This window comes from Streptomyces sp. NPDC001663, assembly GCF_042893105.1.
GTDB lineage: Bacteria > Actinomycetota > Actinomycetes > Streptomycetales > Streptomycetaceae > Streptomyces.
The window spans coordinates 169,756-260,112 of sequence record NZ_JBIAUR010000018.1; the positions used below are offsets into that span (position 1 = coordinate 169,756).

The following is a 90,357-nucleotide window of genomic DNA, read 5'->3' on the forward strand; positions in this document are numbered from 1 at the left end:
CGCCCTCGGCCTGGTCGGCGCCGCGTACCTGGCGGAGACGTTCCGCGCGGGCATCCAGGCGGTGCCCAAGGGCCAGATGGAGGCGGCGCGTTCGCTGGGCTTCTCGCCCGCCCGGGCCATGGTCTCGATCATCATCCCGCAGGCGTTCCGGATCATCCTCCCGCCGCTGACCAACGAGTTCGTGATCCTCTTCAAGGACTCCTCCCTGGTCCTGCTCCTCGGCGTCACCCTGGAGGAGCGCGAACTGTCCAAGTACGGCCGCGACCTGGCCAGCACGACCGCCAACTCCACACCGATCCTGGTCGCCGGCCTGTGCTACCTGCTGGTGACCATCCCGCTCGGCTTCGTCGTGCGCCGTATGGAGGCGAAGGCCCAGGAGGCCGTGAAATGAGCCGTCCGGAAATCGAAGTACGCGATCTGCACAAGTCCTTCGGTGACAACGAGGTACTGCGCGGCATCGACCTGGAGATCAACCAGGGCGAGGTCGTGTGCGTCATCGGCCCGTCCGGCTCCGGCAAGTCCACGCTGCTGCGGTGCGTGAACCTCCTTGAGGAGCCCACCAAGGGCCAGGTCTTCGTCGGCGGCACCGAACTCACCGATCCCGACGTCGACATCGACGCCGTACGCCGCCGTATCGGCATGGTCTTCCAGCAGTTCAACCTCTTCCCGCACCTCACGGTGACCGAGAACCTCACGCTGCCGCAGCGGCGGGTCCTCAAGCGGGGCAAGGCGAATGCGGCGCGGGTGGCCGCCGAGAACCTGGAGCGGGTGGGCCTGTCGGAGAAGGCGGACGCCTACCCCGCCTCCCTCTCCGGCGGCCAGCAGCAGCGCGTGGCGATCGCACGCTCGCTGTCGATGGGCCCCGAGGTGATGCTCTTCGACGAGCCGACGTCGGCGCTGGACCCCGAACTGGTCGGGGACGTCCTCGCGGTCATGCGGATGCTCGCCCGCGAGGGCATGACGATGATGGTCGTCACCCACGAGATGACCTTCGCGAGGGAGGTCGCCGACCGGGTGGTCTTCATGGACGGCGGCGTGATCGTCGAGGACGGCGCACCGGCCCAGGTCATCGGCAACCCCTCCCACGACCGCACCCGCCACTTCCTCTCCCGCCTCCTCGACCCCGCGATGGCCGAGGTGGAGGAGGGGGCGTCGGAGCAGGTGGGCGAGAAGGACTGAAGAGGACATACGCATCTCTGTCGCCCAGGGTGCAAGTACCGCCATCATTCGGGGCATGACGACTCTCGACGACCCGGCAGGCTTCGGCGCCGGGACCACACTGCCCCAGCTGCCGGAGGACTGGGAGCGCTGCCTGGCCGTGGCGGCGCACCCGGACGACATCGAGTACGGGACGGCGTCGGCCGTGGCCCGCTGGACGGCCGGTGGCAAGCGCGTCTCGTACCTGCTGGTCACCCGCGGCGAGGCGGGCATCGACGGGCTGCACCCGGATCAGGCGGGCCCGCTGCGCGAGGCCGAGGAGCGGGCCGGGGCGCGTGAAGTGGGCGTGGACACGGTCGAGTTCCTCGACCACCGCGACGGGACCGTCGAGTACGGTCCGGCACTGCGCCGCGACATCGTGCGGGCGATCCGCAGGCACCGTCCGGAGGTCGTCGTGACGGGCGCGTACACGGTGCGCATGGTCGCCGGAGTGGTCAACCAGGCCGACCACCGCGTGGTCGGACTCGCCACCCTCGACGCGGCCCGCGACGCCGGCAACCGGTGGATCTTCCCGGAACTCGCCGACGAGGGCCTCGAACCCTGGGGCGGCGTGCGCTTCGTGTGCGTCGCCGGCGCCGATCGCCCCACCCACGGCGTGGACGTGTCCGGCGAGCCGCTGGAGCGGGGCATCGCGTCCCTCGACGCCCACGCCGAATACACCAAGGGCCTCGGGGCGCAGGGCTTCGAGCCCCGCGCCTTCCTCACCTGGGCGGCCCGCCGGGGCGGCCCCGCGCTCGGCGTCGAGGCGGCGGTCCTACTCGACGTGCACCAGCTCGCCTTCGAGGGACCACCGCCCTGGGAACAGTGACCTTCCGCGCCGCTGACCAGGGCCTGTCCGGCGGATCAGGTCGGCTACAGAGAGGGCTCCTCTTGGCCGCCCCGAGCGGGGTCTGGTGCGTGCAGCTGCAAGGTGGAGGAGGGAGTCGGCGACCGACGACAACGCGGCTGGGGGTCCCCCACGCCGTCCGCCGGACAGGACCTAAGGTGCGGTCCATGAGCGAACGCGCGATGCTGCACGTGAAGGGGCGGGTCCTGGTCGGGCCCGACGACGTCCGGGACGAGCTGTGGGTCGTCGACGGCCGGATCTCCTACGACCGTCCCGTCGGCACCGGCGACGTCCTGACCGTCGACGGCTGGACCCTCCCCGGCCTCGTCGACGCCCACTGCCACGTCGGCCTGGGCCCGCAGGGCCCCGTCGAGCAGGACATCGCCGAAAAGCAGGCGCTCACCGACCGCGAGGCCGGGACCCTCCTCATCCGCGATGCCGGCTCACCCTCGGACACCCGCTGGGTCGACGACCGCGAGGACCTGCCGAAGATCATCAGGGCCGGTCGGCACATCGCCCGCACCCGCCGCTACATGCGGGGCTACGCGCACGAGATCGAACCGGAGGACCTCGTCGCGTACGTCGCCCAGGAGGCCCGCCGCGGCGACGGCTGGGTCAAGCTCGTCGGCGACTGGATCGACCGCGACCTGGGCGACCTGGCCCCCAGCTGGCCGCGCGACGCCGTCGAGGCGGCCATCGCCGAGGCCCACCGCCTGGGCGCCCGCGTCACCGCGCACTGCTTCGCCGAGAACTCCCTGAAGGACCTGGTCGAGGCGGGCATCGACTGCATCGAGCACGCCACGGGCCTGACGGACGACCTGATCCCGCTCTTCGCCTCGCGCGGCGTCGCCATCGTCCCGACCCTCGTCAACATCGCGACCTTCCCGCAGCTGGCGGACGGCGGCGAGGCCAAGTTCCCGCAGTGGTCGGCCCATATGCGCCGCCTCCACGAACGCCGCTACGAGACGGTCCGCAACGCCTACGACGCCGGCATCCCGGTGTACGTCGGCACGGACGCGGGCGGCCACCTCCCGCACGGGCTGGTGGCCGGCGAGGTCGAGGAACTCGTCACCGCCGGCATCCCGCCCGTCGAGGCCCTGGCGGCGACGACCTGGAGCGCACGGAAGTGGCTCGGGCGGCCCGGGCTGGAGGAGGGCGCACCGGCCGACCTCATCGTGTACGAGACCGATCCGCGGGCCGACGTACGCGTGCTGGCGGCCCCGCGACGCATCGTGCTGAACGGGCGGATCGTCGGGTAGCACCTGTGCGGGTTGACGCGGCGCGCGCCGTCTCGCGCGCCGGTGCGGCGACCGCCGTACGCGAAGAAAAGGCGGTGCGGCGGTGAAAACGTGGAACGCCTGTGCCGTGGGATTCGAAAACGTTCACGGGGAACGCACGATGGGGTGAAGTGGCGCCGGAACGCCGCCAGTTCACCCGTGGTGCGTAATTCTTGGCGGGTCCCGAGCAAGTCTCCACTTAGGGGTCCCCACCTTGAACGGCAACAACTTCCGCATGCCCGCACGCCGTCTCGCCACCGTCGCGACGGCCACGGCCCTGGCCGCCGGTCCCGCGGCCCTGGCCGGCGCGGGCTCCGCGCACGCGACCACCGACCACGGTCGCGCGAGCGCCGTCGTCCTGCGCACCGGGCTCGACGTGTCCCTGCTCAACAAGACCGTGGACGTCCCGCTCACGGTCTCGCTCAACCAGGTCGAGGCGCCGCAGAGTGCCCAGAAGACCGCCCTGACCGCCGAGTTGAACGGCGTCGACGGCGGAAAGCCGTTCAACGTGCTGGACGCGAAGGTGGCGAAGTCCGACGCGAGCGTCACCTCCACCCGGGCCGAGGGCCACACCAACCTCGCCGACGCCAAGCTGCACGTCCCCGGCCTGCCGCTGCTGTCCCTCATCGAGATCGAGCAGGTCACCTCGAAGGCGACCTGCGAGGCCGGGAAGAAGCCGGTCGCCTCCGCGAACCTGCTCGGCTCGGTCACGGTCCTGGGCAAGAAGGTCACCCTGACGGCGGGCGGCACGACGGACGTCGACGTCCCCGGCGTCGGCGACGTCCGCCTCGACCTGTCCAGGACGGAGACCACTTCGCGTACGGCGGCCGCCACCGCCCTCGAACTCAAGGTCTCCGTCAACCCGTTGAAGCTCAACGTGGCCGAGGTCGAGGGCACGCTGACCCTGGCGAAGGCGACCTGCGAGGCCCCCGCGGCCGCCGCGGCGAACCCGAGCGCCGACCCCGGCGACGTCAAGGCGCAAGGCGCGGCCGGCAAGGAGGAGAACCTCGCCGAGACAGGTGGCAACTCCCTGACGCCGTACATCGCCGGAGGTGCGATCGCCCTGGTCGTGGCGGGCGGGGGAGCGGTCGCGCTGGCACGGCGCGGCCGGAGCTGAACCGACAGCCCAGCCGTTGGGGCCGCGGTAGTCCAGCACTCGGCGGCGAGCGCGACGGTCGTCGGCGGTGTCGTCCGGGTCCGGTTACCGGACGGCACCGTCAGTGACGTGCCGACGCCAGGGTCACTGCCTGGTCCAGCGCCTGCAGGAAGGAGTTGACGGTCGCCCGGTCCCGCACCGCCAGCCGCAGCCACTCCTCGTCGAGGCCCGGGAACGTGTCGCCCCGCCGTACGGCGAAGCCCAGGTCCCGTAGATGCCGTCGTACGGCCGCCGCCTGCGGCAGTCGTACGAGGACGAAGGGGCCCTCGGCGGGCTCCGTCACGTGCAGGCCGTCCGGGGCGAACTCCTTGAGCCCGGCGACGAGATGGGCCCGGTCGGCGGCGATGCGGTGTGCCGCGTGGGCCGCCTCCGCCAGCGCCTGCGGGCCCATGCAGGCTTGGGCGGCGGCCAGCGCGGGCGTGGACACCGGCCACAGCGGCTGGGCGCGCTCCAGCTCGGAGATCGTCTCGGGGGCGGCGAGGACGTAGCCGATCCGCAGCCCGGCCAGACCCCAGGTCTTGGTCAGGCTGCGCAGGACGACCAGGCCGGGCACGTCCGTGCGCCCGGCGAGGGCCTCCCGCTCGCCTGGCACCGCGTCCATGAACGCCTCGTCCACGACCAACGTCCGCCCAGGGCGGGCGAGTTGGGCGATGGACGCGGCCGGGTGGAGGACGGACGTCGGGTTCGTCGGGTTGCCGATCACGACCAGGTCGGCGTCCTCGGGGACGGCAGCCGGGTCCAGCCGGAAGCCGTCCTCCTCCCGCAGCAGCACCCGGTCGACCGTGTGCCCGGCGTCCCGCAGAGCCGCCTCGGGCTCCGTGAACTGCGGGTGGACCACGACCGGTTGATGCACCTTCAGGGCGCGGGCGAGCAGCACGAACGCCTCGGCGGCACCTGCCGTGAGCAGCACCCGCTCCACCGGGAGCCCGTGCCGCACCGCCACCGCCGCCCGCGCGGCCCGCCCGTCCGGGTAGGCCGCGAGCGAGCCGAGCGAACCGGCGATGCGCTCGCGCAGCCAGGCCGGAGGCGTGTCCGCGCGGACGTTCACCGCCAGGTCGACGAGGGCCGAACCGCCGTCCCGCACCTCCACGTCACCGTGGTGGCGCAGGTCGTGCGCGCCCGCGGTCCTTCTCTCGCCGTTCCCCTCAGTGGGCATGGGAGTGTGCGCCATGGTGGTGGTGTCCGTGGTGGTGGTGACCGTCGTCGTCGGGGTGGAAGTGCGGCTGCTGCGGCACCCCCACCTTGTCCTCGAAGCCCGGCAGCGCGATCCGGTACACGCACGAGTCGCAGTTCATCCGCAGATCGCCCTTGACGGCCTCCTCGTACCGCTCGATCACCAGGTCGAGCAGCTCCGGCTCCGGGCCGATGACCTCCGCGGACCGCACCTCGACCTCCGGGTGCGCGGCCGCCCAGCCCTCGGTCTGCTGCTTCACCCGCTCCGGCAGGATCCCGGTGAACAGGAAGTACGGCAGGACCACGATCCGCTTCGCGCCCAGCTTCGCGCACCGGTCGAGGCCGCTCGGCACGTCCGGCGCCGCCAGCGACACGAACGCCGTCTCTACACCGGCGTAACCGCGCCCCTCCCACAGCAGCCGCGCCGCCTTGTGCACCTCGGCGTTGGCGTCCGGGTCGGTCGAGCCGCGTCCGACGAGCAGCACGGTGACGTCGGCGCGGTCCAGCGGGGTGCGCCCTTCGGTGGCGCCCAGCGCCTCGTCCAGCCGCCGCTCCAGGACGGACAGGAGGGCGGGGTGCGGGCCCAGGGGGCGGCCGTAGGCGTACGAGATCCCCGGGTGGCGTTCCTTCTCGCGGGCCAGCGCCGCCGGGATGTCGCCCTTGGCGTGCCCGGCGGAGACCAGCATCAGCGGGACGGCGGCGAACCGCTGTACACCCCGGGCCACCATTCCGGCGACGGCATCGCCCAGCGGCGGCGGGGAGAGCTCGATGAAGCCGCCCGCGACCGGCACGTGGTCCAGACGGAGCTGCAACTGCCGTACGAAGTCGCGGAACGCCTCGGCCCCGGCCTCGTCCCGGGTGCCATGACCGGCGATGAGCAGGGCGGGCGGCGGGGTGGTCACGATTTCTCCTCGGGATGTGAAACGGGGTGGTTCGGCAGGGCCTGCTGCTCCGCGGCGGAGCCGCTCGCCGGTTCAGCCTGCCAGCGGTAGCCGCGCGGCGTCACCATACGGCCCGCGATCTCACGGGTCGCCGTGTTGCCCACGGTCACGACCGTCATCATGTCGACCGTCGCGGGGTCCAGCGTGCCCAGAGTCGTCAGTCGACTGGACTCGTCCGGCCGCGACGCGTTCCGTACGACTCCGACCGGCGTCGTCGGCTCCCGGTGTCCGGCGAGGATCGCCAGCGCCTTCGGCAGCTGCCAGTCCCGGCCCCGGGAACGGGGGTTGTAGAAGGTGACCACGATGTCCGCCTCGGCCGCCGCGCGCACCCGCCGCTCGATGACCTCCCACGGCGTGTGCAGGTCGGAGAGGCTGATGGACACATGGTCGTGACCGAGCGGCGCGCCCAGGATCGCCCCGGCCGCGAGCGCGGCGGTGACGCCCGGTACGCCGATCACGTCGATGTCGTCGGAGGCCTCGGCGAGCGCGGGGGAGGCCATGGCGTACACGCCCGCGTCGCCGCTGCCGATCAGCGCGACGGCCTGCCCCTTGCGGGCCTCGGCGACCGCGGTCCGCGCCCGCTCCTCCTCGGCGCCCAGCCCCGACTCCAGGATCCGGGTGCCGGGCCGCAGCAGGTCGCGGATCTGGTCGACGTACTGGTCGAGCCCGACGAGCACGGAGGCGCGCCGCAGTTCGGCCTCGGCACGCGGGGTGAGCAGATCGCGGGCACCGGGACCGAGCCCGACCACCGCGAGCCGTCCGCGCCCCGGCCGCCGTGCGACCGCACAGGTCGCCATCGCCGCATGCCCGTCGGCCCGCTCCGACTTCCGCTTGGGGACGAGGAGTTCACCACCGCGGGCGAGTGCGGACGCCTCGGCGACCGAGGGGGTGCCCACGGCGGTGAGCGGCGCGTCGGAGGGGTTGGGGACCTCGACCTTCGCCAGCTCCTCGGCGGAGTACGTCACCACGGGCACCCCGAGCCGCGCGGCCGCCTCGACGATGCCGGGCTCGTCACGCTTGGCGTCGACGGTGGCGAGCTCGGCGATGCTACGAGGAGACAGCCCCGTGTCCCGCAACGCGCCCTCGACCAGCCCGAGCACCTCGTCGACCGGGGCGCCCTTGGACGCGCCGACGCCCACGACGAGGGTCGGCGGACGCAACAGCACCTCGCCGTCGGCGGGTTGGACCGCGCGGTCCGTCAGCCGGACGGTGCGTGTGCCTTCCGCGGTGAACGGCAGCGGCGGCAGCGGCCACGCCACCTCGGTGTCCAGTGCGACCGGCTCCCCGTCCAGCAGAGCCCGCGTCACGCCGGCCACGTCGCCCTCCACCGGGAGGCCGAGGGTGTCCAGACCGGGGATGCCGACGGCGTCCGTCGCGGTGGTCACCACGGGCTCGGCACCCAGCAACTCGCCCACTTCCCGGGCGAGTTCATTGGCGCCACCGCCGTGCCCGCCCAGCAGCGACACGGCGAACCGTCCGCCCTCGTCGACGCACACCACACCGGGGTCGGTCTTCTTGTCCGCCAGCAGGGGTGCCACGAGCCGTACCACCGCTCCCGTCGCCAGGAAGCACACGAGCTGCTCGCACTCCGCGAACGCGGCACGCACGGCGTCCCCCACGGGACCCTCGTACACGCGCGTGCGGTCCGGCCACGCCGCGGCCAGCCGGTCGCGTGCCGCCGCCCCCGCCGCGGTGGCGGAAATGAGGCCGATCACTGAGCAACTCCTTCGTGAGACACGGGGGTTCTGGTCCCCCACAGCAGGAATACGGGATTGGTCGCCGCCAGCCGGGTCACGTCCCCCGGCAGCGGCGCGAGCCGCGACGACTGCAGCAGTACTCCGTCGCAGTCGAACCCGGCGCCGGTGAGCGCCGTGCGCACCGCCGGTACCCGGTCCAGCGCGGCCATGGCCACCACGACCGTCCGCCGGGCCCGCCGTGCGCACTCGCCGACGATGCCCGGCAGCTCGCGCCCGCCGCCCCCGACGAACACGGCGTCGGGAGCGTCGAGTTCGGACAGCACGTCCGGCGCCGTACCGTGCACCACGTGCACGTCGACGCCGTGCGCACCGGCGTTGGCGCGGATCCGCTCCACCCCGTCCGCGGCCTTCTCGACCGCGGTGACCGCGGCGCCCAGCCGCGCGCACTCCACGGCCACCGAGCCCGAGCCGGAGCCGACGTCCCACACCAGGTCGCCGGGGCGCGGCCCGAGCCGGGCCAGCGCCAGGGCCCGTACCTCGAACTTGGTGATCATCGAGTCGCGGTGCGCGAACTCGCCCTCGTCCAGCGCCCACTCGACGGGCCGTACGGCCCCCGCGAGCGTCCGTACGGGACCGAGCGCCCGCGTCTCGTCCAGGCACAGGACGACACTCACCGCCGTACCCCAGTCGCGGCCCGCAGCCTCGGCGGGGGAGACCCGCTCCAGGTGCTCCTCCGCGGAGCCCAGCGCGGAGGCGACGACGAGGACCCGCCCGGGTGCGGTGCGGGCGAGCGCGGCGCCGAGTTCCGCCGGACCCGCGCCGGGCCCGGTCAGCACAGCCACCTTCGGATGCGCTCGGCACACATTGACCGCCGTCCGCGAATCCCGCCCGTGCGCGCTGACCACCACCGCGTCGTCCCAGGTCAGCCCCAGCCGGGCGAATGCGGTGGCGACGGACGAGACGCCAGGCCGTACGTCGAGACGATCCGCGCCGAACCGCCCGGCCAGTGCCCGCACGATCCCGAAGAACCCGGGGTCGCCGGAGGCCAGCACGACCACGCGCCGCTCCTTGCCGACGTACGCCTCGATGGCGTCCAGGGCGGGCGCGAGCGGCCCGAGCACGACCCGCTCGATGGACTCGGGCAGCCGTACGGCCTCCAGGTGCCGGCGCCCGCCCACGACGAGCTCGGCCCCTGCCACCGCATCGAGGGGGACCGGCGCGCCCGTCCCCGTACCGACGACCGTGATCACGTACTGGCACCCCGTTCGCGCAGCGCCCGACGGGCCTGAGGGTCGGCCTTGCGGTAGCCGTGGAAATGGCCGGGGTGGTACAGGTGCGAGCGCGTGCCCTCGGCGTCGAGCGCCGGGCCGACCAAGAAGAGGGTGTGCTTCCAGAGCTTGTGCTCCTTGACAGTCTCCTCCAGCGTCCCGATCGTGCACCGCACGACCAGTTCCTCCGGCCAGGTCGCCTGGTAGGCGACGACGACCGGCGTGGAGGTCGGATAGCCGCCCTCCAGCAGCTCCCGCACCAGCTGTCCGCTGCGGGCGGCGGACAGGAAGATCGCCATGGTGGTGCCGTGCTTGGCGAACTCCCGCACCTCCTCCCCGGGCGGCATCGGCGTCTTGCCACCGCCGAGCCGGGTGAGGACGACGGACTGCGCGACCTCGGGGATCGTCAACTCGCGCTGCGCGAGCGCCGCGACGGCCGAGAACGCCGACACCCCGGGCACGACTTCCGTCCCGATGCCGATCCGCGCACACCGGTCGAGCTGCTCCTGCGTACCGCCCCACAGGGCCGGGTCGCCGGAGTGGATACGAGCGACTCGCAGGCCTTCGGCCCGGGCCCGCTCGTAGACGGCGACGACGTCCTCCAGCGACATCGTCGCCGAGTCGAGGATCTCCGCGTCCTCGCGCGCGTGCTCGAGGACCTCCGCCTGGACCAGGCTCGCGGCCCAGATCACGACGTCGGCCTCGGCGATGGCGCGCGCGGCACGGAACGTCAGCAGATCGGCGGCGCCGGGGCCGGCACCGACGAAGGTCACCTTGCCGGTGGAAGCGCCGGTGGGGGCATCGGCCATGGAAAATCGGTCCTCTCTGTACAAAAGGTCTTACGGGTGCGCCGGGAACGGCCACCGGATGTGCGCGAAGGCGGGTTGATCGGATAGCAAGGGCACATGGCGGTCCTCGTCGCGCTCGGCGCGTTCCTGATGACGTTGGCCGGCGGCTGGACGGCACAGCGTGTGACCGACCGCCGCCACCTGGTCCTGGGCCTGGCCGGCGGCCTGATGCTCGGTGTGGTCGGCCTGGATCTGCTGCCGGAGGCGGTCGAGGCGGCGAGCACCGAGGTCTTCGGCGTGCCGGCGGCCCTGCTGCTGTTCGTGGCCGGATTCCTGCTGGCCCATCTGGTGGAACGCCTGCTGGCGGTCCGCCAGGCCTCGCACGGCGGCGAGGAGACCAACGGCGGCCGCGCGCCCGAGGTGGGCCTCACGGCGGCCGCGGCCATGGTCGGCCACAGCGCCATGGACGGCGTCGCGATCGGCGCGGCCTTCCAGGTCGGTGGCGGCATGGGCACGGCGGTCGCACTGGCCGTCGTCGCCCACGACTTCGCGGACGGCTTCAACACGTACACGATCACGAGCCTGTACGGGAACGCCCGCCGCAAGGCCCAGCTCATGCTGTTCGCGGACGCGGTGGCCCCCATCGTGGGCGCGGCCTCGACGGCCTTCGTCACCATCCCGGAGGGCGTGCTCGGCGGCTATCTCGGCCTGTTCGGCGGCGTACTGCTCTACCTCGCCGCGGCCGAGATCCTCCCGGAGGCGCACCACGAGCACCCCGCCCACTCGACGCTGCTGTGCACAGTGGCGGGGGCGGCGTTCATCTGGCTCGTGGTGGGCATCTCGGGCTGAGCCGGTGCCGGTCACAGTTTCCCGCCCCGCCCGCCGTCGCGCGGCGGGGGCGCGATGAGCGTGGAGAGGTACGGCAGGGGAGTGCCGTCGAGTTCGGCGGCGGGCCGGATGGACTCGGCCACCAGCCCGAGCGCCGACCCCCACACCGCGTCGCCGATCCGCCCGGTCTCGCGCAGCGCCTCGGCGACCTCGCCGGCCTGCCGCCCGAACTTGTAGGCGACGACGGTGCCGGGTCCGTTCAGCGCGTCCTTGAGCACGGCGGTCCCGGCGGTGACGGGCACGAGGACGAGCGGCTCGGTGCCTTCGGTGAGCACGGCACCGGAGCGCGCGGCGAGGTCCTGCATGGCGGTGATGCCCGGCACGGTCTCCACCACGGTCCCCGGCACCAGCTCGGCGATGGTCTGCGCGAGGTAGGTGAAGGTCGAGTACACGTTGGGGTCGCCGATGGTGGCGAAGGCGACGCTGCCGTGGTCGTCGAGGAGCCGGGCGACCCGCTCCCCGGCGGCGTCCCAGGCGGCCTCGCGCCGCGCGTGGTCGGTCCGCTCGTTGAGGGCGAACACGACCCGGACGACCTTTTCCTGCGGCACGTAGTGCAGCACGGTGGCCTCGGCCCGCCCCTGCTCCCCGGTGTCCATGACGGGCACGACGACGACATCGGCGGCGCGCAGGGCGTTGACGCCTTTGACGGTCACCAGCTCGGGATCGCCCGGGCCCACCCCGACTCCGATCAGCCTGCTGTTGCTCATGACGTCCGGCACCTCTCCACGAACCGACGGGCGACACCGGGCTCGGACGCCCAGTGCGTGTGCAGATAACTCGCGTGCACACCTTGTTGTACGAAACCTTCGACCCGCGGCGCCGGGGCACGCACGCCCCAGGCGGGAGCCGCCCCGGCCCCCGGCTCGACGACGGTCCGATGAAACTCGTGCCCCCGCATCCGGGTGCCGGCGGGCGCCAGCACACTGTCGCTGACGGCCACGGCGTCCCGGTACCCGAGGGTGAGCCGCTCGCTCATCCGGGCACGCGCATCGAGCACCCCGCACATGGGCTGTCCGTCCAGCTCCTGCGACAGGTACAGCAGCCCGGCGCACTCGGCGGCGACGGGAGCGCCGGACTCCGCGAGGGCGGCGACGGCTTTGCGCAGGGGTTCGTTGGCGGACAGCTCGGCGGCGTACACCTCGGGGAACCCGCCCCCTATGACCAACCCGCGTGTGCCGTCAGGCAGTTGCTCGTCCCGGAGGGGATCGAAGGTGACGACTTCGGCACCGGCGGCGGCGAGCAGCTCGGCGTGCTCGGCGTAGGAGAAGGTGAACGCGGGACCGCCGGCAACGGCAACGACCGGCCTGCCTGGCGTTCGAGGACGAGTCTCATGCCGTCCCGAACCCTCACCCACCCGCTGGGTGCGTGCCTGTACATGCCGGTCCGCATCTTCCAGCCCGTCCGGCGTTTGAGGACGAGGCCCTTCGGGCCGATCGGGGGTCGAAGGGGCGGAGCCCCTGGAGGACGGGAAGGGCAGGGGCGGCGGGGGCGAAGAACCCAAGACCTCAGCCGCATTCCAAGCTGCACACGACAACGCTCCCGCACTCCGCGCCAGCCCCATCAGCGCCTCAAGATCGCACCCCGCCGAAACCTGCGCCGCCATCGCCCCCACGGCCTCCACCGCGGCAGCGTGCCGCTCGGCCACCGGCACCAACCCCAAGTGCCGCGAGGGCGTGTCCACCTGAGCCACCCGCCGCAGCACCCCCAACACCGGCACCCCGGCCGACTCCAACGCCTCCCGCAACAACTCCTCGTGCCGGTCAGACGCGACCTTGTTCAGGATCACGCCCCCGACGCGCACCTCCGGATCCCACGACACGAACCCGTGCACCAGCGCCGCCACCGACCGCGACTGCGACGACGCGTCCACGACCAGCACCACCGGCGCACCGAGCAGCTTCGCCACCTGCGCGGTGGACGCCAGTTCACCCTCCCCCGCGGCCCCGTCGTACATCCCCATCACACCCTCGACGACGGCGAGGTCGCACCCACGGGCCCCGTGCAGGAACAACGGCCCGACCAGCCCCGGCCCGCACAGGTACGCGTCGAGGTTCCGTCCCATGCGCCCGGTGGCGAGCGCGTGATACCCGGGATCGATGTAGTCCGGCCCCACCTTGTGCGGGGACACGGCAAGCCCCCGCGCGGCGAACGCGGCCATCAACCCCGTGGCAACGGTGGTCTTGCCGCTGCCGGAGGACGGCGCGGCAATGACCAGCCGAGGGACGGACACGGACGAGGACATCACCACTCGATACCCCGCTGGCCCTTCTGGCCCGCGTCCATCGGGTGCTTGATCTTGGACATGTCGGTCACGAGGTCGGCGAAGTCGACGAGCTTCTCGGGCGCGTTCCGCCCGGTGATCACGACATGCTGGGTCCCCGGCCGATTCCGCAGCACGTCGACGACCTCATCGGTGTCGACCCACCCCCAGTGCATCGGGTATGCGAACTCGTCGAGCACGTACAGCTTGTGCGTCTCCGCGGCCAGATCCCGCTTGACCTGCTCCCAGCCCTCCCGGGCCTTCTCCTCGTTGTCCATCTGGGCGTCGCGCTGGACCCAGGACCAGCCCTCGCCCATCTTGTGCCAGTCGACGGTCCCGCCCTCGCCGGAGGCGCCCAGTACGCGCAGCGCGTTCTCCTCGCCGACCTTCCACTTGGCCGACTTCACGAACTGGAACACCCCGATCGGCCACCCCTGGTTCCAGGCCCGCAGCGCAAGCCCGAACGCGGCGGTCGACTTGCCCTTCCCGATCCCGGTGTGGACGACGACCAGCGGACGGTTACGACGCTGACGGGTGGTCAGTCCGTCGTCCGGTACGACACTCGGCTGCCCCTGCGGCATTACGCGGCCCTCCTTTGTACGTCCTTCACCAGCCCGGCGATGCTGTCCGCCCGCAGCTCGTCCAACGTCACCGCCGTACCGCCGAGTTCACCCGCGAGCTGCCCGGCGAGCCCCAGCCGCACCGGCCCGGACTCGCAGTCGACGACCACGGAGGCGGTCCCGTCCGCGGCGAACAGCCGGGCCGCCCGCCCGGCGAGCGCGACCGGCTCGGGCCCACCGGTGGCACGCCCGTCGGTCACCACCACGACGAGCGCCCGCCGCGCGGGGTCCCGCAGCCGTTCGATCCGTAGCACGTCATGGGCCTTCAGCAGCCCGGCGGCGAGCGGCGTACGGCCACCCGTGGGCAGTGACTCCAGTCGCGCCGCAGCCGCGTCCACGGACGACGTGGGAGGCAACGCCACATCGGCCGCCGACCCCCGGAACGTCACCAGCCCCACCTTGTCCCGCCGCTGGTACGCATCCAGCAGCAGCGACAGCACGGCCCCCTTCACGGCACTCATCCGCTGCCGGGCCGCCATCGACCCGGAGGCGTCGACCACGAACAGCACGAGGTTCCCCTCGCGTCCCTCCCGGGTCGCCTGCCGCAGATCGTCCCGCCGCACCACCAGCCCCGGCCCCGACCGCCCCCGGGCCCGCTGATGCGGCGCGGCCGCCTGCACGGTCGCCGCCAGGTGCAGCTTCGTCAAAGCGCCCCGGGGCCGCCGAGCCCCCGTGGTCCGCCCGTGCTCGGTCCGCGCCCGCGAACGCCGCCCGGCCGCACCCTCACCGATCCCGGGCACGCTCAGCACCTTGGCGCGGAACGGCTCGGAGGCCCGCACGGCGGACTGCTCGGCAGCTCCCGAGGGCTGCGGCTCGCCGGCTTCGCCGGCCTCGGGCCGTGCACCCGTGTCGCCGTCCTGCGGACCGGCATCGGGCGACGACTGTCCGCCGCCCCCGCCACCCGGTCCGCCGTCGTCGGGGCCGGGGTCGTCGTCGCCCTCGCCGAACTCCTCCAGCGTCTCGTCGAGCTTGTCCTCGTCGAGTCCCGGCGCATCGAAGGGGTTACGGCGCCTGCGGTGCGGCAGCGCGAGCAGCGCCGCCTGCCGTACGTCCTCGGCGAGCACATCGGTCCGCCCGGCCCAGGCCGCCAGCGCGGTGGCGGTCCGCGCCATCACGATGTCCGCCCGCATGCCGTCCACCTCGAAGGCGGCACAGGTCGCCGCGATCTGCCGAAGCGCTCCGTCGCCCAGCCGCACCGACGGCAGCAACTTCCTTGCAGCCACGACCCGTTGACGTACCGCGGCCTCTTCGTCCGCCCAACGGGCCGCGAAACCGGCCGGATCGTCGTCGTACGCGAGTCGCCGCCGTACGACCTCCACCCGCTGGTCCGGCTCCCGCGAGGCCGCGACCTCGACGGTCAGGCCGAAGCGGTCGAGCAACTGCGGCCGCAGCTCGCCCTCTTCGGGGTTCATGGTCCCGACGAGCAGGAAGCGCGCGGCATGCCGTACGGAGACACCCTCGCGCTCGACGTACGACGCACCCATCGCGGCCGCGTCCAGCAGCAGGTCGACCAGGTGGTCGTGGAGGAGGTTGACCTCGTCGACGTAGAGGATCCCGCGGTGCGCGTCCGCGAGGAGCCCCGGCTCGAAGGCCTTGACGCCCTCCGCCAGCGCCCGCTCGATGTCGAGGGCGCCGACCAGCCGGTCCTCGGACGCGCCGACCGGCAACTCGACCATGCGGGAGGGGCGCCCGGCACCCGGTCCCGGCTCGTGCGGCCCGTCCGGGCAGGACGGGTCCAGCGCCGCGGGGTCGCAGGAGAATCGGCACCCGGGGACGACGGCCACCTCCGGCAGCAGCGCCGAAAGGGCGCGCACCGCCGTCGACTTGGCGGTGCCCTTCTCGCCGCGCACCAGCACACCGCCGACCGCCGGGGAGACGGCGTTCAGCAGCAGCGCGAGCCGCAGGTCGTCCTGGCCGACGACGGCAGTAAAGGGGAAGGGGGTGGTCACTGGTCGTCGCCCTCCAAGTCGCCTTCCAGCTCCAGGTACGTGGCGCGCAGCCGCTCCAGCGTCTCCGCGTCCGGCTCGGCCCACAGCCCGCGCTCGGCGGCCTCGAGCAGCCGTTCCGTGATCCCGCGCAGCGCCCACGGGTTGGACTTCTTCATGAACTCCCGGTTCTCCGGGGCGAAGACGTACTCGGCGCTGAGCTTCTCGTACATCCAGTCGTCCACGACCCCGGCCGTGGCGTCGTACCCGAAGAGGTAGTCGACGGTCGCCGCCATCTCGAAGGCACCCTTGTAGCCGTGCCGCCGCATGGCCGCCATCCAGCGGGGGTTGACGACCCGCGCGCGGAACACGCGGTGCGTCTCCTCGCCCAGCGTCCGGGTCTTGACCTGATCCGGTACGGCGGAGTCACCGACGTACGCCTCCGGGCTCTCACCCGTCAGGTGCCGCACCATGGCGACCATGCCGCCGTGGTACTGGAAGTAGTCGTCGGCGTCGACGAGATCGTGCTCGCGGGTGTCGACGTTCTTGGCGGCCACGGCAATGCGCCTGAACGCCGTCTCCATGTCCCCGCGCGCCGCCCGCCCGTCGAGCCCGCGCCCGTACGCGTAACCGCCCCACACCGCGTACACCTCGGCGAGGTCCGCGTCGGAACGCCAGTTGCGAGCGTCGATGAGCGGCAGCAGACCGGCGCCGTAAGCGCCCGGTTTGGAGCCGAAGACACGGGCGGTCGCGCGCCGCCGGTCGCCGTGCTCGGCGGTGTCCTCGTCGGCGTGGGCGCGGACGAAGTTCCGGTCGGCGGGCTCGTCCAGCTCGGCGACCTTGCGGACGGCGTCGTCGATCAGCCCGACCACGTGCGGGAACGCGTCCCGGAAGAAGCCGGAGATGCGGACGGTGACGTCGATGCGCGGCCGTCCCAGCTCGTCGAGGGGGATCACCTCGAAGCCGGTCACCCGGCGCGAGGCGTCGTCCCACACCGGCCGGCAGCCCAGCAGCGCCAGGATCTCGGCGATGTCGTCGCCCTGGGTGCGCATCGCGGACGTGCCCCAGACCGTCAGGCCGACGGACTTCGGGTACTCGCCGGTGTCCTGCAGATACCGCTGGACGAGAGAGTCGGCGAGGGACTGGCCGACCTCCCAACTCAGCCTGGACGGGATGGCCTTGGGGTCGACGGAGTAGAAGTTCCGGCCGGTCGGGAGCACATTGACCAGCCCGCGCGTCGGCGAACCGGAGGGACCCGCCGGGATGTAACCGCCGTCGAGTGCCTTGAGGATGTGGCCGATCTCGTCGGTGGTCTTCGCCAGCCGGGGCACGACCTCGTTGCAGGCGAACTCCAGCACCGCGACGGCTTCCCGGAGTTCGGTGCGGAGGACCTCACCGACGAGGGCCGGAGCGGCCGTGACGTCCCACTCCCGTGCCTCCATGCCCTCCGCGATCCGCCGGCACAGCTGCTCCAGCAGGTCGATCGCGTCGGCGGCGGTACGGGACGGACCCTCGACGAGATCGGTCAGCTCGACCGGGACCTTGACGGGAGCACCCGGCTCGGCGAGCAACTCCTTCTCGACCAGGCCGAAGTGGTAGGCCAGCGAAGCCCTGAGCCCCGGCAGCGCGTTGGCCTGTCCACCCCACACCTGCGAGGCGCGCAACACGGCGAGCACGAGATTGACACGCGGCTCACCGACCGGCCCACCACCCAGAATGTGCAGGCCGTCCCGGATCTGCACGTCCTTGATCTCGCACAGATAGCCGTCGATGTGCATGACGAACTCGTCGAACTCGCCGTCGTCCGGCTGCTCGTCGACATGCAGGTCGTGGTGCAGCTCGGCCGCCTTGACCAGCGTCCAGATCTGGGCCCGCACGGCGGGCGCCTTGGTCGGGTCCAGGTCGGAGACGAGCGCATACTCGTCGAGCAGCTGCTCCAGCTTGGCCAGATCGCCGTACGTGTCGGCACGGGCCATCGGCGGTACGAGGTGGTCGACGACCGTGGCGTGCCCGCGCCGCTTGGCCTGGGTGCCCTCGCCGGGGTCGTTGACGATGAAGGGGTAGATCAGCGGCAGTTCACCGAGCACGGCGTCCGGCGCGCAGCCGCCGCTGAGCCCGAGTCCCTTGCCGGGCAGCCACTCCATCGTGCCGTGCTTGCCCATGTGGACGATCGCGTCGGCGCCGAAGCTGTTCTCCAGCCACCGGTACGCCGCCATGTAGTGGTGCGAGGGCGGCATGTCGGGGTCGTGGTAGATCGCGATCGGGTTCTCGCCGAAGCCGCGCGGCGGCTGGATCATCACGACGACGTTCCCGAACTGCAGGGACGCCAGCACGATGTCGTCGCCGTCGACGTACAGCGAACCCGGCGGCTCGCCCCATGCCTCCAGCATCCCGTCCCTGAGCTCCGGGTCGAGCTTGTCGAACCACGCCCGGTAGTCGGCGAGCGGCACCCGCGCGGGCGCGGCGGCCAGCTGGTCCTCGGTCAACCACTCGACGTCGTGACCGCCGGCCTCGATCAGCCGGTGGATCAACTCGTCGCCGTTGTCGGGGTATTCGGTGAGCGAGTACCCGGCGTTCTTCAGGGCGTCCAGTACCTGAACAGCCGACGCGGGCGTGTCCAGACCGACCGCATTGCCCACTCGCGAGTGCTTGGTCGGATAGGCGGTGAAGACGAGCGCCAGCTTCTTGTCCGCGTTCGCCTTGTGCTTCAACTGCGCATGCCGTACGGCGATTCCGGCGACCCGTGCGGCCCGCTCGGGGTCGGCGACGTAGACCGGGACGTCGTCCGGGCCCTGTTCCTTGAAGGAGAACGGCACGGTGACGAGCCGCCCGTCGAACTCCGGGATCGCGACCTGCATCGCCGCGTCCATGGGGGAGAGCGCGGCGTCCGACTCGTCCCAGGCCGCGTGTGAGGACGTAAGGCAAAGTCCTTGCAGGACAGGCACGTTGAGGTCGGCGAGCGCGCCGATGTCCCAGGCCTCCTCGTCACCGCCGGCCGACGCCTGCGAGGCGTGGGTGCCGCCGGCAGCCAGGACGGTGGCGACGAGGGCGTCCGTCCGGCCGAGGGTCTCGTACAGCCCGGCGTCCGCGCCGCGCAGCGAACCGCAGTACACGGGAAGGGCGTTGGCGCCTCGCGCCTCGATCGCGTCACACAGGGTGTCCACGAAAGCGGTGTTGCCGCTCAGCTCGTGCGCCCGGTAGAAGAGCACACCGACGGTCGGCCGGCCCTCGACGAACGGACGCTCGCCGTGGACGCCGTACTCGGGCATCTTCTGCGGCTCGACGAACCCCTCGCCGGTCAGCAGCACGGTGTCGGAGAGGAACCGCGCGAGCTCGGTGAGGTTGGCGGGCCCGCCCTCGACGAGGTACCTCAGCGCCTCCGCCACGACACCGGCGGGCACCGACGACTCGGCCATCAACTCCGCGTCGGGCACTGCCTCCCCGCCGAGCAGCACGGTCGGGATGCCGGAGGCCTTCAGCGCGGCCAGCCCGTCCTCCCAGGCCCGCTTTCCGCCCAGCAGCCGTACGACGGCGATGCCGGCGCCGGCGAGGAGACCGGGGAGTTCCCGCTCGACATCCACCCGGGTGGGGTTGCCGATCCGGTAGTCGGCATCGGAAGCGGCCCGGGCCGCCAACAGATCCGTGTCGGCGGTCGACAACAACAACACTGTGCTCATGCGGGTGCTCCCGGTGGGATGAAAGGCAGTCCTTGCGGCGCGCCGGACTCGATGAGCCGCCACAGCGCGTCCGTGTCCGCGTGCTGTTCGATCAGGTCGCCGAGCCGGTCGAGCTGCTCCTCGCGCAGCGCGGCGAACGAGGTGTCGTGGGCCGGCACGAAGCGGCGGCCCGCGGCGGCGGCCACCTCGCGCAAAAAGGCCCGCCGGAAGCCGTCCGACTCCAGCGAACCGTGCCAGTGGGTGCCCCAGGTCTGTCCGACGCGGCACCCGTCGAGGAAGGGTTCGCCCCCGTGGATGTCGGCGACCCCGTGATGGATCTCGTACCCCTCGACCAGCTCGCCGAGGGCCTCGCCCACCGGCCGGGTGAGGGTCTTCTCGCGGGCGAACCGCACGTGGACGGGGAGGACGCCGAGCCCGTCGACGGACCCCTTGCGGCTCTCCACCTCGTCCTCGATGCGCTCGCCGAGCACCTGGAAGCCGCCGCAGATGCCGAGCACGGGCCGCTGCTCGGCGGCCCTGCGCACGAGGGCCTCCGCAAGACCGCGCTCCCGCAGCCACTCCAGCGCGCGGACGGTCCCCCGGGTCCCCGGAACGACGACGAGGTCGGCGTCGGCCAGCTCCTCGGGCCGGTCCACGAACCGCACCACCACACCCGGTTCGGCGGCCAGGGCGTCCACGTCGGTGAAGTTGGACATCAGCGGAATCGCGCAGACCGCGACCCGCAGCACGTCCTCCCCGACCGGCGGGGCGACGTTCGACTCCCGCACCGTCCCGCGAAGGGAGACCCGCAGCCCGTCCTCCTCGTCGATGCCGAGGCCGTGCCGGAAGGGCAGAACGCCGTAGGTGTACCGCCCGGTGAGCCCGTGCAGCATGTCGAGCCCGGGGTCCAGGAGGCTGACGTCCCCGCGGAACTTGTTGACGAGGAACCCGGCGACAAGCTCCTGGTCCTCGGGCGAGAGCAGTGCGACGGTCCCGAAGAAGGACGCGAAAACACCACCACGGTCGATGTCCCCGACCACGAGCACGGGCAGCCGCGCATTCCGCGCGATCCCCATGTTGACGATGTCCGTCCGCCGCAGATTGATCTCGGCGGGAGAACCGGCCCCCTCACAGATCACCGCGTCATACGTGCCCCGCAATTCGGCGAGACAGTCGAGAACGGTCCCGAGCAGTTTCTGCTGCCGCCCCCCGTGATACCCCCGGGCACTCAGCTCACCGACGGGCTTCCCCATCAGCACGACCTGACTGCTCTGCTCACCACCGGGCTTGAGCAGCACCGGATTCATGAGCGCGGAGGGCTCGATCCGACAGGCCTGCGCCTGCATGGCCTGTGCCCGCCCGATCTCCGCACCCTCGCGCGTCACGAATGAGTTGAGGGACATGTTCTGCGCCTTGAAGGGCGCGACCTTGACCCCCTGCCGCACCAGCCAACGACAGATCCCGGCGGTGACGACACTCTTGCCGGCATCGGAGGTGGTACCGGCAACGAGAAGACCACCGCCGGTCATGACCTGCGTCCCTTCACGAGACGGGCGGCGACACCGACGCCGAGCGCGAGCAGACCGACGCGCCTCGAGAGGCGTACGGCCCGTTCGATGTCCGGTACGGCGACGGTGTGCCCCTGCGCGTTGAGAACGGGCCGGTGCTCGACCCGCCCCCCGTACGACAGGGTCCCGCCGAGCCGTACCCCCAGAGCTCCCGCGAACGAGGCCTCCACGGGCCCGGCGTTGGGGCTCGGATGCTTCCCCGCGTCCGTACGCCAGGCGCGTGCCGCCCCGCGGGGATCGTCACCGGAGACCGTCGCCAGTACGGCGGTCAACCGGGCGCCGGGCCAGCCGGCAACGTCGTCGAGCCGCGCGGACGCCCACCCGAACCGCCGGTACCGGGCCGACTTGTGACCGACCATCGCGTCGAGGGTGTTGACGGCCCGGAAACCGAGCAGCCCCGGCACTCCACCGACGGCCCCCCACACCAGCGCCCCCACCACCGCGTCCGACGTGTTCTCGGCAACGGACTCCACAACCGCCCTGGCGATCCCGTCGGCGTCCAGCGCCTGCGGATCCCGCCCGCACAGATGCGGCAGCCGGGCGCGGGCGGCCTCGACGTCCCCCGCCTCCAGGGCACGCCCGATGCTCCGGGCCTCCCGTGCGAGCGAAGTCCCCCCGACCACGGCCCAGGTGGCGGCGGCGGTCAGCGCTACGGAGGCGGTACGGGAAGGCCGTACGAGAGAAGCGGCCAGGGCGCCGGCAGAGACGGCACCCCCCACGCACACGGCCGTGTGCAGCGCCCCCCACCCCCGGTGGTCCCGCCACAACACCCGCTCCAGGGCACCCGCGGCCCGCCCGAACGCGGCGACCGGATGCCCGCGGCGCGGATCGCCGAGGAGGTGGTCACCGAGAAGGCCGGCGGCGGCGCCGTACGCGAAGACGCGATCGGCACGCATCGGCTCAGCCGGCCGTGGGGTCGGTCAGAGCTCGGGCGTTGAACCTCAACAGGCAGCCGCGCATGGCGATATGTCCTCACTCAGGGTGTCCGCGCCCTGGTTCGACGAGACCGGCGGTGAGAGTTCCTGGCTCCCGGGACTTCCTACCCCGGTGACAGTGGCGGGACCGCGCCGGACTTGCACCGGCTTCCTCTCTTGCCGCCGTAGCTGGCCTCGGCAGTCCACCATGCCCCCGAACGGCAGTCAACTTGCCGTTGACCTGCGACGGGAGAGTGTGCTGAGGCCCACATGCGAGGGTCGCAGTGGTCACGGAAACGCGTGGTGCCGGGACGGATCACCGTCCCGGCACCACACGTGGAGCAACTACGGCCGCAGGCTCAGCCCTTGGCCATGATCAGGTTGATTCCGTACGCCACCGCCGCCGCGCACCCCGCGAAGCACACGTACGCGCCGGTGACCGCGAGGGTCGCCGAGTCGCCCTGTGCCACGGCCCGTTCGCGGCGGGACAGGCCCATGACGCCCAGGGTGAACAGGGCGACGAGGCCCACGGTGACCGCGAGGCTGACGCCGAAGACGGAGCCCAGGGCTGCCCAGTCGATCTTCATGCTGCTTCTCTTCCTTCGTACCGGGTGGGCGGGCTCAGACCGTCGCCGCGGGCGGGGCGGCCGGGTCGGGGGCGGTGGCCGGAGCGGCCGGGGCGGGGATCGTGGCCGTCAGGTCCTCGGTCACGCCCGTGGGCGGCTGGGTCACGGCGGCGATCGCCGTGGTCACCACGCCGGCCGGCTCCTCGGTCTCGTTGACGTTCGAGGCGTCGACGACCTCACGGCGGGAGATCTTCCAGATGGCCGCGCTGGAGCCGATCAGGAAGACGGCGACCACGCCGGTGCCCCAGTCGCCGAGGTCGGTCACGGACTCGGCGAGCGCACCGACCAGGGCGGCGGCCGGCAGCGTCAGGACCCAGGCGACCAGCATCCGGGTCGCCGTGGACCAGCGGACCACGCCGCCCTTGCGGCCGAGGCCCGCGCCCATCACCGAACCGGAGACCGAGTGGGTGGTGGAGAGGGAGAAGCCGAGGTGGGAGGAGGCCAGGATGACCGTGGCCGCGCTGGTCTGGGCGGCGAAGCCCTGCTGCGGCTGGAGGTCGGTCAGGCCCTTGCCCATGGTGCGGATGATGCGCCAGCCGCCGAGCCAGGTGCCGAGCGCGATGGCGAGACCGGCGGAGAGGATGACCCAGGTGGGCGGGTCGGAGTCGGGGGCGACGACGCCGCCGGCGACCAGGGCGAGGGTGATGATGCCCATCGTCTTCTGCGCGTCGTTCGTGCCGTGCGCGAGGGAGACCAGGCCGGCCGAGGCGATCTGGCCGGCGCGGTAGCCCTTCTCGGCGGCCTTGCCGTCGGCCTTCTTGCCCAGGGTGTACGACAGCCGGGTCGCCAGCATCGCGGCGAGGCCCGCCACGATCGGGGCGGCGAGCGCCGGGATGAGCACCTTGGTGACGAGCACGTCGCCGTGGACCGCGCCCATGCCGGCCGAGGCGATGGTGGCACCGATCAGACCGCCCATCAGGGCGTGCGAGGAGCTGGACGGGAGTCCGACGAGCCAGGTCAGCAGGTTCCAGAGGATCGCGCCGACCAGGGCCGCGAATATGACCTCGGGACGTATGCCGTTCTCGTCGACGAGACCCTTGGAGATCGTGTTGGCGACCTCCACGGAGAGGAAGGCGCCCACAAGGTTCAGCGCGGCGGACATGGCCACCGCGACCTTGGGCTTGAGTGCACCGGTCGAGATGGTGGTGGCCATCGCGTTGGCGGTGTCGTGGAAACCGTTCGTGAAATCAAACGCGAGTGCGGTGATCACCACAATCGCGAGGATCAGCGAGAAGTTTTCCATTTACCCAGGCAATCGTTCGTAGTCATCGGTCGGTTGACCGTAGGAAACCTGAGTGAACGGAAGATGAACTGAGGGCGGCTGTGGAGTGTCTGGAACGGGGGGTCGCCGCTCCGCCCGGTTCGGCGGCCCCCCGGGTCCCTCGTTGCCCCTTGGCTAGTAGCCCCGGGCGAACTTCTTCAGCTGGGCCTGGGACCCGTTGAAGAGATTTTGATCACCCGGCAGGCTGCCGCTGTTGTCGTACTGCCAGAAGCTCCAGAACGACCAGCCGGCCGGCAGCGATCCCGCGTCCGCCGAGTTGTGGCGGGCGAGCCACAGTGCGTGGTTGGAGGCGAAGGCGCGGCTGCTGCCGGTGCACGTGTTCCACCAGTGGGTGGTCGTGTAGATCACCGGGCGGCGGCCGGTGAGCCGCTTCACCTCGTTGCTGAACGACTTGATCCAGTTGACCATGCCGGCCTTGCTCAGGCCGTAGCACCTGTGCTTGGCGTCGTACGGGTTGTATTCGATGTCGAGCGCGGGCGGCAGAGTCCAGCCGTCCGCACTCCACGCGCCGCCGTTGCGCACGAAGTAGGCCGCCTGGGTCCGGCCCGAGGACTTGTTCGGCAGCGCGAAGTGGTACGCGCCGCGGATGATGCCGGCGTTGCGGGCGCCGTTGTACTGCTGGCCGAAGTACGGATTGCGGTAGTTGGTGGACTCGGTCGCCTTGACGTAGACGAACTTGGCGCCCTTCGCCTTCGCGCTCGACCAGTTGACGTTCTTCTGGTGCGAGGAGACGTCATGTCCCTTCGGCAGGCTCGCGGCCGAGGCCGGCAGCTCGGCGAGCGCGGTCCCCCCGGCGACGAGCGCCGCCACGGAGACCGCGAGGACGCGGTTGCGGCGGCGGGACGGTTTGCGATCACGGGCCATATTTCCCCCCGGAATGGCGACGTGCACGACAAATCAACGGGAGATTACTGGAAGATCGTTGAATGCTGGGCGATCTCAGGCCAAGCACGAGAAGAAAGGGATATGTTCCTATATGTGGTCTTTCGGAGGCCGGTCTTCCGCCCTAAAGTGCCCCGGCCCCGCGGCGGGTTGACGGTGCGCCTGGCAGGATCGCGGCATGGCTGAGCAGCGACGCGACCAGCGGGACGAACGGGATGCGCGGGAGGGTGCACGGGATGTGCCCGAGGGGCGGGGGAGGGGTGTGGGCGCCGAGGAGGCACGCGCCTGGCAGGCCCTCGTCGCCACCGCCCGCCGCACGGTCGCCGACGGCCTCGTCGTCGGCACCTCCGGCAATGTCTCGGTCCGCGTCGGCGACACCGTGCTGGTCACGCCCTCGGGCCTGCCCTACGACCGGCTCACGCCGGACGACGTCACCGGCGTCGACCTCGACGGCCGTCAGGTGCTCGGCACGCTCGTCCCGACGAGCGAACTCCCCATGCACCTCGCCGTCTACCGCACCACCGACGCCCGCGCCGTCGTCCACACCCACGCCGTGCACGCGACCGCCGTCTCGACGCTGGTCCCCGAGCTCCCGGCGATCCACTACATGGCCGGCGCCCTCGGCGGCCCCGTCCGAGTTGCCCCCTATGCGGCATACGGCACCGATGAGTTGGCCGAGAACATGCTCCAGGCCCTCGCCGACCGCACCGCCTGCCTCCTCCAGAACCACGGAACGATGGCCTACGGCACCACCCTCGACCAGGCCTACGACCGCACCGCCCAGCTGGAGTGGATGTGCCGGCTGTGGCTGACGGCGTCTTCGGTGCCGGGGTTGTCGCCCACGTTGCTGTCCCGGGCGCAGGTGGACGAGGCGGGGGAGAAGCTGCGCGCCTACGGGCAGCGGAAGTGAGCTCGCGGGGTACCCGGACCCGGTGACTACGACACACCCTCGTCGACGCCCCGCATCACCCCGCTCCTTCCTCCGGCTGGCCGGTGACCGGGTCCGCCAGGACACTGGACGGGTGCGCACAGTCAAAGCAACGGCCGCCGCCGTCACCGTAGCCCTGGCCGCCGGCGCAGCCTCCGTGGCCGCCGGCCGGCTGGCGAGCGACGCCGCGCTCAAGGCGCCCCCGGGCAGGCCGCTGCCCACCGAGCCCCGGCTCACCGTGCACGCCACGGCCGCCGGCCAGATCGCCCTCACCCGAGACCTCGCGGCCCTGCGCCCCGGCACCTACGGCCTCGCCGGCGACGGCAGCCACGCGGTGGTCGGCCCCGTCCTCGACACGGCCACGCACTCCGCCGACAGCGTCGTACGCCGCCTGGAGCGCGTCACGCACGGCAGCCTGGAACCCGGCGACAAGGTGTGGCTCACCCCGAACGTGCACATCGGCAACCCGAGCGCCGCTCTCGGCCTCGACCACGCCGACATCGACGTCCCCGGCGAACTCGGCGCCCTGCCCGCCTGGTTCGTGCCCGGCGCGCGGGACACCTGGGTGATCACCGTGCACGGCCTGGGAGCCACCCGGGAACACCCCATGAACGTCATGGAGTTCCTGCACCGCCAGCGCTTCCCGGTGCTCGACCTCGCCTACCGCGGCGACCTCGGCGCCCCCCGCCCCCCGGACGGCCTGAACCACCTGGGCGAGACCGAGTGGCGCGACCTGGACGCCGCGATCCGCTACGCCGTGCGCTACGGCGCCGAGCACGTCGTCCTGCACGGCTGGTCCACCGGCGCCACCATGGCGCTGCGCGCCGCCGCGCACTCCGGCATGCGCGAGCGCATCTCCGGCCTGGTCCTGGACTCCCCGGTCCTCGACTGGACGACGACGCTGCGCGCCCTCGCCTCGGCCCGCCGCACGCCCGCCGCCCTGCTGCCGCTCGCGGTGCGGGCCGCGCAGGGACGCACGGGCCTGGAGGGCGACCGCACCGCCGAGAACGTGCTGCCGACCGTGCCGACGCTGATCTTCCACGGCCCGGACGACACCCTGGCCCCCTGGGAGCACTCCCGCCGGCTCGTGAACGCCCACCCCAACCTGATCGCCCTCCACACCGTCCCGAACGCCCCGCACTCGGCGATGTGGAACGCCGACCCGAAGGCCTACGAGGAGGCCCTGCGCCGCTTCCTCACCCCGCTCATGTGACCCCTCCCGGGTGACCGTCCCGCACGCTCGGGGCGCAGCGGAACTGAACAACCGACGCGATTCCGTTTAAGGCCGTACCACTGGCCTGTTCTCGGCCCCGAGCCGCCCGCCGGACCCCGTCCGTTGGCCAGTCCCGTCGCCCCCCGTGACATTCCGTTTGGGTTTTCGGACCGTCAACCGGAAGACTGCACCCGTGACGTCCCGTATCCCGCGCGACTCCAGGCTTCGACTCGTCCGCCCGCGACCCCTGGCCGCCGCCCCCTCAGCTGTGAACCAGCGGCGCCCGCGCCGCGCCGCACCCCGCCCACCGGAGGGCACACCGGCACCCGCGGAGCTGGCCAGAATGGCTCGCTTGCAACTGGCCCCCGCGGCCCGCGTCGCCCGCTGGGCCGACGCCGCGCTCGGCCCGGGCAGCGACGGCGCGACCGCCGACGGCAAGGCCACCCTCGCCGACGCGACCGCCGAACGGGCCTCCGGGGACCTCGGCCTGACCGTGGTTCAGGTACGCGCCGACTGGGACACCGCCCGCCTCGCCGGCCTGGTCGAGGTACACGGCGACAGCGCCCGCCCCGGCTGGCGGCTGCGCGCCTGGAACCGCGACGACAGCGCCGTACTGCGCGGCTGGGTCGCCCTCTTCGACGCCTGGTCGCTCGCCCACGCCGAGCCCGCGGAGCACGAGCCCGCCGCCGTCGCCGAGGTCGTCTCGGCCATGCCCCAGGTGCTCTCCTTCCTCCAACTGTCCGCCGGGCCCGTCCCCGTGGAGCAGCTCCTCGACCTCCTCGAGCAACGGGTCACCGAACTGCGCACGGAACGCTGCGAGATCCCCTACGGCCCGCAGCCCGAGCCCGTCCAGCAGCCGGAGGCCCTGGACGCCCCGCTCGCCCCGCTCCTCGACTGGGCCCTGTACGCCCTCGCCTCCGTCGGCGCCCTCACCTACGGCGGCGGACAGGCCACGCTCACACCGCTCGGCAACTGGGCGGTCTGGGTCAAGCTGGAGCAGATCTGCGTCGCCGCGCAGAGCCCCGCCGGGAACATCGAGCAGGCCGCCGAGGACATGCTGCGCGGCTGCGCCCAGCTGCGCCCCAACGCCGCCCGCGCCGAGTACCGCGCCTGGCTCGCCGCCCGCCCCGTCGGCAGCGCCGTCACCGAGCTCATCGACGCCGCCCGCGGCGACGACGCCCTGCTGCGCGGCCTCGCCTTCGAGGCGCTGCGTGTGGTCGGCGCCCCCGCCGAGCCCGACGTCCGCTCCGTGGCCGACGAGCCGACCCTGCGGCCGTACGCCCTGCTGTGGCTGGCCGAGCACGACGGTATCGACCCCGAGGACGCCCACGAGGTCCTCACCCGCCAGGAGGCCACCTGGCTGTGGGTCGACACCGCGGCCGCCGTCGCCGACCACGGCGAGGCCCCGATGCTCGTACGGCACCTGGAGTCCGCGGTGCAGCCCACGGTCCCGATGCTCCTCGACGAGGTGCGCGCCGTCGGCCACCCCCGCACCGTCCAGGTCCTGGTCGCCCTCGCGGCCGCCCACCCCGACCCCGCCCTCGCCAAGGCGGTCCGCCGCGCCGCCTTCCAGGTGCACACCGGAGGCAGCTGACCGGGAGGCGGGACGAAGGGCCGAACGGGGGACGCGCCCCCGCTCGCCCGCCGTGTCACGACCGCTTGCCCGGCGGCGGCTCCCGTGCCTGGCTACGCTCTGCGCCGGATCCGCGGCAAAGGGTGCTGAAGGGGGCAAGGTGGTCGTTCTGCCGGTCGAGGTGACGGAGCCGAACCCCGCCACCCCGAGGAACAGCGGGCCCTCGGCCTTCCGCCGGCTCCTGCCCGCCGCCCTCGCCCTCCTCCTGGCGGCACCCGTCCTGGCCGCCGCCCACCAAGTCCGCCCCGCGCCCTACGGGGACCGTCTCACCGTGCACGCGCGCGGGGAGCACGGCACCGCGACGGGACTGCGGACCCACCGGGCGAGCGTGGAGGCGTACGACTGGAGCTACGCCCGCGAGGGCCGCCGTCCGCTCGCCGTGCTCCCCGCGCGCGGGGAGGCCATCGCGCTCTGGGACGACGGAGTGGTCACCGACACCGACGGCGTCTCCGTCCGCTGGCACCGCGCCCTCCCCGCGGCCGCCGACTGGCTCCCCGCGCAGGGCGGCACCGGCGTCCTGCGTCCCCTCGGCCGGGGCATGCTCGCCGTCGTCACCCCGCCCCGCATCACCGGCTACCGGATCGCCGACGGCGACCTGCGCTGGGTGCTGCCCGCGCACCAGGGCTGCGCCTTCGCGCCCGCACGTGCCGTACGTCACGCCGGAGTGCTGCTCGTCGCCCAGCCCTGCCGGACCGGAACCTGGACCGCCCAGCTCATCGCGGTGGACGACCGGGGACGGATCTCCCCGCACCACAGGCCTCGCCGCAACGAGGCCTCCGGCGGGCGGCCCGAACACGCGAACACAGAAAAAGTGGTTGCACAGCCCCGTTAGACTTGGCCCATGGCCATTCTCCTCGCGCATTAGACGGCGGGAACGTCCTCAGCCGCCCACCCGTCAACCTCTGTCCGCCCTGGAGTCTGTCCGTGATCTCCGCCTCCGGTATCGAGCTGCGCGCCGGTGCCCGCGTCCTCATCGAGTCCGCCAACTTCCGTGTCGCCAAGGGCGACCGCATCGGCCTGGTCGGCCGCAACGGCGCAGGCAAGACCACCCTCACCAAGTGCCTCGCGGGCGAGGGCATCCCCGCGGCCGGTCAGATCACCCGCTCCGGTGAGGTCGGCTACCTCCCGCAGGACCCCCGCACCGGCGACCTCGACGTCCTCGCCCGCGACCGCGTCCTGTCCGCGCGTGGCCTGGACGTCCTGCTCCGCAAGATGCGCGAGAACGAACAGCGCATCGCCAACGGCAAGGGCGCCACCCAGGAGAAGGCCCTCAAGCAGTACGAGCGCCAGGAGACCGAGTTCCTCACCAAGGGCGGGTACGCCGCCGAGGCCGAGGCCGCCACCATCGCCGCCGCGCTCAACCTGCCCGACCGGGTGCTCGGCCAGCCGCTGCACACGCTCTCCGGCGGTCAGCGCCGCCGTATCGAGCTGGCCCGCATTCTGTTCTCGGACGCGGACACCCTGCTCCTCGACGAGCCCACGAACCACCTCGACGCGGACTCGATCATCTGGCTGCGGGACTACCTCAAGACCTACCGCGGTGGCTTCATCGTGATCTCCCACGACGTCGACCTGGTCGAGACGGTCGTCAACAAGGTGTTCTACCTGGACGCCAACCGCGCCCAGATCGACATCTACAACATGGGCTGGAAGCTCTACCAGCAGCAGCGCGAGGCCGACGAGAAGCGCCGCAAGCGCGAGCGGCAGAACGCCGAGAAGAAGGCCGCCGCACTGCACTCGCAGGCCGACAAGATGCGCGCGAAGGCCACCAAGACCGTCGCCGCGCAGAACATGGCCAAGCGGGCCGACCGGCTGCTCGCCGGACTCGACGCGGTCCGGGTCTCCGACAAGGTCGCCAAGCTCCGCTTCCCCGAGCCCGCGCCCTGCGGCAAGACCCCGCTGACGGCGGAGGGCCTGTCGAAGTCGTACGGCTCCCTGGAGATCTTCACCGATGTCGACCTGGCCATCGACAAGGGCTCGCGGGTCGTCATCCTCGGCCTCAACGGTGCGGGAAAGACAACCCTGTTGAGGCTCCTCGCGGGCGCCGAACAGCCGGACACCGGCGCCGTCGTCCCGGGCCACGGCCTCAAGCTCGGCTACTACGCCCAGGAGCACGAGACCCTGGACCCGGACCGCACCGTCCTGGAGAACATGCGCTCCGCGGCCCCCGACATGGACCTCGTCGAGGTCCGCAAGGTGCTCGGCTCGTTCCTGTTCTCCGGCGACGACGTCGACAAGCCGGCCGGTGTCCTCTCCGGCGGCGAGAAGACCCGCCTCGCCCTGGCCACCCTGGTCGTCTCCTCGGCGAACGTCCTGCTCCTCGACGAGCCGACCAACAACCTCGACCCCGCCAGCCGCGAGGAGATCCTCGGCGCGCTGCGCACCTACAAGGGCGCCGTCGTCCTCGTCACCCACGACGAGGGCGCCGTCGAGGCGCTGCAGCCGGAGCGGATCATTCTGCTGCCGGACGGCGTCGAGGACCTGTGGGGCGCGGACTACGCGGACCTCGTCGCCCTCGCTTGATCGAATGCGTGATCAACGGCGTATGGATCATTCGGCCCACCGGTGATCCATCATCTGTGTGAGATCTCCTCGTACCGAGGTGTGTCCTACATCGATTTCACGGCCGAGCCCTTTATCGACAAGGGCTCGGCCGTCATACGTCTCTGACCTGGCACTTCGTGAATTCCCTCGTTCGGCGGTACGAACGCCGCTGGGAGGAATTTCAGATTCCGCTTGTGGGGATGCGCTCCTGTCGTCAAAACCCTGTCTCACGGACCTTGCCGAATGGGTGGCCATGAAGCCCCGGAGGGGTGATCATGAGGGGACCAGAGCGCACTTCCCATGAGGAGGCACGGGTGGCCGAGACTCTGAAGAAGGGCAGCCGGGTTACCGGCGCCGCGCGCGACAAGCTCGCGGCAGACCTGAAGAAGAAGTACGACTCCGGTGCGAGCATTCGGGCACTGGCCGAAGAAACCGGCCGCTCGTATGGCTTCGTGCACCGGATGCTCAGCGAGTCGGGCGTCACGCTCCGTGGGCGTGGCGGTGCGACACGGGGCAAGAAGGCCGCCTCGTCCTGACCCGGGCGGCCCATCGGCTTCGATGGTGGCCACCCGGTCGGTCGACAGATCGGCCGGGTGGTTACTGTGCAGTCACTTAGCTTTGCGCTTCAGCTTGCTCTGTTGACCGCACTCATCGGAGGCACCCCATGGCTTCGCCTGCCCAGGACCTCGGTCCGGTACTCGACAAGGACGGCGTACGGCTCACCGTCGACGACGCGATCGCCACGGTGACGCTGACCAACCCGGCCAAGCGCAACGCGCAGAGCCCCGCGATGTGGCGTGCGCTCGCCGAGGCCGGGCGGGTCCTGCCGGGGTCCGTCCGTGTCGTCGTGCTGCGTGCCGAGGGTCAGTCCTTCTCGGCCGGCCTCGACCGGCGCATGTTCACGCCCGAGGGAATCGAGGGCGAGCCGACGTTCGTCGAGCTTGCGCGCAGCAGCGACGGCGAACTCGACGCGAGCATCGCCGAGTTCCAGGCCGGCTTCACCTGGTGGCGGCGCAGCGACCTCGTGTCCATCGCCGCCGTGCAGGGGCATGCCATCGGCGCGGGCTTCCAGCTCGCCCTCGCCTGTGACCTGCGCGTCGTCGCCGACGACGTGCAGTTCGCCATGCGCGAGACCAGCCTCGGGCTGGTACCGGACCTGACGGGCACGCATCCGCTCGTCGGGCTTGTCGGCTACGCCCGCGCGCTGGAGATCTGCGCGACCGGGCGCTTCGTCCTGGCCGAGGAGGCCGTCAGCACGGGCCTCGCCAACCTCGCGGTACCGGCCGACCAGCTGGACGGCGCGGTGCAGGACCTGGCGTCGGCGCTCCTGGCGGCGCCGCGGGACGCGGTGATCGAGACCAAGGCGCTGCTGCGCGGTGCGCAGGGCCGTTCCTACGACGACCAGCGCGCCGCGGAGAGGGCTGCGCAGGCCCGGCGCCTGCGGGACCTGGCCGGCCTCGGCGAGTAACCGTTCAACCGACCGCGGTCACCAGCACCGCCACCGTCGGGTGATCCGGCAGCGCCTCCGACACCGCCGCGCGGACCTCCAGGGCCACGTCCACGGCCCGGTGGTCCGCGTCGATCGCGAGTTCCACGCGTGCGTGGCGGTGCGGGAGGCTGCCCTCCTGGCGGCGCTCCTCGATGTGCACCGGGCGGCCGAGGCTGCGCGTGAGGTGGGCGACTCCCGGGACCGTCAGCGCGGCGGACGCCACGCGCACCTCGTCAACGTCGTCGGGCTGCTCGGCGCGCGGGGGCGCGGGCTGCCCCACGTCCTCTGGTTCCGGTTCCTCGTCCAGCAGGGCCGTGACCCGCAGGTCCACCTCCGTCACCGCCAGGCCGAGCAGCTCCGTCGCCGCGGCCGCCAGCGTCGTACGCAGCAGGGCGGCCGTGGCCGGCAGCGGCTCGGCCGCCGTCGCCGCGAACTGAGCCGTCACGCGCAGCGGTCCGGGCGGGAGGGCGCTCGGCGGGGGCGGTACGGCCGGCTCGTGCGTGTCCTCCGGGTCGGCGAGCGCGATACGGACCTCGGTGAGCCGTACCCCGCGCAGGCCGCCCGCCGCACGGCGGAGCACTGTCTCGGCCGCCCTCTCGGCGAGCCATGCGCCGTCACGCGCGCCGCCCAGAGGCAGGATTCTGCCGAGCCCGAGCTGATGCCGAACTGTCTGAGACCACCGGTCCGCCGTCGTCATTCCTCCAGCCTGCCGCATCCACGGCGCACGATCCCGTCACCGCGCTTACGGTGGTCGGAGGGGCGACGATTCGAAGGGACGTGCGGTCATGACCGACATGACGGAACAGAACCGGACGGGGACCCTCGAGGGCGAGAACGAGCCGGTGCAGACCCGTAAGGCGACCAGGCGAGGCGGGGGAGACCCGGCCGGCCGCGGGCGAACGACCATCGCCGACGGAGTCGTGGAGAAGATCGCCGGGCTGGCCGCGCGGGACGTCCTCGGCGTGTATGCCATGGGCAGCGGCATCTCGCGGACCTTCGGTGCCGTGCGGGAACGGGTCCCCGGCCAGCAGAAATCGGTGACGCGTGGGGTGAAGGCAGAGGTCGGCGAGGTGCAGACCGCGCTCGACCTGGAGATCGTCGTCGACTACGGCGTGGCGATCGCCGACGTGGCCCGGGCCGTGCGGGAGAACGTCATCGCGGCGGTGGAACGGATGACCGGCCTCGAAGTGGTCGAGGTCAACATCGCGGTGAGCGACGTGAAGGTGCCGGAGGAAGAGGACGAGGAGTCGGAGCAGCCCCGGATCCAGTGAGTCGCCGACGACGGAACCACTAGCGCACAGGTGAGGAGCGCACGATGAACATGGCCGTGGTCGGCATGATCGCCGGCATGGCGTTGGGTTTCGCCGGGTATTTCGGCGGGTTCGGTGCCTTCCTGCTGGTGGCTGCCCTTGGCGCCATCGGTTTCGTCGTCGGCCGATTCCTCGAGGGGGATCTGGACCTCGGCGACTTCTTCCGTTCCCGTGAAGACCGGCGGCGGTGACACCCGTGAGCAACGGGGTCGATGAGCTCCGCAGACCCCTGGAGGTCGTCGCACCCGGCGAGCGCGGCGCGACCCGGATCGCCGACCGGGTCGTCTCGAAGATCGCCGCGCGGGCGGCGCGCGAGGCGCTCGGCAAGCTGCCCGCGGCGGCCACGCCCCCACGTGCATCCGTCGTCGTCCACCACGGCACCGCCCGGATCGGCATCCACCTCGACCTCGGCTACCCCACCGACATCGGCGCCCGGTGCGCGGATGTGCGTCGACATGTCGCTTCGCGGGTACGCGCGTTGGTGGGCATGGAGGTGCCGGAGGTCGCCGTCCACGTGGAGCGGCTGCACCTGACCCCGGCGCACGGCTCGGCACAGGGGAGGACGCGATGAGCGAGCCCCAGGGCTCCGAGGGCACCACACAGCGACTGCCGGTCATCGAGAAGGCACCCGGCGACGACCTTGCTTACGGACCACCGCCCCCGCCGGAGGGCGGGGACACCCGCGAGGGCCGTTTCTGGTCCGCGCGGCGCGTCCCCGCGGCCGTCGTGGCCATCCTCGTCCTGGCCGTCGCGGGCCTCTTCCTCTACGACATCGCAGCCGTACGGGCCCACCGGCCCGCGATGAGCTGGCGCCGCGAACTCGCCCGCCAGCTGGCCGAACGCCCCCTCGACGACACCTGGGTCCTGGTCGGCGCCGGAGTCGCAGCCGTCCTGGGCCTGTGGCTGATCGTGCTGGCGGCGACGCCCGGTCTGCGCGCCGTCCTGCCGATGCGGCGCCCCCAGACCGACGTCCGCGCCGGACTGTACCGGGAGGCGGCCGCCCTGGTGCTGCGCGACCGCGCGATGGAGGTCGCCGGTGTCCAGTCGGTACGGGTGCGGATGCGCCGCGCCCACGCCGATGTCCGTGCCGTCTCCCACTTCCGCGAACTGGACGACGTACGAGCCGACCTGAACGCGACGCTCGACGAGGCGATCAGGGGCCTCGGGCTCGCTCGCCCGCCCGCGCTGTCGGTCCACGTACGGCGACCCGCAGGGAAGGGGTGACGGCGATGCTCAGGACCGTCAACCGCGTACTGATCGGAATCGTCGGCCTCGCCCTGCTGCTCCTGGGCGGCTCCGTACTGGCCGTCGGTCTCGGCGTGCGGCCGCCCTCCTGGTGGATCCACGACGGCCGCCACGACGTGCTGCTCAGCAACGCCGAGCGCACCCGCTGGCAGGACGACGGCTGGTGGTGGCCGACGGTCATCGCGGCCCTCGCCGTGGTCGTCCTGCTCGCCCTGTGGTGGCTGACCGCGGTGCTGCGCCGACGCCGCCTGGCCGAGGTCCTGGTCGACACCGGCGACGGCGAGGGCGCACTGCTGCGGGGCCGGGCCCTGGAGGGTGTACTGGCGGGCGAGGCGGCCGAGTTGGACGGCGTCTCCCACGCCCACGTCCACCTGACCGGCAACCGCACGGCCCCCGAGACCCGAGTCCAACTCCTTCTGGAACCCCACGTGGACCCGGGAACGGCCCTCTACCACCTGACGACGCAGGCCCTGATGCACGCGAGGAATTCGGCGGGCCTGGCGGCACTCCCCGCGGAGGTCCGCATGAAGGCCGTCAAGCACCGCGCAGAAAGGGTCAGTTGACTCTCAGAAGCCGTGCCGCATTCCGCCGTCGACGGGAACCATGATCCCCGTCAGATAGGAAGCAGCGGGTGACAGCAAGAACGCCGCTGTACGCCCGAACTCCTCCGGGTTCCCGTACCGGCGCAACGGAATGCGGGATTCGTTCGCCGCACGCGTGGCTTCCGGATCCGCGGACATTCCGTCCAGCTCGCGCACACGATCCGTGTCGATTCGAGCCGGCAGCAGACCGACCACCCGAATTCCCCGCGGCCCCAACTCATCGGCAATCGACTTGGCGAACCCGGCAAGTCCGGGCCGCAGCCCGTTGGAAATCGTCAGCGCCGGAATCGGCTCGTGCACCGAACCGGACAACACGAACCCGATGACGCCCCCGGCCTCCAACTCCGCGGCCGCCGCACGAGCGAGCCGTACCGCACCGAGGAACACCGAGTCGAAGGCGGCCTGCCACTGCTCGTCCGTGTTGTCGGCGAGAAACCCCGGCGCCGGCCCACCGACACTCACGAGAATCCCGTCGAACCGCCCGAACCGCTCGCGCGCCGCCGCGATCAGCCGCGCCGGCGCCTCCGGATCGGCATTGTCGACGGCGACTCCGACGGCATTCGGCCCCAGCTCACCCGCCGCGTCGGCGACCCGCTTCTCGTCCCGCCCGGTCACCACGACCTTCGCCCCGTCCGCGACCAGCTCACGCGCCGTGGCGTTGCCGAGCCCGCGGGTGGCCCCGGTGACGACGTACACCCTGTCCTTCAGCCCAAGATCCATGGCCCCTATCCTGCCTTCCCGTCCCCGAACAGGGCGAGGGCGGTGTTCACCAGGCCCACGTGGCTGAAGGCCTGCGGGAAGTTGCCGAGCTGGCGGCCGGCGACGGGGTCGTACTCCTCGGAGAGCAGACCCACGTCGTTGGTGAGCCCCACCAGCCGTTCGAACAGCTCCCGTGCCTCCTTCCTGCGGCCCGTCATGTGCAGTGCGTCCGCGAGCCAGAACGAGCAGACCAGGAAGGTGCCCTCGTCGCCGGGGAGTCCGTCGACCGCCGTCCCGTCGGTGCTGTAGCGCCGCAGGAGGCCGCCGTGGCCCAGCTCCTCGCGGACCGCGTCGATGGTGCCGACCACGCGCGGGTCGTCCGGCGGCAGGAAGCCGACGCGCGGGATGAGCAGCAGCGAGGCGTCGAGTTCGCGGGAGCCGTAGTACTGCGTGAACGTATTGCGCTCGGGGTCGTAGCCCTTCTCGCAGACCTCGCGGTGCACCTCCTCGCGCAGTTCGCGCCAGGCGTCCAGGTCGCCGCTCAGCTTCGGGTTCTCCTCCACCGCGCGCACGGCACGGTCGGCGGCCACCCACACCATCACCTTCGAGTGCACGAAGTGGCGCCGTCCGCCGCGCACTTCCCACAGTCCCTCGTCCGGCTGCCGCCACTGCGACCGCAACCAGTCGATCAGGGCGGCCTGGATGGCCCACATGTGCGGCTTGGTGGGCAGGCCCGAACTCCGGGCCAGCGAGAGGGAGTCCATGACCTCGCCGTACACGTCCAGCTGCAGCTGGTCGACGGCCTCGTTGCCGATCCGTACGGGCGTCGAGTCCGCGAAGCCGGACAGCCACGGCAGTTCGAACTCGGGCAGCCGCCGCTCGCCCGCCAGGCCGTACATGATCTGCAGGTCGGCCGGGTCGCCGGCGACCGCGCGCAGCAGCCAGTCGCGCCAGGCCTCGGCCTCCTCCCGGTAGCCCAGCGACAGTCCCACGTTCAGGGTGAGGGTGGAGTCGCGCAGCCAGCAGTAGCGGTAGTCCCAGTTGCGGACGCCGCCCGGCTCCTCGGGGAGCGAGGTGGTGGGTGCGGCGACGATGCCGCCGGTCGGCCGGTAGGTGAGGGCCTTGAGGGTGATCAGGGAGCGGACGACGACGTCGCGGTGCGGGCCGTCGTAACGGCACTGCGTCGACCACTTCTGCCAGTCTCGGACGCTGTGGCGCAGCGCCTTGTACGGGTCGACGAGCGGCGGGCGCGGTTCGTGCGAGGGGTGCCAGGTGAGGACGAACGCGACCTGCTCGCCCTCCTCGACCGTGAACTCCGAGTGGGTACCGAAGTCCTCGCCCCAGGTGTGCACGTGGGGTTCGCTGCGCAGCCAGACCGAGTCGGGGCCGGCGATGGCCACCCGGTGTCCGTCGGACTTGCGCACCCAGGGGACGATCGAGCCGTAGTCGAAGCGGATCCGCAGCGTGCTGCGCACCGTCACGCGGCCGCTGAGGCCCTCCACGATGCGTACGACGTCGGGGGCGCGGTGGCGCTGCGGCATCAGGTCGGTGACGCGCACCGAGCCCTCGTCGGTCTCCCACTCGGTGTCCAGGACGAGGGTGCCGGGGCGGTAGGCGCGGCGGGTGCAGGGGCCCTCGGCGCCTTTGGGCGCGATGCGCCAGTGGCCGTTGTCCTCGTCGCCGAGCAGCCGGGCGAAGCATGCGCCCGAGTCGAAGCGGGGCAGGCACAGCCAGTCGACGGAGCCGTCCCGGCCGACCAGGGCCGCGGTCTGTTCGTCGCCGATGAGCGCGTAGTCCTCGATGCGGGGGTGCACGGAAGGCGGGTTCCCGGCGGGGCGGTGGGGCAATCAGGGGTGGGGCCGGGGGAGTGACGCATTGCTGACCGCGGTCGTCGAGAAGATCACGCCCTGGTGCGACGGCGTCTGGTTGAGCACCCACAGGCCGACCAGTGTGGCCAGGGCGAAGACCACGGCGATCAGGACGGCGAGGACGAGCCGGCGCCGGCGTTCGCGGCGCAGCCACTCGCCGCGTGCCGTGCGGTAGGCGTCGGGGGCGGCCTGCACTCCCTCGGCGAGCGCGGCGAGGGCCTCGCTCAGCTCCCGCTCGGTGCGGCCGGGACCAATGTCGTTCATCGCCGGGCCTCCATCGCCTGGGTCAGAGCGGCGATGCCGCGTGCCGTGTGGGTCTTCACGGACCCGGAGGAGATGCCCATCGCGGCGGCGATCTCGCTCTCCTTCAGCCCGAGCCAGTGTCGCAGCACGAGCGCCTCGCGCTGCCGGGCCGGTAGTTGCTGCAACGCGTCGATCAGCACCCGCTGGTCGTCGCGCAGCAGCGCCGTGCTCTCGGCGGAGGCGACGGCCTCGTCCGGCAGAACGGGCGGGTTCTCCACGTGCTTGCGGGCGACCTGGAGATGACGTATTCGCATCCGGGTCAGATTGCACACCGTGGAGCGCAGATACGCCTCCGCCGCCTCGACGTCCCGCAGCCGCCGCCACTTGCGGTAGATCTGGTAGTAGGCCTCGGCCACCACGTTCTCCGGGTCGTCCGCGCCGAGCAGCACGGCCAGGCGCAGCATCGAGGAGTAGTGCAGCTCGAAGAGCCGGGCGAGCGTGGCCTCGCGCTCCAGGTCGGCCGGGTCGGGCAGCGCGGGCGCGAGCGGCTCGCCCGGCAGCTCCACGTGGGGCTCCGGTGAGGGAGTCGGTTGTCTGCGTCTCACGGTCGGTTCGCTCCCGTCTCCGGGCGCCGCCTGACGGTCAGGCGGGACGGCAGATCGGTCAGGTCGGCGCCGCGCGGGACGCCGAGACGTTCGAGTACGGCGGTGCCGGCCACCGCGACGGTCAGGTTGAGCAGCAGGGCGGCGAGGCCGGCGTAGATCTCCAGCGGTCCGGAACCCAGCGGCACGATGGACGAGAAGCCCTCGCGCACGACCAGGTAGGTCCCGGCCGCCATGCCCGCGCCCCACCCGGCGAGCAGGGCGCGCGGATGCAGCCGCCCGGTGAACAGGCCGATCGCCACGGCCGGGAAGATCTGCAGGATCCAGACCCCGCCGAGCAGTTGGAGGTTGATCGCGTCCTGGTCGCGCAGCCCGAACACGAAGGCCACCGCCCCCACCTTCGCCGTGAGCGACACGGCCTTGGCGATGCGCACCTGCCGCTTGGGAGTAGCGGTCGGATGCACGTACTCGACGTACACATTGCGTACGAAGCTGGTGGCGGCCGCTATCGACATCACCGCCGCCGGGACCAGCGCCCCCACGGTGATCGCGCCGAACACCAGCCCGGCCAGCGGCCCCGGCATCAGCCGGTCCACCAGCATCGGTACGGCGGCCTCGGCACCGCCCTTCGGTGCCCGCACCCCGGCAGCGAGCGCCGCGATGCCGAGGAAGCCGAAGAGCGCGAGCAGCCCGGTCCAGGCGGGCAGGGCCACGGAGACCTTGCGCAGCGTGCGCGGTCCGTCGGCGGCGAAACCGGCCGTCAGCACATGCGGGTACATCAGCAGGGCGAGCGCGGAGCCGAGGGCGAGGGTGGCGTAGGCGGGCTGCTGGGCGGGGGAGAGCAGCAGCGCCGGGCCGCCGAGCCGACGTGCGGCGCCGTCGAAGACCGGGCCCGGGCCGCCGAGCCGCTCCAGGACCAGCCAGGTCACCGCGGTCAGCGACACGAAGACGGCGACCGCCTTGAGCGCCGAGATGACCGTGGGCGCCCGCAGCCCGTGCCGGTACGTGGCGACGGCGAGTCCGGCGAACAGCGCCACCATCACCAGGTCCCCGGTCGCACCCCGCGGGTAGACGCCCCCGGCGGTCAACACCGCCCGTATCCCGAGCAGTTGAAGCGCCAGATACGGCATCGTCGCCAGGATCCCGGTCAGCGCGACCACCAGGGCCAGCGACGGCGATCCGTACCGTCCGCGCACGAAGTCGGCGGCGGTGATGTACCCGTGCTTGCGGGCCACCTCCCACAGTCGGCTGAGCAGCACGAAGGCGATCGGGCAGACGATCACCGTGTACGGCACCGCGAAGAAGGCGGGCGCCCCATTGCCGTAGGCGAGTCCCGGTACGGCGGTGAAGGTGTACGCGGTGAAGATCGTGCCGCCCAGCAGGAACCAGGTCCACACCGGACCCAGGCTGCGGTCGGCCAGCGCCCAGCCCTCCAGCGAGGGCAGCCGGTCGCTCGGGTGCAGACGGCGCGCGGTGACGGCGAGCAGCGACGCTCCGCCGATCACGGCGAGAAACGTCGCGGTCATGGCGCCATCGGCCATGGGTCACCGTCCTTGGTGTGTGCCCTCGCGGGAGAGTTGCGCGGGCGGCCGGAACGGAGGACACGGAACCGGCGGGAAATTTCCCGGAAATTCGCTGTCAACCGGTTCCGGGGGGTGGGCAACTCTTGCACAGACCGACAGCGAGCGGGAGAGGAGCTGCAGGTCATGGCACGGACCGGTCATCACCGGCTACGGCGCGTCGCGATCGCCGTACTGCTCCTCGCACCCGCGGCAGGCCTGCTGTGGGTTCCCTGGTACGCCGGCGCGGAGCCGCGGCTGGCGGGGACGCCGTTCTTCTACTGGTACCAGCTCGCCTGGGTGCCGGGGTGCGGCCTCTGCCTGCTTGCCGCCTATGCGCTGACGGACCGACATCACCGCCGCTGATCCCAGCGCACTTCCTTTCACACCGTCCAGGTGAGGAGCCGCCATGCCCGCGTCCGCCCTTCAGGCGCCCGAAAAGCCGGAAAAATCACGCATGTCACCACGGTCGGTCCTGTTGTGGGCCACCGTCTCCCTGCTCGGCGCGATCGCCTGGGGCGTCCTCGCCCTGGCCCGGGGCGAGAAGATCTCCGCGGTCTGGCTGGTGGTCGCCGCGCTCGGCTCGTACGCCATCGCCTATCGCTTCTACTCGCGCTTCATCGCCCGCCGGGTGCTCAAGCCCGACGACCGCCGGGCCACCCCCGCCGAACGCCTCGAGGACGGCGTCGACTTCCACCCCACCGACCGCCGGGTGCTGCTGGGCCATCACTTCGCGGCGATCGCGGGCGCCGGACCGCTGGTGGGCCCCGTTCTCGCGGCCCAGATGGGATACCTGCCCGGCACGCTCTGGATCGTTGCCGGCGTGATCTTCGCGGGCGCGGTGCAGGACATGGTCGTCCTGTTCCTCTCCATGCGGCGGGACGGCAAGTCGCTCGGGCAGATGGCACGGGACGAGATCGGCCGCGCGGGCGGAGCGGCTGCCCTGATCGCGGTGTTCGCCATCATGATCATCCTGCTCGGCGTGCTGGCGCTGGTCGTGGTCAACGCCCTCGCGCACTCCCCGTGGGGCACGTTCTCCGTCGCGATGACCATCCCCATCGCCCTGTTCATGGGCTTCTGGCTGCACCGGATCCGCCCGGGCCGGGTCGTGGAGACCAGCTTCATCGGCGTGGCGCTGCTCCTGCTCGCGATCATCGGCGGCAGCTGGATCCAGGACTCCTCACTGGCCTCCGCCTTCACCCTCAGCCCGACGACCCTCGTCTTCTGCCTGGTCGGCTACGGCTTCGTCGCCTCGGTCCTGCCCGTGTGGATGCTGCTGGCCCCGCGCGACTACCTCTCCACCTTCATGAAGATCGGCACCATCGCGCTGCTCGCGATCGGCGTGGTCGTGGCCGCTCCGGTCCTGCACGCGGACGCGGTCAGCAAGTTCGCCACTTCGGGCGCGGGCCCGGTCTTCGCCGGCTCCCTCTTCCCCTTCCTGTTCATCACCATCGCCTGCGGCGCCCTGTCCGGCTTCCACGCCCTGGTCTCCTCCGGTACGACTCCGAAGCTGATCCAGAAGGAGTCCCAGGTCCGGATGATCGGCTACGGCGCCATGCTGATGGAGTCGTTCGTCGCGATCATGGCGCTCATCGCCGCGGCGGCCCTCGAGCCTGGCCTGTACTACGCGATGAACGCACCCGCCGGACTTCTCGGTACGACGGCCGAGTCGGCGTCCCACGCCGTGGCCGGCCTCGGCTTCACCATCACCCCCGACCAACTGACGCACGCGGCAAGCGCGGTGGAGGAGCAGACCCTGATCGCCCGCTCCGGCGGCGCCCCGACCCTCGCGGTCGGCATGTCCGAGATCTTCTCCGGCGTCTTCGGCGGCACCGCGATGAAGGCCTTCTGGTACCACTTCGCGATCATGTTCGAGGCGCTGTTCATCCTGACCACGGTCGACGCGGGCACCCGGGTCGGGCGCTTCATGCTCCAGGACATGCTCGGCAACGTGTGGAGGCCGATGGGCCGGGTCAACTGGAAGCCGGGCATCTGGCTGTGCAGCGGCCTGGTCGTGGCGGCCTGGGGCTACTTCCTCTACACCGGCGCCACCGACCCGCTCGGTGGAATCAACCAGCTCTTCCCGCTCTTCGGCATCGCGAACCAGCTGCTGGCCGCCGTGGCCCTCACGGTCTGCACGACGGTCCTGATCAAGTCCGGCCGGCTGCGCTGGGCCTGGGTCACCGGCGTCCCGCTCGCCTGGGTCACGGCGGTCACCTTCACCGCGGGCTGGCTGAAGATCTTCTCCGACGACCCCAAGGTCGGGTTCTTCGCCCAGCGCGCCAAGTACGCCGACGCCGTCGACGCGGGGCAGGTGCTCCCGCCCGCCAAGACGCTCGACGACATGCACACCGTGGTCACCAACTCCACCGTCGACGGCGTACTGATCGCGCTGTTCCTGCTGCTGGTCGCGGTCGTGATCGTGAACGCGGCGGTGGTGTGCGTACGGGCGGTGCGCAGCCCGGGGGCGCTTGCGACGACCGAGGCGCCGTACGTCGAGTCCCGTATCGACGTACCCGAGCAGGCCGGCGAGGCCCTGGTGGGGGCCCGACTGTGAACGCCCGGCAGTGGGTGCGGGCGGTGCGCTGGTACCTGCGGGAGCTGCTGCACTCGCTGGACCGGGGCGAGCACCCGCGGGGCCGCTGCTGCTGACCGAGGGGCGGGCGTTCCGGCCGGGGCGCCCGCCCCTGTCCAGGAGACATGGAGCAAGAGGAACAGGACCGATGCTCAGACGTCGCTCAGCCCTGCTGATCCGCCCCGAACTCGACGACCGCGCGCTGCATTCGACCCTGGACGAGCTGCGTCCCGACCGGCAGCTCCACGGTCTCGGCGCGGGCCGTACCCGTCCGCTCTGGGAGCCGGTCGCCGACCTGCTGGAGAACACGGGGCGGGACTGGGACCGCCGGGTGCACCGGGTCACCGTGCTGGCGCGGAACCTGCCGCCCTCGGTCGCCGAGCGCTGGTCCGCCGACCGGCCCGGCGACGGGGACGCCCTGGTGCTGACGGCCTGGGTGCGGTCGGTCCGGGCCGCGGCCGAGGGTCGGGGCGCCGCACGGGAGGCCGAGCGGGCGTGTCTGCGGGCGGCCGACTGCTGCCCCGAGGACCCGACTCCCTGGCTGGCGCTGCTGGAGCTGATGAACGCCTTCGCGGTCCCGCTGCGTGACGCGGTCCCGGTGTGGAGCGAGGCGGTCACCCGCGCCCCCTGGCTCCGGACCGCCTACCACCAGCTGCTGCGCTACCTGTCGCCGCGCAGCCACGGCTCGGTCGTCGACATGCTGGACTTCGCCCGGCAGGGCGCGGCCCGCGCACCGCACGGATCACCGCTCGCCCTGCTCCCCGTCGCGGCCCGCGTGGAACTCGTCGCCCACCGGCGGCGGCAGATGCCCCTCGTGGCCGACACCCACTGGCACGAACCCCGGGCGGCCGACGAGGCGGCCGCGGCACTGACCGACTGGTTCTCGGCCGCCGCCGCACCGCACGCCGAGGCCGTCGCCGACCTCAACGTCCTGGCCTTCGCCCTGATCCGCATCCACCGCCCGGCCGAGGCAGCCGCCGTCTTCCGGCGCATCGACCGCCACATGACACCCCACCCGTGGGACCTGCTGCCCGAGCCGGAGCGCACGTTCCTGTACTGGCGCGACCGCCTCACACGCTGAGGGCTACACCGCGGCAGGCTCCGCTTCCTCCGCGCTCTCCTTGGCCGCCGCATCGGCCCGGTCGCGCCGCTCCCGCCGTACGAGAACCCACCAGCCGTACGGCACGCCCGCCGCGAACAGCCACCACTGGATCATGTACGCGTAGTTCAGCGGGGCGTCCTCCTTGCCCGGGTCGGAGATCTGCTCCGGGGCGTCGCCCTTCGGCTCGGGCGCCGTCTGCTGGATGTACCCGCCGAGGACCTGGGCGTGCAGCCGCCGGGCCTGCTCCTCGCTGTTGATCAGCATGATCTGCCGGTCCGGCAACCCCTTGAGGTCCTTGATGCCGCTCGCCGCGGTCGTCTCGTCGGGCATCAGCCGGCCCTGGATGGTGACCTGGCCGCCCGGCGGCGCGGGCACCTTGGGGAACGCGGTCTGGCTCGGCCCGTTCGAGGGGATCCAGCCCCGGTTGACCAGCAGCACCTTGCCGTCCGTCAGGACGAACGGGGTCAGGACGTGGTAGCCGACCTCGTCGTCGGAGTTGGTGCGGCGGCGGACGACGACCTCGTCGTCGGTGTCGAAGTGACCCTTCGCGCTCACCGTGCGGTACCGGTCGTGGCTGGTGACGGTGTGTCCGGGCGAGGTCATCCGCTCCACGGGCACCGCCTTGGCGCTCAGCGCGTCGGTGACCAGCTGGTTGCGGGCGCTGCGCTCCTCGTAGCGGTGCATCTGCCAGATGCCCAGCCTGATCATCGTGGGGATGAGGAGCAGGGCGACCAGCGTGAGGATCACCCACTGCCGGGACAACAGGAAGCGGTACACCCCACGACCGTACAACTCGGGCCGCGGGGTGTTGTCGCCAGGGGTGCGCTCAGACCCGGTCGACGATTCCGGCCTTCCCTTCCTCGCGGGCGCAGTGAGCGCCGCAGAACCACTGGCCCTCGACCTCGACGCCCTGGCCGATGATCGACACCTTGCAGTGCTCGCAGATCGGTGCCATGCGGTGGATCGCACAGGAGAAGCAGTCGAAGACGTGCACCGCGCCCTGTGCGTGCACCTCGAAGGTCATTCCGTAGTCATTTCCGCAAACTTCACATTTCGCCATGCGCCACAGGGTGAGCCGTCACCGCCACGCGGGCGAGCGGGCGCCGGGCGAGTCGTACGACAATCACCCGTCCGTACGGCTGCCCGTCCGACCCGTCCCTGCGGCTGCTGTCGCGGCCAGGGCTACCGCTCCGACGCCGGCTCGACGTCCCTCAGCAGCTGCCCGAACGCCGCCTCGTCCACCACCGGCGTCCCGAACTGACGGGCCTTGACCACCTTGGAGGTGCCCGAGTCCGGGTCATTGGTCACCAGCAGGCTGGTCAGCCGGGACAGGCTCGTCGCGACATGCAGCCCGGCCTCGACCGCCCGGTCCTCCAGCAGCTCCCGCTCGACGGACGTGTCCCCGGAGAAGGCGATCCGCATGCCCTGCTTGAGCGGTTTGCCGTCTTCGTAACGCCCCGGGTTGGGGTAGGGGCAGGCGGGCCGCTTGCGGGACGGGCGCCAACTGGTCGGCCGATAGCTGCCGTAGCCGCTCGACTGGCGGGGCACGGGCCGGTCGTTCCACTCCGTCAGCGGCCGGCACTCCAGCAGCGGCAGCCGTACGCCGTCGGCCGCGGCGGCGTGGAGGCTCGGCCGGAACGCCTCCGCCAGCACGCGCGCGTCGTCCAGCGCATGGTGCGCCCGCTGCTGTACGACGCCGAAGTGAGCGGCCAGCGACTCCAGCTTGTGGTTCGGCAGCGGCAGACCCAGCTCCTTGGAGAGCGCGATGGTGCACAGCCGCTGACGCACCGGCACCTCGCGCTGCGCGCGCGCGTACTCGCGCGCGATCATCTGCCAGTCGAAGACCGCGTTGTGCGCGACCAGCACCCGGCCCTCCAGCCGGGACGCGAACTCCTCGGCGATGTCCGTGAAGAGGGGTGCTCCCTCGAGCATGTCGCTCGTCAGACCGTGGATCCACACCGGGCCCGGGTCCCGCTCCGGGTTGACCATCGTGTACCAGTGGTCCTCGACCTCGCCGCGCGCGTCCAGCCGGTAGACGGCCGCGGAGATTATCCGGTCGTCCCGGGCCAGGCCGGTGGTCTCCACGTCAACGACCGCGTATCCCTGCGGATACACGGCCGGCCACACGGTGGGGGAGGACGCTGCGGTCGGAAGGTCTTCGAGCATGGTCCCTGAGGATACGGGCCGGCACTGACAGTCCTGTCCGTCAGGTCGCCTGTCGCGGTTGCCCGTTCGAATGTCCCGAATGCCCTTGCGCGTGGCTATGGACCTTTTCACCGCCCGGTGCAAGCGTGCTGCCCGCCCGGCGTGTGACCCTCGACGGAAGGGCGGTACGGCGTATGGCACGCGTACGGTACGGCGCGCGGACCGAGGCGGAGATCGCCGCCGCGCGCACAGCGAGCGCAAAGCTCCCCGACATCTGGTCCACCGGCGTGGTAGCCCTGTGGGAGACCGACCCGGACGCGCTCGCCGCGGTCCTGCCACCGCCCCTGAAACCCACGGGCAGGCCGCTGGTCCGGGTGAACATCAGCAAGGTCGACCTGCCCGGATACCCGCTGGGCGCGGGCTCGTTCGCGGTCGCCGCGAGTCACGGCGGCGTCGACGGCTGGTACCCGCTCGTCATGCCGATGACCCACGAGCGGGCGCTGACGGGTGGCCGCGAGGTCTTCGGGGAGCCGAAGAAGCTGGGCGAGGTGACGGTGGAGCGCGAGGGTCTCGTCGTGCACGCTGCGCTCGCCCGGCACGGCATCGTCTTCGTGGAGGTGCGGGGCGCCGTGAGCGAGGAACTGCCGCTCCCGGAGCCGAGCCGGAAGACCGACTTCTACTTCAAGTTCCTTCCCGCGGTGGACGGTTCGGGCTTCGACGCCGAGCCGGTGCTGGTGCACTGCATGCGCAACGAGAAGGTGCGCAGGTTGGAGCGCATCACCGGGGACGTCGTCCTGCGTGAGTCGATGTACGACCCGGTGGCCGACCTCCCGGTCCTCGAACTCGTCGACATCACCATCGGCGAGAAGACCAGCGACCAGCGCGGCAAGGTTGTCGAACGGGTCGCTGCGGAAGCGCTGTTGCCGTACATCCACCAGCGGTACGACGACCCGCAGCAGATTCTCGACGCGCCTCCCGAGGCTCCCGGGTCGCCCGAGGGGAGCGCCTGATGGAGCTGCAGGCCGGGCAGGTCGCCGTCGTCACCGGCGCGGCGAGCGGGATCGGGCTCGCGATGGCACGGCGGTTCGCGGCGGAGGGGCTGAAGGTGGTGCTCGCGGACGTCGAGGAGGGCGCGCTCGACAAGGCCGCGTCCGATCTGCGGGCCGAGGGCGCCGACGTGCACGCGCGCGTGGTCGACGTCGGGGATCGTCAACAGGTCCTGGATCTCGCCGAGTCGGCGTACGAGACGTACGGCGCCGTGCACGTCCTGTGCAACAACGCCGGGGTCGGCTCCGGCGCCGAGGGCCGGATGTGGGAGCACGAGCCGAACGACTGGAAGTGGGCCTTCGCCGTCAATGTGTGGGGCGTCTTCCATGGCGTCCAGGCGTTCGTTCCACGGATGATCAAGTCGGGTCAACCCGGTCATGTGGTCAATACGTCCTCCGGAGACGGCGGCATCGCTCCACTTCCCACCGCCTCCGTGTACGCCGTCACCAAGGCGGCCGTCGTCACGATGACCGAGTCCCTGTACGCCCATCTGAAGGCGGAGCACGCGCGCGTGGGCGCGTCGGTGCTCTTCCCGGGACCGCACATGCTGCGCACGGGCCTGTGGGAGTCGCACCGCAACCGGCCCGAGCGGTACGCGAAGGAGCGGCCGCGGAAGACGCCGTACCGCAGCCTCGACGAGTGGGAGACCGCGATGCGCGAGGCGGGCAAGGAGGTCCGCTTCACACCCGTCGAGGAGGTCGCCGACCTCGTCGTGGAGGGCATCCGCGCGGACCGCTTCTGGATGCTGCCGGCCGGTGAGCACAGCGATGCACAGATCCGCGCGCGGGCCAGGTCGATGCTCGACCGCACGAACCCGTCGTACCTCGAAAGCTTCATCCTGGACTGAGGGGGCCGATGTGACCGACCAGGAGCCGTACCTGATCATCTCCTCCGACTGCCACGCCGGGCTGCCCACCGAGGAGTACCGGCCCTACCTGGACTCCCGTTTCCACCGGGACTTCGACGACTTCCTCGCCGGGCGCGACCGCCGACGTGAGGAGATGACGCGGCTCGGCATCCGCAACGAGGCGTTCGCCACCAAGTGGTTCCAGGACAACGAGGAGGGTCTGCGCGGGGGTTGGGAGACCGCACAGCGGCTGAAGGAGCTCGACGGCGACGGGGTCGCGGCCGAGGTGGTCTTCCCGGACGCCGACGCCGTGGACAGCCGGACGGCCGCTCCTTTCGGGGTCGGCCTCGGCCTCTCCGGTGACCATGACCCCGAACTCGGCATGGCGGGCGCCCAGGCGCACAACCGCTGGCTGGCGGACTTCGTGTCGGAGAATCCCGAACGGCATTGCGGGGTCGCCCTGTTGCCGATCACCGCGGACCCCGAACGGGTCGTCGCCGAGGTGTACCGCGCCAAGGAGTCCGGTCTCGGCGCCCTGATGATCCCGTCCATGTGGGTCGACAAGGAGCCGTACCACGACCGCCGTTACGACCCGGTGTGGGCGGCGGCCGCCGAGTGCGCGATGCCGGTCGTGACGCACTCGGGCGCGGCCCCGCGTCACGAGTACGGCGACCACCTCGGGATCTTCGTCTCCGAGGTCACCTGGTGGCCCGCCAGGCCGCTCTGGTTCCTCCTCTGGTCCGGCGTCCTCGAACGCCATCCCGGTCTCAAGTTCGGTGTGGCGGAGTCGGGTTGCTGGTGGCTGCCGAACCTCCTGTGGTTCATGGACCGTCTCTTCCTGGGCGCGCACGGCGGCAAGAAGCTCTCTCCGTTCCAGGAGGTGAAGCGCCCGCCGCACGAGTACCTGGACCGCCAGGTCTTCGTCTGCGCGACCAACACCAAGCGCCGCGAACTCGCCCAGCGTTACGAGATCGGCGTCGACAACATCCTCTGGGGCAGCGACTTCCCGCACCCCGAGGGCACCTGGCCCGACACGCGCGCGTGGCTGCGACGCACCTTCCACGACATCCCGGTGGGCGAGACCCGCCGCATGCTGGGCCTGGCGGCCGCGGAGGTCTTCGGCTTCGACGTCGAGAAGCTCACCCCGCTGGCCCACCGCATCGGCCCCACCCCGGCCGACCTCGGCCAGTCGGCCGACCAGGCGGCCGTGGAGGCGTCCTGGGCGCGCTCGCGCGAGGTGGGCAGGCACTGGCTGACCGACCACGACTTTCCGGTACTGGGGGCGGATCGATGAGCACAGAGGATCGCTACACGGTGATATCGGCCGACTGCCACGCGGGCGCCGACCTGCTCGACTACAAGCCGTACCTGGAGAAGCGCTACCACGACGAGTTCGACGTGTGGGCGGCCACGTACGTCAATCCGCACGAGGACCTGCTCGCCGACACGGCCGACAAGAACTGGAACTCCGAGCGGAGGGTGGCGGAGCTGGAGGAGGACGGCATCGTCGCCGAGGTCCTCTTCCCCAACACCATCCCGCCGTTCTTCCCGTCTAGCTCCCTGATGGCACCCCCCTCGACCGCCGAGGAGGTCGAGCGACGCTGGGCGGGCCTGCGCGCCCACAACCGCTGGCTCGCGGACTTCTGCGCGGCCGCACCGGGCCGCCGCGCGGGCGTCTTCCAGATCCTCCTCAACGACGTGGACGCGGCGGTGAAGGAGATCCGTCGGGCGACCGAGGCGGGCCTCAGGGGCGGCCTGATGCTGCCCGGTACACCGCCGGGCTCGGGCCTTCCGGAGCTCTACTCGCAGACGTACGACCCCATTTGGGCCGTCTGCGAGGAGCTGGAGGTGCCCGTGAACCACCACGCGGGTTCGGCGTCGCCTCCACTGGGCGACGAACCGGCGGCCCGCGCGGTCTTCATGGTCGAGACGACCTGGTTCTCCCACCGAGCCCTCTGGCACCTGGTCTTCGGCGGTGCCTTCCGCCGTCACCCCGGTCTCAGACTCGTACTGACCGAGCAGGGTTCGGGCTGGATCCCCGGAGTGCTCGACATGCTGGACTACTACCACGGGCGGCTCGTCGCGGCCGCGACGAAGGCGTCCACGGCCGAGTCCAGGTTCGGCGCGGGCCTCGCCGCCCACATGGGCAGGCCGCCCTCCGAGGTGTGGCACGACAACTGCTTCGTCGGCGCCAGCTTCATGCGCCCCCACGAGGTGCCCCTGCGCGACCGCATCGGCGTCGACAAGATCATGTGGGGCAGCGACTACCCGCACGACGAGGGCACCTACCCGTACACGCGCGAGGGCCTGCGCTTCGCCTACGCGGGCGTACCGCGCGACGAGCTGACGGCCATGCTGGGCGGCAACGCGGCCCGCGTCTACGGCTTCGACCTTGACCTGCTGGACCCGATCGCGGCGAAGGTGGGTCCGACGGTGGAGGAACTCGCCGAGCCGCTCGCGAAACCGCCGGCGGACGCGACCAGCCCGGTGTTCGCGAAGGGGGCGAAGGTACGGGTCTGGTGACGCCGGAGGAGCGTCGATACGGGCGCGACCACGGCCGGGGTGGCATCCTCCCGATGTGACGGAACCAACGCACAGCGGCGAGGCCCACGGGGGCGCACTGGGTGAGCGGCTGAACTGGCTGCGAGCGGCCGTTCTGGGCGCCAACGACGGCATCGTCTCGACCGCGGGTCTCGTCGTCGGTGTGGCCGGCGCGACGGACGACCGCTCGGCGCTGCTCACCGCCGGCCTTGCGGGGCTGCTCGCCGGGTCGATGTCGATGGCCGCGGGGGAGTACGTGTCCGTCTCCACCCAGCGCGACTCGGAGATGGCCGCTCTGGCCATGGAGCGGCGGGAACTGCGCGAGCAGCCGGAGGCCGAACTGGAGGAGCTGACCGAGCTGCTTCAGCAGCGCGGGCTGTCCCGCGAGGTGGCCAGGGAAGCGGCGCAGCAGCTGACGGAACGGGACGCGCTCAGGGCGCACGCGCGTGTGGAGCTCGGCATCGACCCCGACCAACTGACCAACCCCTGGCACGCGGCCTGGGCGAGCTTCCTGGCCTTCACCGTGGGCGCGCTGCTGCCGCTGCTGGCGATCGTGCTGCCGCCCGCCGACTGGCGGCTGTGGGTCACCGTGGTCTCGGTGCTGGCTGCCCTCGTCCTCACCGGATGGACCAGCGCACGCATGGGCGCGGCGGAACCGGGCCGGGCGGTACTGCGGAACGTGGCGGGCGGGGCGCTGGCCATGGGGGTCACGTATGCGGCGGGGACGCTGCTGGGTGCGGCCGGGGTCTGACCGGTCTGCGGTTGCACGGCCGTACACATTGATCAACCGATCGATGTCACGACCACCGGATCGGCAGGGGAAGGGCCGTCAGCAACCCCGACACCACGACCACCACTCCGAGGCCGATGACCTCCACCCGAGCGGGGGCGCACGCGCTCAGCGGGTCGGTGGCGCGGCGCAGCCGGATCCGTGCGCACAGGGCGAGCAGCGCGACGGCGCCCACGACGAGCACCTTGGCCAGCAGGGTGCGCCCGTACGCCGTCGTGGTGAGCTGGTCCAGGATCGTGTTCGCCGGCATGCGGCGCAGCGAACTCCACATCCCGGTCGCGGTGACGGCGGCCAGCAGAACGGCGGCCACGCGCGCGTAGAGCCCCAGCAGGGCCGTGCCCGCCTCGGAGGCGTCCCACCGCCGGACGGTCCGCAGGGTGTGCAGCAGACCGCCCGACCACAGTGCCGCGCAGGTGAGGTGCACGACGGTCAGACCGGACCCGACCAGCGGGTTGTGCTCGGTCGGCGGATGTGCACGCAGGGCTTCCGCCACGACGACCGCGGACAACGGCCAGAACTGGGTGCCCGGGCGGCGCGAGAGGGCGCAGAGGCCGGCGGCCAGGAAGGCGTTGATCTCGACCAGGGCGAGCTTGCCGTCCCGCGAGGCGTAGAGGCCGCCGATGTCGATCTGGGCGAGGCCGTGCGGCACCAGGTTGCCGGTCGACACGACCGAGGCGAGACCCAGCGCGGCGACGAAACCGGCGGCGGCCGCGTACGGGGCCCAACTGCGGGGGCCCGCGGGAGCGCCGGGCAGACCACTGGCCAGCCGGTTGACGAACAGTTCCCCCACGGGGACGCAGAGCGCCGCGAACAGGACCGCCCGCAGCAGCGCGATGCCGCCGACGCCGGGTGCGGCGGCCTCCCCGGTGCCGTGCAGCGCGGCGGACGGGCCGAGCAGCGGTATGAGCGCGGCCACGGCCGCCAGGACGAGGACGGCGACGGCTCGGCCGACGCCGGAGGCCCGTCTGGGCCCGCCGGCTTCGGCTTCCCCGGCCGTGGGTTTTATCAAGGTCACCTCATGATGGTCACCAGCCGTCGCAGAACCGGGCAAGTGGAGTAAGACAACTGGGGTACGGCATTCTGCTCATGCATACGCTTTCGGTCGCCCCGGAACTCAGGCCCACCGTGCAGGACTTGTCCCCCAGGGCACGGGCGGCAGCGCCCAGTCGACGGGCCCGCCCGCGAAGGACACGGGCGGCAGGACGTACCGCAGCCGGCCCAGCGCGCTGTCCGTCTCCGCGAGCCGGGCCCCGGGCCCGTCGTACGTCTCTTCCCCCACGGCACCGGCTCCGATGCCGTGCACGAGCCACTCGGCCGTACGGGCCAGCGCCAGCCGTACGAACCGGCTGCCTCCCTCGTACGACTGCTCGGTGAGCGCCCGGAGCACCGCGGCCGCCAGCAGATAACCCGTCCCGTGGTCGAGGGCCTGCGCGGGCAGTGCGCCCGGCTGCTCCTGGGAGCCCTCGACCGCGGCGATCCCCGAGGCCACCTGCACCAGGCTGTCGAAGCCCCGCCGCTCGCTCCACGGGCCGTACGCACCCCACGCCGACACCTGCGCGACGACCAGCCCGGGCCGCCGTTCCGCCAGCGCCTGGGGCGACAGCCCGAACCGGTCCAGGGCGCCCGGCCGGTACCCCGTGACGACCACGTCCGCCGTCGAGAGCAGCTCATCGAAGGCGCGCCGGTCGGTTGTCAGGTCCAGCGTCGCCGACCGCTTCCCGAAGCCGGTGTCGGCGTGCTGGTCGGGCAGTTCGGGCAGCTGCGGCGGGTCCACGCGCAGTACGTCCGCGCCCAGCAGGGCCAGGGTGCGCGTGGCGACGGGGCCCGCCAGGACCCGGGTCAGGTCCAGGACCCGCAGCCCGGTGGCCGGCAGCAGGGGAGCGCCGTCGAGCGGGGCGAGCACGCGCGCGCGTGCCGAGTCGAGCCGCTCGCGCTCCACGAGCGGCCGCGCGGCCACGGCGACCGCCTGCTCGTGCACGGCCCACTCCTTCGGCGCCCGCAGCGCCACGGCGAGCCCTCCGGCCGCGTACACGGCCTCCTCGACCTCGGTCGAGGACCGCTCGGCGAGCGCCGCCTCGACCGCGGCCACGTCGTCCCGCACGCCCAGCGTGTCCAGCAGTCGCGCGCGGTGGTGCGGATAGTTCGCGTGCGTCCGCACCCAGCCGTCGGCGGTCCGCCAGAACCGTGACAACGGCGCGAAGCCGACCGGCGCCCGCCCGTCGACAAGCAGATGCCGCTCACTGTGAAACGCCGCGGCGACGGCCCCGTCGTCCACCAGCACGCCGGGCACTTCCCCGAGCCGCCCGCGCCGAGCCCCGAGCTCGGCGGCCGCCAGCGCACACGCCCCGACGCAGCCGCGCGCCAACTCCCGTACGGGAAGCCGCGCTTCGAGTGCCCCCTGGCGTGCGACGGCCGAGACCCGCGAGACAAGGGCGGGATCGCCGCCCAGCGCGGACCATGCCGACTTGACTTCGTTGATTTCAGTCATGACAACACTATGCAGTATTGATTCAATCAATATGGGATCCATGTGCCGGAGCACGGGAAAGGGCCGGACGGCGGCGCCGTCCGGCCCTTCACGCGCGCGCGACCGCTACTTCGTCACCGCATCCAGCGCGTCCGTGGTCCCCCAGCCGTAGAAGCCGTTGCGGTTCTTCGACCCCTCGCACACCGCGTCGACCTTGCCGTCGCCGTCGATGTCGTACGGGTCCGTGCACGGCGTGGCGTCGGCCTCGGCGTACAGGAGGGCCTTCACCAGGGCCGGTGAGGCATGCGGATGGGTCGACTTGATCAGTGCGGCGACCGCCGCGACGTGCGGCGAGGCCATCGACGTACCGGCCATGTAGCCCCACTTGCCACCGGGCAGCGTGCCCAGGATCAGGCCGCTGGTGGCCGGCGGGGCCGGGGTCTGGTAGCGGGTCGAGTCGCCGCCCGGCGCGGCGATGTCGATGGTGCCCAGACCGTAGTTGGAGAAGGACGACTTGATGCCCTTCGCCCCGGTCGCCGCGACCGTCACCACACCCGGCAACTGGGTCGGTATGTCAAGGCACTTGGACGGGTCGATCACCCGGTCCGAGGGCGTGCCGTCGTTCGGGGACACCGGGTCCGTGATCGAGTCCGCCGCCAGGTCGTAGTTCTCGTTGCCGGCCGCCGCGACGTTGACCGTGCCCTTCTTCTCCGCGAACCGTGAGGCCCGGGTGACGGCGTCGACGAGCGCCTTCTGGTTCGGGTCGTCGGTGCAGTTGAAGTACCACGGGTCGGTGTAGTAGCTGTTGTTGGTGACGTCGACGCCGTGCTCGGCCGCCCACACGAAACCGCAGACCACAGCCTCGGTGTAGAAGTAGCCGGCGGTGGTGGCCACCTTGATGCCGGCGACCTTCACCCCCGGCGCCACGCCCGTCATGCCGACGCCGTTCTTCGCGGCGGCGATCTCACCGGCCACATGCGTGCCGTGCGGGCTCTCGGAGGCGCTCGGCCGCCACGCGCCGTCGGTCGTGTCCGGCTTGCCCGACACACAGTTGACCGAGGCCTGCCGGTCGAAGTTGGGCGCGATGTCGGGGTGTGTGTCGTCGACGCCGGTGTCGATCACACCGACGGTGACCTTCGGGCTGCCCAGCGACACCTCGTGCGCCTTGTCCGCCTTGATGGCGGCCAGGTCCCACTGCAGGGGCTCCAACGGGTCCTGCCCGTCGGCAGCCTGAACATCCGTCAGCTCGTCGGCGGTGAGCGACTTGGGCGTGCCCACGTCGGTCGTCGACTGGGCGGGCAGCGGCGCGTTGCGGGTGTTGCCGGCCGACTGCACGCCGCGCACCTTGCGTATCTGCTCGGCGAAGGCGGCGTTCGAAGAGTGGACGACGATCACGCCGATCTCGTCGTACGACGTCACGATCGTGCCGCCGGCCTTGGCTATCGCCTTCTTCACGTACGCCGAAGTGCCGTGCCCGGGGCGGATGTTGACGACATAGCTGAGCGAGGTCGCGTCGGCCGCGGTGGTGGCCGTCGGAGCGGTCTCCGTCGCCGCGGCCGTGGCGTTCGGCAGAAACGCGAGGGCCGACGCCATCGCCATCCCGAGCGGGATCACGAGCGCACGGCGGTAGCGCGGGTGAGGCGCTGTCATGGGTGAGTCTCTCCAGTTCGTTCGCGGTGCGTGGGATACGTGCGGACCGTGCGGGAGGTCGGGGCGGCGCGGTCGTCGCAGCCGCGCCGCCGGCATGTGTTCCTCGGTCTACTTCACCGCGCGCAGCGCGTTGACGATGCCGAAACCGTAGAAGCCGTTGACCCGCTTGCCGCCGACGCAGGTGGCGTCCACGACACCGTCGCCGTCCCCGTCGTACGGGTCGCTCGGGCAGCCCGGGTTGTCCGCCTCGGCCTTCAGCAGCGCCTGCAGCTGGTCCGGGGTCGCCCACGGGTGCGTCGACTTCAGCAGCGCGGCGACGGCCGCGACGTGCGGCGAGGCCATCGACGTGCCCTGCAGGAAGCCGTACTGGTTGTTCGGCATGGTGGAGAGGATGCGGCCGTTCTTCGACGGCGTGTCCGGGATCTGGTACTTGTCGCCGCCGGGGCCCGCGACGTCGACCACGCCCTTGCCGTAGCTGGAGTAGTACGACTTCGCGCCCTTGACGCCCGTGGCGCTCACGGTGACCACACCGGGCAGCTGGGTCGGCACGTCGAAGCACTCGTGCGGGTCGACCGTCCGGGTGACGGGGGTCGCGTCGTCGGGGCTGGAGTCATCGACAAGTGCGTCCGAGTCGAGGTCGTCGTTGGAGTTGCCCGCCGAGGCGACATTGAGCGTGCCCTTGCGCTGGGCGTACAGCTGGGCCCTGTTGACCGCATCGACGATGGCACGTTGATCGGGGTCGTCCATGCAGTTGTACAGCCACGGATCAACGTAGTAGCTGTTGTTGGTCACTTCGACGCCGTGGTCGGCGGCGAACACGAAGGCGCACACGACGCTCTCCGGGAAGAACAGCGAGTTCGCGTCCGGCTGCGCCACGGTGATGCTCGCGACCTTCACGCCGGGCGCGACACCGGCGACGCCGATGCCGTTGCGGGCCGCGGCTATCTCGCCCGCCACATGCGTGCCGTGGTAGTGGTCGGCATCCACCGGCCGCCAGGAGCCGTACGTGGTGTCCGGCTTGCCGCTCACGCAGTTCGCGGACTGCGAGGCGGAGAAGTTGGGCGCGATGTCGGGGTGGGTGTCGTCGACGCCGGTGTCGATCACGGCGACCGTCACCTTCTTGCTGCCCGGGTCGATCTGCGCGGCCTTGTCGGCGCCGATCGCCCTCAGATCCCACTGGTCGGCCTCGAGGGGCTCCTCGCCGGCCGCCGAACTCTTCGCGACCTTCGCGGCCTCGGCCTTGGAGAGGTACTGCACAGCGCCCTCGTCCGTCGTCCCCGCCGCGGTCACCGGCGCGGTTCGCGAGGCACCCGCCGACTGCACTCCGCGCACCTTGCGTATCTGCTCGGCGAAGGCGGGGTTCGCGGAATGGACGACTATCACGCCGATCTTGTCGTACGACACCACGACGGAACCGCCGGCCGCATTGATCGCCGTCTTGACCGACTTGATCGTATGCGGGTCCGTCTTCGTGTTGACGAGGTAAGCGAAGGTGTCCGCATCGGCCGTCTGGGTGACGGACTCCGCGCTCGGGGCGGCCTGCGCAGCCGCCGGCAGGAAGCCGAGCGAGGCGGTCAGGGACAGCACTACCGGTACGGCGAGGGCGAGCCTACGTCTGGAACGCAGATGAGCCATGGGATCTCCACATCATCCGGAAACGAGAACCGCCCGAGGCGGCGGTGGAGCTCGGGCAGGTACATGACGGGTGGTGCAGGCCGAAGCTATCTCCCGTAGTCGCTGGTCAGCAATGAGTTGCCCAAGGTGAGTTCGGAAATAGGTCAAGGGACTTGAACCTGCCCTCGCGTGGCGCCGTGACCTTGAACAGGGAGCACGTGGACACTCGCCCCCGATCCCCGTAACAACCCGCATCCGCAACGCGAGGAGACTCCGTGGCCACCGAGACACCTCCCCCCTCGAAATCCCCAACCCAACTCCCTTCCACCGAGGAGTTCGTCGCGGAGCAGGAGAGCGCGGAGTTCGGTGAACTGCGCCGCGCCCACCGCTCCTTCGCCTTCCCGCTGACCGTCGGCTTCATCGTCTGGTACCTGCTGTACGTCCTGCTGTCGAACTACGCGGACGACTTCATGGGCACCAAGCTGTTCGGCAACATCAACGTCGCCCTCGTCCTGGGCCTCGCCCAGTTCCTGACCACCTTCCTCATCGCCTGGTGGTACTCGCGGTACTCCGCCGCCAAGCTCGACCCGAAGGCCGAGGCGATCAAGTCCCGTATGGAGGGCGACGCATGAGCATTGCGCAGCAGACCGTCCTGGCCGCGGGTGAGGCCAGCGAGCACCGGCCGCTGATCATCACCCTGTTCTCGGTGTTCGTCGTCGCGACCCTCGTCATCACCGTCTGGGCGGGCCGCCAGACCAAGGACGCCGCCGACTTCTACGCGGGCGGACGGCAGTTCACCGCCTTCCAGAACGGCCTCGCCGTCTCCGGCGACTACATGTCCGCCGCGTCCTTCCTCGGCATCGCGGGCGCCATCGCCCTCTTCGGCTACGACGGCTTCCTGTACTCCATCGGCTTCCTGGTCGCCTGGCTGGTGGCTCTCCTCCTGGTCGCCGAACCGCTGCGCAACTCGGGCCGCTACACGATGGGCGACGTCCTCGCCTACCGCATGCGCCAGCGCCCGGTCCGCACGGCGGCGGGCACCTCCACCATCGTCGTCTCGATCTTCTACCTGCTGGCCCAGATGGCGGGCGCCGGCGTCCTGGTCTCCCTGCTGCTCGGCATCACCAGCGACGGCGGCAAGATCGGCATCGTCGCCCTGGTCGGCGTCCTGATGATCGTGTACGTCACCATCGGCGGCATGAAGGGCACCACCTGGGTCCAGATGGTCAAGGCCGTGCTGCTGATCGCAGGCGCCCTGCTGCTGACCTTCCTGGTCCTGCTGAAGTTCAACTTCAACGTCTCCGACCTGCTCGGCTCGGCCGCCGACAACAGCGCCAAGGGTTCGGCCTTCCTGGAGCCCGGCCTGAAGTACGGCGCCACCGGCACCACCAAGCTGGACTTCATCTCCCTGGGCATCGCCCTGGTCCTGGGCACCGCGGGCCTGCCGCACATCCTGATCCGCTTCTACACGGTGCCCACGTCCAAGGCCGCCCGTAAGTCCGTGAACTGGGCGATCGGCCTCATCGGCGCCTTCTACCTGATGACGCTCGCGCTGGGCTTCGGCGCCGCCGCGCTCATCAAGCCGGACGAGATCATCGCCTCCAACAAGGCGGGCAACACGGCCGCACCGCTCCTGGCACTGCATCTGGGCGGCGTCGACTCCAACTGGGGCGCCATCCTGCTCGCCTCCATCTCCGCGGTCGCCTTCGCCACGATCCTCGCGGTGGTCGCAGGCCTGACCCTGGCCTCGTCCTCGTCGTTCGCCCACGACATCTACGCGAACGTCATCAAGAGGGGCCAGGCGAGCGAGAAGGAGGAGCTGCGCGCGGCCCGCTGGGCCACCGTCGGCATCGGCGCCGTCTCCATCGTGCTCGGCGCCCTGGCCCGCGACCTGAACGTGGCCGGCCTGGTCGCCCTCGCCTTCGCGGTCGCCGCCTCCGCCAACCTGCCGACCATCCTCTACAGCCTCTTCTGGAAGCGGTTCACCACCTCCGGAGCCCTGTGGTCGATCTACGGCGGCCTGGTCACCGCGGTCGGCCTGGTGCTGTTCTCGCCGGTGGTCTCCGGCAAGGAGACGTCGATGTTCCCGGACGTCGACTTCCACTGGTTCCCGCTGGAGAACCCCGGCATCATCTCGATCCCGGTCGGCTTCCTGCTGGGCATCGTCGGCACCTACCTGTCGAAGGAGGAGCCCGACAAGGGCAAGTACGCGGAGCTGGAGGTCCGGTCCCTGACCGGTACCGGCGCCCACTGACAACCGCAGAGAACGCCCCCTGAGCGGCCGCGTCGTAGGGATCTACGACGCGGCCGCGCCGTACCTCGTGGGATCGGGCCGCTGTCGTTGTCAGTCGCGTCACGTAGGCTCGCAGGTGACGGAAAAGGATTGATCCGCTCTGATCCGCACTGATCAGTTACGAGGGAGGGGGCCCACGTGCTCATCGACACCTACGGCCGGGTGGCCACCGACCTGCGCGTCTCGCTGACCGACCGGTGCAACCTGAGATGTACGTACTGCATGCCCGAAGAGGGCCTGCAGTGGCTGGCCAAGCCGGATCTGCTCACCGACGACGAGATCGTCCGCCTGATCGACATCGCCGTCACCTCCCTGGGGATCAAGGAAGTCCGCTTCACCGGCGGCGAACCCCTGCTGCGCCCGGGCCTGGTCGGCATCGTGGAGCGGGTCGCCGCGCTGACCCCGCGCCCCCAGATGTCCCTCACCACGAACGGCATCGGGCTGAAGCGCACGGCGGCGGCCCTGAAGGCGGCGGGCCTGGACCGGGTGAACGTCTCCCTCGACACCCTCCGCCCGGACGTCTTCAAGACCCTGACCCGACGCGACCGCCACAAGGACGTCATCGCGGGCCTGGAGGCCGCCCGCGACGCAGACCTGACCCCGGTCAAGGTCAACTCCGTCCTGATGCCGGGACTCAACGAGGACGAGGCCCCGGACCTCCTCGCCTGGGCGGTGGAGCACGACTACGAGCTGCGCTTCATCGAGCAGATGCCCCTGGACGCCCAGCACGGCTGGAAGCGCGAGGGCATGGTGACCGCGGGCGACATCCTGGCCTCCCTCCGCACCCGCTTCGAGCTCACCCCCGAGGGTTCCGAGGAGCGCGGTTCGGCCCCGGCCGAGCGCTGGATCGTGGACGGCGGCCCGCACCGCGTCGGCGTCATCGCCTCCGTGACCCGCCCCTTCTGCGCGGCCTGCGACCGCACCCGCCTGACGGCCGACGGCCAGATACGCACATGCCTGTTCGCACAGGAGGAGACGGACCTGCGCGCAGCCCTCCGCTCCGATGCCCCCGACGAGGAGATCGCCCGCCTCTGGCGCCTGGCGATGTGGGGCAAGAAGGCGGGCGCGGGCCTGGACGACCCGTCCTTCGTCCAGCCGGACAGGCCGATGTCGGCGATCGGCGGCTAGGAGGTCTCTGGCGCGCTAGGAGTTCTCGGGAGCTTCCCAGTCCTCGAACTTCACGACGTCCTTGAGAAAACCCCGCACCCCGAGAAACTGCGACAGATGCTCCCGGTGCTCCTCGCACGCGAGCCACGTCTTGCGCCGCTCCGGCGTGTGGATCTTCGGGTTGTTCCACGCGAGCACCCAGACGGCGTCGGCGCGGCAGCCCTTGGCGGAGCAGATGGGTGTCTCGTCACTCACGAATTTCGTCTCACACGTACGGCAAACAAGGCGACGCCGAGCAGCCACGGGGGGAGCTGCCCGGCGTCGGTCTGTCGCTCCGACGGGGGATGCGGAGCGCCTACGAAGTATGTCACGGGTAAGCCGTCGCCCGGCACCGGAACAACATGATTGATCTGAGCTTTTCTTGAGCTTGGTGCAGAGCCGACTTCCGTCCGCGACCCTCCCGCGGTGATCACGGCCGGTCGCGCGGCTCGCTTCCGACGCCCGGTGCGGGCTCGGCCGCGACATCTTCCGGGACCGGTTCCGCGAAACCGTCATTTGTTCGAGGAGCGGCAATCATCGGACGCGTCGGAACGCCCACGAACGTCGACGGAAGCGACGGCGCGTTCTCCCGCCCGGCGTTCGCGATCACGACCGCGATGTAGGGGAGAACCAGGCCGAGCACCAACGCCACGATCGCGACGTGCCGTTCGACGTTCCAGAGTGACGCCGCGAGGATCACCGACACCGTACGGATCGACATCGAGATGACGTACCGGCGCTGTCGGCCGCGCACATCGTCGTCCAGGCTCGCCCGGGCTCCGGTGATCCGGAACACCTGGCCGTTGCCGCCGCCATGCTGCTTCCGCATCACATTCCACCATCCGCCCGCATCGGACTCTCCCCGTCCCCGTGCCCGGTCCGCCCCCGGTCGGGGAGCGTGGCCCGGACACCTCCAACGTTACGCCGCGCCTGCGCCGCCTACGAGACCGGGTCACCTCCCGCCTGGGCGGGCGGCCTCAGCCGGCGCACGTACGGCCGAACCCGACATGCGCCGTATGGCATACGGACCAACACTGGGCGTAATGCTCACGTAGAGCCGTACGAGGAGGCAGCCATGGGCTGGTTGTGGGCGATCATCGTGGGATTCGTACTGGGCCTGATCGCCAAGGCGCTCATCCCCGGCAAGCAGCACAGCCCCCTCTGGCTGACGACCATCTGCGGCATGCTCGGCGCGATCGCCGGCAACGCCATCGCCCGCGGGTTCGGCGTGGAGTCGACCCGAGGCATCGACTGGAGCCGCCACGCCTTCCAGCTCGTGGCCGCCGTCATCATCGTCTTCCTGGTCGACATGGCGTACATGGCGACGCTCGGCAAGAAGAAGCACGCGGCTTAGGGCGGATACGGCCAAGGGGCGGACCTCCCGGACGGGAAGCCGCCCCTTCGGCGTGCTCAGGCGGAGGTGACCTCGACCGCCGCCAGGTTCTTCTTGCCCCGGCGCAGCACCAGCCAGCGGCCGTGCAGCAGGTCCTCCTTGGCGGGAACGGCGTCCTCGGAGGCGACCTTCACGTTGTTCACGTAGGCGCCGCCCTCCTTGACCGTGCGCCGCGCAGCGGACTTGCTGGCCACCAGGCCGACCTCGGCGAACAGGTCCACGACCGGTCCGAGCTCGGCGACCTGGATGTGCGGCACCTCGGAGAGCGCCGCCGCCAGCGTCGCGTCGTCCAGCTCCGCCAGCTCACCCTGCCCGAAGAGGGCGCGGGACGCGGCGATCACCGCGGCCGTCTGGTCGGCGCCGTGCACCAGCGTCGTCAGCTCCTCGGCCAGCGCGCGCTGCGCGGCGCGGGCCTGCGGACGCTCCACGGTCTGCTTCTCCAGCTCCTCGATCTCCTCGCGGGACTTGAAGCTGAAGATCCGCAGGAACTTCGAGACGTCCCGGTCGTCCGCGTTCAGCCAGAACTGGTAGAAGGCGTACGGCGTGGTCATCTCGGGGTCGAGCCAGACCGTGCCGGACTCCGTCTTGCCGAACTTGGTGCCGTCCGCCTTGGTGATCAGCGGCGTGCCCAACGCGTGCACCACGGCGTCGGGCTCGACCTTGTGGATCAGGTCGGTGCCCGAGGTGAGGTTGCCCCACTGGTCGCTGCCGCCGGTCTGCAGCGTGCAGCCGTAGCGGCGGTACAGCTCCAGGAAGTCCATGCCCTGCAGGATCTGGTAGCTGAACTCGGTGTAGCTGATGCCTTCCTGGGACTCCAGCCGCCGGGCCACGGCCTCCTTCGCGATCATCTTGTTCACGCGGAAGTGCTTGCCGACGTCCCGCAGGAACTCGATGGCCGACAGGCCCTGGGTCCAGTCCAGGTTGTTGACCATGACCGCGGCGTTCGGCCCCTCGAAGTCCAGCAGCGGGGCGATCTGCGCGCGCAGCCGCTCGACCCACTGGGCGACGATCTCGGGGGCGTTGAGCGTGCGCTCGGAGTTCGGCTTCGGGTCACCGATCAGGCCGGTGGCACCCCCGACCAGGCCCAGCGGACGGTTGCCCGCGTCCTGGATCCGGCGCATCGTCAGGATCTGCACGAGGTTGCCGAGGTGCAGGCTGGGCGCGGTCGGGTCGAAGCCGCAATAGAACGTGACGGGACCGTCCGCGAACGCCTTGCGCAATGCGTCCTCGTCAGTGGAGAGGGCGATCAGCCCGCGCCACTTCAGTTCGTCGACGATGTCCGTCACGGTTCTCGTATCTCCTTGATGATCTTCGGGCAGTCGAGCGACTACCGGCTACGAGGTTATACGCCCTGACTGACAGAGCTCATATTGAAGTCGGGCACCCGCAGCGCGGGCATCGCAGCCCTAGTGAACCAGTCGCTCCATTCCCGCGGCAGCGTCTTTTCCGTGCGTCCGGCCTCGGTGGCGCGCCCGAGCAGGTCGACCGGCGACTCGTTGAACCGGAAGTTGTTGACCTCGCCCGCCACCTCGCCGTTCTCGACGAGGTAGACGCCGTCCCTGGTCAGGCCGGTGAGCAGCAGCGTGGCCGGGTCGACCTCGCGGATGTACCAGAGGCAGGTCAGCAGCAGCCCGCGCTCGGTGTTCGCGACCATCTCGTCCAGGGAGCGGTCGTCGCCGCCGGTCAGGATGAGGTTGTCGATCGCGGGAGCCACCGGCAGCCCGGTCAGGCCCGCGCTGTGCCGGCTGGTGGTCAGGTGCTTGAGCTCGCCCTCGCGCACCCACTCGGTGGCCGTGAGTGGCAGGCCGTTGTCGAACACCGACTGGTCGCCGCCGGAGGAGTGTGCGATCACGAAGGGCGCCGACTCCAGACCCGGCTCGTTCGGGTCGCTGCGCAGCGTCAGGGGCAGCTCGCTGAGCTTGTCGCCCACGCGCGTGCCGCCGCCCGGCTTCGAGAACACCGTGCGCCCCTCGACCGCGTCCCGGCCCGACGCCGACCACAGCTGGTAGATCAGCAGGTCGGAAACGGCGGTCGGCGGCAGCAGCGTCTCGTACCGCCCGGCCGGCAGCTCGATCCGCCGCTCCGCCCAGCCGAGTCGTACCGCGAGCTCCGCGTCCAGCGCCGCCGGATCGACGTCCTTGAAGTCCCGCGTCGACCGCCCGGCCCACGCCGAGCGGGTACGGTCCGGCGACTTGGCGTTGAGCTCCAGCGTCCCGTTGGGCTGGTCGTGCCGCAGGCGCAGCCCCGTCGACGTACCCACATAGCTCGACACCAGCTCGTGGTTGGCGAAGCCGTACAGCTCGCGGCCGCCCGCACGCGCGCGTGCGAAGGCCTCGCCGAGCGCGGGCGCGAAGTCGGCGAAGACGGCGGAGGTGGTCTCGACCGGGGCGTCCGTGAAGTCCGGCGACTGCGCGACACCCGTGACCAGCGGCTGCGCATCCTCGGCGGGCCCCGCGCCGCGCGCCGCGGCCTCGGCCGCCCGCACCAGCGGCTCCAGCTCGTCCACCGTCACGGCCGAGCGCGAGACGACACCGGAGGCCGTGCCCTCCTTGCCGTCGACGGTCGCGACGACCGTGAGGGTACGCCCGCGCGTGACGCCGTTCGTGGTGAGCGCGTTGCCCGCCCAGCGCAGGTTGGCGGTCGAGTGCTCGTCGGCGATGACGACGCAGCCGTCAGCGGTGGACAGCTCCAGCGCCCGCTCGACGATCTCGTGCGGCTTGTTGCTGCGGGCGCTCATCGACCGGCCTCCTGCGTGGTGTTGAGGATGTTGACGCCCTTGAAGAGCGCGGAGGGGCAGCCGTGCGAGACGGCGGCGACCTGACCCGGCTGGGCCTTGCCGCAGTTGAAGGCGCCGCCCAGGACGTACGTCTGCGGGCCACCGACGGCCGCCATCGAGCCCCAGAAATCGGTCGTCGTCGCCTGGTACGCGACGTCCCGCAGCTGCCCGGTGATCCGCCCGTTCTCGATCCTGAAGAACCGCTGGCCGGTGAACTGGAAGTTGTAGCGCTGCATGTCGATCGACCAGGACCGGTCGCCGACGACGTAGATCCCGCGGTCGACCCCGCCGATCAGATCCTCCGTCGACATCCCGGCAGGATCCGGCTGCAGCGACACATTGGCCATGCGCTGCACCGGCACATGCCCGGGGGAGTCCGCGAAGGCGCAGCCGTTCGACCGCTCGAAGCCGGTCAGCTTCGCGATGCGCCGGTCCAGCTGGTAGCCGACCAGGGTGCCGTCCTTCACCAGGTCCCAGGACTGGCCCTCGACGCCCTCGTCGTCGTAGCCGATGGTCGCCAGTCCGTGCTCGGCGGTGCGGTCACCGGTGACGTTCATCAGTTCGGAGCCGTACCTGAGCTTGCCGAGCTGGTCGAAGGTGGCGAAGGAGGTGCCGGCGTAGGCGGCCTCGTAGCCGAGCGCGCGGTCCAGCTCGGTGGCGTGGCCGATGGACTCGTGGATGGTCAGCCACAGGTTGGAGGGGTCCACGACGAGGTCGTACAGGCCCGACTGGACGCTCGGCGCCCGCATCTTCTCGGCGAGCAGCTCGGGGATCTGCTCGAGCTCGCTCTCCCAGTCCCAGCCCGTGCCGGTGAGGTACTCCCAGCCACGCCCGACCGGCGGCGCGATCGTCCGCATCGAGTCGAACTCGCCGCTCGACTCGTCGACCGACACCGCCGTCAGCTGCGGGTGCAGCCGCACGCGCTGCTGCGTGGTCACGGTCCCGGCCGTGTCGGCGTAGAACTTGTTCTCGTGGACGGTGAGCAGGGAGGCGTCGACGTGGTTGACGCCGTTCGCCGCGAGCAGCCGCGCGCTCCAGTCCGTCAGCAGTGCCGACTTCTCCTCGTCGGGCACGGAGAAGGGATCGATCTCGTACGACGAGATCCACGTCTTGTCCGCGTGCACGGGCTCGGTGGCGAGCTCCACGCGCTCGTCCGACCCGGCGGCCTTGATGACCTGGGCGGAGAGCTTCGCCATCGCCACCGCCTGGGAGGCGACCTTGGCTGCGGCGTCGAGGGTCAGGTCCACCCCGGAGGCGAAGCCCCATGTGCCGCCGTGCACGACCCGCACCGCGTAGCCGAGATCGGTGGTGTCCGACGAACCGGCGGGCTTGGCGTCCCGGAACCGCCAGGACGCACTGCGGACCCGTTCCAACCGGAAGTCCGCGTGCTCGGCGCCCAGCGCACGCGCGCGTGCCAGCGCGGCGTCGGCGAGGGCGCGTAGGGGGAGTGCCGTGAAGGCTTCGTCGATGGTATGAGGCACCTGCGTCTCTTCCTGTTGGCATGACAGTGACCGGCGGTTGCTCCGATCATGTCGCGGCGAGCGGGTGGCGGACCACACGTTTCCGAGCCGGGTCGGCATCTTTCTGTAGGGATCCGACAGCGAGTCCCGTAAGCCACTGTCGGTGCCCGATTGTCCGCCGGAGCGCCGGGACCGATAGGTTTTCGAGGAAGCCGCCTGTCATCCAGGTGTTCGGGCGGGGGAACCAGACCGCTATCGAAAGGGTGATCCGTTGAGCCGCTCGGTTCTCGTCACCGGAGGCAACCGGGGCATCGGCCTCGCCATCGCCCGCGCATTCGCCGATGCCGGCGACAAGGTCGCCATCACTTACCGCTCGGGTGAGCCGCCGGCCGGCTTCCTGGCCGTCAAGTGCGACATCACCGACACCGAGCAGGTGGAGCAGGCCTACAAGGAGATCGAGGCCGAGCACGGCCCGGTCGAGGTCCTGATCGCCAACGCCGGCATCACCAAGGACCAGCTCCTGATGCGCATGTCCGAGGAGGACTTCACGTCCGTCCTCGACACCAACCTCACCGGCACCTTCCGTGTGGTCAAGCGCGCCAACCGGGGCATGCTGCGCGCCAAGAAGGGCCGCGTCGTCCTCATCTCCTCGGTCGTAGGCCTCTACGGCGGTCCCGGCCAGGCCAACTACGCCGCCTCCAAGGCCGCCCTGGTCGGCTTCGCGCGTTCCCTCGCCCGTGAGCTGGGCTCGCGCAACATCACCTTCAACGTCGTCGCGCCCGGCTTCGTCGACACCGACATGACCAAGGTGCTCACCGACGAGCAGCGCGAGGGCATCGTGAAGCAGGTGCCGCTCGGCCGCTACGCGCAGCCGGAGGAGGTGGCCGCGACGGTGCGGTTCCTCGCCTCCGACGACGCCTCGTACATCACTGGAGCCGTCATTCCCGTTGACGGCGGACTGGGAATGGGTCACTGATCACCATGAGTGGAATCCTCGAGGGCAAGCGCGTCCTGATCACCGGTGTGCTGATGGAGTCCTCCATCGCCTTCCACGCCGCCAAGCTGGCCCAGGAGCAGGGCGCCGAGATCATCCTGACGGCGTTCCCGCGGCCCACGCTGACCGAGCGCATCGCCAGGAAGCTCCCCAAGCCCACCAAGGTCATCGAGCTCGACGTCACCAACGACGAGCACCTGGGCCGCCTTGCCGACCTGGTCGGCGAGGAGCTCGGCGGCCTCGACGGCGTCGTGCACTCCATCGGCTTCGCGCCGCAGGACGCGCTCGGCGGCAACTTCCTCAACACGCCGTTCGAGTCGGTTGCCACCGCCATGCACGTCTCGGCGTACTCCCTGAAGTCGCTGACCATGGCCTGCCTGCCGCTGATGCAGAACGGCGGCTCGGTCGTCGGCCTCACCTTCGACGCGTCCTTCGCGTGGCCGCAGTACGACTGGATGGGCCCGGCCAAGGCCGCCCTGGAGGCCACCAGCCGCTACCTCGCCCGTGACCTGGGCAAGCAGAACATCCGCTGCAACCTGGTCTCCGCGGGCCCGATCGGCTCCATGGCCGCCAAGTCCATCCCGGGCTTCAGCGAGCTGGCCTCCGTGTGGGACGACCGCTCGCCGCTGGAGTGGGACCTGAAGGACCCGGAGCCGGCCGGCAAGGGCATCGTCGCGCTGCTGAGTGACTGGTTCCCGAAGACCACGGGCGAGATCGTCCACGTCGACGGCGGTCTGCACGCCATCGGCGCGTGATCACCGCCCCTGGGGTCTGACCGACGATCGAGGGCGCGCGTCCTGCCGGGCGCGCGCCCTCGGCGTGTCCCCCGTTCGGCCTATCCGGCCGGGCGGAGCCGGGCCACAACTGGGCACCCTGGATTACGGGTTCACCCGTGATTCCCTCCCCAGCACGGCCGAGGAGGTCCCCTTGTGCGCCTGTTCCGCAGCCTGGCCTCAGTGACCGTCGCCGTCGCGCTCGTGCTCTTCCTGCCGTACGAGGCGATGCCCCACGCGCGCGTGCACGCCCGTAAACCGCCCTCTCCGCAGCCCTTCGGCGCCGAGTGCCGCACCAGGGTCACCGGGTCCCATGTGACCGCGTACTGCCACAACCCCTATGTACAGACCGACCGCGTCAGCCTGCACGTCGAGTGCAGCCGCTGGTGGGACATCGACACCGACGGCGCCCCCGTCGACGTCGGGCCGGCGTTGACCGTACGGCTCACCGGACGGTGCTGGAAGGAAGTCCGCTCGGTGTGGATCAACCACCAGAAGCGGTGAACCGCCCGGGACGACACAGGAACGGATAGCTCGCCGCCGCGGCGCCGGCCGCCTCCGCGTCGCCCGCGCGGATCGCGTCGACCAGGCGCGTGTGCTCCATGTACGTCTCCGGCGTCAGCTCCCCGCCGACGTCCTCGCGCAGCCAGTCACGCAGCACCTCGCCCAGGTCGGCGTACATCGCCGTCATCACGTCGTTGTGGGACGCGGACACCACCGCCAGGTGGAAGGTCGCGTCCGCCGTCACGAACGCCTCCGTGTCGCCCGACTCCCACGCCTCCTCGCGCCGGACCAGCAGCGCGTCGAGCTGCTTGAGGTCCTTCTCCGTGCGCCGCGTGGCGGCCAGCCTGGCGGCGGCCGACTCCAGCGTGGAACGCAGCTCGGCGATGTGCCGCGGATCCGCGTCGGCGAAGCGGCGGTGCATCACACCGGCCAGCTCACTGGTCGCCACGACGTACGTGCCGGAGCCCTGACGGATGTCCAGCAGCCCGTTGTGCGCGAGCGCGCGTACGGCCTCACGCACCGTGTTGCGGGCGACGCCGAGCTGCTCGACCAGCTCCGGTTCCGTCGGGATGCGCGAGCCGACCGGCCACTCGCCCGAGGTGATCTGGTGCCGCAGAGCGGCGATGACCTGCTCGGACAGCGCCGAACGACGCGGATGACTCAGGGGCATGGCACACCTTCGCACGAGACGGGCGGGAGCGGCCGACCCGGGGATGGACAACCAATCATCCAATGATTCTATGATAGGCGGCATGGCAAGTGAGGAAACCCGGACGACGACGTCCCATGCCGTGCGCAGCTCGGCCGCGGACGAACCACAACGACCCGCCACGCGCGCGTGGACGATGCGACTGCTGGTCGTCGGCATCGTGCTGTCGGCCCTGAATCTCCGCCCCGCCATCACCAGCCTGGGTGCGCTCCTCGAGGAGGTCCGCGACGGGCTCGGCATGAGCGGCAGCGTGGCCGGACTGCTCACCTCCGTGCCCCCGCTCTGCTTCGCCGTCTTCGGCGTCACGGCCCCGCGCCTGGCCCGCCGCTTCGGCCCGGGCGCGGTTGTCTGTGCGGGCATGGTCGCCATCACCGCGGGCCTGCTCATACGGCCGTACGCGGGTGGCACGGCCGGCTTCCTGGCCGCCAGCGCGCTCGCCCTCATGGGCATCGCCGTCAGCAACGTCCTGATGCCGGTCATCGTCAAGCGCTGGTTCCCGGACCGGGTCGGCTCCATGACCGGCCTCTACTCGATGGCGCTCGCCCTGGGCACCGCCGCCGCGGCGGCCGTGACGGTGCCCATGACCGAGACCCTGGGCGGCAGTTGGCAGTCGGGGCTCGCGGTGTGGGCGGGGCTCGCGGCGGCGGCCGTACTGCCGTGGATTCCGTTCGTACGGCAACGGGATGCGAGGCCCGCCGAGGAGCCTGCCGGACGGCAGGAGCACGCGCGCGTGGAGGCGCCCGCACTGCGGATCACCCGCAGCCGCACCGCCTGGGCGCTCGCCGTCTTCTTCGGGCTCCAGGCGACCGCCGCCTACATCACCATGGGCTGGATGGCGCAGATCTTCCGGGACGCGGGCGTGCCTGCGAGCACCGCAGGGCTGCTGCTCGCCGTCACGATGGTGATGGGCGTGCCGCTGGCCTTCGTCATCCCGCGCGTGGCCTCCAGGCTGCCGCACCAGGGGCCGATCGTGATCGCGCTCGGCGCCTGCGGCCTCGCCGGTTACGCCGGTCTGTACCTTGCGCCGGCCGCCGGAGCCTGGGCCTGGGCGCTGCTGCTCGGCGTCGCCAACTGCGCCTTCCCGCTGGCCCTCACGATGGTCGGCATGCGGGCCAGGACCGGCGCGGGCGTCGCCCAGCTGTCGGCGTTCGCGCAGAGCACCGGCTATCTGATCTCCATCCCCGGCCCGCTCCTGGTGGGCGTGCTCTACCAGCACAGCGGCGGCTGGGGCCTGCCTATCGCGCTCATGGCCGCGCTGATGGTCCCGCAGATGGTCGTCGGCGTCCTGGCGGGCCGCAACCGCACGGTGGAGGAGGAGGCGGCCCGCTGACCCCGGCCGAACCGCCCCGGGCGCGGGGTGCGAGACTTGCCGTATGCCAGTGCTCGATCCGAACCCCCAGAACGGCCAGAAGAAGATGCTGCTCGTCTTCGGCTCGTTCTTCGCCATCTTCGTGATCATCGCCGTCATCGCGACGATCGCCTCGCCGTGACACCCGAGCACGCCTCGCCCTGACGCCCGACGACAGGGCCGATGGTGGGGCTAGCCCCACCATCCCCTAGGGGGTGAGTGTCAGGGTCAACTGGGTGGATCTCCGGATGGGTTGAGGGACCCGGTTTCCGTACCTTCGAAGTGTGGCCGCGAGAGGCGGACCACCGACCACTCGAAGTCCAGCGGAGGCACCCATGTCGGCCCCTACGCACACCCGGCCCCACCCGGCGACCACGGGCGGCGTCGACATCCGGCTGCCCTGGTGGGCCCTCGCCCTTCCGACGCTGGCCTTCATCGTGCTCCTGGCGCTGATGCTGAACCCGTCGGACGCGCAGGCGGCGGCGGGCGACCCGGCGATCACCCACCTCTTCGAGCGCGCACAGCAGCTCATGGCCCGCTGAGCACCGGTTCGGCCGCCAGTCAACTCCCTGCGCCCCATGGCCTGTTTCATGCGAAGCTGGGTCACATGAGCGTCGCAGAACCCCGCAGGATCGTCCTCTTCCGGCATGCGAAAGCCGACTGGCCACAGGTGACCGACCACGAGCGCCCCCTCGCCGAGCGGGGCCGTACGGACGCCGCAGTCGCCGGACGCAGGCTGACCGACACCGGTATCCCCTTCGATCTGGCCCTCTGCTCCACCGCGATCCGGACCCGCGAGACGTGGAAGCTGGCCGTCCACGAGTTCCCGCACCGGCCGAAAACCGTCTACGAGGAGCGGATCTACGAGGCCTCGCCCGGCGAGCTGATCGCGCTGCTCAACGAGACACCCGACGACGCGCAGAACGTCATCCTGATCGGCCACAACCCGGGCGTGCAGGGCCTCGCCGACATCCTGGCCGGCGCGGCCGAGGGCGATGCCCGCGAGCGGATGAGCCGCCGCGGCTTCCCGGCCGCCGCGTTCGCCGTGCTGTCCTTCGACGGCCCCTGGAAGACCCTGGAGCCGGGCGTGGCCACGCTCCTGGACTACTGGGCGCCGACCGAGTAACCCGACACGCCGAGCGAGGGGCCCGGCACCACCGCGGTGCCGGGCCCCTCGACGTCTGCTGTCGTACCTACACGTCGTCGTGCGTGTCCGCCGCCTCGACCTCTTCGCGGGTGACGCCCAGCAGGTACAGGACCGTGTCCAGGAAGGGGACGTTCACCGCGGTGTGCGCCGCCTCCCGTACGACGGGCTTGGCGTTGAAGGCGACGCCGAGGCCGGCCGCGTTGAGCATGTCCAGGTCGTTGGCACCGTCGCCGATCGCCACGGTCTGGGCGAGCGGTACGCCCGCCTCGGCGGCGAAACGGCGCAGCAGCCGCGCCTTGCCCGCGCGGTCCACGATCTCGCCGGTGACCCTGCCGGTGAGCTTCCCGTCGACGATCTCCAGCGTGTTGGCCTGGGCGAAGTCGAGCCCGAGCCGCTCCTTGAGGTCGTCGGTGACCTGGGTGAACCCGCCGGAGACGACGCCCACTTGGTAGCCGAGCCGCTTCAGCGTACGGATGAGCGTGCGCGCACCCGGCGTCAGCCGCACCTCGCTGCGCACCTTGTCCACCACGGAGGCGTCGAGCCCCTCCAGCAGCGCCACGCGCGCGTGCAGCGACTGCTCGAAGTCCAGCTCACCGCGCATCGCCGCCGCGGTCACCTCGGCGACCTTGTCCTCGCAGCCGGCGTGCGCGGCGAAGAGCTCGATCACCTCGTCCTGGATGAGCGTCGAGTCGACGTCCATGACGACGAGCCGCTGCGCCCTGCGATGCAGCCCCGCCGCGACCACTGCGACGTCGACACCCAGTGCCGCCGCGTCCGTCACCAGGGCGGTGCGCAGCGGCTCGGTCTCGACGCCGGAGACCGCGAACTCGACCGCCGTGACGGGGTACTTGGCGAGGCGGAAGATACGGTCGATGTTGCCGCCCGCCGTGGCGATCTTCGCGGCGATCCGGGCGGTCGCCTCCGCCGTGAGCGGATGACCGAGGACGGTGACCAGTGAGCGTCCGAGGCCGCGGGGGCGGTTGTCGCCGTGCCCGGAGATGATCTCCGCCTGCATCTTCATCGACTCCGCCCAGCTGTGGACGGTGGCCCGCAGATCCCCTTCGAGCCCGGCGGACGGCGGCGTCACGAGCGCGCACAGCGTGAGCCGGCCACGGGTGACGACCTGCTCGATGTCGACCACGTCGACGGAGTAGGCGGCGAGGGTGTCGAAGAGGCCGGCCGTGATGCCCGGCCTGTCCTTGCCGAAGATCTTGACGAGGAGGGTGGGGACGTCAGAGGACACGTCGGAGGGCGGGGTCTGCGAAGCGCTCATGGTGTACCCACCGTATCCGGCACCCAGTGCCTCCCGCCGCCGCGGTCCGCCTAGCGGACACGGAACAGTGGGTGTCGGACGAGTGGCCGCAGACTTACGGGCCGGCCACGTCCGCCTCTGGAGCCGCCCAGGTCACCCCCGCCCCTTCGGCCTCCCCGGTGGAGGCGGCGGCTGGGGCGGAGGCGGCCCCTCGTCGGGTGCGGACCGGCGGTTTCCGGACCGCCGGCGGGGAGGCAGCCGCGGAGACCGTGGAGGCGGGCCGCCGATCGGTCGGGCCACCGTCGGCGCGCCGTACATGTCGCTGTTGCCGGAGGCGGGCGGCTGCGCGCCGCCGGACTCCTGCGCATCGTCGGACGGCTGCCCCGGCCGCCCGGGCCGTCGCGCAGCCTCGTCAGGCGGCGCGCCCTGACCCGGCCGCGCCCGGTCCGGCGGTCGCGCGTCCTCCGGTTCCCGCAGCTCGTCCGGCAGCTGCAGATACGGATTGGTGGCGGGGTTCGGCGCCCGGTACGACGCACTGGGCGTGTACGGCCCCGACGCACCGCCGGGTGGCCCCGCCTCATGCGCGGGCACCCCGGCCCCGGACTCCCGCGCGTACTGCGGATGCCCGGCACTCCCCGGCACCCCCGATGCCGCACCCCTCAGTGCCAGCGGTGCCGCCCGCCGCCCCGCCGCACCGGCCGCCCACGCCAGCAGCGCCCCGGCGGCTCCCGTCCCCGCGCCCCAGACGGCACCGAGCAGCAGCGCCATGCCCAGGTGCCCGTGCAGCTCGATCCCGGCGCCGAACGCGTCGAAGCCCAGCACCGACAGCGAGGCGTCCACCGACACCTCCGTCAGCCAGGCGAGCAGCGGCAGCGTCAACGCCGTGACGATCCCCAGCCGCAGCGCACACCTCCCGGCGAACCCGAGGGCACCCGGAGGCCGTGTCCCCCCGGAAGCCCCTGCCGCGACGACAGGCGTCCGCACCGCCGTCAGCACGCCCGCCAGCAGCATCATCAGTGCCGCCGCCACCGCCAGCAGCCACACCCGCCCGTCCAGGTCCGCCAGCCGCCCCAGCGTCACCGACTGGTCGGTCTTGGCGGTGAGCAGGTCGTCCAGGGGATCCGGCAGGAACTTGGTCAGTACGCCGGTCGCCCTGCCGTCGAACGGCACGAACAGGCCGATCGGGATGCCCAGCCAGGTGCCGTTCGGCGCGCCCAGCAGCGCCGCCCCGAAGATCCGCTTGGGGTGTTCGTCGCCGATCGCCGCGTACGCCGCCGCCGCGAACCCGGCCGCCACCGTCAGCAGCAGCACCGTGACGAGGGCGGACGCAGCCGGCCGTACGACGCGGTGCACGGCGTCCCAGCCGCGCGGCAGGGGAGTGCGGCGCGAGGCCAGCAGGGCGATCAGCAGGACGCCGGCCGACCAGCCGAGGCCGCCGAGCAGCGTGGGCGCCGTGTCGACGGTGAAGCCGACCGCCGCCTTCGCATCGACGAGGTTGCCGATGTTGTCGGGCAGCAGCCCGCCGATGTCCCCGATGTCGCCGAGGCCCGGGATGCTGACGCCGCCGCCCCCGCCTCCGCCGCCGGGCAGCTTCTCGAGGCCCAGCGAGGCCCCGTCGATGGTGATGACGTCGTGTCCCGCCCACGCCAGCCCGCCCAGCGTCGCGACGAACAGCGCGACCACCGCACCTGCCCGCGCGAGCAGTTCGGCCGGTTCGATCACAACTCCCGCCGCGCGCAAGGACCGTAGGAAGAACCACGACAACAGCAGCGCGCCGACCAGGCCGACACCCAGTGGCGTGATCGTGACGGCCGTGTGCGCCTCCGCGCCTTTCAGGCCGAACGCCGACACGTCGCCGGACGGTGTGACCGAACCACCCGCCCCAAGTGCCACCACAGCAGCGGTCATCGGCCCCAGCGAGCCCGACGCGTCGGCCTCCAGCAGATGCAGGCCGAGCGCAGCCGTGCCCGCCATGCCTATCAACGCCCAGCTCACAGAGGCGATCGCGGACAGCAGGACGTCTCCCCACGGCACTCTCGTGCCGCGCGTGCCTTCGTACGCGGTCTCGACACTCGACGACGCGCTCATGGCAGACCCCCCGATCCGCGGCGCGGCCGGACGCCGCGCATGTCCCCCTCGCGTGGATTACCCACTCTCCGGGTCGGTTTCAACCCCGTCAACGGAACCAGTCGAAGCGCACGTGCGTGGTCTTCACAAGGCCCGACTTTCGGTCAGGGGGCGGAGCCTGAAATAGTTCCCGACGATGTTCGACATCCCTAGACTCCCTGTGATGGGGGTAACTCGGGGGACTACTCAGTGGGGCTGGAGTGCCGGAACTCGTACTGGAATTGAATGGACGCACCTGGACGCTTGATCCGTCCAGGCCGTACACCCTCGGACGCGATCCGCAGGGCGACATCGTGCTCGACGACGCCAGAGTGTCCTGGCGTCACGCCACGATCAGCTGGGGCGGCCGTAGTTGGGTCATCGAGGACCACGGCTCCACCAACGGCACGTTCGTGCAGGGGCAGCGGATCCATCAGATGGAGATCGGCCCCGGCTCGGCGGTCAACCTCGGCAACGCGACCGACGGCCCGCGGGTGACCGTCTCCGGCTCGGCCGCAGTGGCCGCGCCGCAGGCCCAGCCCCAGCAGCAGCCGTACGCCGCCCAGGGCGCGGCCCCCGGCTGGGCGCAGCAGGCGCCGCCGCAGCAGGCCGCACCGCAGGCCGGCTGGCAGCAGCCGCAACAGGCCCCCGCACCGCAGCAGGCGGCCGCGCACATCCCGCCGCAGCAGGGCCCCGGTGGTGGCGCGGGGGCGCCGCCGGTCTACGGCGACCGCAGCCCGACCACGTTCCACCAGTTCTCGCTCGGCCGCGTGATGCGCATCGGCCGTGCCCTGGAGAACGAGCTGGTCGTCTCCGACCTGCAGGTCTCCCGGCACCACGCCGAGTTCCACGCCACGCCCGACGGGCGCTGCGAGATCCGCGACCTGGGCTCGCACAACGGCACGTACGTCAACGGCCAGCCGATCCCCAAGGGCGGCTCGGCGCTGCTCGGCCCGAACGACATCGTCGGCGTCGGCCACTCCACGTTCCGCCTGGTCGGCGACCGCCTCGAGGAGTTCGTCGACACCGGTGAGGTCTCCTTCTCGGCCCGCCATCTGACCGTCACGGTCGACGGCGGCAAGCAGATCCTGAAGGACGTCTCCTTCGGCGTCCCGGAGAAGTCGCTGATCGCGGTCATCGGCCCGTCCGGCTCCGGCAAGTCGACCCTGCTCAAGGCGCTCACCGGCTACCGGCCCGCCAACCAGGGCGATGTCCTCTACGACAACCGGAACCTGTACAAGCAGTTCGCCGAGCTGCGTCAGCGCATCGGTCTGGTCCCGCAGGACGACATCCTGCACAAGGAGCTGACCGTCAAGAAGGCCCTCAAGTACGCGGCCAAGCTGCGCTTCCCCGCCGACACCACGGCGCAGGAGCGCGAGAACCGCATCGACGAGGTGCTGCGCGAGCTGAAGCTGGACATCCACAAGGAGAAGAAGGTCACCTCCCTCTCCGGCGGCCAGCGCAAGCGCGTCTCGGTGGCCCTGGAGCTCCTCACCAAGCCGTCGCTGATCTTCCTGGACGAGCCCACCTCGGGCCTCGACCCGGGCATGGACCGCGACGTCATGCAGCTGCTGCGCGGCCTCGCCGACGACGGCCGTACGGTCCTCGTCGTCACGCACTCGGTGGCCGAGCTCGCGATCTGCGACAAGCTCCTGGTGATGGCGCCGGGCGGCGCGGTCGCCTACTTCGGGCCGCCGGAGGAGGCGCTGAACTTCTTCGGCTACGACACCTGGGCCGATGTCTTCTCCGCCTTCGAGAACTACCGCGACTACGACTGGGCGGGACGCTGGAAGGGCTCGCAGCACTACCAGATGTACGCCGCGGACATCGACGCCGTTGCGCCGCAGTCCGTACAGATGCCTCCGATGCAGGCGATGAAGCCGCCGAAGCCACAGGGCTGGATGAGCCAGTTCGGCACCCTGGTGCGCCGGTACGTCTCCGTCATCGCCTCCGACAAGGGCTTCCTCGCCCTGACGGTGATCCTGCCGCTCGTCCTCGGCTCGGTGAGCCTGCTCATCGACTCCGGCAAGGACCTGCTGGTCAACACGGAGATCAACCCGACGACGGGCCAGCCCGTCCCGAACGGCACGGCCACCACGGTCCTGCTGATCCTCGCGGTCGGCGCCTGCTTCGCCGGCGCCGCGAACTCCGTACGTGAGCTGATCAAGGAACGGGTCATCTACGAGCGGGAGCGCGCGACCGGCCTGTCGCGGTCCGCGTATCTGATGTCCAAGGTCTTCGTGCTCGGCTTCGTCACGGTGCTGCAGGGCCTGATGGTCGGCATGATCGGCTTCGCCAGCCGGACGATCCCCAAGGAGGGCGTGGTCCTCGGCAACCTCACGCTCCTCGAGCTCTCCATCCCGGTCATGGCCCTCGGCTTCACGTCGATGATGTTCGGCCTGATCATCTCCGCGCTGGTCAAGACCGCCGAGAAGACCATGCCGCTGCTGGTCATGTTCGCGATCGTCCAGGTCGTCTTCACCGGCTGCCTCTTCGCCCTGAACGGCGCGATCGGCGTCAACCAGGTCTCGTACCTGATGCCCTCGCGCTGGGCGGTCGCCGCCGCGGGCGCCACGCTGGACTTCAACCGGATCAGCCCGCCCGGCAAGGGCAAGCCCAACGACCCGCTGTGGGAGCACACCGCGGCCGCGTGGAGCATGGACATGATCGCCCTGATCGCGCTCGGTGTGATCTGCGCCTTCTTCGTGGCCCGCTTCCTGCGCCGCCACGAGCCCGAGGTCATGCGCAAGTAGTCCTTCGGTCTGCTACGACGCCGAAGGGCGGCACCCGTCAGGAGGTGCCGCCCTTCGGCGTTCACGTGCAGAGGTCCGCGCCGACCTCAGTACGCGCTGTTGACGTTGTCGATCGAGCCGTACCTGTCGGCCGCGTAGTTGGCGGCGGCGGTGATGTTGGCGACCGGGTCGTAGATGTTCCAGGACGTGCCGGCCACGTGGTACGCGCTGAAGGTCGGCGGGATCACCTGCAGCAGACCCTTCGACGGGATGCCGTTGATGGCGTTGATGTCCCAGTCGTTGATGGCGTTCGGGTTGCCCGAGGACTCCCGCATGATGTTCTTGTACAGGCCGTTGTAGGACCCCGGTATGCCCTTGGACTTCATGATGTCCAGGGACTGCCTGATCCAGCCGTCGAGGTTGTTCGCGTACGTCTTCGCGGCGACCGGCTTGATCGCGGCGCGCTTGGCGGACCGGCTCGCGGCCTCCTTCGCCTTGCGCGCGGCCTCGGCCTTCTTCTTGGCCGCGGCAGCGGCGGCCGCCTTCTTCTTCGCGGCGGCCTCGGCGGCGGCCTTCTTCGCGGCAGCGGCCTTCTTCGCGGCGGCGGCCTTCTTCTTGGCCGCTATCTGCTCGGCCTTCACGCTGGCACCGGCGAGCTGGTCGGTGACGCTGGCCTTGACGTCCTTGATCTGCTCGTTGCCGTACGTCACCGCGGCCGTGGAGACGGCGGCCTCGTTCGTGGTCGTGTCGGCGTTGCTGGGGACCGCGGAGAACGCGATGGCGGCGGCACCGAGGGTGGCGACGCCGGCGATCCCGATCTTGTGGTGGCGGGTCAGCGAGCGACTGAGACGGCGAGCGTTGGTGTTCTTGGGCATGGCAGACGGACCTCTTCGAATAGCGCGGAGGTCGCTCTCTGTCCGGCGGGGGACACGGGTCCTTCCCGCACAAACGCCGCGGTGGGAACCCGCGGCGCTGAGCGACGGGAGCCATTCTTAGCGGCCGCAAAACGGGCAGGCAAAGGTGTGACGTACGATCCCGGATAGTGGAGACGGGAAGGGCAAAACGGGGCAGACTGGACCGTCTGCCCCGCTCAAAACGGGAGCCTCCATCTCCTACCGAACTTCGTATGTGACCTGCACCCTATGCGTGGGCTCACATCGAGTACGTAACGGTCTCACCAGCAGTTGCTGGAGCAATCCACTGCGTGAGGAGCCTCCGCCGGGAGGATGAGGTGGACGTCGCCGAACTCGTGCCAGAGGTAGAGCCCGCGCAGCGCCTCCTCGTAACTGCGGTCGACCGCGGCCCGCCCGGCGATGGCCTCCAGCATCAGCAGATGCGAGGCCTCCGGCTCGTGCAGCCCGGTCAGCAGCCCGTCCACCACCCGGACCCCGCGCTCCGGGGTGACGACGAGGTCCGACCACCCTTCACGCGCGCGTACGACGCCATCGGCGCCGGTCGCCGACTCCACGGCCCGCACGGCCGTCGTCCCGACCGCCACGACCCGGCCGTCCCCGGCCCTCACCGCGTTGATCAGCCGAGCCGAGGCCTCCGGCACCGAGAACCGCTCCGGATACGGCGGCTCGTGCACCTCCGCCGAGGCCACCCCCGCGTGCAGCGTGATCGGCGCGAACTGCACACCCCGGCTCACCAGCTCCGCCACCAGCCGCGCGGTGAAGGGCCGCGCCGCACTCGGCATCTCCGCACTGCCCGCCCCGTCGGCGGACGGCAGCGCGAACACCGTCTGGTAGACGGACAGCGGCTGATCCCGCTCTGTATAGGAGTAGCGAATGGGCCGCCCGTGCTCGCGCAGCATCCCGAGGACCTCGGCCCCGGACACCCGCGCCCACCACAGCCGCTCACCGCACGCGCTCAGCGGCTCCTCCAGCACCAGCCGCACACCACCCGGCAGTCGCGCCTCCGTCCCCGCGGACCCGCCCGTACGCGCGCGCGTGGTTCCCTTCCCGTCCGGTTCCCGCAGCTCGACGGCCCATCGCCCGTCGTCCCCGCGCGTGGAGAAGTGCACCACCACGCGCGCGTGCCCGACCCGCCCGTCCACGGCAGCGGCCAGGGTGGGCGAGGTGTTCACGACGAGCAGATCTCCGGCCCGCAGCAGCCGCGGCAACTCCACGAACGCGTGGTGCGACACCTCGGTCCCACGCGACACGAGAAGCCGTACGGCATCCCGGTCGAGCCCGGGCCCGCGCTGCTCGACCGGGATGCGGGCGGACAGTTCCTCCGGCACCCTCCCCCACGCCCGAACAGGCTCGCGCGGGGGAACCCCCATCGCCAGCGTCATCGCCCCTCCACCAGCAGCGACGGAGCCGAGTAGCGCCCGCTCGCCGGGCGCTCGTCCAGCAGCCGCAGGAACGCCGGCACGACACTCGCCGGGGCCGGCCGTGGATCGCTGTCGTCCGGTACGGCCGCCGCGTACAGGTCCGTGGCCATGTCCCCCGGGTCGACCGCCCAGACCCGCAGCCCGGGCTCCTCCTCGCCGAGCACCGCCGCGAGGTGGTCGAGGGCCGCCTTCGACGCCCCGTAGCCGCCCCAGGTCTCGTAGGCCTCGGCGGCCGCGTCCGAGCTGACCGTGATCACCGTGCCCGCCCCGGACGCCCGCAGCAGCGGCAGCGCCTCCTGGACCAGGCCCAGCGCGGCCACCACGTTCACCTCCAGCGCCCGCCTGAGCCCCTCCAGCGGCAGCCCCGCCAACCGCACGAGCGGCTCGGCGCCCAGCGCGCTCGCGTTGTTCACCAGCAGATCGAGGCCGCCCAGCTGCCACGCGGCCGCCACCAGCTCGGACCGGTGTCCGGCGACCGTGACGTCCCCGGGCAGAGCCGTCACGCGCGTGCCGTGCGCGGACACGGCCTGCGCCGTCTCCGTGAGGACCCCCTCGGTTCTGGCGTCGAGCACCAGATCCCAGCCCCGCGCGGCCAGCGTCTCGGCGAGCGCCCGTCCCAGCCCCTTCGAGGCCCCCGTGATGATCGCAACCGGCATGACAACCGTCCCCTCGTCACCGTTTCTCCGCCTGCGTCGTCTCTCGGACCGGCGGGTGAGATCAACGTAGGAAGGTGACGGCCCCGGCCACCTCGGACGCGGGCCCCAGAACGGCGGGTCACTTCGGCCTACGCCGCCCGTCCGGGGCCCCGGGACTAGGTCGCCGGACCTAGGCCCACCGGCCGGGGCCGCGCCGCCACAGGTCCGATCCGGGTTGTCGTACCCCGCCGGTACCTTGAGGGCATGAGTCAAGGCCCCCGGTCCGGCCTCGCCGCGGTGAGTTCCGCGTTGCTGGCCATGAGCAGGCATCTCGAGGTGCGCGACGTCCTCAAGACGATCGTCGCCTCGGCCCGCGAACTGCTCGACGCGCAGTACGCCGCGCTCGGCGTCCCGGACGACCACGGCGGCTTCGCCCAGTTCGTGGTCGACGGCGTCAGCGCCGAGCAGTGGGCGGCGATCGGCCCGCTCCCGCGTCAGCACGGCATCCTCGCGGCCATGCTGCAGGAGGCGAAGGTCGAGCGCCTCGCCGATGTGCGCAAGGACCCCCGCTTCGAGGGCTGGCCGTCCGCCCACCCCGACATGTCCGACTTCCTGGGCCTGCCCATCCGGGACGGCGACGAGGTCATCGGCGCCCTCTTCCTCGCGAACAAGAACTGCCCGAAACCGGAAGGCGGTTGCGGCTTCACCGAGGAGGACGAGGAGCTGCTCTCCATCCTCGCCCAGCACGCCGCCATCGCCCTGACCAACGCCCGCCTGTACGAGCGCAGCCGCGAACTGACCATCGCCGAGGAGCGCTCCCGCCTCGCGCACGAACTGCACGACGCGGTCAGCCAGAAGCTCTTCTCCCTGCGGCTGACCGCCCAGGCAGCCGCCGCCCTGGTGGACCGCGACCCGTCGCGCGCCAAGGGCGAACTGCAACAGGTGGCCGCGCTCGCCGCCGAAGCCGCCGACGAACTACGCGCCGCTGTCGTCGAGTTGCGCCCTGCGGCCCTCGACGAGGACGGCCTCGTCAACACCCTGCGCACCCAGATTCAGGTCCTCGACCGCGCCCACACCGCGCGCGTGGCCTTCGACAGCTGCGGGGTGCGCGCCCTGCCCGCCGCCCAGGAGGAAGCCCTCCTGCGCGTCGCCCAGGAGGCCCTGCACAACGCCCTGCGGCACTCCGGCGCGGAACACGTGGACGTGACCCTGGCCCGGCGCGGCACCGCAGCCGTCCTGAGCGTGACGGACGACGGCAGCGGCTTCGACCCGCAGTCGATACGACGAGCCGGACGCCACCTGGGCCTCGTGTCCATGCGTGACCGCGCAAGCGGGGTCGGCGGCAGGCTGACCGTGGAATCGGCGCCCGGAAAGGGCACCACGATCGAGATGGAGGTCCCCGGTGGCTGACGCAATCAAGGTGCTGCTCGTCGACGACCACCAGGTGGTCCGCCGCGGCCTGCGCACCTTCCTCGAGGTGCAGGACGACATCGAGGTCGTGGGCGAGGCCGCCGACGGCGCCGAAGGAGTCGCCCGCGCCGAGGAGTTGAAGCCCGACGTCGTCCTGATGGACGTCAAGATGCCCGGCATGGACGGCGTCGAGGCCCTGCGCAAGCTCCGCGAGCTGGACAACCCCGCACGCGTGCTGATCGTCACCAGCTTCACCGAACAGCGCACGGTGGTCCCGGCCCTGCGCGCGGGTGCCGCCGGTTACGTCTACAAGGACGTGGACCCCGACGCGCTCGCCGGTGCCATCCGCTCGGTGCACGCCGGACACATCCTGCTCCAACCCGAAGTGGCGGGCGCCCTGTTGTCCCAGGAGGAGGCCAACTCGGGCCAGGGCAGAGCAGGTTCGCTCACCGACCGGGAGCGCGAGGTGCTCGGCCTGATAGCGGACGGCCGCTCCAACCGCGAGATCGCACGCGCCCTCGTCCTCTCCGAGAAGACCGTGAAGACCCACGTCTCGAACATCCTGATGAAGCTCGACCTGGCGGACCGCACACAGGCGGCGCTGTGGGCCGTACGCCACGGCGTGACCGGCTGAAACGCGCCGAACACCCCGGGACGGTCCGGCAATACGGAGGGTTCCGTTCCGGACTGAGATTCATACCGTCGTGGGAATGTCCCCCGGATGGCGCATCCTCCGTGGATCTCCGCCGTTCTTCAGTGCGTGCTGCGGCGAACTGCCGCGGCAGTCACTAGGAGGGGCAAGAAGTGAAGAACCTCAAGAAGGCAGCGGCCGTGACGATGGTGGCCGGCGGTCTGCTCGCCGCGGGCGCCGGAATGGCCTCCGCCACCAACGGCGCGCACGCCGACGGCACCGCCGTGGGCTCGCCCGGCATCGTCTCGGGCAACCTCGTCCAGGCCCCGGTGCACATCCCGGTGAACGCCGTGGGCAACAGCGTGAACGTCGTCGGCGTGCTGAACCCCGCCTTCGGCAACCTGGGCGTCAACCGCTGACGTCGGCACCCGGTCCACGAGAGGCCCCGCAGTCACCAGCGACTGGCGGGGCCTTTCCGCGTCCGGCCCAGGGCGGCAGCGCTCACCGCACCCCGCTCACCGAACCCCCCGCTCCCGCTCCTCCACATACGCGTTGTACGCGGCGACCTGCGCCCGCCGGGCCGTCCGCTCCACCGGCCGCAGCGCCTGCGCCCGCGCACTCATCTCCCCGGCACTCACCGCCGCCCCGTGCCCGTTGTCGTAGGCGAGGGAGATCAGCAGCCCCACCCGCTGCGCCAGCTCCAGCACCCGCACCGCCCGCGGCGGATACCCCGGCGCCAGCACCTCCCGCCCCCGCTCGGCCCGCGCCCGGTACGCGTCGATGGCCGCCTCCGCCACCGGTCCCGAGCCGGCCACGTCCAACCGTGACAGCACTTCCGTCGCGTCCCGCAAGGCCTCCGCCAGCTCTCGCTCGGCCTCACCGAGCGAGGGCACATCGGCCGGTGGTGCCTCCCGCACCGACAGGCAGTGCCACACGACCTCGACGTGCACATCACCCTCGGGCCCGGCCTCGTACACCTCCGGAACCAGCCCGAGCGCGGCGCCGTGACAGATCACGGCCTCCTCGGCGTCCAAGGCCCTCGCGTTGAACTCCGGCGGCCCGCTCAGGCCCAGCGGATGGCCCGGCGCGGGCAGCGCGACGCGCAGCCCCGTGGCGCCGAGCGCCCGCAGCCGGCCCAGCGCGAGCGTGAGCCCGACGGGCGCCGATTCACCGGGCAGCCCCTCCACGCGGTGCACGGCATCGTCCCCGACGATCGCGAACACGGCGTCGTCGGGCGAGACAAGTCCGGCCAAAAGGGAGTTTCCCCAAGCGGCAAGGCGTCCTGAACGAGGTTCCGAGAACATGCCCCCACCCTAAGGACCGGACCGATGGAATGGGCCGGGCGGCCGGTGGCGTAGATTTCATCGAGGGCTGCGCCCGAAAGCGCGCACGCGACAGCCGAGACGCCGAGACCGGTCACACTGCAAGGGGAGACAACGCGCTCATGAGCGATGTTCTGGAGCTTCAGGACGTATCCGTGGTCCGTGAGGGCCGGGCTCTGGTGGACCAGGTCTCCTGGTCGGTCAAGGAGGGCGAGCGCTGGGTCATCCTCGGCCCCAACGGCGCCGGCAAGACCACCCTCCTGAACGTCGCGTCCAGCTACCTCTTCCCCAGCAGCGGCACCGCCACCATCCTCGGCGAGACCCTCGGCAAGGTCGACGTCTTCGAACTGCGCCCGCGCATCGGCATGGCCGGCATCGCCATGGCCGACAAGCTCCCCAAGCGCCAGACCGTCCTGCAGACCGTGCTGACCGCCGCGTATGGCATGACCGCCGGCTGGCAGGAGGAGTACGAAGACGTCGACGAGCAGCGCGCCCGCGCCTTCCTCGACCGCCTCGGCATGACGGAGTACGTGGACCGCAAGTTCGGCACCCTCTCCGAGGGCGAGCGCAAGCGCACCCTCATCGCCCGCGCCCTGATGACCGACCCCGAGCTCCTCCTCCTCGACGAGCCCGCCGCCGGCCTCGACCTCGGCGGCCGCGAGGACCTGGTACGCCGACTCGGGCGCCTCGCCCGCGACCCGATCGCCCCCTCGATGATCATGGTCACCCACCACGTCGAGGAGATCGCCCCCGGCTTCACCCACGTCCTGATGATCCGCCAGGGCAAGGTCCTCGCCGCCGGCCCGCTGGAGCTCGAGCTCACCTCCCGCAACCTCTCCCTCTGCTTCGGCCTCCCGCTCGTCGTCGAACAGGTCGGAGACCGCTGGACCGCCCAGGGCCTGCCGCTGTCCTGACTGTGTGAAGTCCGCGCGAAAACACGGGTAAGAAGCCGGTCTCAGCCACATCGCGCCCTGTCGGAGGCAGGACCCGCGGTCCTACCATGACCATGTGAACGACATCGACGCATGGGTGTGGTGGCTCGTCGGCGCGGCTGCGCTCGGAATCCCGCTCGTGGTCACGGCGATGCCGGAGTTCGGGATGCTCGCGGTGGGCGCCGTCGCCGCCGCGGTCCTGGCCGGACTGGGCTTCGGGGCCGTGGCCCAGGTACTCGCCTTCGTCGTCGTCTCGGTCGCCCTCATCGCCGTCGTCCGGCCCATCGCGGCCCGGCACAGCGCGCAACGCCCCCAACTCGCCACGGGCGTGGAGGCGTTGAAGGGGAAGCAGGCCGTCGTACTGGAGCGCGTCGATGGCTCCGGCGGCCGAATCAAGCTGGGCGGAGAGGTCTGGTCGGCGCGCGCTCTCGACACCGGCCGCGCCTACGAAGTAGGGCAAGAGGTGGACGTCGTGGAGATCGAGGGGGCCACCGCGATCGTCATCTGACCTCGTAGGACTCAACTGAACCGAACAGCCCACGAGTTGTGCGACGGTCTGTCAGACTCGACCAGCAAGATCTTCAACAACCATAAGATCTTCCGAAAGCGCCGAGGCGGAGAAGGGTACGGGGAACGACGATGGAACCGGTCATCATCGTCCTGATCATTCTGGTGGTGTTGGTCTTCATCGCCCTGATCAGGACAATCCAAGTCATCCCACAGGCCAGCGCCGCCATCGTCGAGCGCTTCGGCCGCTACACGCGGACACTCAACGCGGGCCTGAACATCGTCGTCCCCTTCATAGACACCATCCGCAACCGCATCGACCTGCGTGAACAGGTCGTGCCGTTCCCGCCGCAGCCGGTGATCACCCAGGACAACCTGGTCGTCAACATCGACACCGTCATCTACTACCAGGTGACGGACGCCCGGGCCGCAACGTACGAAGTGGCCAGCTACATCCAGGCAATTGAGCAGCTCACCGTCACCACGCTCCGCAACATCATCGGTGGCATGGACCTCGAGCGCACCCTGACCTCCCGCGAGGAGATCAACGCGGCCCTGCGCGGCGTCCTCGACGAGGCCACCGGCAAGTGGGGCATCCGCGTCAACCGCGTGGAACTGAAGGCGATCGAGCCCCCGACCTCCATCCAGGACTCGATGGAGAAGCAGATGCGCGCCGACCGTGACAAGCGCGCCGCGATCCTCACCGCGGAAGGTACGCGCCAGGCCGCCATCCTCACCGCCGAAGGTGAGAAGCAGTCCCAGATCCTGCGCGCCGAGGGTGAGGCCAAGGCCGCCGCCCTGCGCGCCGAGGGCGAGGCCCAGGCGATCCGCACGGTCTTCGAGTCCATCCACGCCGGCGACCCGGACCAGAAGCTCCTCAGCTACCAGTACCTCCAGATGCTCCCGAAGATCGCCGAGGGCGACGCCAACAAGCTCTGGATCGTCCCCAGCGAAATCGGCGACGCCCTCAAGGGCCTGTCCGGCGCTATGGGCAACTTCGGCCCGTTCGGCGGCAATTCGGGCGGCGGAGGCTCGGAGAAGGCCCCGGAACGCCGAGAGAAGCCGTCGATCGACTGACGACGTTTCCTGTACGACACTGGGGCCCACCTCCGTCGGGAGGTGAGCCCCAGTTCCGCGTACGGCCTAGGCGGCAGGCTGGGCCAGCCAGTCAGGCAGCGCCTCGAAGTCCTCGGCGCCCAGCGCCAGCAGCATCGCGTCCTGCGGCGTGGGCTCGAACGGCTGCCGCAGCAGCGGCATGCCCGCCTGCTCCGGAGTCCGGTCCGCCTTGCGGTGGTTGTCCTCCGCGCACGAAGCCACCGTGTTCAGCCACGAGTCCGTACCACCCTGAGCCCGGGGCACCACATGGTCCACGGTGGTCGCCCGGCGACCGCAGTACGCGCACCGGTGCCGGTCCCTGACCAGAACACCCCGCCTCGACCACGGGGCTTGTCTTCGGAACGGCACCCGCACGTACCTGCACAGTCTGATCACCCGGGGCACGGGTATGTCGACCGCGGCTCCGCGCATGCGCAGTTCGGGGTGGGCCTGCTCGACAACGGCCTTGTCCTGCAGCACCAGAACGACGGCTCTATTCAACGTCACCGTCGACAGCGGCTCGAAGCTCGCGTTCAGTACCAGCGTGTCCCGCATCCCGCCCACCTCCCGTGCAATCGGCCCACCCCCTGGCGGGCTTGGATCAACTCTGGCCGGGCACGCCGAGATGGACAACGCAATAAAAACTGCCCGCCCCTGATCAATTCCAAGACCAGAGGCGGGCAAACGTTCAATGAACGTCAGTCTTCGGCAGGCACTTCGTACTCGGCGACCAGCTGCGCACGCGCGATCGCGTGGAACCGCAGATTGAAACCGACGACGGCCGGAGAGACATCGGAGTCCGGCCCCAGCTTCTCCTGATCCACGGCGTACACCGTGAACACGTACCGGTGCGGACCGTCCCCGGGAGGCGGAGCGGCGCCGCCGAACTCCTTGGTCCCGTAGTCGTTGCGCACCTGCACGGCGCCCTCGGGCAGCCCCTCGAACTTGCCGCTGCCCGCACCCGTCGGCAGTTCGGTCACCGAGGCCGGGATGTCGAACACGGACCAGTGCCAGAACCCGCTGCCCGTAGGGGCGTCCGGGTCGTAGCAGGTCACGGCGAAGCTCTTGGTCTCAGCGGGGAAGCCCTCCCACCGCAGCTGCGGCGAGGTGTTGCCGGCCGCGTAGACCTGAGCGTCCCTGAGCGTCGCGCCCTCCTGGACGTCCTCGCTCGTGACCGTGAACGACGGCACGGGCGGATGGAAGTCGTGGGGGAGCGGCCGCCGCTTGAGCTCGGTCACCTCGGTACCTCCTGATCGGTTACTGGAATCACCAGTTCCCGAGCCTAGAACCAGTTGCGCTTGCTGCCGACCTCGGACAGCCACTGGTTGAGGTAAGCCGCCCAGTCGGTCGCGTGGAAGTCGTGCTGACCGACCTGGAACGACCGGAAGGTGTCACTGCCCTCGCTGAACAGCCCCGGCTTCTTGTCCATCTCCAGAACGACGTCCATGGCGTGCTCGTCGGCCACGAAGCTCAACTCGACCTGGTTGAGACCCCGGTACTGCGACGGCGGGTAGAACTCGATCTCCTGGTAGAACGGCAGCCTCTGCCGAGTACCCCGGATGTGACCGCGCTCCATGTCCGCGCTCTTGAAGCGGAAGCCGAGCTGGATGAAGGCGTCCAGGATGGCCTTCTGCGCCGGCAGCGGGTGCACGTTGATCGGGTCCAGGTCACCGGAGTCCACGGCCCGCGCGATCGCCAGCTCCGTGGTCACCCCGATGTTCATCCCGCGCAGCGCCTGCCCGTCGATCATCGTGACCGGCGTCTCCCACGGAATCTCGAGCCCGAACGGCACGGCGTGCACGGCACCCGACTGCAGCTCGAAGGCCCCACCGAGACTCACCTTGGTGAACTCGATGTTCTGCTTGTACTCCTCGTCACCGCTCTCGACCTCGACCTTGGCCTGCAGCCCGACCGACAGACCCTCGATGTCCTGGTTCACGGACCCGCCCTGGATCCGCACCTCACCCTGGACGACGCCACCCGGAACAACGTTGACCTCGGTCAGCACCGTTTCGACCGAAGCCCCGCCGGCCCCCAGGCTCGCGAGCAGCTTCTTGAACGCCATGTCTCTCCCTCTTACCTACGTATGGATCCCTGATCCCTACAAACGCGATCCGGCAGTGGCCGGTTCCGCGTCCTCACCCTGGCAAGCAGACGGATCCTTGACCACCCTTTGGCCCACACCCGACTGGACTACCCTCGGACGCCATGATCGCGTCCTCGGACCGTACGCCCCTCCCCAGGACCTTCTTCGACCGCCCCGTCCTGGAAGTCGCCCCGGATCTCCTTGGCCGCATCCTCGTCCGCACCACCCCGGACGGTCCGATCGCCCTCCGACTCACAGAGGTCGAGGCCTACGACGGCCCGAACGACCCCGGCTCCCACGCCTATCGCGGCCCCACGGCCCGCAACGGCGTGATGTTCGGTCCCCCCGGACACGTCTACGTCTACTTCACCTACGGCATGTGGTTCTGCATGAACCTGGTGTGTGGCCCGGACGGCCAGGCGAGCGCGGTCCTGCTCCGGGCCGGCGAGGTCGTCGAGGGCGCCGAACTGGCTCGTAAACGTCGACTCTCGGCCCGAAACGACAAGGAACTGGCCAAAGGGCCGGCACGCCTGGCCACGGCCCTGGGGGTGGACCGGGCCCTGGACGGCACGGACGCATGCGCCCCCGGGGACACCCCCCTCCGGATCCTGACGGGCACTCCGATCGCCCCCGACCAGGTACGCAACGGTCCCCGCACCGGAGTGGCCGGCGACGGAGGCGTCCACCCCTGGCGCTTCTGGATCGCCAACGACCCGACGGTGAGCCCTTATCGAGCCCACGTACCGAGGCGTCGCTCAAGTTGACTCGCCCTTGGAAGATGCGTAACGTAGCCCGAGCCGCTTGAACCGGGTACGGCAATCGCCAGCAGCCGGAAGCGGCCAAACCACTACCTACGATCACCCCTCAGCGGGGACGAATTTGGCATGCCTGCATGCGTGAATTCAATCTCGCGGAACTCGATTATGAGTTGCCGGGGAAATCGGCTAACGTAGTGAATGTCGAAAGGCCCCGCCGACAGGGAATCAGGCCCGAAAGGATCTGATAGAGTCGGAAACGCAAGACCGAAGGGAAGCGCCCGGAGGAAAGCCCGTGAGGGTGAGTACGAAGGAAGCGTCCGTTCCTTGAGAACTCA

At 71.2% G+C, this 90,357-nt stretch carries 88 protein-coding genes and 1 riboswitch (1 of these 89 only partly in view); of the genes, 45 read left to right on the forward strand and 43 right to left on the reverse strand.

All coding sequences use genetic code 11. The features are described 5' to 3' along the window. The 5 genes from ACFY1L_RS43770 to ACFY1L_RS43790 all read left to right on the forward strand — a co-directional run. Nucleotides 1–391 carry the end of an amino acid ABC transporter permease gene (locus ACFY1L_RS43770; protein ID WP_388838226.1) on the forward strand. 443 nt of this gene lie to the left of the window's left edge, so only the last 391 of its 834 coding nucleotides appear in the window; its start codon lies beyond the left edge, outside the window; its stop codon occupies nucleotides 389–391. Continuing rightward, complete coding sequence (locus tag ACFY1L_RS43775) at nucleotides 388–1,179, forward strand: amino acid ABC transporter ATP-binding protein (protein ID WP_388838229.1); 792 nt, start codon at nucleotides 388–390, stop codon at nucleotides 1,177–1,179. Before ACFY1L_RS43770 ends, ACFY1L_RS43775 begins: the two co-directional genes overlap by 4 nt. A gap of 55 nt (nucleotides 1,180–1,234) precedes the next feature. Further along, nucleotides 1,235–2,026 carry a PIG-L deacetylase family protein gene (locus ACFY1L_RS43780; RefSeq protein ID WP_388838233.1) on the forward strand — a complete coding sequence of 264 codons (792 nt, stop codon included), beginning with the start codon at nucleotides 1,235–1,237 and terminating at the stop codon, nucleotides 2,024–2,026. Between the two features lie 185 nt (nucleotides 2,027–2,211). After that, on the forward strand, nucleotides 2,212–3,303 hold the full coding sequence (locus tag ACFY1L_RS43785) for an amidohydrolase family protein (RefSeq protein ID WP_388838236.1): 1,092 nt from the start codon (nucleotides 2,212–2,214) through the stop codon (nucleotides 3,301–3,303). A 232-nt stretch (nucleotides 3,304–3,535) separates the two neighbouring features. Beyond that, nucleotides 3,536–4,438 carry an SCO1860 family LAETG-anchored protein gene (locus tag ACFY1L_RS43790; RefSeq protein ID WP_388838239.1) on the forward strand — a complete coding sequence of 301 codons (903 nt, stop codon included), beginning with the start codon at nucleotides 3,536–3,538 and terminating at the stop codon, nucleotides 4,436–4,438. Nucleotides 4,439–4,538: 100 nt separating this feature from the next. Here the strand turns inward: ACFY1L_RS43790 and cobC are convergent, their stop codons facing one another. Genes cobC through cobM form a run of 5 tightly spaced genes read right to left on the reverse strand, consistent with a single transcriptional unit; the run spans nucleotide 4,539 to nucleotide 10,365 of the window. Further along, nucleotides 4,539–5,633: an Rv2231c family pyridoxal phosphate-dependent protein CobC gene (gene cobC / locus ACFY1L_RS43795; RefSeq protein WP_388838242.1), complete on the reverse strand. Its 1,095-nt coding sequence runs from the start codon at nucleotides 5,631–5,633 to the stop codon at nucleotides 4,539–4,541. Then, nucleotides 5,623–6,552 (reverse strand): sirohydrochlorin chelatase, encoded by a 930-nt coding sequence (locus tag ACFY1L_RS43800; RefSeq protein ID WP_388838245.1) that lies wholly within the window; start codon nucleotides 6,550–6,552, stop codon nucleotides 5,623–5,625. Before ACFY1L_RS43800 ends, cobC begins: the two co-directional genes overlap by 11 nt. Further along, nucleotides 6,549–8,306: a precorrin-3B C(17)-methyltransferase gene (gene cobJ, locus ACFY1L_RS43805; protein WP_388838248.1), complete on the reverse strand. Its 1,758-nt coding sequence runs from the start codon at nucleotides 8,304–8,306 to the stop codon at nucleotides 6,549–6,551. Before cobJ ends, ACFY1L_RS43800 begins: the two co-directional genes overlap by 4 nt. After that, nucleotides 8,303–9,538: a precorrin-6y C5,15-methyltransferase (decarboxylating) subunit CbiE gene (gene cbiE / locus ACFY1L_RS43810; protein ID WP_388838251.1), complete on the reverse strand. Its 1,236-nt coding sequence runs from the start codon at nucleotides 9,536–9,538 to the stop codon at nucleotides 8,303–8,305. The genes cobJ and cbiE overlap by 4 nt, the downstream gene beginning before the upstream one ends. Further along, on the reverse strand, nucleotides 9,535–10,365 hold the full coding sequence (cobM, locus tag ACFY1L_RS43815) for a precorrin-4 C(11)-methyltransferase (protein ID WP_388838254.1): 831 nt from the start codon (nucleotides 10,363–10,365) through the stop codon (nucleotides 9,535–9,537). The genes cbiE and cobM overlap by 4 nt, the downstream gene beginning before the upstream one ends. 96 nt (nucleotides 10,366–10,461) lie before the next feature. Here cobM and ACFY1L_RS43820 point away from each other — a divergent pair, with 96 nt between their 5' ends. After that, complete coding sequence (locus tag ACFY1L_RS43820; RefSeq protein WP_388838256.1) at nucleotides 10,462–11,193, forward strand: ZIP family metal transporter; 732 nt, start codon at nucleotides 10,462–10,464, stop codon at nucleotides 11,191–11,193. A gap of 11 nt (nucleotides 11,194–11,204) precedes the next feature. On the opposite strand, the gene cobI is transcribed toward ACFY1L_RS43820, so the two are convergent. From cobI to ACFY1L_RS43870, 10 genes are all read right to left on the reverse strand, one after another. Beyond that, entirely contained in the window at nucleotides 11,205–11,951 is a 747-nt protein-coding gene (cobI, locus tag ACFY1L_RS43825) for a precorrin-2 C(20)-methyltransferase (RefSeq protein ID WP_388838260.1), read from the reverse strand. Beyond that, complete coding sequence (locus tag ACFY1L_RS43830) at nucleotides 11,936–13,474, reverse strand: cobyrinate a,c-diamide synthase (RefSeq protein WP_388838263.1); 1,539 nt, start codon at nucleotides 13,472–13,474, stop codon at nucleotides 11,936–11,938. Before ACFY1L_RS43830 ends, cobI begins: the two co-directional genes overlap by 16 nt. Then, nucleotides 13,474–14,073, reverse strand: coding sequence for a cob(I)yrinic acid a,c-diamide adenosyltransferase (gene cobO, locus ACFY1L_RS43835; protein ID WP_388838266.1), 600 nt, complete (start codon nucleotides 14,071–14,073; stop codon nucleotides 13,474–13,476). The genes ACFY1L_RS43830 and cobO overlap by 1 nt, the downstream gene beginning before the upstream one ends. Next, entirely contained in the window at nucleotides 14,073–16,061 is a 1,989-nt protein-coding gene (locus ACFY1L_RS43840; protein WP_388838269.1) for a putative cobaltochelatase, read from the reverse strand. The genes cobO and ACFY1L_RS43840 overlap by 1 nt, the downstream gene beginning before the upstream one ends. Continuing rightward, entirely contained in the window at nucleotides 16,058–19,714 is a 3,657-nt protein-coding gene (gene cobN, locus ACFY1L_RS43845; RefSeq protein WP_388838272.1) for a cobaltochelatase subunit CobN, read from the reverse strand. The genes ACFY1L_RS43840 and cobN overlap by 4 nt, the downstream gene beginning before the upstream one ends. After that, nucleotides 19,711–21,222, reverse strand: coding sequence for a cobyric acid synthase (locus ACFY1L_RS43850; protein WP_388838276.1), 1,512 nt, complete (start codon nucleotides 21,220–21,222; stop codon nucleotides 19,711–19,713). The genes cobN and ACFY1L_RS43850 overlap by 4 nt, the downstream gene beginning before the upstream one ends. Continuing rightward, nucleotides 21,219–22,157, reverse strand: coding sequence for a cobalamin biosynthesis protein (locus ACFY1L_RS43855; protein WP_388838279.1), 939 nt, complete (start codon nucleotides 22,155–22,157; stop codon nucleotides 21,219–21,221). The genes ACFY1L_RS43850 and ACFY1L_RS43855 overlap by 4 nt, the downstream gene beginning before the upstream one ends. A 99-nt stretch (nucleotides 22,158–22,256) precedes the next feature. Continuing rightward, a riboswitch (cobalamin riboswitch) is annotated at nucleotides 22,257–22,399 on the reverse strand. A gap of 135 nt (nucleotides 22,400–22,534) precedes the next feature. Beyond that, complete coding sequence (locus tag ACFY1L_RS43860) at nucleotides 22,535–22,762, reverse strand: hypothetical protein (protein WP_388838282.1); 228 nt, start codon at nucleotides 22,760–22,762, stop codon at nucleotides 22,535–22,537. A gap of 34 nt (nucleotides 22,763–22,796) precedes the next feature. Further along, on the reverse strand, nucleotides 22,797–24,044 hold the full coding sequence (locus ACFY1L_RS43865) for an anion permease (protein ID WP_388838285.1): 1,248 nt from the start codon (nucleotides 24,042–24,044) through the stop codon (nucleotides 22,797–22,799). Between the two features lie 153 nt (nucleotides 24,045–24,197). Continuing rightward, the gene (locus tag ACFY1L_RS43870; RefSeq protein ID WP_388838288.1) at nucleotides 24,198–24,947 is read right to left on the reverse strand and encodes a lysozyme; all 750 of its coding nucleotides are present in this window, start codon (nucleotides 24,945–24,947) and stop codon (nucleotides 24,198–24,200) included. A 196-nt stretch (nucleotides 24,948–25,143) separates the two neighbouring features. Between ACFY1L_RS43870 and ACFY1L_RS43875 the strand changes: the two genes are divergently transcribed. The 7 genes from ACFY1L_RS43875 (at nucleotide 25,144) to ACFY1L_RS43905 (ending at nucleotide 32,751) form a co-directional block, all read left to right on the forward strand. Continuing rightward, entirely contained in the window at nucleotides 25,144–25,875 is a 732-nt protein-coding gene (locus ACFY1L_RS43875) for a class II aldolase/adducin family protein (RefSeq protein ID WP_388838291.1), read from the forward strand. Nucleotides 25,876–25,987: 112 nt separating this feature from the next. Further along, nucleotides 25,988–27,106, forward strand: coding sequence for an alpha/beta hydrolase family protein (locus ACFY1L_RS43880; protein ID WP_388838293.1), 1,119 nt, complete (start codon nucleotides 25,988–25,990; stop codon nucleotides 27,104–27,106). 343 nt (nucleotides 27,107–27,449) lie between these two features. Beyond that, nucleotides 27,450–28,700, forward strand: coding sequence for a hypothetical protein (locus tag ACFY1L_RS43885; protein WP_388838296.1), 1,251 nt, complete (start codon nucleotides 27,450–27,452; stop codon nucleotides 28,698–28,700). Between the two features lie 139 nt (nucleotides 28,701–28,839). Beyond that, nucleotides 28,840–29,571: a hypothetical protein gene (locus ACFY1L_RS43890; protein ID WP_388838298.1), complete on the forward strand. Its 732-nt coding sequence runs from the start codon at nucleotides 28,840–28,842 to the stop codon at nucleotides 29,569–29,571. Nucleotides 29,572–29,663: 92 nt separating this feature from the next. Beyond that, nucleotides 29,664–31,262, forward strand: coding sequence for an ABC-F family ATP-binding cassette domain-containing protein (locus tag ACFY1L_RS43895; protein WP_388838301.1), 1,599 nt, complete (start codon nucleotides 29,664–29,666; stop codon nucleotides 31,260–31,262). A 335-nt stretch (nucleotides 31,263–31,597) separates the two neighbouring features. Next, on the forward strand, nucleotides 31,598–31,819 hold the full coding sequence (locus ACFY1L_RS43900) for a helix-turn-helix domain-containing protein (RefSeq protein WP_004002281.1): 222 nt from the start codon (nucleotides 31,598–31,600) through the stop codon (nucleotides 31,817–31,819). 128 nt (nucleotides 31,820–31,947) lie between these two features. After that, complete coding sequence (locus ACFY1L_RS43905) at nucleotides 31,948–32,751, forward strand: enoyl-CoA hydratase/isomerase family protein (RefSeq protein WP_388838304.1); 804 nt, start codon at nucleotides 31,948–31,950, stop codon at nucleotides 32,749–32,751. A 4-nt stretch (nucleotides 32,752–32,755) separates the two neighbouring features. Here the strand turns inward: ACFY1L_RS43905 and ACFY1L_RS43910 are convergent, their stop codons facing one another. Further along, a complete protein-coding gene (locus tag ACFY1L_RS43910) occupies nucleotides 32,756–33,469 on the reverse strand; it encodes a nucleopolyhedrovirus P10 family protein (RefSeq protein ID WP_388838307.1) in 714 nt (237 codons plus the stop codon). Between the two features lie 88 nt (nucleotides 33,470–33,557). Between ACFY1L_RS43910 and ACFY1L_RS43915 the strand changes: the two genes are divergently transcribed. Genes ACFY1L_RS43915 through amaP form a run of 5 tightly spaced genes read left to right on the forward strand, consistent with a single transcriptional unit; the run spans nucleotide 33,558 to nucleotide 35,890 of the window. Then, nucleotides 33,558–34,043 carry an Asp23/Gls24 family envelope stress response protein gene (locus ACFY1L_RS43915; RefSeq protein ID WP_388838310.1) on the forward strand — a complete coding sequence of 162 codons (486 nt, stop codon included), beginning with the start codon at nucleotides 33,558–33,560 and terminating at the stop codon, nucleotides 34,041–34,043. A 44-nt stretch (nucleotides 34,044–34,087) separates the two neighbouring features. Further along, nucleotides 34,088–34,273: a hypothetical protein gene (locus tag ACFY1L_RS43920; protein WP_388838313.1), complete on the forward strand. Its 186-nt coding sequence runs from the start codon at nucleotides 34,088–34,090 to the stop codon at nucleotides 34,271–34,273. Further along, a complete protein-coding gene (locus ACFY1L_RS43925; RefSeq protein ID WP_388838316.1) occupies nucleotides 34,270–34,653 on the forward strand; it encodes an Asp23/Gls24 family envelope stress response protein in 384 nt (127 codons plus the stop codon). The genes ACFY1L_RS43920 and ACFY1L_RS43925 overlap by 4 nt, the downstream gene beginning before the upstream one ends. After that, entirely contained in the window at nucleotides 34,650–35,306 is a 657-nt protein-coding gene (locus ACFY1L_RS43930; protein ID WP_388838319.1) for a DUF6286 domain-containing protein, read from the forward strand. The genes ACFY1L_RS43925 and ACFY1L_RS43930 overlap by 4 nt, the downstream gene beginning before the upstream one ends. Nucleotides 35,307–35,311: 5 nt before the next feature. Further along, nucleotides 35,312–35,890 carry an alkaline shock response membrane anchor protein AmaP gene (gene amaP, locus ACFY1L_RS43935; RefSeq protein WP_388838321.1) on the forward strand — a complete coding sequence of 193 codons (579 nt, stop codon included), beginning with the start codon at nucleotides 35,312–35,314 and terminating at the stop codon, nucleotides 35,888–35,890. 3 nt (nucleotides 35,891–35,893) lie between these two features. Here amaP and ACFY1L_RS43940 read toward each other — a convergent pair whose 3' ends face one another. From ACFY1L_RS43940 to ACFY1L_RS43960, 5 genes are read right to left on the reverse strand one after another with little or no spacing between them, the layout of a single operon-like run. Beyond that, complete coding sequence (locus ACFY1L_RS43940) at nucleotides 35,894–36,649, reverse strand: SDR family oxidoreductase (protein WP_388838324.1); 756 nt, start codon at nucleotides 36,647–36,649, stop codon at nucleotides 35,894–35,896. 5 nt (nucleotides 36,650–36,654) lie between these two features. Further along, nucleotides 36,655–38,442: a glycoside hydrolase family 15 protein gene (locus tag ACFY1L_RS43945; RefSeq protein WP_388838327.1), complete on the reverse strand. Its 1,788-nt coding sequence runs from the start codon at nucleotides 38,440–38,442 to the stop codon at nucleotides 36,655–36,657. A 33-nt stretch (nucleotides 38,443–38,475) separates the two neighbouring features. Next, nucleotides 38,476–38,760 carry a hypothetical protein gene (locus ACFY1L_RS43950; protein WP_388838330.1) on the reverse strand — a complete coding sequence of 95 codons (285 nt, stop codon included), beginning with the start codon at nucleotides 38,758–38,760 and terminating at the stop codon, nucleotides 38,476–38,478. After that, nucleotides 38,757–39,344 (reverse strand): RNA polymerase sigma factor, encoded by a 588-nt coding sequence (locus ACFY1L_RS43955; RefSeq protein WP_388838333.1) that lies wholly within the window; start codon nucleotides 39,342–39,344, stop codon nucleotides 38,757–38,759. Before ACFY1L_RS43955 ends, ACFY1L_RS43950 begins: the two co-directional genes overlap by 4 nt. Continuing rightward, nucleotides 39,341–40,882, reverse strand: coding sequence for a sodium:solute symporter (locus ACFY1L_RS43960; protein ID WP_388838336.1), 1,542 nt, complete (start codon nucleotides 40,880–40,882; stop codon nucleotides 39,341–39,343). Before ACFY1L_RS43960 ends, ACFY1L_RS43955 begins: the two co-directional genes overlap by 4 nt. Before the next feature lie 165 nt (nucleotides 40,883–41,047). Here ACFY1L_RS43960 and ACFY1L_RS43965 point away from each other — a divergent pair, with 165 nt between their 5' ends. From ACFY1L_RS43965 to ACFY1L_RS43975, 3 genes are all read left to right on the forward strand, one after another. Further along, complete coding sequence (locus ACFY1L_RS43965) at nucleotides 41,048–41,266, forward strand: DUF3311 domain-containing protein (protein ID WP_361272540.1); 219 nt, start codon at nucleotides 41,048–41,050, stop codon at nucleotides 41,264–41,266. Between the two features lie 43 nt (nucleotides 41,267–41,309). Further along, nucleotides 41,310–43,457, forward strand: a complete 2,148-nt coding sequence (locus tag ACFY1L_RS43970) for a carbon starvation CstA family protein (RefSeq protein WP_388838339.1) — start codon at nucleotides 41,310–41,312, stop codon at nucleotides 43,455–43,457. Nucleotides 43,458–43,623: 166 nt separating this feature from the next. Beyond that, the gene (locus tag ACFY1L_RS43975; protein ID WP_388838342.1) at nucleotides 43,624–44,556 is read left to right on the forward strand and encodes a hypothetical protein; all 933 of its coding nucleotides are present in this window, start codon (nucleotides 43,624–43,626) and stop codon (nucleotides 44,554–44,556) included. A 3-nt stretch (nucleotides 44,557–44,559) separates the two neighbouring features. Here ACFY1L_RS43975 and ACFY1L_RS43980 read toward each other — a convergent pair whose 3' ends face one another. The 3 genes from ACFY1L_RS43980 to ACFY1L_RS43990 all read right to left on the reverse strand — a co-directional run bounded on the left by ACFY1L_RS43980 (nucleotide 44,560) and on the right by ACFY1L_RS43990 (nucleotide 46,743). After that, entirely contained in the window at nucleotides 44,560–45,354 is a 795-nt protein-coding gene (locus ACFY1L_RS43980) for an SURF1 family protein (RefSeq protein WP_388838344.1), read from the reverse strand. 49 nt (nucleotides 45,355–45,403) lie between these two features. Further along, complete coding sequence (locus ACFY1L_RS43985; RefSeq protein WP_361272551.1) at nucleotides 45,404–45,637, reverse strand: hypothetical protein; 234 nt, start codon at nucleotides 45,635–45,637, stop codon at nucleotides 45,404–45,406. 122 nt (nucleotides 45,638–45,759) lie between these two features. Beyond that, a complete protein-coding gene (locus ACFY1L_RS43990; protein ID WP_388838347.1) occupies nucleotides 45,760–46,743 on the reverse strand; it encodes a DEDDh family exonuclease in 984 nt (327 codons plus the stop codon). A 173-nt stretch (nucleotides 46,744–46,916) separates the two neighbouring features. Between ACFY1L_RS43990 and ACFY1L_RS43995 the strand changes: the two genes are divergently transcribed. From ACFY1L_RS43995 to ACFY1L_RS44015, 5 genes are read left to right on the forward strand one after another with little or no spacing between them, the layout of a single operon-like run. Beyond that, nucleotides 46,917–47,732: an acetoacetate decarboxylase family protein gene (locus ACFY1L_RS43995; RefSeq protein WP_388838350.1), complete on the forward strand. Its 816-nt coding sequence runs from the start codon at nucleotides 46,917–46,919 to the stop codon at nucleotides 47,730–47,732. Continuing rightward, the gene (locus ACFY1L_RS44000; RefSeq protein ID WP_388838353.1) at nucleotides 47,732–48,616 is read left to right on the forward strand and encodes an SDR family NAD(P)-dependent oxidoreductase; all 885 of its coding nucleotides are present in this window, start codon (nucleotides 47,732–47,734) and stop codon (nucleotides 48,614–48,616) included. The genes ACFY1L_RS43995 and ACFY1L_RS44000 overlap by 1 nt, the downstream gene beginning before the upstream one ends. Nucleotides 48,617–48,626: 10 nt before the next feature. Continuing rightward, nucleotides 48,627–49,910, forward strand: coding sequence for an amidohydrolase family protein (locus tag ACFY1L_RS44005; RefSeq protein ID WP_388838356.1), 1,284 nt, complete (start codon nucleotides 48,627–48,629; stop codon nucleotides 49,908–49,910). Beyond that, nucleotides 49,907–51,139, forward strand: coding sequence for an amidohydrolase family protein (locus ACFY1L_RS44010; RefSeq protein WP_388838358.1), 1,233 nt, complete (start codon nucleotides 49,907–49,909; stop codon nucleotides 51,137–51,139). Before ACFY1L_RS44005 ends, ACFY1L_RS44010 begins: the two co-directional genes overlap by 4 nt. A 55-nt stretch (nucleotides 51,140–51,194) precedes the next feature. Then, nucleotides 51,195–51,908, forward strand: coding sequence for a VIT family protein (locus ACFY1L_RS44015; protein ID WP_388838361.1), 714 nt, complete (start codon nucleotides 51,195–51,197; stop codon nucleotides 51,906–51,908). 46 nt (nucleotides 51,909–51,954) lie between these two features. Here the strand turns inward: ACFY1L_RS44015 and ACFY1L_RS44020 are convergent, their stop codons facing one another. The 4 genes from ACFY1L_RS44020 to ACFY1L_RS44035 form a co-directional block, all read right to left on the reverse strand. Further along, nucleotides 51,955–52,962, reverse strand: coding sequence for a CopD family protein (locus ACFY1L_RS44020; protein WP_388838364.1), 1,008 nt, complete (start codon nucleotides 52,960–52,962; stop codon nucleotides 51,955–51,957). Nucleotides 52,963–53,061: 99 nt separating this feature from the next. Further along, complete coding sequence (locus ACFY1L_RS44025) at nucleotides 53,062–54,435, reverse strand: CoA transferase (RefSeq protein WP_388838367.1); 1,374 nt, start codon at nucleotides 54,433–54,435, stop codon at nucleotides 53,062–53,064. A 105-nt stretch (nucleotides 54,436–54,540) separates the two neighbouring features. Further along, entirely contained in the window at nucleotides 54,541–56,064 is a 1,524-nt protein-coding gene (locus ACFY1L_RS44030; RefSeq protein WP_388838370.1) for a S8 family serine peptidase, read from the reverse strand. A gap of 108 nt (nucleotides 56,065–56,172) precedes the next feature. After that, nucleotides 56,173–57,699 (reverse strand): S8 family serine peptidase, encoded by a 1,527-nt coding sequence (locus ACFY1L_RS44035; RefSeq protein WP_388838373.1) that lies wholly within the window; start codon nucleotides 57,697–57,699, stop codon nucleotides 56,173–56,175. Nucleotides 57,700–57,953: 254 nt separating this feature from the next. Between ACFY1L_RS44035 and ACFY1L_RS44040 the strand changes: the two genes are divergently transcribed. From ACFY1L_RS44040 to moaA, 3 genes are all read left to right on the forward strand, one after another. Further along, nucleotides 57,954–58,310 carry a DUF485 domain-containing protein gene (locus ACFY1L_RS44040; RefSeq protein WP_388838375.1) on the forward strand — a complete coding sequence of 119 codons (357 nt, stop codon included), beginning with the start codon at nucleotides 57,954–57,956 and terminating at the stop codon, nucleotides 58,308–58,310. Next, entirely contained in the window at nucleotides 58,307–59,932 is a 1,626-nt protein-coding gene (locus tag ACFY1L_RS44045; protein WP_388838378.1) for a cation acetate symporter, read from the forward strand. Before ACFY1L_RS44040 ends, ACFY1L_RS44045 begins: the two co-directional genes overlap by 4 nt. A 177-nt stretch (nucleotides 59,933–60,109) precedes the next feature. Beyond that, nucleotides 60,110–61,099 carry a GTP 3',8-cyclase MoaA gene (moaA, locus tag ACFY1L_RS44050; protein WP_388838381.1) on the forward strand — a complete coding sequence of 330 codons (990 nt, stop codon included), beginning with the start codon at nucleotides 60,110–60,112 and terminating at the stop codon, nucleotides 61,097–61,099. A 15-nt stretch (nucleotides 61,100–61,114) separates the two neighbouring features. Here the strand turns inward: moaA and ACFY1L_RS44055 are convergent, their stop codons facing one another. After that, nucleotides 61,115–61,333 (reverse strand): hypothetical protein, encoded by a 219-nt coding sequence (locus ACFY1L_RS44055; RefSeq protein ID WP_388838384.1) that lies wholly within the window; start codon nucleotides 61,331–61,333, stop codon nucleotides 61,115–61,117. Between the two features lie 214 nt (nucleotides 61,334–61,547). After that, nucleotides 61,548–61,946 carry a DUF3099 domain-containing protein gene (locus tag ACFY1L_RS44060; RefSeq protein WP_388838387.1) on the reverse strand — a complete coding sequence of 133 codons (399 nt, stop codon included), beginning with the start codon at nucleotides 61,944–61,946 and terminating at the stop codon, nucleotides 61,548–61,550. 246 nt (nucleotides 61,947–62,192) lie between these two features. Here ACFY1L_RS44060 and ACFY1L_RS44065 point away from each other — a divergent pair, with 246 nt between their 5' ends. Then, nucleotides 62,193–62,471, forward strand: coding sequence for a GlsB/YeaQ/YmgE family stress response membrane protein (locus tag ACFY1L_RS44065; protein WP_388838390.1), 279 nt, complete (start codon nucleotides 62,193–62,195; stop codon nucleotides 62,469–62,471). Nucleotides 62,472–62,527: 56 nt separating this feature from the next. Here the strand turns inward: ACFY1L_RS44065 and tyrS are convergent, their stop codons facing one another. The 3 genes from tyrS to ACFY1L_RS44080 are packed head-to-tail and all read right to left on the reverse strand — an operon-like array spanning nucleotide 62,528 to nucleotide 66,767. Then, a complete protein-coding gene (gene tyrS, locus ACFY1L_RS44070; protein WP_388838392.1) occupies nucleotides 62,528–63,796 on the reverse strand; it encodes a tyrosine--tRNA ligase in 1,269 nt (422 codons plus the stop codon). Nucleotides 63,797–63,852: 56 nt separating this feature from the next. After that, entirely contained in the window at nucleotides 63,853–65,247 is a 1,395-nt protein-coding gene (locus tag ACFY1L_RS44075) for a metallopeptidase TldD-related protein (RefSeq protein WP_388838395.1), read from the reverse strand. Next, nucleotides 65,244–66,767, reverse strand: coding sequence for a TldD/PmbA family protein (locus ACFY1L_RS44080; RefSeq protein WP_388838397.1), 1,524 nt, complete (start codon nucleotides 66,765–66,767; stop codon nucleotides 65,244–65,246). The genes ACFY1L_RS44075 and ACFY1L_RS44080 overlap by 4 nt, the downstream gene beginning before the upstream one ends. Nucleotides 66,768–67,017: 250 nt before the next feature. Here ACFY1L_RS44080 and fabG point away from each other — a divergent pair, with 250 nt between their 5' ends. The 3 genes from fabG to ACFY1L_RS44095 all read left to right on the forward strand — a co-directional run bounded on the left by fabG (nucleotide 67,018) and on the right by ACFY1L_RS44095 (nucleotide 69,017). Then, a complete protein-coding gene (gene fabG / locus ACFY1L_RS44085) occupies nucleotides 67,018–67,722 on the forward strand; it encodes a 3-oxoacyl-[acyl-carrier-protein] reductase (RefSeq protein WP_388838399.1) in 705 nt (234 codons plus the stop codon). A 5-nt stretch (nucleotides 67,723–67,727) separates the two neighbouring features. After that, a complete protein-coding gene (gene fabI / locus ACFY1L_RS44090; RefSeq protein ID WP_388838402.1) occupies nucleotides 67,728–68,495 on the forward strand; it encodes an enoyl-ACP reductase FabI in 768 nt (255 codons plus the stop codon). A 174-nt stretch (nucleotides 68,496–68,669) separates the two neighbouring features. Then, nucleotides 68,670–69,017 carry a hypothetical protein gene (locus ACFY1L_RS44095; RefSeq protein ID WP_388838405.1) on the forward strand — a complete coding sequence of 116 codons (348 nt, stop codon included), beginning with the start codon at nucleotides 68,670–68,672 and terminating at the stop codon, nucleotides 69,015–69,017. On the opposite strand, the gene ACFY1L_RS44100 is transcribed toward ACFY1L_RS44095, so the two are convergent. After that, nucleotides 68,998–69,687 carry a FadR/GntR family transcriptional regulator gene (locus ACFY1L_RS44100; protein WP_388838408.1) on the reverse strand — a complete coding sequence of 230 codons (690 nt, stop codon included), beginning with the start codon at nucleotides 69,685–69,687 and terminating at the stop codon, nucleotides 68,998–69,000. The two genes, ACFY1L_RS44095 and ACFY1L_RS44100, sit on opposite strands and share 20 nt — an antisense overlap. 70 nt (nucleotides 69,688–69,757) lie before the next feature. On the opposite strand from ACFY1L_RS44100, the gene ACFY1L_RS44105 reads away from it, so the two are divergent. The 4 genes from ACFY1L_RS44105 to ACFY1L_RS44120 all read left to right on the forward strand — a co-directional run bounded on the left by ACFY1L_RS44105 (nucleotide 69,758) and on the right by ACFY1L_RS44120 (nucleotide 72,200). Continuing rightward, a complete protein-coding gene (locus ACFY1L_RS44105; RefSeq protein WP_388838411.1) occupies nucleotides 69,758–71,056 on the forward strand; it encodes a CynX/NimT family MFS transporter in 1,299 nt (432 codons plus the stop codon). Between the two features lie 43 nt (nucleotides 71,057–71,099). Beyond that, on the forward strand, nucleotides 71,100–71,216 hold the full coding sequence (locus ACFY1L_RS44110; protein ID WP_105974872.1) for an SGM_5486 family transporter-associated protein: 117 nt from the start codon (nucleotides 71,100–71,102) through the stop codon (nucleotides 71,214–71,216). Nucleotides 71,217–71,409: 193 nt separating this feature from the next. Then, nucleotides 71,410–71,616 (forward strand): hypothetical protein, encoded by a 207-nt coding sequence (locus tag ACFY1L_RS44115; protein ID WP_388838414.1) that lies wholly within the window; start codon nucleotides 71,410–71,412, stop codon nucleotides 71,614–71,616. A gap of 65 nt (nucleotides 71,617–71,681) precedes the next feature. Further along, entirely contained in the window at nucleotides 71,682–72,200 is a 519-nt protein-coding gene (locus ACFY1L_RS44120; RefSeq protein ID WP_388838417.1) for a SixA phosphatase family protein, read from the forward strand. Between the two features lie 67 nt (nucleotides 72,201–72,267). Here ACFY1L_RS44120 and serB read toward each other — a convergent pair whose 3' ends face one another. Together serB and ACFY1L_RS44130 are read right to left on the reverse strand one after the other, a co-directional pair. After that, entirely contained in the window at nucleotides 72,268–73,494 is a 1,227-nt protein-coding gene (gene serB, locus ACFY1L_RS44125) for a phosphoserine phosphatase SerB (protein WP_388838420.1), read from the reverse strand. A gap of 132 nt (nucleotides 73,495–73,626) precedes the next feature. Next, a complete protein-coding gene (locus tag ACFY1L_RS44130) occupies nucleotides 73,627–75,561 on the reverse strand; it encodes a streptophobe family protein (protein ID WP_388838423.1) in 1,935 nt (644 codons plus the stop codon). Nucleotides 75,562–75,800: 239 nt separating this feature from the next. Between ACFY1L_RS44130 and ACFY1L_RS44135 the strand changes: the two genes are divergently transcribed. Beyond that, nucleotides 75,801–78,332: an FHA domain-containing protein gene (locus tag ACFY1L_RS44135; protein ID WP_388838426.1), complete on the forward strand. Its 2,532-nt coding sequence runs from the start codon at nucleotides 75,801–75,803 to the stop codon at nucleotides 78,330–78,332. A gap of 86 nt (nucleotides 78,333–78,418) precedes the next feature. Here the strand turns inward: ACFY1L_RS44135 and ACFY1L_RS44140 are convergent, their stop codons facing one another. The 3 genes from ACFY1L_RS44140 to ACFY1L_RS44150 all read right to left on the reverse strand — a co-directional run bounded on the left by ACFY1L_RS44140 (nucleotide 78,419) and on the right by ACFY1L_RS44150 (nucleotide 81,302). Next, nucleotides 78,419–79,186 carry a transglycosylase SLT domain-containing protein gene (locus tag ACFY1L_RS44140; protein ID WP_388838429.1) on the reverse strand — a complete coding sequence of 256 codons (768 nt, stop codon included), beginning with the start codon at nucleotides 79,184–79,186 and terminating at the stop codon, nucleotides 78,419–78,421. Between the two features lie 299 nt (nucleotides 79,187–79,485). Continuing rightward, entirely contained in the window at nucleotides 79,486–80,607 is a 1,122-nt protein-coding gene (locus tag ACFY1L_RS44145) for an S-adenosylmethionine:tRNA ribosyltransferase-isomerase (protein WP_388838432.1), read from the reverse strand. Then, nucleotides 80,604–81,302, reverse strand: coding sequence for an SDR family NAD(P)-dependent oxidoreductase (locus ACFY1L_RS44150; protein ID WP_388838435.1), 699 nt, complete (start codon nucleotides 81,300–81,302; stop codon nucleotides 80,604–80,606). The genes ACFY1L_RS44145 and ACFY1L_RS44150 overlap by 4 nt, the downstream gene beginning before the upstream one ends. A gap of 243 nt (nucleotides 81,303–81,545) precedes the next feature. On the opposite strand from ACFY1L_RS44150, the gene ACFY1L_RS44155 reads away from it, so the two are divergent. The 3 genes from ACFY1L_RS44155 (at nucleotide 81,546) to chpE (ending at nucleotide 83,741) form a co-directional block, all read left to right on the forward strand. Then, nucleotides 81,546–82,691, forward strand: a complete 1,146-nt coding sequence (locus tag ACFY1L_RS44155; RefSeq protein ID WP_388838438.1) for a GAF domain-containing sensor histidine kinase — start codon at nucleotides 81,546–81,548, stop codon at nucleotides 82,689–82,691. After that, nucleotides 82,684–83,325 carry a response regulator gene (locus ACFY1L_RS44160; protein WP_388838441.1) on the forward strand — a complete coding sequence of 214 codons (642 nt, stop codon included), beginning with the start codon at nucleotides 82,684–82,686 and terminating at the stop codon, nucleotides 83,323–83,325. Before ACFY1L_RS44155 ends, ACFY1L_RS44160 begins: the two co-directional genes overlap by 8 nt. 170 nt (nucleotides 83,326–83,495) lie before the next feature. After that, nucleotides 83,496–83,741 (forward strand): chaplin ChpE, encoded by a 246-nt coding sequence (chpE, locus tag ACFY1L_RS44165; RefSeq protein WP_361272642.1) that lies wholly within the window; start codon nucleotides 83,496–83,498, stop codon nucleotides 83,739–83,741. A gap of 96 nt (nucleotides 83,742–83,837) precedes the next feature. Here chpE and ACFY1L_RS44170 read toward each other — a convergent pair whose 3' ends face one another. After that, nucleotides 83,838–84,626, reverse strand: a complete 789-nt coding sequence (locus ACFY1L_RS44170; protein WP_388838444.1) for a hypothetical protein — start codon at nucleotides 84,624–84,626, stop codon at nucleotides 83,838–83,840. 140 nt (nucleotides 84,627–84,766) lie between these two features. Here ACFY1L_RS44170 and ACFY1L_RS44175 point away from each other — a divergent pair, with 140 nt between their 5' ends. The 3 genes from ACFY1L_RS44175 to ACFY1L_RS44185 all read left to right on the forward strand — a co-directional run bounded on the left by ACFY1L_RS44175 (nucleotide 84,767) and on the right by ACFY1L_RS44185 (nucleotide 87,160). After that, nucleotides 84,767–85,558, forward strand: coding sequence for an ABC transporter ATP-binding protein (locus ACFY1L_RS44175; RefSeq protein WP_388838447.1), 792 nt, complete (start codon nucleotides 84,767–84,769; stop codon nucleotides 85,556–85,558). A 94-nt stretch (nucleotides 85,559–85,652) separates the two neighbouring features. Next, entirely contained in the window at nucleotides 85,653–86,084 is a 432-nt protein-coding gene (locus ACFY1L_RS44180) for an NfeD family protein (protein WP_361272650.1), read from the forward strand. A 131-nt stretch (nucleotides 86,085–86,215) separates the two neighbouring features. Next, nucleotides 86,216–87,160 (forward strand): SPFH domain-containing protein, encoded by a 945-nt coding sequence (locus tag ACFY1L_RS44185; protein WP_099927853.1) that lies wholly within the window; start codon nucleotides 86,216–86,218, stop codon nucleotides 87,158–87,160. A gap of 66 nt (nucleotides 87,161–87,226) precedes the next feature. Here the strand turns inward: ACFY1L_RS44185 and ACFY1L_RS44190 are convergent, their stop codons facing one another. The 3 genes from ACFY1L_RS44190 to ACFY1L_RS44200 all read right to left on the reverse strand — a co-directional run bounded on the left by ACFY1L_RS44190 (nucleotide 87,227) and on the right by ACFY1L_RS44200 (nucleotide 89,243). Next, nucleotides 87,227–87,733 carry an HNH endonuclease gene (locus ACFY1L_RS44190; RefSeq protein WP_388838451.1) on the reverse strand — a complete coding sequence of 169 codons (507 nt, stop codon included), beginning with the start codon at nucleotides 87,731–87,733 and terminating at the stop codon, nucleotides 87,227–87,229. Between the two features lie 143 nt (nucleotides 87,734–87,876). After that, nucleotides 87,877–88,416: a YbhB/YbcL family Raf kinase inhibitor-like protein gene (locus ACFY1L_RS44195; RefSeq protein ID WP_388838454.1), complete on the reverse strand. Its 540-nt coding sequence runs from the start codon at nucleotides 88,414–88,416 to the stop codon at nucleotides 87,877–87,879. Nucleotides 88,417–88,460: 44 nt separating this feature from the next. Then, a complete protein-coding gene (locus ACFY1L_RS44200; protein WP_388838456.1) occupies nucleotides 88,461–89,243 on the reverse strand; it encodes a sporulation protein in 783 nt (260 codons plus the stop codon). Nucleotides 89,244–89,386: 143 nt separating this feature from the next. Here ACFY1L_RS44200 and ACFY1L_RS44205 point away from each other — a divergent pair, with 143 nt between their 5' ends. Next, nucleotides 89,387–90,028: a DNA-3-methyladenine glycosylase gene (locus ACFY1L_RS44205; RefSeq protein ID WP_388838459.1), complete on the forward strand. Its 642-nt coding sequence runs from the start codon at nucleotides 89,387–89,389 to the stop codon at nucleotides 90,026–90,028. Nucleotides 90,029–90,357: the final 329 nt, after the last annotated feature.

Coding starts and splice junctions, on each gene's coding strand:
- ACFY1L_RS43775 (WP_388838229.1), top strand. CDS start 388: ATGAGCCGTCCGGAAATCGAAGTACGCGATCTGCACAAGTCCTTCGGT.
- ACFY1L_RS44025 (WP_388838367.1), bottom strand. CDS start 54,435: ATGACTGAAATCAACGAAGTCAAGTCGGCATGGTCCGCGCTGGGCGGC.
- ACFY1L_RS44205 (WP_388838459.1), top strand. CDS start 89,387: ATGATCGCGTCCTCGGACCGTACGCCCCTCCCCAGGACCTTCTTCGAC.
- cobO (WP_388838266.1), bottom strand. CDS start 14,073: ATGCCGCAGGGGCAGCCGAGTGTCGTACCGGACGACGGACTGACCACC.
- cobM (WP_388838254.1), bottom strand. CDS start 10,365: ATGGCCGATGCCCCCACCGGCGCTTCCACCGGCAAGGTGACCTTCGTC.
- ACFY1L_RS44060 (WP_388838387.1), bottom strand. CDS start 61,946: ATGCGGAAGCAGCATGGCGGCGGCAACGGCCAGGTGTTCCGGATCACC.
- ACFY1L_RS44010 (WP_388838358.1), top strand. CDS start 49,907: ATGAGCACAGAGGATCGCTACACGGTGATATCGGCCGACTGCCACGCG.
- ACFY1L_RS44115 (WP_388838414.1), top strand. CDS start 71,410: ATGTCGGCCCCTACGCACACCCGGCCCCACCCGGCGACCACGGGCGGC.
- ACFY1L_RS44105 (WP_388838411.1), top strand. CDS start 69,758: ATGATAGGCGGCATGGCAAGTGAGGAAACCCGGACGACGACGTCCCAT.
- ACFY1L_RS44000 (WP_388838353.1), top strand. CDS start 47,732: ATGGAGCTGCAGGCCGGGCAGGTCGCCGTCGTCACCGGCGCGGCGAGC.
- ACFY1L_RS44190 (WP_388838451.1), bottom strand. CDS start 87,733: ATGCGGGACACGCTGGTACTGAACGCGAGCTTCGAGCCGCTGTCGACG.
- ACFY1L_RS44140 (WP_388838429.1), bottom strand. CDS start 79,186: ATGCCCAAGAACACCAACGCTCGCCGTCTCAGTCGCTCGCTGACCCGC.
- ACFY1L_RS44175 (WP_388838447.1), top strand. CDS start 84,767: ATGAGCGATGTTCTGGAGCTTCAGGACGTATCCGTGGTCCGTGAGGGC.
- ACFY1L_RS43875 (WP_388838291.1), top strand. CDS start 25,144: ATGGCTGAGCAGCGACGCGACCAGCGGGACGAACGGGATGCGCGGGAG.
- serB (WP_388838420.1), bottom strand. CDS start 73,494: ATGAGCGCTTCGCAGACCCCGCCCTCCGACGTGTCCTCTGACGTCCCC.
- ACFY1L_RS44185 (WP_099927853.1), top strand. CDS start 86,216: ATGGAACCGGTCATCATCGTCCTGATCATTCTGGTGGTGTTGGTCTTC.
- ACFY1L_RS43990 (WP_388838347.1), bottom strand. CDS start 46,743: ATGCTCGAAGACCTTCCGACCGCAGCGTCCTCCCCCACCGTGTGGCCG.
- ACFY1L_RS44200 (WP_388838456.1), bottom strand. CDS start 89,243: ATGGCGTTCAAGAAGCTGCTCGCGAGCCTGGGGGCCGGCGGGGCTTCG.
- ACFY1L_RS44150 (WP_388838435.1), bottom strand. CDS start 81,302: ATGCCGGTTGCGATCATCACGGGGGCCTCGAAGGGGCTGGGACGGGCG.
- cobN (WP_388838272.1), bottom strand. CDS start 19,714: ATGAGCACAGTGTTGTTGTTGTCGACCGCCGACACGGATCTGTTGGCG.
- ACFY1L_RS44120 (WP_388838417.1), top strand. CDS start 71,682: ATGAGCGTCGCAGAACCCCGCAGGATCGTCCTCTTCCGGCATGCGAAA.
- ACFY1L_RS43985 (WP_361272551.1), bottom strand. CDS start 45,637: ATGGCGAAATGTGAAGTTTGCGGAAATGACTACGGAATGACCTTCGAG.
- ACFY1L_RS43820 (WP_388838256.1), top strand. CDS start 10,462: ATGGCGGTCCTCGTCGCGCTCGGCGCGTTCCTGATGACGTTGGCCGGC.
- ACFY1L_RS43785 (WP_388838236.1), top strand. CDS start 2,212: ATGAGCGAACGCGCGATGCTGCACGTGAAGGGGCGGGTCCTGGTCGGG.
- ACFY1L_RS43915 (WP_388838310.1), top strand. CDS start 33,558: ATGACCGACATGACGGAACAGAACCGGACGGGGACCCTCGAGGGCGAG.
- ACFY1L_RS44035 (WP_388838373.1), bottom strand. CDS start 57,699: ATGGCTCATCTGCGTTCCAGACGTAGGCTCGCCCTCGCCGTACCGGTA.
- cobC (WP_388838242.1), bottom strand. CDS start 5,633: ATGCCCACTGAGGGGAACGGCGAGAGAAGGACCGCGGGCGCGCACGAC.
- ACFY1L_RS43930 (WP_388838319.1), top strand. CDS start 34,650: ATGAGCGAGCCCCAGGGCTCCGAGGGCACCACACAGCGACTGCCGGTC.
- ACFY1L_RS43870 (WP_388838288.1), bottom strand. CDS start 24,947: ATGGCCCGTGATCGCAAACCGTCCCGCCGCCGCAACCGCGTCCTCGCG.
- ACFY1L_RS43970 (WP_388838339.1), top strand. CDS start 41,310: ATGCCCGCGTCCGCCCTTCAGGCGCCCGAAAAGCCGGAAAAATCACGC.
- ACFY1L_RS44130 (WP_388838423.1), bottom strand. CDS start 75,561: ATGAGCGCGTCGTCGAGTGTCGAGACCGCGTACGAAGGCACGCGCGGC.
- ACFY1L_RS43855 (WP_388838279.1), bottom strand. CDS start 22,157: ATGCGTGCCGATCGCGTCTTCGCGTACGGCGCCGCCGCCGGCCTTCTC.
- ACFY1L_RS43830 (WP_388838263.1), bottom strand. CDS start 13,474: ATGTCCTCGTCCGTGTCCGTCCCTCGGCTGGTCATTGCCGCGCCGTCC.
- ACFY1L_RS43965 (WP_361272540.1), top strand. CDS start 41,048: ATGGCACGGACCGGTCATCACCGGCTACGGCGCGTCGCGATCGCCGTA.
- ACFY1L_RS44045 (WP_388838378.1), top strand. CDS start 58,307: ATGAGCATTGCGCAGCAGACCGTCCTGGCCGCGGGTGAGGCCAGCGAG.
- ACFY1L_RS43885 (WP_388838296.1), top strand. CDS start 27,450: ATGGCTCGCTTGCAACTGGCCCCCGCGGCCCGCGTCGCCCGCTGGGCC.
- fabI (WP_388838402.1), top strand. CDS start 67,728: ATGAGTGGAATCCTCGAGGGCAAGCGCGTCCTGATCACCGGTGTGCTG.
- ACFY1L_RS44075 (WP_388838395.1), bottom strand. CDS start 65,247: ATGAGCGCCCGCAGCAACAAGCCGCACGAGATCGTCGAGCGGGCGCTG.
- ACFY1L_RS44170 (WP_388838444.1), bottom strand. CDS start 84,626: ATGTTCTCGGAACCTCGTTCAGGACGCCTTGCCGCTTGGGGAAACTCC.
- ACFY1L_RS43960 (WP_388838336.1), bottom strand. CDS start 40,882: ATGGCCGATGGCGCCATGACCGCGACGTTTCTCGCCGTGATCGGCGGA.
- ACFY1L_RS43995 (WP_388838350.1), top strand. CDS start 46,917: ATGGCACGCGTACGGTACGGCGCGCGGACCGAGGCGGAGATCGCCGCC.
- ACFY1L_RS44155 (WP_388838438.1), top strand. CDS start 81,546: ATGAGTCAAGGCCCCCGGTCCGGCCTCGCCGCGGTGAGTTCCGCGTTG.
- ACFY1L_RS43920 (WP_388838313.1), top strand. CDS start 34,088: ATGAACATGGCCGTGGTCGGCATGATCGCCGGCATGGCGTTGGGTTTC.
- ACFY1L_RS43780 (WP_388838233.1), top strand. CDS start 1,235: ATGACGACTCTCGACGACCCGGCAGGCTTCGGCGCCGGGACCACACTG.
- ACFY1L_RS44100 (WP_388838408.1), bottom strand. CDS start 69,687: ATGCCCCTGAGTCATCCGCGTCGTTCGGCGCTGTCCGAGCAGGTCATC.
- ACFY1L_RS43905 (WP_388838304.1), top strand. CDS start 31,948: ATGGCTTCGCCTGCCCAGGACCTCGGTCCGGTACTCGACAAGGACGGC.
- ACFY1L_RS43865 (WP_388838285.1), bottom strand. CDS start 24,044: ATGGAAAACTTCTCGCTGATCCTCGCGATTGTGGTGATCACCGCACTC.
- ACFY1L_RS44065 (WP_388838390.1), top strand. CDS start 62,193: ATGGGCTGGTTGTGGGCGATCATCGTGGGATTCGTACTGGGCCTGATC.
- ACFY1L_RS43910 (WP_388838307.1), bottom strand. CDS start 33,469: ATGACGACGGCGGACCGGTGGTCTCAGACAGTTCGGCATCAGCTCGGG.
- ACFY1L_RS43950 (WP_388838330.1), bottom strand. CDS start 38,760: ATGAACGACATTGGTCCCGGCCGCACCGAGCGGGAGCTGAGCGAGGCC.
- ACFY1L_RS43860 (WP_388838282.1), bottom strand. CDS start 22,762: ATGAAGATCGACTGGGCAGCCCTGGGCTCCGTCTTCGGCGTCAGCCTC.
- ACFY1L_RS43975 (WP_388838342.1), top strand. CDS start 43,624: ATGCTCAGACGTCGCTCAGCCCTGCTGATCCGCCCCGAACTCGACGAC.
- ACFY1L_RS43850 (WP_388838276.1), bottom strand. CDS start 21,222: ATGACCGGCGGTGGTCTTCTCGTTGCCGGTACCACCTCCGATGCCGGC.
- ACFY1L_RS44030 (WP_388838370.1), bottom strand. CDS start 56,064: ATGACAGCGCCTCACCCGCGCTACCGCCGTGCGCTCGTGATCCCGCTC.
- ACFY1L_RS44145 (WP_388838432.1), bottom strand. CDS start 80,607: ATGACGCTGGCGATGGGGGTTCCCCCGCGCGAGCCTGTTCGGGCGTGG.
- ACFY1L_RS44110 (WP_105974872.1), top strand. CDS start 71,100: ATGCCAGTGCTCGATCCGAACCCCCAGAACGGCCAGAAGAAGATGCTG.
- amaP (WP_388838321.1), top strand. CDS start 35,312: ATGCTCAGGACCGTCAACCGCGTACTGATCGGAATCGTCGGCCTCGCC.
- ACFY1L_RS43940 (WP_388838324.1), bottom strand. CDS start 36,649: ATGGATCTTGGGCTGAAGGACAGGGTGTACGTCGTCACCGGGGCCACC.